The organism is Terrimonas rubra, assembly GCF_042686025.1.
Classification (GTDB): domain Bacteria; phylum Bacteroidota; class Bacteroidia; order Chitinophagales; family Chitinophagaceae; genus Terrimonas; species Terrimonas rubra.
This window is the reverse complement of sequence record NZ_JBHUOZ010000001.1, coordinates 1,429,799-1,545,141: the sequence shown is the minus strand read 5'-3', so window position 1 is coordinate 1,545,141 and position 115,343 is coordinate 1,429,799. Positions and strand designations below refer to the sequence as shown.

General features: G+C 43.2%; 92 protein-coding genes, 1 tRNA gene and 1 pseudogene (1 of these 94 cut by a window edge). 19 read left to right on the top strand and 75 right to left on the bottom strand.

What is annotated here, in order from left to right:
- Window positions 1-181: 181 nt before the first annotated feature.
- The 4 genes from ispG (at window position 182) to ACFS6H_RS06505 (ending at window position 5,737) form a co-directional block, all read left to right on the top strand.
- A complete protein-coding gene (gene ispG, locus ACFS6H_RS06520) occupies window positions 182-2,212 on the top strand; it encodes a (E)-4-hydroxy-3-methylbut-2-enyl-diphosphate synthase (RefSeq protein ID WP_386096470.1) in 2,031 nt (676 codons plus the stop codon).
- Window positions 2,213-2,313: 101 nt separating this feature from the next.
- Entirely contained in the window at window positions 2,314-3,006 is a 693-nt protein-coding gene (locus tag ACFS6H_RS06515) for a lysoplasmalogenase (RefSeq protein WP_386096468.1), read from the top strand.
- Window positions 3,007-3,212: 206 nt separating this feature from the next.
- Window positions 3,213-4,829: an L-aspartate oxidase gene (gene nadB / locus ACFS6H_RS06510; protein ID WP_386096466.1), complete on the top strand. Its 1,617-nt coding sequence runs from the start codon at window positions 3,213-3,215 to the stop codon at window positions 4,827-4,829.
- Window positions 4,830-4,855: 26 nt separating this feature from the next.
- The gene (locus ACFS6H_RS06505) at window positions 4,856-5,737 is read left to right on the top strand and encodes a lysophospholipid acyltransferase family protein (RefSeq protein ID WP_386096464.1); all 882 of its coding nucleotides are present in this window, start codon (window positions 4,856-4,858) and stop codon (window positions 5,735-5,737) included.
- Between the two features lie 63 nt (window positions 5,738-5,800).
- Here the strand turns inward: ACFS6H_RS06505 and ACFS6H_RS06500 are convergent, their stop codons facing one another.
- The 4 genes from ACFS6H_RS06500 to ACFS6H_RS06485 all read right to left on the bottom strand — a co-directional run bounded on the left by ACFS6H_RS06500 (window position 5,801) and on the right by ACFS6H_RS06485 (window position 9,207).
- Window positions 5,801-7,207, bottom strand: a complete 1,407-nt coding sequence (locus ACFS6H_RS06500) for an MBL fold metallo-hydrolase (RefSeq protein WP_386096462.1) — start codon at window positions 7,205-7,207, stop codon at window positions 5,801-5,803.
- Between the two features lie 292 nt (window positions 7,208-7,499).
- On the bottom strand, window positions 7,500-7,838 hold the full coding sequence (locus tag ACFS6H_RS06495; protein WP_386096460.1) for an ArsR/SmtB family transcription factor: 339 nt from the start codon (window positions 7,836-7,838) through the stop codon (window positions 7,500-7,502).
- A gap of 77 nt (window positions 7,839-7,915) precedes the next feature.
- Window positions 7,916-8,581, bottom strand: coding sequence for a tRNA (adenosine(37)-N6)-threonylcarbamoyltransferase complex dimerization subunit type 1 TsaB (tsaB, locus tag ACFS6H_RS06490; protein WP_386096458.1), 666 nt, complete (start codon window positions 8,579-8,581; stop codon window positions 7,916-7,918).
- Window positions 8,578-9,207, bottom strand: coding sequence for a 3-hydroxyacyl-CoA dehydrogenase family protein (locus ACFS6H_RS06485; protein ID WP_386096456.1), 630 nt, complete (start codon window positions 9,205-9,207; stop codon window positions 8,578-8,580). The genes tsaB and ACFS6H_RS06485 overlap by 4 nt, the downstream gene beginning before the upstream one ends.
- Before the next feature lie 61 nt (window positions 9,208-9,268).
- Here ACFS6H_RS06485 and ACFS6H_RS06480 point away from each other — a divergent pair, with 61 nt between their 5' ends.
- Both ACFS6H_RS06480 and ACFS6H_RS06475 read left to right on the top strand, forming a co-directional pair.
- A complete protein-coding gene (locus tag ACFS6H_RS06480) occupies window positions 9,269-9,649 on the top strand; it encodes a RidA family protein (protein WP_386096454.1) in 381 nt (126 codons plus the stop codon).
- Between the two features lie 227 nt (window positions 9,650-9,876).
- Window positions 9,877-11,004 carry a metallophosphoesterase gene (locus tag ACFS6H_RS06475; protein WP_386096452.1) on the top strand — a complete coding sequence of 376 codons (1,128 nt, stop codon included), beginning with the start codon at window positions 9,877-9,879 and terminating at the stop codon, window positions 11,002-11,004.
- Between the two features lie 49 nt (window positions 11,005-11,053).
- Here ACFS6H_RS06475 and ACFS6H_RS06470 read toward each other — a convergent pair whose 3' ends face one another.
- The 3 genes from ACFS6H_RS06470 to ACFS6H_RS06460 form a co-directional block, all read right to left on the bottom strand.
- Window positions 11,054-11,578 carry a YceI family protein gene (locus ACFS6H_RS06470; RefSeq protein ID WP_386096450.1) on the bottom strand — a complete coding sequence of 175 codons (525 nt, stop codon included), beginning with the start codon at window positions 11,576-11,578 and terminating at the stop codon, window positions 11,054-11,056.
- A 137-nt stretch (window positions 11,579-11,715) separates the two neighbouring features.
- Window positions 11,716-12,441 (bottom strand): nucleotidyltransferase family protein, encoded by a 726-nt coding sequence (locus ACFS6H_RS06465; RefSeq protein WP_386096448.1) that lies wholly within the window; start codon window positions 12,439-12,441, stop codon window positions 11,716-11,718.
- Window positions 12,442-12,518: 77 nt separating this feature from the next.
- Complete coding sequence (locus ACFS6H_RS06460) at window positions 12,519-13,967, bottom strand: RapZ C-terminal domain-containing protein (RefSeq protein ID WP_386096446.1); 1,449 nt, start codon at window positions 13,965-13,967, stop codon at window positions 12,519-12,521.
- Window positions 13,968-14,333: 366 nt separating this feature from the next.
- Between ACFS6H_RS06460 and ACFS6H_RS06455 the strand changes: the two are divergent.
- A pseudogene (locus ACFS6H_RS06455) lies at window positions 14,334-17,790 on the top strand (methylmalonyl-CoA mutase family protein).
- A 187-nt stretch (window positions 17,791-17,977) separates the two neighbouring features.
- A complete protein-coding gene (locus ACFS6H_RS06450) occupies window positions 17,978-18,673 on the top strand; it encodes a hypothetical protein (protein ID WP_386096444.1) in 696 nt (231 codons plus the stop codon).
- Window positions 18,674-18,677: 4 nt separating this feature from the next.
- Here the strand turns inward: ACFS6H_RS06450 and ACFS6H_RS06445 are convergent, their stop codons facing one another.
- From ACFS6H_RS06445 to ACFS6H_RS06390, 12 genes are all read right to left on the bottom strand, one after another.
- Window positions 18,678-19,292 carry a hypothetical protein gene (locus tag ACFS6H_RS06445; protein WP_386096442.1) on the bottom strand — a complete coding sequence of 205 codons (615 nt, stop codon included), beginning with the start codon at window positions 19,290-19,292 and terminating at the stop codon, window positions 18,678-18,680.
- 145 nt (window positions 19,293-19,437) lie between these two features.
- Window positions 19,438-20,151, bottom strand: coding sequence for a 6-phosphogluconolactonase (gene pgl, locus ACFS6H_RS06440; protein ID WP_386096440.1), 714 nt, complete (start codon window positions 20,149-20,151; stop codon window positions 19,438-19,440).
- A gap of 3 nt (window positions 20,152-20,154) precedes the next feature.
- The gene (gene zwf, locus ACFS6H_RS06435; protein WP_386096438.1) at window positions 20,155-21,690 is read right to left on the bottom strand and encodes a glucose-6-phosphate dehydrogenase; all 1,536 of its coding nucleotides are present in this window, start codon (window positions 21,688-21,690) and stop codon (window positions 20,155-20,157) included.
- A 48-nt stretch (window positions 21,691-21,738) separates the two neighbouring features.
- Window positions 21,739-23,142, bottom strand: coding sequence for an NADP-dependent phosphogluconate dehydrogenase (gndA, locus tag ACFS6H_RS06430; protein ID WP_386096436.1), 1,404 nt, complete (start codon window positions 23,140-23,142; stop codon window positions 21,739-21,741).
- Window positions 23,143-23,281: 139 nt separating this feature from the next.
- Window positions 23,282-24,109, bottom strand: a complete 828-nt coding sequence (locus ACFS6H_RS06425; protein ID WP_386096434.1) for an energy transducer TonB — start codon at window positions 24,107-24,109, stop codon at window positions 23,282-23,284.
- 31 nt (window positions 24,110-24,140) lie between these two features.
- Window positions 24,141-24,719 carry an ExbD/TolR family protein gene (locus ACFS6H_RS06420; RefSeq protein WP_386096432.1) on the bottom strand — a complete coding sequence of 193 codons (579 nt, stop codon included), beginning with the start codon at window positions 24,717-24,719 and terminating at the stop codon, window positions 24,141-24,143.
- Window positions 24,720-25,030: 311 nt separating this feature from the next.
- Window positions 25,031-25,855 (bottom strand): energy transducer TonB, encoded by an 825-nt coding sequence (locus ACFS6H_RS06415; protein ID WP_386096430.1) that lies wholly within the window; start codon window positions 25,853-25,855, stop codon window positions 25,031-25,033.
- A 254-nt stretch (window positions 25,856-26,109) separates the two neighbouring features.
- Entirely contained in the window at window positions 26,110-26,934 is an 825-nt protein-coding gene (locus tag ACFS6H_RS06410) for an energy transducer TonB (protein ID WP_386096428.1), read from the bottom strand.
- Window positions 26,935-26,992: 58 nt separating this feature from the next.
- Window positions 26,993-27,622 carry an ExbD/TolR family protein gene (locus ACFS6H_RS06405; protein ID WP_386096426.1) on the bottom strand — a complete coding sequence of 210 codons (630 nt, stop codon included), beginning with the start codon at window positions 27,620-27,622 and terminating at the stop codon, window positions 26,993-26,995.
- Between the two features lie 39 nt (window positions 27,623-27,661).
- A complete protein-coding gene (locus ACFS6H_RS06400; RefSeq protein ID WP_386096424.1) occupies window positions 27,662-28,327 on the bottom strand; it encodes an ExbD/TolR family protein in 666 nt (221 codons plus the stop codon).
- A gap of 61 nt (window positions 28,328-28,388) precedes the next feature.
- Window positions 28,389-29,243 carry a MotA/TolQ/ExbB proton channel family protein gene (locus ACFS6H_RS06395; protein ID WP_386096422.1) on the bottom strand — a complete coding sequence of 285 codons (855 nt, stop codon included), beginning with the start codon at window positions 29,241-29,243 and terminating at the stop codon, window positions 28,389-28,391.
- Between the two features lie 216 nt (window positions 29,244-29,459).
- The gene (locus ACFS6H_RS06390) at window positions 29,460-30,737 is read right to left on the bottom strand and encodes an ABC transporter permease (RefSeq protein ID WP_386096420.1); all 1,278 of its coding nucleotides are present in this window, start codon (window positions 30,735-30,737) and stop codon (window positions 29,460-29,462) included.
- Between the two features lie 353 nt (window positions 30,738-31,090).
- Between ACFS6H_RS06390 and ACFS6H_RS06385 the strand changes: the two genes are divergently transcribed.
- Window positions 31,091-32,245 (top strand): glycoside hydrolase family 18 protein, encoded by a 1,155-nt coding sequence (locus tag ACFS6H_RS06385; RefSeq protein WP_386096418.1) that lies wholly within the window; start codon window positions 31,091-31,093, stop codon window positions 32,243-32,245.
- Window positions 32,246-32,499: 254 nt separating this feature from the next.
- On the opposite strand, the gene ACFS6H_RS06380 is transcribed toward ACFS6H_RS06385, so the two are convergent.
- The 18 genes from ACFS6H_RS06380 to ACFS6H_RS06295 form a co-directional block, all read right to left on the bottom strand.
- Complete coding sequence (locus ACFS6H_RS06380; RefSeq protein ID WP_386096416.1) at window positions 32,500-33,873, bottom strand: NADH-quinone oxidoreductase subunit N; 1,374 nt, start codon at window positions 33,871-33,873, stop codon at window positions 32,500-32,502.
- Between the two features lie 10 nt (window positions 33,874-33,883).
- Window positions 33,884-35,365, bottom strand: a complete 1,482-nt coding sequence (locus tag ACFS6H_RS06375; RefSeq protein ID WP_386096414.1) for a complex I subunit 4 family protein — start codon at window positions 35,363-35,365, stop codon at window positions 33,884-33,886.
- A gap of 101 nt (window positions 35,366-35,466) precedes the next feature.
- Window positions 35,467-37,356 carry an NADH-quinone oxidoreductase subunit L gene (nuoL, locus tag ACFS6H_RS06370; protein ID WP_386096412.1) on the bottom strand — a complete coding sequence of 630 codons (1,890 nt, stop codon included), beginning with the start codon at window positions 37,354-37,356 and terminating at the stop codon, window positions 35,467-35,469.
- Between the two features lie 99 nt (window positions 37,357-37,455).
- Complete coding sequence (gene nuoK, locus ACFS6H_RS06365) at window positions 37,456-37,785, bottom strand: NADH-quinone oxidoreductase subunit NuoK (RefSeq protein ID WP_449343074.1); 330 nt, start codon at window positions 37,783-37,785, stop codon at window positions 37,456-37,458.
- 18 nt (window positions 37,786-37,803) lie between these two features.
- Complete coding sequence (locus tag ACFS6H_RS06360) at window positions 37,804-38,304, bottom strand: NADH-quinone oxidoreductase subunit J family protein (RefSeq protein ID WP_386096410.1); 501 nt, start codon at window positions 38,302-38,304, stop codon at window positions 37,804-37,806.
- Between the two features lie 57 nt (window positions 38,305-38,361).
- Complete coding sequence (gene nuoI, locus ACFS6H_RS06355; protein ID WP_386096408.1) at window positions 38,362-38,913, bottom strand: NADH-quinone oxidoreductase subunit NuoI; 552 nt, start codon at window positions 38,911-38,913, stop codon at window positions 38,362-38,364.
- Between the two features lie 263 nt (window positions 38,914-39,176).
- Window positions 39,177-40,226 (bottom strand): NADH-quinone oxidoreductase subunit NuoH, encoded by a 1,050-nt coding sequence (gene nuoH, locus ACFS6H_RS06350; protein ID WP_386096406.1) that lies wholly within the window; start codon window positions 40,224-40,226, stop codon window positions 39,177-39,179.
- 11 nt (window positions 40,227-40,237) lie between these two features.
- On the bottom strand, window positions 40,238-41,350 hold the full coding sequence (locus ACFS6H_RS06345; RefSeq protein ID WP_386096404.1) for a 2Fe-2S iron-sulfur cluster-binding protein: 1,113 nt from the start codon (window positions 41,348-41,350) through the stop codon (window positions 40,238-40,240).
- Between the two features lie 66 nt (window positions 41,351-41,416).
- Window positions 41,417-42,274 carry a hypothetical protein gene (locus ACFS6H_RS06340; protein WP_386096402.1) on the bottom strand — a complete coding sequence of 286 codons (858 nt, stop codon included), beginning with the start codon at window positions 42,272-42,274 and terminating at the stop codon, window positions 41,417-41,419.
- 54 nt (window positions 42,275-42,328) lie between these two features.
- Window positions 42,329-43,681, bottom strand: a complete 1,353-nt coding sequence (gene nuoF / locus ACFS6H_RS06335) for an NADH-quinone oxidoreductase subunit NuoF (RefSeq protein WP_386096400.1) — start codon at window positions 43,679-43,681, stop codon at window positions 42,329-42,331.
- Between the two features lie 32 nt (window positions 43,682-43,713).
- Window positions 43,714-44,217 (bottom strand): NADH-quinone oxidoreductase subunit NuoE family protein, encoded by a 504-nt coding sequence (locus ACFS6H_RS06330; protein WP_386096398.1) that lies wholly within the window; start codon window positions 44,215-44,217, stop codon window positions 43,714-43,716.
- Between the two features lie 272 nt (window positions 44,218-44,489).
- On the bottom strand, window positions 44,490-45,713 hold the full coding sequence (locus ACFS6H_RS06325; protein WP_386096396.1) for an NADH-quinone oxidoreductase subunit D: 1,224 nt from the start codon (window positions 45,711-45,713) through the stop codon (window positions 44,490-44,492).
- A gap of 35 nt (window positions 45,714-45,748) precedes the next feature.
- Window positions 45,749-46,306 (bottom strand): NADH-quinone oxidoreductase subunit C, encoded by a 558-nt coding sequence (locus tag ACFS6H_RS06320; protein ID WP_386096394.1) that lies wholly within the window; start codon window positions 46,304-46,306, stop codon window positions 45,749-45,751.
- 40 nt (window positions 46,307-46,346) lie between these two features.
- Complete coding sequence (locus ACFS6H_RS06315) at window positions 46,347-46,931, bottom strand: NADH-quinone oxidoreductase subunit B (RefSeq protein ID WP_386096392.1); 585 nt, start codon at window positions 46,929-46,931, stop codon at window positions 46,347-46,349.
- 77 nt (window positions 46,932-47,008) lie between these two features.
- Window positions 47,009-47,404 (bottom strand): NADH-quinone oxidoreductase subunit A, encoded by a 396-nt coding sequence (locus ACFS6H_RS06310; RefSeq protein WP_386096390.1) that lies wholly within the window; start codon window positions 47,402-47,404, stop codon window positions 47,009-47,011.
- A gap of 122 nt (window positions 47,405-47,526) precedes the next feature.
- Entirely contained in the window at window positions 47,527-49,212 is a 1,686-nt protein-coding gene (locus tag ACFS6H_RS06305; protein ID WP_386096388.1) for a tetratricopeptide repeat protein, read from the bottom strand.
- 72 nt (window positions 49,213-49,284) lie between these two features.
- Entirely contained in the window at window positions 49,285-50,223 is a 939-nt protein-coding gene (locus tag ACFS6H_RS06300; protein ID WP_386096384.1) for a PstS family phosphate ABC transporter substrate-binding protein, read from the bottom strand.
- Window positions 50,223-50,468, bottom strand: a complete 246-nt coding sequence (locus ACFS6H_RS06295; RefSeq protein WP_386096382.1) for a hypothetical protein — start codon at window positions 50,466-50,468, stop codon at window positions 50,223-50,225. The genes ACFS6H_RS06300 and ACFS6H_RS06295 overlap by 1 nt, the downstream gene beginning before the upstream one ends.
- Before the next feature lie 471 nt (window positions 50,469-50,939).
- Between ACFS6H_RS06295 and ACFS6H_RS06290 the strand changes: the two genes are divergently transcribed.
- Entirely contained in the window at window positions 50,940-51,401 is a 462-nt protein-coding gene (locus tag ACFS6H_RS06290; RefSeq protein WP_386096380.1) for a low molecular weight protein-tyrosine-phosphatase, read from the top strand.
- A gap of 168 nt (window positions 51,402-51,569) precedes the next feature.
- Window positions 51,570-52,943, top strand: a complete 1,374-nt coding sequence (gene hisS, locus ACFS6H_RS06285; RefSeq protein WP_386096378.1) for a histidine--tRNA ligase — start codon at window positions 51,570-51,572, stop codon at window positions 52,941-52,943.
- Window positions 52,944-52,945: 2 nt separating this feature from the next.
- Here hisS and ACFS6H_RS06280 read toward each other — a convergent pair whose 3' ends face one another.
- The 6 genes from ACFS6H_RS06280 to ACFS6H_RS06255 form a co-directional block, all read right to left on the bottom strand.
- Window positions 52,946-53,407: a DUF4296 domain-containing protein gene (locus ACFS6H_RS06280; RefSeq protein ID WP_386096376.1), complete on the bottom strand. Its 462-nt coding sequence runs from the start codon at window positions 53,405-53,407 to the stop codon at window positions 52,946-52,948.
- Complete coding sequence (gene porD, locus ACFS6H_RS06275; protein WP_386096374.1) at window positions 53,404-54,321, bottom strand: type IX secretion system protein PorD; 918 nt, start codon at window positions 54,319-54,321, stop codon at window positions 53,404-53,406. The genes ACFS6H_RS06280 and porD overlap by 4 nt, the downstream gene beginning before the upstream one ends.
- The gene (gene coaBC / locus ACFS6H_RS06270; RefSeq protein WP_386096372.1) at window positions 54,314-55,513 is read right to left on the bottom strand and encodes a bifunctional phosphopantothenoylcysteine decarboxylase/phosphopantothenate--cysteine ligase CoaBC; all 1,200 of its coding nucleotides are present in this window, start codon (window positions 55,511-55,513) and stop codon (window positions 54,314-54,316) included. Before coaBC ends, porD begins: the two co-directional genes overlap by 8 nt.
- A gap of 201 nt (window positions 55,514-55,714) precedes the next feature.
- Entirely contained in the window at window positions 55,715-56,056 is a 342-nt protein-coding gene (locus ACFS6H_RS06265; RefSeq protein WP_386096370.1) for a DNA-directed RNA polymerase subunit omega, read from the bottom strand.
- A complete protein-coding gene (locus ACFS6H_RS06260; RefSeq protein ID WP_386096368.1) occupies window positions 56,031-56,855 on the bottom strand; it encodes an outer membrane protein assembly factor BamD in 825 nt (274 codons plus the stop codon). The genes ACFS6H_RS06265 and ACFS6H_RS06260 overlap by 26 nt, the downstream gene beginning before the upstream one ends.
- A 200-nt stretch (window positions 56,856-57,055) precedes the next feature.
- The gene (locus ACFS6H_RS06255; protein WP_386096366.1) at window positions 57,056-58,702 is read right to left on the bottom strand and encodes an OmpA family protein; all 1,647 of its coding nucleotides are present in this window, start codon (window positions 58,700-58,702) and stop codon (window positions 57,056-57,058) included.
- Between the two features lie 194 nt (window positions 58,703-58,896).
- On the opposite strand from ACFS6H_RS06255, the gene ACFS6H_RS06250 reads away from it, so the two are divergent.
- The 3 genes from ACFS6H_RS06250 (at window position 58,897) to ACFS6H_RS06240 (ending at window position 62,850) form a co-directional block, all read left to right on the top strand.
- Entirely contained in the window at window positions 58,897-59,859 is a 963-nt protein-coding gene (locus ACFS6H_RS06250) for a polyprenyl synthetase family protein (RefSeq protein ID WP_386096364.1), read from the top strand.
- 173 nt (window positions 59,860-60,032) lie between these two features.
- Window positions 60,033-61,742 (top strand): single-stranded-DNA-specific exonuclease RecJ, encoded by a 1,710-nt coding sequence (recJ, locus tag ACFS6H_RS06245; protein ID WP_386096362.1) that lies wholly within the window; start codon window positions 60,033-60,035, stop codon window positions 61,740-61,742.
- A 97-nt stretch (window positions 61,743-61,839) separates the two neighbouring features.
- A complete protein-coding gene (locus ACFS6H_RS06240) occupies window positions 61,840-62,850 on the top strand; it encodes a S41 family peptidase (protein ID WP_386096360.1) in 1,011 nt (336 codons plus the stop codon).
- Window position 62,851: 1 nt separating this feature from the next.
- Here the strand turns inward: ACFS6H_RS06240 and ACFS6H_RS06235 are convergent, their stop codons facing one another.
- The 4 genes from ACFS6H_RS06235 to ACFS6H_RS06220 form a co-directional block, all read right to left on the bottom strand.
- Window positions 62,852-63,943, bottom strand: a complete 1,092-nt coding sequence (locus ACFS6H_RS06235) for a formylglycine-generating enzyme family protein (RefSeq protein ID WP_386096358.1) — start codon at window positions 63,941-63,943, stop codon at window positions 62,852-62,854.
- A gap of 97 nt (window positions 63,944-64,040) precedes the next feature.
- Window positions 64,041-65,531 carry an arylsulfatase gene (locus tag ACFS6H_RS06230; protein ID WP_386096356.1) on the bottom strand — a complete coding sequence of 497 codons (1,491 nt, stop codon included), beginning with the start codon at window positions 65,529-65,531 and terminating at the stop codon, window positions 64,041-64,043.
- A 31-nt stretch (window positions 65,532-65,562) separates the two neighbouring features.
- Window positions 65,563-66,768 (bottom strand): glycoside hydrolase family 27 protein, encoded by a 1,206-nt coding sequence (locus tag ACFS6H_RS06225; RefSeq protein ID WP_386096354.1) that lies wholly within the window; start codon window positions 66,766-66,768, stop codon window positions 65,563-65,565.
- 64 nt (window positions 66,769-66,832) lie between these two features.
- Entirely contained in the window at window positions 66,833-68,320 is a 1,488-nt protein-coding gene (locus ACFS6H_RS06220) for an alpha-L-fucosidase (RefSeq protein ID WP_386096352.1), read from the bottom strand.
- Between the two features lie 202 nt (window positions 68,321-68,522).
- Here ACFS6H_RS06220 and ACFS6H_RS06215 point away from each other — a divergent pair, with 202 nt between their 5' ends.
- Window positions 68,523-70,076 (top strand): sulfatase family protein, encoded by a 1,554-nt coding sequence (locus ACFS6H_RS06215; RefSeq protein ID WP_386096350.1) that lies wholly within the window; start codon window positions 68,523-68,525, stop codon window positions 70,074-70,076.
- A 47-nt stretch (window positions 70,077-70,123) separates the two neighbouring features.
- Here ACFS6H_RS06215 and ACFS6H_RS06210 read toward each other — a convergent pair whose 3' ends face one another.
- The 8 genes from ACFS6H_RS06210 to ACFS6H_RS06175 form a co-directional block, all read right to left on the bottom strand.
- The gene (locus ACFS6H_RS06210) at window positions 70,124-71,125 is read right to left on the bottom strand and encodes an FAD:protein FMN transferase (protein ID WP_386096348.1); all 1,002 of its coding nucleotides are present in this window, start codon (window positions 71,123-71,125) and stop codon (window positions 70,124-70,126) included.
- Entirely contained in the window at window positions 71,122-72,516 is a 1,395-nt protein-coding gene (locus tag ACFS6H_RS06205; RefSeq protein ID WP_386096346.1) for a serine hydrolase, read from the bottom strand. Before ACFS6H_RS06205 ends, ACFS6H_RS06210 begins: the two co-directional genes overlap by 4 nt.
- Before the next feature lie 102 nt (window positions 72,517-72,618).
- Window positions 72,619-74,070 carry a TlpA family protein disulfide reductase gene (locus ACFS6H_RS06200; RefSeq protein WP_386096344.1) on the bottom strand — a complete coding sequence of 484 codons (1,452 nt, stop codon included), beginning with the start codon at window positions 74,068-74,070 and terminating at the stop codon, window positions 72,619-72,621.
- 13 nt (window positions 74,071-74,083) lie between these two features.
- Complete coding sequence (locus ACFS6H_RS06195; RefSeq protein ID WP_386096342.1) at window positions 74,084-74,845, bottom strand: LytR/AlgR family response regulator transcription factor; 762 nt, start codon at window positions 74,843-74,845, stop codon at window positions 74,084-74,086.
- Window positions 74,842-76,575: a sensor histidine kinase gene (locus tag ACFS6H_RS06190; RefSeq protein ID WP_386096340.1), complete on the bottom strand. Its 1,734-nt coding sequence runs from the start codon at window positions 76,573-76,575 to the stop codon at window positions 74,842-74,844. Before ACFS6H_RS06190 ends, ACFS6H_RS06195 begins: the two co-directional genes overlap by 4 nt.
- 143 nt (window positions 76,576-76,718) lie before the next feature.
- Entirely contained in the window at window positions 76,719-79,784 is a 3,066-nt protein-coding gene (locus ACFS6H_RS06185) for a beta-L-arabinofuranosidase domain-containing protein (protein ID WP_386096338.1), read from the bottom strand.
- A gap of 354 nt (window positions 79,785-80,138) precedes the next feature.
- Window positions 80,139-81,815: a GMC oxidoreductase gene (locus ACFS6H_RS06180; protein WP_386096336.1), complete on the bottom strand. Its 1,677-nt coding sequence runs from the start codon at window positions 81,813-81,815 to the stop codon at window positions 80,139-80,141.
- A 187-nt stretch (window positions 81,816-82,002) separates the two neighbouring features.
- The gene (locus ACFS6H_RS06175) at window positions 82,003-83,724 is read right to left on the bottom strand and encodes a tetratricopeptide repeat protein (protein WP_386096334.1); all 1,722 of its coding nucleotides are present in this window, start codon (window positions 83,722-83,724) and stop codon (window positions 82,003-82,005) included.
- Between the two features lie 244 nt (window positions 83,725-83,968).
- Here ACFS6H_RS06175 and ACFS6H_RS06170 point away from each other — a divergent pair, with 244 nt between their 5' ends.
- Window positions 83,969-84,487: a HEAT repeat domain-containing protein gene (locus tag ACFS6H_RS06170; protein WP_386096332.1), complete on the top strand. Its 519-nt coding sequence runs from the start codon at window positions 83,969-83,971 to the stop codon at window positions 84,485-84,487.
- 121 nt (window positions 84,488-84,608) lie between these two features.
- Here the strand turns inward: ACFS6H_RS06170 and ACFS6H_RS06165 are convergent, their stop codons facing one another.
- From ACFS6H_RS06165 to ACFS6H_RS06130, 8 genes are all read right to left on the bottom strand, one after another.
- Window positions 84,609-85,232 (bottom strand): peroxiredoxin-like family protein, encoded by a 624-nt coding sequence (locus ACFS6H_RS06165; protein WP_386096330.1) that lies wholly within the window; start codon window positions 85,230-85,232, stop codon window positions 84,609-84,611.
- A gap of 18 nt (window positions 85,233-85,250) precedes the next feature.
- Window positions 85,251-86,093: a helix-turn-helix domain-containing protein gene (locus tag ACFS6H_RS06160; protein WP_386096328.1), complete on the bottom strand. Its 843-nt coding sequence runs from the start codon at window positions 86,091-86,093 to the stop codon at window positions 85,251-85,253.
- 148 nt (window positions 86,094-86,241) lie between these two features.
- The gene (locus ACFS6H_RS06155) at window positions 86,242-87,540 is read right to left on the bottom strand and encodes a spondin domain-containing protein (RefSeq protein ID WP_386096326.1); all 1,299 of its coding nucleotides are present in this window, start codon (window positions 87,538-87,540) and stop codon (window positions 86,242-86,244) included.
- 267 nt (window positions 87,541-87,807) lie between these two features.
- On the bottom strand, window positions 87,808-88,206 hold the full coding sequence (locus ACFS6H_RS06150) for a VOC family protein (RefSeq protein ID WP_386096324.1): 399 nt from the start codon (window positions 88,204-88,206) through the stop codon (window positions 87,808-87,810).
- Between the two features lie 79 nt (window positions 88,207-88,285).
- Complete coding sequence (locus ACFS6H_RS06145; protein ID WP_386096322.1) at window positions 88,286-88,603, bottom strand: hypothetical protein; 318 nt, start codon at window positions 88,601-88,603, stop codon at window positions 88,286-88,288.
- Window positions 88,604-88,796: 193 nt separating this feature from the next.
- Entirely contained in the window at window positions 88,797-90,050 is a 1,254-nt protein-coding gene (locus ACFS6H_RS06140) for a LamG-like jellyroll fold domain-containing protein (RefSeq protein WP_386096320.1), read from the bottom strand.
- A gap of 221 nt (window positions 90,051-90,271) precedes the next feature.
- Window positions 90,272-91,492, bottom strand: a complete 1,221-nt coding sequence (locus ACFS6H_RS06135) for a T9SS type A sorting domain-containing protein (RefSeq protein WP_386096318.1) — start codon at window positions 91,490-91,492, stop codon at window positions 90,272-90,274.
- A 514-nt stretch (window positions 91,493-92,006) separates the two neighbouring features.
- Window positions 92,007-93,782, bottom strand: coding sequence for a tetratricopeptide repeat protein (locus ACFS6H_RS06130; RefSeq protein WP_386096316.1), 1,776 nt, complete (start codon window positions 93,780-93,782; stop codon window positions 92,007-92,009).
- Between the two features lie 97 nt (window positions 93,783-93,879).
- Here ACFS6H_RS06130 and ACFS6H_RS06125 point away from each other — a divergent pair, with 97 nt between their 5' ends.
- Window positions 93,880-94,689 carry an ankyrin repeat domain-containing protein gene (locus ACFS6H_RS06125; RefSeq protein WP_386096314.1) on the top strand — a complete coding sequence of 270 codons (810 nt, stop codon included), beginning with the start codon at window positions 93,880-93,882 and terminating at the stop codon, window positions 94,687-94,689.
- 142 nt (window positions 94,690-94,831) lie between these two features.
- Here ACFS6H_RS06125 and ACFS6H_RS06120 read toward each other — a convergent pair whose 3' ends face one another.
- The gene (locus ACFS6H_RS06120; protein ID WP_386096312.1) at window positions 94,832-96,730 is read right to left on the bottom strand and encodes a LamG domain-containing protein; all 1,899 of its coding nucleotides are present in this window, start codon (window positions 96,728-96,730) and stop codon (window positions 94,832-94,834) included.
- A gap of 452 nt (window positions 96,731-97,182) precedes the next feature.
- On the opposite strand from ACFS6H_RS06120, the gene ACFS6H_RS06115 reads away from it, so the two are divergent.
- The gene (locus ACFS6H_RS06115) at window positions 97,183-97,806 is read left to right on the top strand and encodes a hypothetical protein (RefSeq protein WP_386096310.1); all 624 of its coding nucleotides are present in this window, start codon (window positions 97,183-97,185) and stop codon (window positions 97,804-97,806) included.
- Between the two features lie 79 nt (window positions 97,807-97,885).
- On the opposite strand, the gene ACFS6H_RS06110 is transcribed toward ACFS6H_RS06115, so the two are convergent.
- The 3 genes from ACFS6H_RS06110 to ACFS6H_RS06100 all read right to left on the bottom strand — a co-directional run bounded on the left by ACFS6H_RS06110 (window position 97,886) and on the right by ACFS6H_RS06100 (window position 101,003).
- A complete protein-coding gene (locus ACFS6H_RS06110) occupies window positions 97,886-99,313 on the bottom strand; it encodes a S41 family peptidase (protein WP_386096308.1) in 1,428 nt (475 codons plus the stop codon).
- 95 nt (window positions 99,314-99,408) lie between these two features.
- Entirely contained in the window at window positions 99,409-100,245 is an 837-nt protein-coding gene (locus ACFS6H_RS06105; protein WP_386096306.1) for a helix-turn-helix domain-containing protein, read from the bottom strand.
- A gap of 353 nt (window positions 100,246-100,598) precedes the next feature.
- The gene (locus tag ACFS6H_RS06100) at window positions 100,599-101,003 is read right to left on the bottom strand and encodes a GNAT family N-acetyltransferase (RefSeq protein WP_386096304.1); all 405 of its coding nucleotides are present in this window, start codon (window positions 101,001-101,003) and stop codon (window positions 100,599-100,601) included.
- Window positions 101,004-101,263: 260 nt separating this feature from the next.
- Between ACFS6H_RS06100 and ACFS6H_RS06095 the strand changes: the two genes are divergently transcribed.
- Window positions 101,264-102,688 carry an AAA family ATPase gene (locus ACFS6H_RS06095; RefSeq protein ID WP_386096302.1) on the top strand — a complete coding sequence of 475 codons (1,425 nt, stop codon included), beginning with the start codon at window positions 101,264-101,266 and terminating at the stop codon, window positions 102,686-102,688.
- Between the two features lie 160 nt (window positions 102,689-102,848).
- On the opposite strand, the gene ACFS6H_RS06090 is transcribed toward ACFS6H_RS06095, so the two are convergent.
- From ACFS6H_RS06090 to ACFS6H_RS06055, 8 genes are all read right to left on the bottom strand, one after another.
- Window positions 102,849-102,922 (bottom strand) — tRNA-Pro (locus tag ACFS6H_RS06090).
- Window positions 102,923-102,978: 56 nt separating this feature from the next.
- Complete coding sequence (locus tag ACFS6H_RS06085; RefSeq protein WP_449343073.1) at window positions 102,979-104,421, bottom strand: glycoside hydrolase family 125 protein; 1,443 nt, start codon at window positions 104,419-104,421, stop codon at window positions 102,979-102,981.
- Between the two features lie 227 nt (window positions 104,422-104,648).
- Window positions 104,649-106,934 carry a GH92 family glycosyl hydrolase gene (locus ACFS6H_RS06080; RefSeq protein ID WP_386096300.1) on the bottom strand — a complete coding sequence of 762 codons (2,286 nt, stop codon included), beginning with the start codon at window positions 106,932-106,934 and terminating at the stop codon, window positions 104,649-104,651.
- Window positions 106,935-106,970: 36 nt separating this feature from the next.
- Complete coding sequence (locus ACFS6H_RS06075) at window positions 106,971-108,986, bottom strand: beta-mannosidase (protein WP_386096298.1); 2,016 nt, start codon at window positions 108,984-108,986, stop codon at window positions 106,971-106,973.
- A 372-nt stretch (window positions 108,987-109,358) separates the two neighbouring features.
- On the bottom strand, window positions 109,359-112,538 hold the full coding sequence (locus tag ACFS6H_RS06070) for an efflux RND transporter permease subunit (protein ID WP_386096296.1): 3,180 nt from the start codon (window positions 112,536-112,538) through the stop codon (window positions 109,359-109,361).
- Window positions 112,539-112,714: 176 nt separating this feature from the next.
- On the bottom strand, window positions 112,715-113,785 hold the full coding sequence (locus tag ACFS6H_RS06065; RefSeq protein WP_386096294.1) for an efflux RND transporter periplasmic adaptor subunit: 1,071 nt from the start codon (window positions 113,783-113,785) through the stop codon (window positions 112,715-112,717).
- Between the two features lie 41 nt (window positions 113,786-113,826).
- Entirely contained in the window at window positions 113,827-115,197 is a 1,371-nt protein-coding gene (locus tag ACFS6H_RS06060) for a TolC family protein (protein WP_386096292.1), read from the bottom strand.
- A gap of 21 nt (window positions 115,198-115,218) precedes the next feature.
- Window positions 115,219-115,343 carry the 3' end of a TetR/AcrR family transcriptional regulator gene (locus ACFS6H_RS06055; RefSeq protein WP_386096290.1) on the bottom strand. Its footprint extends 493 nt past the window's final position, so 125 of the gene's 618 nt are visible here — the last part of the coding sequence; its start codon lies beyond the right edge, outside the window; it ends in the stop codon at window positions 115,219-115,221.

Here is a 115,343-nt window from a genome sequence, read left to right as displayed (position 1 = left end):
AAGATAAGACAATGTGTGTTTTCTTCGTATTGTTCTTTGTCAGTTGCTCATTGTCAATTGTCCGTTGTCAATTTTCAATTGCCTACTCCCTTTTCCTGCATTCGTTCCCGTTTATTACCTTTGTTATTGCTTAAAAAACGGCAAACGGCCTTAATTTGTTAATCGGGCTATCCACAATATCATGCAATTATATACTACATCACTTACACAATATAAACGCCTGGCAACCAGAGAAGTAAAAGTTGGTGACCTGTTACTGGGCAATTTTCACCCTATCCGGTTACAAACCATGACCACCAAGGATACCATGGACACTATGGGTACGGTGGAGGAAAGCATCCGTTCTATTGAGGCAGGTGCCGAACTGATACGCATTACTGCCCCTTCTAAAAAGGAGGCGGAAAACCTGCTGGTGATCAAAAATGAATTGCGTAAACGCGGTTATAACACCCCCATTGTTGCCGATATACATTTTACCCCGAATGCGGCTGAGATTGCGGCCCGTATTATTGAAAAAGTGAGGGTGAACCCCGGTAATTATGTTGACAAAAAGAAGTTTGAATTAATTGATTATACCGATGCCGATTACGCAGAGGAAATTGAAAGGATACAGGAACGTTTTACCCCGCTGGTAAAAATATGCAAAGAGTATGGCACGGCCATGCGTATTGGTACCAATCATGGTTCGCTGAGCGACCGTATCATGAGCCGCTATGGCGATACCCCGATGGGAATGGTGGAGAGCGCCATGGAATTCCTGCGTATTGCCCGTTACGAGAACTACCACAATATTGTACTGAGCATGAAAGCCAGTAACCCGCAGGTAATGGTACAGGCTTACCGTTTGCTGGTAAAGACCATGCAGGAGGAGTTTAACGAATGTTACCCGCTGCATTTAGGTGTTACCGAAGCCGGTGATGGCGAAGACGGCCGTTTAAAATCGGCGGTTGGCATTGGTACCTTATTAGAGGATGGCATTGGTGATACCGTTCGTGTTTCGCTGACCGAAGACCCGGAGTTTGAAATACCCGTTTGCCGCGACCTGGTAAAACGCTATGAGGGTCAGCCGGATCATACTGTTTATACCACCGGTACAGTTCCCGGTTTCCCCACCAGCAAACCTACTTATAACCCGCTGGCTTATAAACGCCGTGAGACCTTTGCCGTGGATAATATGGGAGCGAAACATGTGCCTGTAGTGATAGCTGATTTCAGCAAACAAAACAGTATTACCCCGGAACATTTACGCACCATTGGTTATACCTATAATGAAGCACTGGATAAATGGAGCATCAGCGATGCAGCAGCGGATTATATTTTTACCGGCAACCAGCTCATTGATTTTGCTTTACCCGGCACTTTAAAAGTGATCACTTATCCTGATACCTGGTTACAGGCAACAGATAAAACCAAGTATTTTCCCATTTTCCAGGATAGCGGTTATGTTACTGCTGCGCAAAAAAGCAACCTGGTCAATTTTGTCATGATCGATTGTTTCAACGATGAAACCGACCTGAATGATTTTACCCATCTTGACAGTTTAGCCAATGACCCCACCGTTGTATTATGCCTGAGCAGTACCAATAAAAATGCCATGCAATCGGTACGCCGCATGCTGGTAGAACTGCAAAGCCGGGATATAAAGAACCCCGTAATATTAATTACTGACAGCAATTGGAATACGCCGGATGAACACCTGATACATTATGGTACAGAAACCGGAGCCTTGCTGTTAGATGGCTTTGGTGACGGAATATGCCTGGGCATGTCGGCCACAGCATATACCAATGCCTCTGTTAATTCATCGGGGCGTAACTACAGCAGTAATCAATCGGTAGAGCAGTTTATCAACAATACGGCTTTCAGTATTTTACAGGCCACACGTACCCGCATTTCAAAAACGGAATATATCAGCTGCCCCAGTTGCGGCCGTACCTTGTTTGACCTGCAGGAAACTACGGCAAAGATCCGTTCGGTGACCAATCACCTAAAAGGTGTTAAAATCGCCATCATGGGTTGTATTGTAAATGGCCCCGGTGAAATGGCCGATGCTGATTTTGGTTATGTGGGCAGCGGGCCGGGAAAAATAACCCTTTACAAGGGCAAAGAGGTAGTGAAACGGAACGTGAACAGTGAAGTGGCCGTAGAAGAGTTAATAAACCTGTTAAAAGAAAATGACGCCTGGGTAGATGTGGCCGCTGAAACAGTTTAAGCCAGTATATTTACATAGTAATTGAATTTTTCTGCTTGCCTTGTCATGCCATAACCTTTATGGTTACTAACATGTAGGCTTGTTACCCACAAGCAACTGTTATGAAAAGATTTTACTTTGTGTGCCTGTTCTTTATGGTATTGGCCATACACCTTGTTGGTATTGTTATACACAACGAGTTGGTTACCGTTATTACCAAGCCATTATTGATACCCTGTGTAACGGCGTTTTTTATCAGTGCTTCTTTATTCACGCCATCCCCTTTAAAACGTTATATTATTACGGCTTTATTCTTTTCCTGGATAGGTGATGTATTGCTGCTGTTCCAGGCCGGCCAGCCGACCTTTTTTATCGGCGGGCTGATCGCTTTTTTAATAGCGCATATTTTTTACATTATTTTCTTCTACCGTATCTGGATAACGCAACAACTGAAAATAAAGCCGGTACTCTTATTACTGGTCGTTATTTTTTATGCCGGCCTGATCAGTTTCCTGTTACCACATTTAAACGCAATGCTGATACCCGTGCTGGTATATGGTTTTGTTATCAGCACCATGCTTTGGTTTGCTCTGCATATGTATCTCCTGCGATACAAAGTGGCTGCCGCTCATTTTATATCGGGGGCCATGCTATTTGTTATTTCCGATTCGGTACTGGCCATTAACAAATTTTACCAACCCTTTTCCGCCGCTTCCTTTATTATCATGTTAACTTATGCCCTGGCACAATGGCAATTGATCCGTGGAGCGGTGGTGTATATTGGCGAAACGGCTGTTACTCCTAAAAAACAATAAACACTTGCCGGCATTGCAGCTTTATTCTGTCCCTGGAAACCTGTAATACTCCCTGCGGATTTCCTGATCACCGTAATGAATCTGTTATTGCTACAAAACTAACCGCCCGGCCTGTTACTTATCCCCGGTATTTCCGGATATTTGCAGTTAAACATTGCCGCAATGAACTATCAGCGGAATAATTGTGTTTTTTATAAATAACGTACATGGAAAGAAAAACTGATTTCCTGGTGATCGGCTCCGGTATTGCCGGATTGACCTATGCCCTGAAGGTGGCACAATATTACCCTGCTAAACAGGTACTGGTCATTACCAAGGCGAACGCCGACGAAACCAATACCAAGTATGCACAAGGGGGCGTAGCAGTTGTAAACGACCTGGAGAATGATAGTTTTGAAAAACATATAGATGATACCTTAATAGCCGGCGATGGCCTTTGTAATAAAAAAGTAGTAGAAATTGTTGTAAAAGAAGGACCGGACCGTGTACAGGAATTGATAGACTGGGGCGCCAGGTTTGATAAAGAGAAAGACGGCGATTATAAACTGGGCAAAGAAGGCGGGCATTCCGAATTCAGGATCATACACCATAAGGATATTACCGGCTGGGAAATGGAAAGGGCATTACTCGAAGCGGTACAGGCCCAGCCCAATATTGAAATTGTTAAACATTGTTTTGTTATTGATATTATCACCCAGCACCACCTGGGTTACCTGGTGACAAAATCAACGCCGGATATTACAGCTTACGGGGTATATGTATTAAACCTGGTGACCAATCGCATTGAAAAAATATTATCACACCATACCTTACTGGCTACCGGGGGTAACGGCCAGGCTTATCGCACCACTACCAACCCGGCTATTGCCACCGGCGATGGTGTAGCCATGGTATACCGGGCCAAGGGAAAGATAGAGAACATGGAGTTTATCCAGTTTCACCCTACTGCCCTGTATGAAGCAGGTTTACGCGGCCAGGCCTTTTTAATTACTGAAGCGGTACGGGGCGACGGCGGTATTTTACGTAATAAGGATGGTGAGGCTTTTATGGAACGGTATGATGAACGTAAGGACCTTGCCCCAAGGGATATTGTTGCCCGAGCCATTGACAGTGAAATGAAACGTACGGGTACCGAACATGTATGGCTTGATTGCCGTCATTTTGATGTGGCCAAGTTTATAGATCACTTTCCCAATATCTACGAAAAATGTAAAAGCGTAGGTATTGATATTGCACACCAGATGATACCGGTAGCACCGGCTGCTCACTATAGCTGTGGTGGTATAAAAGTAGATGAATGGGGACATAGCTCTATACAAAACCTGTCGGCCTGCGGCGAATGCAGCAGTACCGGTTTACATGGCGCTAACCGTTTAGCCAGTAACTCGTTGCTGGAAGCCATGGTATTTGCACACCGTTGTTACCTGGATATTATCGGTCGCCCGGCGGTTGAAGAATCGGCTGTATGGCCCGGCGATGCTATACCGGCCTGGGATGCCAAAGGCACTACTGACCCCAAAGAAATGATCTTAATTACCCAGAGCCTGAAGGAATTGCAACAGGTAATGAGCGATTATGTAGGTATTGTGCGTAACGATATCCGTTTAAAACGTGCCATGAAAAGGCTGGACCTGTTATGGGAAGAAACGGAACAGTTATACCAAAGCAGTTCCGTATCGCCCCAGTTGTTAGAACTGCGTAATTTAATTACCGTCGGTTACCTGATCGTAAAAGGCGCTGCTTTCCGCAAAGAAAGCAGGGGCTTACATTTTAACACAGACTACCCGGAGAAAAACGAACTGGTGCAGAACATTGTTTTATAAGTTTATTCTTTAAATTTTCAGGTTACATGTATTACATCTATTATGGTTTATTCTGGTTAATATCCATCTTGCCTTTACGGGTACTTTATATTATAGCTGACGGTTTATTTTTATTGGGTTATTATGTAATTGGCTACCGGAAGGATGTTATTTTTAAAAACCTGAACATTGCCTTTCCTGAAAAAACAGATGCCGAAAAAAAACGTATCGCCAAACAGTTTTATAAAAACCTGATCGATTATTTTATTGAAACGATCAAACTACTCTCGGCCTCCGATAAATTTATATTGCGCCATATGCAGGGCAACTGGGAAATGGTTAACGCGTATAAACAAACCGGTAAAAGTGTACAGGTACACCTGGGTCATAACTTTAACTGGGAATGGGCCAATGTAGCAGCCGGTAAAAATCTTGATTATACTTTTTTAGGTGTGTATATGCCTATTAAAAATAAAGCGCTGGATAAATTGTTCCGTAAGATCCGCTCCCGCGCAGGCACCATATTATTAAGTGCCCATGATATGAAAAGAGATTTTCTCCCTTACCGTAACCAGCAATACCTGCTGGGGCTGGTGGCGGACCAAAACCCATGGCCGGTTTCTAAGGGCCTTTGGTTTAACTTTTTCAACCGCAAAACCCCCTTTACCCTTAGCCCGGCAAAAAATGCGATAGCCAATGATACCATTGTATTTTTCGCTTTTATTCATAAAATAAAACGCGGCTATTATAAAGTGGTTTTTGAACTGGCAGAGGAACACCCGGCCGGAAGCACGGAAGTGGAGCTCACCAGGAAATTTGCGCACTATATTGAAAAGGTAGTACGCGAATACCCGGATATGTGGTTATGGAGCCACCGGCGCTGGAAGCATGAGTTTAAAGATGAGTATGCAGATAAATATTTCGGCTGATACAAAACGTAAGAAGGAGTGACAATGTCACCCCTTCTTATATTCCATGTTAATTATTTCATCTTAATTAAGCACACTGGCTTCTTTCACGATCTGTGCCTTAGGCTGATCTTTGATCACGCCCCAGCCGCCTACCACATTGCGCAGGTTATGCAGGCCCTGGCGTTTCAACAGGGAGGAGGCGATCACACTTCTGTACCCGCCTGCACAATGAACATAGAGGTTATCCGTTTCATTGATATTGGCGATTAAAGCCGTATCCTTTAAATCGGCCAGCGGAAGATTTACAGCATCTTTTAAATGCCCTTCTACAAATTCGTTAGGTTTTCTTACATCCACCACTACCAGGTTACTGTCAAAAGGTATATCCATCATCAGTTCGTCCGGCTCAATATCAATGATCATTTCAATGTTTTCACCGGCTGCAGCCCATGCCTCAAAACCACCTTGCAGGTAACCTTTTACCTTATCAAAACCTACACGTGCCAGGCGCACGATCGTTTCTTTCTCCTGGCCTGCGGCGGTTACCAGTATCATATCTTGGTCAAACGGTAACAGGCTACCTGCCCACTCGGCAAAACGGCCTTCCAGCCCGATGAAAATACTACCCGGTACAAAACCCTGGGTAAATACATTTGCACGGCGGGTATCTAAAATAATGGCGCCTTTCTGTGACAGGTTTTTAAAATCAGCAACAGGTAGTGCTGTCATTCCCTGTTCAATTACCGCATCAATATTAGCATACCCTTCTTTATTGATCTTTGCATTTACCGGGAAATAATCAGGAGGCGGTGGTATGCCATCGGTCACCACTTTTACAAACTCCTCTTTATCCTTTGCCTTTAAAGCATAGTTGCTTTGTTTTTCGGTACCGATAGTGCTGTAGGTATTCGGACCCAGGTTTTTACCACAGGCGCTGCCGGGTCCGTGCGCAGGATAAACTATAATATCGTCCGCCAGGGGAACGATCTTATTTTGTAAACTGTCATACATCATACCCGCCAGGTCGGCAGTGGTTACAGTACCTTGTTGTGCAAGGTCGGGACGGCCCACATCACCAACGAAAAGTGTATCGCCGGTAAAGATGCAATGATCCTTACCTGTTTCATCTTTTAATAAATAACAGGATGATTCCATCGTATGCCCCGGTGTATGCAATACCCTGATCTGCAGTTTACCCAGGTTAAATACTTCATTGTCCTTGGCTGCATGAAAAGTAAAACCTGCCTCCGTATTAGGACCATAGATAATATCAGCCCCTGTGGCTTTGGCCAGGTCAATATGTCCGCTGACAAAGTCAGCATGAAAATGGGTTTCAAAAATATATTTGATGGTGGCTTTACGCTCATTTGCCAGCTGCAAATACTCATCAATATCACGCAAGGGATCTATAATAGCCGCTTCGCCCTCACTTTCAATATAGTAAGCTGCTTCGCTAAGGCAATTGGTATATAGTTGTTTGATAAACATAATGCTCAAAATTTATATTATGTGTTTGTAACCGGCTACAAATATACAACAGGATTGCCCGTAAACCGCGGCAAACCTGCCCTGAGCCCTGATTGCCCGCCAGGGTTCAGGCCGGTATGGAACAAACATTTATACTTTTGGTAACTTTTACGCTAACAACCTGTTATTCAGGCATTAGTTCAGGTGAAGCGTATTTGTTTGTTCCTGTACAATAAATGGAATGCCGGATAACAGTTTTGCTGCTACCGGTCATCCGTCTATCAAACCTTACTATAGGATTGTAACCGTTAAACTACTTTAACAAAATTTCGATACATTGGTTTAATTCATGCATACGTTCTTTATTAACCGCATAATGAATATACTTGCCATCACGATTGGTAACGACAAAGCCGGCCTTACGTAAAACGGCCAGGTGCTGAGAGGCAACAGATTGTTCCAGTCTTAATTTAACGTAGATATCGGTAACAGTAATGTTAGCCGTTTCGTCAATAAGTTTCAGGATCTGTTGACGTAGTTTGTGGTTGATAGCACGATAAATGAGGGCAGCTTTTTTAACGCTGAGCAAATCAACTTCAATAGGTGTTTTTTGGTCCCCGTTAGGGCTGAATGTTAGCAAATAGTTGCTCATGGTACTTTTCATTAAGTTTGATGGTCAAATAATTAGATTTTGTTTAGATTAATAGGATAGATGGAAAAAAGATGGCCCTACGTTCCGGACGTACTGTAGTATTCTTTAACATAGTATGGCTCAGCGTATGCCAGACCGGTGAATGATCCATTTTGATACATCCGGTTGGCAAAGGCACAAATATCGGTAACTGTATAGTTATTTTCCAAAAAAACTGCATGGGGGTGTTTTATCACAGAACTCACCTTGGCATTGGAGTTGCCGGCAAATACTATATACTGCTGATCCAGTATATCGGCAAAACTATCTGCAGTAATGATCTTCGCTTCCGGCTCAATAATAGCTTCCCCCGCCTTATTATAAAGAGCCATAAATACTTCCATTCTCCGGGCATCAATCATGGCGCAAACCAGGTCGGTTGCCTGTGGCTGCGCTGCCTGCGCAATCAGTTCCAGGGTATTTATGGTGATCAGCGGAATCTGCAAAGCGTAACATAAACCCTTGGCAGTAGCCAGGCCAATACGTAAGCCGGTATAGGAACCCGGCCCTGCCACTACTGCTATGGCACTCAGGGATGCAGTGGTGTAACCATTTTCCTGCAACAGGTTCTGAATAGCAGTATGTATCCATGTTGCCTGGTCACGCATATCCTGGTTTTCTTTCACCGCGATCAATGTTTCCCCGGCTGCCAGGCTTACAGTTGCCTTACCCAGGGCTGTATCTATATGTAATAGTAAACTCATTCGTTTATTTCTTGAACTAATAAAGGTGCTACCGTATAACGGGATTTTTCGCGTGCCAGCAGTTTTAATAAACCGGCCAGTTCTTCTTTCCCGATTTTACCCGCCCATTCAAAAGGACCATAAGGATAGTTTGTTCCCATTTTCATGGCCGTATCAATGGCTTCTTTTGTACTTAATTCTTCTGCAAGACTTAAGTAAGCTTCATTAATAATAGTTGCCACTACACGGGCGCTGATAAAACCAACCACATCAGCAGTAAATGATACTTTTTTATTAAACCGCTGAAATACCTGCTCTACCTGTATCCGGAGCGGAGCCGTTGTTGCCGCTTCTACTAAATTACGTTGTAAAAAACCGGGCCAGGAGTTGATACGGGCAAAATTACCCGGCAGCTGCGGCAAAGTTACCAATGGTGCGTGAACGATCACCAGTCCCGCCTGCAATGCATGCAATCGTTTGATTTCTTCTTCACTGCCCGTAAACAACAAATCGATCACTACCGCTGCATGGGGCTGTACCTCGCTTACAGATGCTGCAAACTGTACACCGGTTAATGCCTGTTCCCCGGTAACCTGTTGTAACAGCTCCTGCTTTAATGCAGGATTGGTAATGACCGTAATTTGCATGCGTTATTTTTTGCAAAGAAAATGCATAAAGGTATATTCGCCTGAAAGAAATTAACGAAATATGGCAAAACAGGTCATTAATACTCCCGATGCACCGGCTCCGATTGGTCCTTATAACCAGGCAATACTGGTAAATGATACCTTGTATATTTCCGGTCAAATTTGCATTGACCCTATTGGCGGCAGCCTCAATAATGCTGATTTACAGGCCGAAACACACCAGTGCATGAAAAACCTGAAAGCCATATTAACAGCGGCCGGTATGGATTTTTCCAACGTGATCAAAAGCACCATCTTTATCACGGATATGCATCGCTTTGCTGAGATTAACGAGGTGTACGGCAGTTATTTCACCGGTGATTACCCTGCCCGTGAAACCGTACAGGTGGCAGCTTTACCCAAGTTTGTGAATGTAGAGATCAGTATGCTGGCCGTAAAATAAAAACGGTTGAACAAAGACCGGCAGTTTTATCATAGGATGTGATTACCGGCCGGGTTTGTACAGGTATTATGACCACCAATAATGGTTTTATGAGGCCTGCCGGTTATTGGTCATAATGAGATATTTTATACATGAACGGTAAATTAGCGGAGTTATAGCTGCAGCATACCTGACCACCAAGAGGTATTGCGGTTATAGCTTTAGTTTTCACTTTTATAATCCCGGTTTTGTCCTTTATACAACGCATATTACGTCGTATTTTATTTAAACCCGTAACCTGGGCCAGTAACCGTTTTTCATCAAAGCCGGATAAGGAAAGAATTTTTAAAGCCTTAAATACGCTGCATGAAGCTATCATCAGCGGCAATGATAAAAAGGGTCTTGTGATACCCTTCCGGGCGGATACCGACCGGTTCATTATTTTTTCCGATCAGCATAAGGGTGCCCGTAACGGCGCCGATGACTTTGCCCCGGCAGAAAGGAATTACCTGGACGCCCTGGCCTATTATAAAACAGCGCAATATTTTTTTATTAACCTGGGTGATAGCGAGGAGCTTTGGGAAAACTCGCTGGGACAAGTAAAAAAACACAATGCGGCCACTTTTGCAGCCGAGAGAGAATTCATTACTGTTGAGCGGCATGTAAAAATATTCGGCAACCACGACCTATTATGGGCAAACGACCCTTTGGCCGGTTATTACTTAAAGAATATGTTTGGCTACAAAGTGCCAATACACGAAGGCGTTATACTCACCACTATTGTTAATGATACGCCCTTACAGATACTCTGTACCCATGGCCACCAGGGCGATCTGCAAAGTGATGGCAACTGGTTCAGTAAGTTTTTTGTAGCCCGTATCTGGGCGCCTTTACAAAGTTACCTGGACATTAACCCTAACTCCCCTGCCTTTTACGATGAAGTAAAAAGCCTGCATAACAGCATCATGTACCAATGGAGTGCCGAACATAAAGATACCATGCTTATCACCGGTCATACCCATCAACCCGTATTTGCATCCCTTACCCACCTGGAAAGGCTGTATAAACAGCTACAATATGCACAAAAAAACAACCTGCAGGAGAAGGTAACGGAGCTTGAGGCTGAAATAAAAAGACGGGAAAGGGAATATAAAACCCTGTCTGTTGATTACCTCACCATGAGGCCCGGTTACTTTAATACGGGCTGTTGCTGTTACAGTGACGGGGATATTACCGGTATTGAGATCAGTGATGGCTGGTTAAGGCTGATAAAATGGAAGAAGGAAGATAATAGTACCCGGCGAATTGTTTTAGAGGAAATGTCGCTGACACAACTGGCCGAAGAGAATAAACAACCTTTGACCGAAACAAAATAAAAAGGGAAGCTTTACCAGCTTCCCTTTTTTATATAATTGCCGTATAAAATTATGCTTGTTTTACAAATTGTAACTCAGCGTGGATTTTTACATCTTCACTTACCAGTACACCACCAGTTTCCAGTGCGGCATTCCAGCTTAAGCCAAAGTCGTTACGGTTGATCTTACCATTTAAAGAGAAACCTGCTTTTTCATTACCCCAGGGATCTTTGGCAGTACCGTCAAAGCTTACATTCAGGGTAACTGTTTTAGTGATATCACGAATGGTCAATTCACCGGTGATCTTTTCGTCAGCTGCGTTAAATGATTTGCTGGTAAAAGAAATAGCCGGGTATTTTTCTACATCAAAGAAGTCACCACTTTTCAGGTGGGTATCTCTCTGGTCGTTGTTGGTAGAGATAGCACTCAGGTCGGCCGAAAAAGTTACGGATGCCGCTGTAAAGTTATCACCATCACTTTCTACCTCGCCGCTGATAGCTGGTAAAGTACCGGTTACATTGGTGATCATCAGGTGTTTAACCTTAAACTGTAATTCACTGTGCGTGGGATCTAAAACCCATTTTGTTGTTGCCATAATATTATTTTTTGCTGTTTGTTTTTTGATATTTTGATATTGCAAAAATAGTATGGCAAACAGGAGGCCAACAATGACCTATCGCAAGAAAAACAGTTGATGTAGGTCAAGGAAAAAAACGGGTATAAACTGTTGTATTATGGGAATAATCCTTCGGCTACAGCAACGGTTTCGGGTTTACCCACATCCACCCATTTACCACCGCTATGATCAAACCCTGCAATTAAATGCCCTTTGGCTAAACCCAGGTAAGCATCTACCAGGGAGAACTTGCCCTGTAAACGCAGGAAATTAAAGAAATCATAATTAAAAATACTGATGCCACTAAAGGCCTTATTATTCCCTCCTATGGTGGGTATGGACATACGCTCTTCGCCTGTTTGCAGGTTACGCCAGCCTGTTAAACGGTTGTAATCATCAAATACAAAACAACGGCTGGTTTTCCGGTCGCTAACCGCCAGGCTGATCAATGATTGATTTTTCCGGTGGAAGTTATAAAAAGCGGCAATATCCAGGTCAGTAAGTATATCTACATTGAGGGTTAAAAAACTTTCGCCCGGCGTAAATAAATGTTTTGCCTTTAATAAACCACCGCCTGTTTCCAGTACCAGATCCTGCTCATCGCTGATAATAAATTCACTGCCCCAGCCCTTATTTTCTGTTAATGCATCAATGATCTGTTGTGCAAAGTGATGCACATTCACCACTACCCTGTTTATACCAAACTGCTGCAGGTATTCAATATTACGTTGTAACAAGGATTTACCATTCACAATGGCCAGCGCTTTAGGATGCCTGTCTGTCCAGGGTTTGAACCTGGTGCCCAGTCCCGCGCAAAATATCATGGCTGTTTGTAGAGACATGCTTTGATGAAGAATTAGGAATTATAAATGATGAATTATGAATTACCTGCTATGAACTATTAACTATGAACCATGAACTAATTAACCCATTGCTTTTCGTCCTGTACACAATGTTTCAGGTCGATCTTTACCTTGAATTTATTTCGCAGGTGACGGGCCATGGCATCGGCAGCATATACACTGCGGTGTTGACCGCCGGTGCAGCCAAACGATACCATCAGGCTTGCAAAGCCACGTTGAATATATTGTTCCACGGTCATGTCCACAATATCAAATACACTGTTTAAAAAATCGGGCATTTTTGTCTGCTGCTCCAGGTAATCTATCACTTCCTTATCACGGCCGGTCTTTGATTTCATACTTTCAATTCGACCAGGGTTTAAAATGCCCCGGCAATCGAACATAAAGCCACCGCCGTTATCGGTATCATCTTTGGGTAGTTCTTTTTTATAGGAGAAGCTGCAGATCTTCACTACCAGTGGTGTTGATTCATTGGCCTGTGTAGGGGTGAACTGGGCGATCACTTCATCGGCCACACAGATGTCCAGTACTTTTTTAAATTCAGGTACCGAGATACCCAGGTGCTGGTTTTCGAAAAATTCGCGCAGGTTTCTTAATGCCTGCGGAATACTGGTTAAGAACTGGGCCTTACGCTCGAACAGGCCCCTGAAGCCATAAGCGCCCAATACCTGTAATAAACGAATGAGTACATAACCATTGTACTGGTTTTTAAACAGGTTACGGTCCAAAGGCTCCTGCAATAATGCCTCAAAGCTATTCATATAATCTTCCAGCAGCTGGTCTTTCCATGCTGCAGGCAGGTTGGCCCGGGCCTGCCATAACATGGAAGCCACATCGTATTGCGGCGCTCCTTTCATGCCGCCCTGGTAATCGATAAAGTGCACATTATCATCCTCACTCACCATAATATTCCGGCTTTGAAAATCGCGGAACATAAAGTATTTGTATTCGGTGCGGGTCAGGTAAGTGCTCAGTGCTTCAAAATCATCTATCAGTTTTTGCTTGTCGTAAGGCTTACGCAACGCATCTAAAAAATAATATTTAAAGTAGAGCAGGTCGGCCATAATGGCCTGTTTGCCGAATTCGGTATTGGTCAGGCAACGTTTATAATCCAGTCCCTTATCTCCCTGCACCTGCAGGTTGGCCAGTGCCGTTAAACTTTTTTTGAACAGGTTGTACACTGCATCACAGAAGCCTTCCTTCTCCAGGCGGTTGAGTAAGGATATATCACCAAAATCTTCCTGTATATAGATTTCACCGTTTTGGCTGAACGCATATATTTCCGGTACGGTCAGTCCCTTGCTTTTAAAATGGTCGGTAAAGTATTTGAACGTATCATTTTCTTTGATGTTGGCACCATAGGTACCGATATAACTTTTTCCAGGGCCGTATAACCTGAAATACCGGCGTTCGCTGCCCGATTGCGGCAATACATCCAGCGACAGGGGCATCTCGCCTTTCCACGAAAAATACAGCTGTTTAACGGCTTCAATCATTTCTTGCATGTTGCAAATATAAGTAGCCTCCCGCAACCTTTTCCCGCTACGGGTTAAACTGTTTTATGTTTAAAAAGTAGCCTTGTATTTTGTTTACAAACATCACCAATATCACCGGTCCGGTATTTTGCTTTGGTTTGTGATACCAGAACCATGACCAGCCTCCCCCAATATTTTTCCCAGCTCTGGATTAAACTATTTGTTCTTTAAAAAGTATTTTAACAGCCGATGCATGCACTGCAGCACAAGTGTGCGACGCAAGGAACGATGCCCGTTGTTACTGCAGCCGGGGCCATAAAAAACATTACCGGCAAACAACACTAACACTCATTAGTTTTTTGACTAAATTTGTAGCTTAACCAGATTGTTTAGTACATGTATAAAGTAAGGATTGTTACTGCCGCTTCCCTGTTTGACGGGCATGATGCCGCTATTAATATTATGCGCCGCATTATGCAGAGCAAGGGGGCCGAGATCATTCACCTGGGCCATAACCGCAGCGTGCACGAAATTGTGGAATGCGCTATTGAGGAGGACGCACACGGCATTGCCATTACCAGCTACCAGGGCGGGCATGTGGAGTTTTTTAAGTACATGAGGGACCTGCTGACCCAGAACGGCTGCGGGCATATAAAAATATTTGGGGGCGGCGGCGGAACCATCCTGCCACAGGAAATTGACGAACTGCACCATTATGGCATTACCAAGATCTATAGTCCCGATGACGGCCGTAAAATGGGCCTGGAAGGCATGATACAGGATGTGATTGATGCCTGTACGCCACCGGCGTTTACCACGCCGGATAAAGCTGCAAAACACACTTACTGGAGCGCCCCTGCGCAATGGGGTAATGAACTGCCGCTGGGCGAGGCCAAAGATGTAAGAAAACTGGCCCGGGCCATTAGCCTGAGCGAATTAGGACTGGGTGATAAAAATAATATTACGGTTACCGGTACAGCACCCGTACTGGGTATTACCGGCACGGGCGGCGCCGGTAAATCATCAGTAACCGATGAGTTTGTAAGGCGTTACCTGCACAGCTTTACGGATAAGACCATTGCTGTTATTTCCGTAGATCCATCCAAGAAAAAAACCGGGGGTGCCCTGCTGGGCGACCGGATACGCATGAATGCCATCTCACATAGCCGTGCCTATATGCGCAGTATGGCCACCCGTGACGATAACACGGCTTTAAGCGGTTATGTACAGGAAGCCATTAATATTTGTAAGAACGCAGGTTATGACCTGGTGATATTGGAAAGTGCAGGTGTGGGGCAAAGCGATGCGTCGATACTGGATCATTGCGACGTGAGCATGTATGTAATGACACCGGAGTATGGTGCCGCATCGCAGCTGGAAAAAATTAATATGCTGGACTATGCCGATGTAGTATGCATTAATAAGTTTGATAAAGCCGGTGCACTGGATGCGTATAACGATGTATGCAAACAGTATAAACGCAATCACCAGTTATTTACCGCAAAGAATGAGGATATACCGGTAATTGGCACTATTGCCGCACAGTTTAATGATGCGGGGGTGAATAGCCTGTTTGCCCGGTTGATACAGGTGATTAAAGAAAAAACAGGTACTGAGTTTGGTGCGGCCATAGCCGAGCATAACGATAAGGAAACCACCAAAAGCCTGGTAATACCGGCAAAGCGGGTGCGCTATTTATCGGAAATTACCGATGCCGTGCGTGGTTATAACAAATGGGCAACAGAACAAAGTGACATTGCTACAAAATTGTACCAGCTGCAGGGCACCATCGATATGATAAGCTGATGCTACACGCACCGGCACATTGAATCATCAACATACAGTTCAAAAATATTAAACCTTTTTTTACAGGGGTTTTGCGGAGATCAAACTTATGTCATTAGAAACTTTAAAAAATAAACAACAGGAATTGGAGGGTAAGCTGGAGCCGGCTGTAAAAAAGCTATTGGAACAGTGGAAGGACTTGCAGGAGAAATATAATAAGGATGTTTTTGAATACCAGGTAAGGGATAAAGTAATTAAACAGGAATTAACCACTACCTCCCTGAGTGGTACCAAAATAAAAAAAGTGGTATTACCCCGTTATAAAGACTGGGGCGATATTTTACAATGGATGCTGCAGGAAAATGTACCCGGAGAATTTCCTTATACCTCCGGCGTGTTTGAATTAAAAAGGCAAGGGGAAGACCCCACCCGGATGTTTGCCGGCGAAGGCGGACCTGAACGCACCAATAAACGTTTTCATTATGTGAGTAATGAACAGCCGGCCAAACGTTTATCCACCGCCTTTGACAGCGTAACCTTATATGGCGAAGATCCGGATCATCGCCCGGATATTTATGGCAAGATCGGCAACAGCGGTGTAAGCATTGCCACGGTTGATGATGCCAAAAAGTTATACAGCGGCTTTGACCTCTGCGACCCAAAAACATCGGTATCCATGACCATTAACGGCCCGGCACCCATGCTGCTGGCTTTTTTCATGAATGCGGCCATTGACCAGCAATGCGAAAAATGGATCACGGCAAATGGTAAAGAAGACCTGGTAAAAGCCGCTTTTGAAAAAAAATATGCCCACTTACCCAAACCCGCTTACTATAACCCCTCCTCGCCGGAGAGGTTACCGGAAGGAAATAACGGATTAGGATTGACGTTATTGGGCCTGAGTGGTGATGAAGTATTACCGGCCGATGTATATAACGAAATAAAAGCATCGGCGCTGGCCCAGGTAAGAGGTACGGTACAGGCCGATATTTTAAAGGAGGACCAGGCACAGAATACCTGTATCTTCTCCACCGAGTTTGCCCTGAAATTAATGGGCGATGTACAGGAGTATTTTATTGAACAGAAAGTACGTAACTTTTATAGTGTCAGTATCAGCGGTTATCATATTGCCGAAGCGGGCGCCAATCCTATTACCCAGCTGGCGCTTACCCTGGCCAACGGCTTTACCTATGTTGAGTATTATTTACACAGGGGTATGCATATAGATGATTTTGCTCCCAACCTTTCTTTCTTCTTCAGCAATGGCATGGACCCTGAGTACAGTGTGATCGGCCGTGTGGCCCGCCGCATCTGGGCCAAAGCCATGAAGTATAAGTACAATGGCAATGACAGGTCGCAAAAATTAAAATACCATATTCAAACCAGTGGCCGCAGCCTGCACGCCCAGGAAATTGATTTTAACGATATACGCACCACCCTGCAGGCATTGTATGCGATATACGATAACTGTAATTCTTTACACACCAATGCTTACGACGAGGCTATTACCACACCAACCGAAGAGAGCGTACGCCGGGCAATGGCCATACAACTGATCATTAACCGCGAATTTGGTGCGGCCAAAACGGAGAACTTTATGCAGGGCAGTTTTGCCATGGAAGAACTGACCGACCTGGTAGAGGAAGCCGTGTTAACCGAGTTTGACCGTATTAACGAACGCGGCGGTGTATTGGGCGCCATGGAAAGAATGTACCAGCGTAATAAGATACAGGAAGAAAGCCTGCATTATGAAATGCTGAAACATACCGGCGAATACCCCATTGTAGGGGTGAATACCTTCCTGAATAAAAAAGGCAGTCCTACTATCATTCCCACTGAAGTGATCCGCAGCACCAAAGAAGAAAAAGAACAACAGATAGATAACCTGCATGCTTTTTATAAACGTAACGAAACAAAAAGCAAACAGGCCCTGGAAGATTTAAAAAAGGTAGCCGTACAAAACGGTAACCTGTTTACGCAGTTAATGGAAACCGTAAAATATTGTTCATTGGGTCAGATAACCCATGCATTGTATGAAGTAGGCGGACAATACAGGCGAAATATGTAAGCAGGGGCTGTCAGCTGTAGTACTACTATTCATCAGTATACCCGGCTGTACGCTATAACCCTTCACCTTGTTACGGGTTGCCGCTTCCATCCGGCAGCCCGTTATCTTTATACCCCTGTTCAACAACGAGGTTCCGTAACAAATAATTTTCCTTTATTTTTATGGTTTCACCAACCACCTGTTTAATATGACCAGAAACTGTTTTATTGCCCTATTCGCCGCCGCTGTTTTTAGTTTTACATTTACCAGTTGTTCCACTTCCAAACGGGTAGATAAAGGCATTAAAAAATATTATGCTAATACCATTCCCGAAAAAGTAAAGAACAATGATTATATCAGTTTTACCGTAGAGAACACTTTGCCCGCCAATGAAATCTCCCAAACCCGCAAAACAAAGAATAAATTAATACCGGCCATTTTTTACTGGAAATGGCGTACTGAAAATACTTCGGTTATTAATAATATGATGCCCATACAGTATTTTACCAGCAGTTTTATTACTGCGGCCAACAGCCGCAAATTAAAAGAGAAATTAAATGGCGGCACGGTTAACTTAACCATAAAAGAAAACCCGGCCAATTTTGTATATGTTATTGATGGCTGGATGGTTTTCCTGCTACTGGCCTATGTTGGCGGGGAGAAAGTAGCCATTGAACCCTCCGGTAATAATTTTTCTGTGAACTATACGATCAGTTATCCTTCGGGACAAACCAAACAGGGTACTTTAACCACTGCCAATATCAACCGGGAGAAAGCGCCACGCTATTTTCAGAATGTAAAGGGTTTTACCCGTGAGTATTTAGCCAGCTGCGATAATAACATCAAAGCAATGGCCAAGGACCTGGTAACAGATCTGCTGGCTCAGGTCAGTGAGACGGAATAGTGGGTTATTCCTTTAACCAGTTTTCAATAAATATCGTATCACCGGTCAGAGATATCATCCATTTTGTAACAGATTGTTTTAAGGCATTTGATGTAGCTACCGGTTCTTTTATAACACCAATATTTTTATGATAGTAGGAATGTAGAAAATAAGCCGCCGTACCATCATGAATAATAAAGCCCGTATGTATGTCCAGGCCAATAATATAAATGCCTTTCTTTAATTGATTAACGCTTTTAACAAACATATCAAAGCCAAGATGGTCATACTTTTTTATAGGTTGTCCTGGTGTTAATGCCTTCATCATTTGTGAAGAAGCATATTGCGCCAGCTTTACCCGGTTCAGCTTAACATGCATATCTGCCAGTAAGGTAGTTACCAGGTAGCCACATGCGATACTGCCCTGCTTGGGAATTTGTGTAGTACCATTATAGTTCCAGCCGGTGCCCTCCCAGTACGAAAACAAACCGGTACCTATTTTATTTACCCAGAAATCAGTAATACTATCCTGTAATACCCTTTTGTTAAAGCCGGCGGCAGACAGCTTTTTATAGGCCAGTCTTTTTACGTTAATTGCTTTCTTAAAATCTTCATAGGAAATTACCGGGGTGCCGGGCACAGTATTGCCGGTTATATGGGGCTCAGCTGAATGATTTTTACAGCTCAACCCCATTATACTACCTATACATAAACATACCGCAATTAAAAAGCCTTTATTCATTTACGTGAGATGAATAAAGGCTTTCATTCCATATACGGTTATACTAAAAATTAACAGCTGCCTCATCTACCAGCCATAAGGGACTGGTTTTAGGGTTAACCCCCTGCACCGGGTAAACAGCTTTTGCCTTTTTGGCAAATACCGTTTTTAAAACCGGCGCTTTATTACTGCCTGCCACTAATAGTACCACTTGTTTTGCCTTATTAATTAACGGGTAAGTAAAGCTGATGCGCCAGGTTTGCTTGCTCTCCACCCATACTTCCTTTACCAGGCGTTTGTTTTCCTGTAATATATCGGTTCCGGGAAATAAAGAAGCGGTATGTCCGTCATCTCCCATCCCCAGCATCAGCCAGTCAAAAGCCGGTGTTTTACCACCGAAAAAAGCTTTCAGGGAGGTTTCGTATTGTTTAGCACAATCCTTAGCCGCTCCTTTTACCGGTGTGGCAAAAATATTCTTCTTAGGTACCGGTACTTTGCTTAACAGGCTATCCCAGGCCATTTTATAATTACTTTCCTTATCGGTTAAAGGAACAAAACGTTCATCGCTCCAGAAGAAGAAAACTTTTTTCCAGTCCACATTTTTGCTGAATGCCGGTGTGGCCAGTATTTCCAAAAAGGTTTTTGGGGTACTGCCACCGGACAATGCCACTACAAAGCGACCGTTCTTTTCAATAGCTTTCTGCGCATGCAGTACAAAGAAATGAGCTGCGGCTTCGCTTAATTTACCGGCATCCGGCCATATCATTTTTGTGATCATGATCTATTTTTTTGTTTTCTTTTTAATAGCAGGCTGTTTTGCTTCGGGTAATAATATCCAGTCAAAGCCATCCGCTTTTATCAGCTCATCAGCGGCTTTGGGTCCCCAGCTACCTGCATTATAGTTAGGGAATTTTTCTGTTGTAGCGGCCCAGTTATCAATTACCGGCATCACTACTTTCCAGGCCTGTTCTACCTGGTCAGCCCGCATAAATAAAGCCGCATCACCTTCCAGTACATCCAGCAATAAGGTTTCATACGCTTCCGGAACGGCTGTATCATAGTTATCATGATAAGTAAAGTCCATCTCCACCGGCTTGATCTTCATTTCCACACCCGGCTCTTTGGCCTGGAACACCAGGGTGGTTTCCATTTCGGGCTGTATGCTAATGATCAGTTGATTGGGCCTGCGATCGGGTATGGCATTCGGTTTAAACACACATAAAGGCACTTGTTTAAACTGTATGGCAATTACCGAAGAAGCTTTTTGTAAACTTTTACCGGTACGTAAATAAAAGGGTACTCCCTGCCAGCGCCAGTTATCAATGTATAATTTTAAAGCGGCGTAGGTTTCTACGTCCGACTTAGGATTTACATTCTTCTCTTTACGATAGGCCTGCTGGGTTTTACCGTTTACCTTACCTTCCCCGTATTGTCCCCTGATAGCATTACTTTGTATATTGTCTTTGTTAAAAGGGCGTACCGCTTTCAGCACATCTACTTTTTTGTTACGGATCTCTTCGGCATCTGTGGTTACCGGCGGTTCCATGGCAGTTACACATAGCAACTGGAACAGGTGGTTCTGTATCATATCACGCAGGGCTCCTGCCGTTTCATAATAGTTACCCCGGCTACCCACACCAATATTTTCGGCCACGGTTATCTGTACATGTTCAATGTAATTATGATTCCATAATGATTCAAAGAAGATGTTGGCAAAACGGAAAGCCATCAGGTTTTGTACCGTCTCCTTACCCAGGTAATGGTCAATACGATAGATCTGTTTTTCCTTAAACTTAGCCAGCAACAATTTGTTCAGGTCTTTGGCGCTTTGCAGATCACTGCCAAAAGGCTTTTCTACCACAATCCTGTCCAGGCTTACATTAGCAGCCAGGTCGTATTTGGACAACCCGATAGAAATATCGTCAATGAACTTAGGAGATACAGAATAATAAAACAAACGTACAGCTCTGTTACGCCATTTTTTATCGTTGGCATCCAGGGTTTCACCTAAACGGCGGAATGTATCATCAGCGGTGAAATCACCTTCAAAATAATACAGGTTTTGAGCAAAGGCCTTCCACTCTTTTGGCTTGGCCTTACCGCTGCGGGAAAAGGTATTAATACCTTCCAGCATATAACTTTCGTACCATTTTTCGTCCTGTTTTTCATAGTGTACGCCATAGATGGCAAAGTTCTTTGGTAAAAAACCGCCTATATACAGGTTATAAAAAGCAGGGATCAGTTTACGCCATGCCAGGTCGCCCTTACCACCAAAGATGACAATGTTAGCGGGTGGTGGATTTTTTATTCTGCTCATATATTGTTTAAATTAAAAAGTAAAAATTTTAAAAGTGTTTCTCCTTTATCAACCTTCCCATTCGGTATGGAACACACCTGGTTTATCAATACGTTCGTAAGTATGGGCGCCAAAGAAATCGCGTTGTGCCTGTATTAAGTTAGCGGACAGTTTTTCGCTGGTAATAGCATCAAAATAATGCAGGGCAGAGGAAAGTGCTGCTACAGGAATATCATTCTCCAATGCAATGGCCAGTACCTGTTTTACATCATTACGCAGGCTAGCGAACAAGGGTTGGAACACGGGTGAGGAAATAATATTCGCCAGGTTATTATCATCTACATAAGCTTTACGCAGATCGCCCAGCATGGCCGAACGGATGATACAACCTCCTTTCCAGATCTTTACCACTTCCGGTAAAGGAATGGCATAGTTATATGCTTCGGAAGCAACTTTTAATAAATGCAGCCCCTGCGCATAAGCTATTAAAAAGCCAAAATGCAAGGCACTTTTCGACAGGGTGATCAGCAGTTCTTTTTCAATAGGGGTAACACTCTCCGGTAAGTTATATAAACGGCTATTACTTACACGCTGGTCTTTTAAAGCCGATATATAACGCATGGTCACCGCAATATCAATAGTAGGCAGCGGTACGTTAAGGTCCATCGCGTTTTGACTGGTCCACATGCCCGTGCCTTTCTGCTTGGCTTTGTCCAGTATCATATCTACGAGGTCATTCCCTGTTTCCGGATCTTTTTGCTTAAACACCGCCGCGGTAATTTCTACCAGGAAGGATTGCAGCTCGGCCTTATTCCAGGCATCAAATGCCAGGTGTAATTCGTTATTGGATAATTCACCTGCTTTTTTCAGTACCGCATATATTTCACTGATCAGCTGCATCATGGCATATTCAATACCATTGTGTACCATCTTGGTATAATGGCCTGCGGCCTTGTTACCCATATAAGCCACGCAGGGCCCTTCATCACTTTTGGCCGCAATGGCTTCTAATATTTCCTTTACCAGCTCGTAACTCTCAATATTACCGCCCGGCATCATACTGGGGCCTCTGCGGGCGCCTTCTTCACCGCCGCTCACGCCCATGCCTATGAAATGAACGCCTGAGCTTTGCAGCATATCATAACGCCTGTCGGTATCGGTAAAATGGGTATTGCCCCCGTCAATAATGATATCGCCCTTTTCTACCAGCGGCATCAGTTCATTAAGCACACTGTCTACAATTTTACCGGCCGGTACCAATAACATAATGATCCGGGGAGTAGCCAGGTGGCTTAAAAACTCGGGCAGGCTTTCTGCGGCCGTTACTTTTAACTCACCTGCTTCGGCCAGTAATCGCTTCTGCTGGTCCACATTGGGATCGTATCCGCATACCTCATATCCATGGTCGGCTACGTTTAATAATAAATTACGGCCCATGGTGCCTAAGCCTATCATACCAAAATGTGCTGCCATATCTGAAATTTAGCTGCGAAGTTAGGCATATATCCGATTGCTGTTTTATACAGGATAAGTTGTGAAAAAACTATTACGAAAAAAAGCCCCGCTCCTGACCGGAAACGGGGCTGTATACCAACAATAATGAAAACTGCCTTTATGGCTCTACTACAAAAGTGATAGGCTGCTTACGGTAGGCTTTTACTGCCCGGCCGTTCTGGTTAGCAGGGTTCCATTTGGTGGCCTTGCGCAATACCCGCATGGCTTCCTCCTCCATACCAAAGCCATGCGCCGTAAGGGCTTTAATATCGCTTACCCTGCCCTCTTTATCAACAATAAACTGCAGGTAAACGGTGTAACGGCCGGGAGCGGCATTGTTATCAATGGGTATATCGGCCTGCAGGTTACGCCTTAAAAAACGTTCCCACTCTTTTGCTCCACCAGGAAATTCGGCTTCTATTTCCACCGGCCCGATCCAGGGTTCATCGGTCAATTTCTTCTTTTCCTCTATTATGCCCACTTTATTTATAATTTCCGGCGGAGTACTGATATCATCGCCTCCTTTCACTCCGATACGATCTAAATCGCTGATTTTAACACCGTCAAAATCGTCCTGTGCAGGTGGTGTGTTAAAAACCTGGTCATCAGGACTAACAACAGGCTCCACGAATGCAATGGTTTGCATTTGGGGTGGTTCTATAGATTTCGGAGGTGGTGGTGGTGGCTCTACCCGAGGAACCTCAACTTCGTCGTATGGACGAATAACAAGTCCCCCGTTATCATCCGGCATGATAGTATCTTCATTCGTTGGCCTGGCTATTAATGTGGAGCCGATGGCAAGGCCTATAGCAATACCCGTAATGCATAAGGCCTTTATAATGCGCTTATCATAACTGCGTCTTAATTCATACGCTCCATATTGTTTATTCTTTTCATCGAATAAAATATCCAGGAAATCTGATTGTAAAATTTTGTTTGATTCCATGATCGTAGTTTTTGGTTAATAAAAAAGAGTGTTAGTAATAGCTTTGTAATTTTTCCGTTTCCTCAGTTGTCATATTTGCCAGCGAATAGCGTAGTACCCGGTTAATGGTCATTTCGTCCAATATATTCACCACCGTTTTATAGGCAGCCGTTTTACCGGGTTTGATCAATACAAAAAAATCTTCCTGCCGGCAATCCTTTATATCCTGGTTATTCAAAGCCTTTGCTTGTTCACAATCCGGGTTGGACCTATACCTCGCTTCTACTTCCCTTTTCTTATCTATGATAACCTTCCTGATATCACCAGTACTTACAGGATATATGTGTGCTGTGTCGCTCCATTCGCCCTGGTAATAATACACTGCATCGTTCTTACCCAGCAGGATGGTCAATGCACCGGTCTGCTTCACCTTTGTTACACGCCCGTCCTTAGGCATTACCAGGTCCATAGTAACCGGCTCGTTCAGGGTAGCAGTAAAAATGAAAAAGGTAATCAGTAAAAAAGCAAGGTCCACCATCGGGGTCATGTCAACTTTAGTGGGTAATATTTTACGGCCTTTAACGCCTTTTGTTTTCCGGGTAATGCCGGTATCCATAGTAAGCTGTGCCATCGTTTTAGTTTTGTACAGGCATAACTTAGCGGGTTGCATAGCATATTACCAGCATCACTTTGTTTGCCTATTTGTTTTAAATGAGAGAAAAACCAGGAATAAATTATAACGGATAGGTATTGACCGTTTACAGAAGCTTCTGCTTATAAGATGAGGGGACAGTTAAATTTCCATAAGGAATATAAAATAATAAGGTATATTTTAATACCTCTAAACACGCTGCCTCCATACTGCAGCTATCTTACAACCGGGGTTACATAAAAAAGCCCCTGTTATAAACAAGGGCTTTTATTAAACATGTTCAGTTACTATTACTCCTGCTCTACTACAAACGTAATAGGCTGCTTACGATATGCTTTTACGGCACGGCCATTCTGGTTAGCAGGCGTCCATTTTGTTGCTTTCCTCAACACCCGGATGGCTTCCTGTTCCATACCAAAACCATGTGAAGTAATAGGCTTCAGATCGCTTACATTACCTTCCTTATCCACAACAAACTGGATGTAAACAGTGTATCTCCCACCCGGGGCATTATTATCAATAGGTACATTCGCATCAAGGTTTCTTTTTAAGAAATTTTCCCAGGCCTTGGCGCCGCCGGGGAACTGCGCTTCCATTTCCACTTTTTCATATATCTCGGGCTCTACCACTTTCTTTTCTTCAATGATCTCTTTACCCTGGTCTATCACCGGTGGTACTGCGATATTTAAATTTTTAATACCCTCCTGGTCGGTTACATCAATTTTTACATCCTTCAGTTCATCATTTGTAGGAGGCGGTGTTTTTACCTGGTCATCGGGTGCAATTACCGGAGGGGTAAACTGCCGCATTTCCAATTTGGGAGGGTCTACTTTAGGTAACGGTGGTAATGGTTCAATGATTTTTTTTTCTTCCTCTTCTTTAATATCCTGGATAGTAAGTTCCTGCTTCACTTCCAGTTTAGGTTCTTCCGGCTTTACGGCATTCGCCAGTACAGAGCCGGCAAAGCCAATTGCGGCAACGGAGCCTGTAATAAGCAGGGCCATCAGTATACGTTTATTATAAGTTTTGCGTAACTGGTAAGCACCATACTCTTTATTCCTGTTTTCAAAAATCAGGTCCAGCAGGTCGGACGATAAAATTTTATTATTCTCCATCTTACATTAGTTTGTAAACTATGATGTAACGATGATTTTGTTTCCATAAAATTTGTCACTTTACTTATCACCTACTGATATATAACGCATATCAATTGACTAAACAAAAATGAAACGATCTTATTTACAGGTATTTACAAATAAATATAAAGGGCAGTAGCATTCCCTAATAAAAGAGTGTATGTAAATACCTGCCTGAACGGGCATAAAAAAGCCCCTGTTGTACAGGGGCTTTTAAATAAATTATATGAACCTTATTCCTGTTCTACTACAAAGGTAATAGGTTGTTTACGGTAAGCTTTTACTGCACGACCGTTCTGGTTAGCAGGCGTCCATTTTGTTGCTTTTTTCAACACACGGATAGCTTCCTGTTCCATACCAAAGCCATGAGAAGTAATAGGTTTCAGATCACTAACGTTACCTTCCTTGTCCACAACGAACTGGATGTAAACCGTGTATCTTCCACCGGGAGCACCATTGTCAACCGGTACATTCGCATCAAGGTTTCTTCTTAAGAAGTTTTCCCATGCTTTAGGTCCTCCGGGGAACTGTGCTTCCACTTCCACTTTTTCGTAGATCTCAGGTTCAACCACTTTTTTCTCTTCAATGATCTCTTTACCCTGGTCAATTACCGGTGGTACCGCGATGTTTAAATCTTTAATACCTTCCTGGTTAACTACGTCAATTTTTACTTCCTTCAAATCTTCCTGAGCAGGAGGAGGAGTTTTTACCTCTTCATCAGGCACTACCACAGGAGGGGTAAAGGCTTTCATTTCAATTTTTGGAGGGTCCACTTTAGGTGGTGGCGGGGGAGGCGGCTCAATCGGCTTTTCCTCTTCCTGCTTAATATCCTGGATAGTAAGCTCTTCTTTTACCTCCAACTTCGACTCATCAGATTTCACTGAGTTAGCCAGAATTGAACCAATAAAGGCCAATGCAGCTATTGAGCCGGTAATAATCAGTGCTAACAGGATACGTTTATTATACGTTCTGCGTAGCTGGTAGGCACCGTACTCTTTATTCCTGTCTTCAAAAACAATATCCAACAGGTCAGATGATAAAATTTTATTGGCGTCCATTGCTAAATTTGTTTATTAATATGATGCGGAGGCGTTTAATTTCCATACCCGCCTGCTATTATTTAATACCGTTAGCAGTTTCGGTAGCCTTAACCATTTCGTTCTCAGTATCGGCTATTTTCACAATTGCGTAACGGTCAACCCTGTTAATGGTCATCTCGTCCAAAATATCAACTACGTTCTTATAATTAGCCTCGTCATTTGGCTTGATAATTACGAAGAAGTCTTTTTGCCGACAATCAGTAACCGGTTTGCCTTTTGAAGCTTTCTCCTGTTCGCACTCAGGATCACGAACATAAGTAGCTTCTACCGCACGTTTTTTCCTGATAATCTCATCACGGATACCTTTAAAGGTAGTTTGCTTGAACTGCTGAGAGGCAGTTTCCTGCTCCAACTTCCCTTCATAATAATAAACCTGGTCGCCTTTACCTAATAAAATAGTCAGTGAGCCGGACTCTTTTGTCTTAGTCTCCTGGTCTTTTTTATCAGTATCCTTGGGCATATTCAGGTCCATTGTTGTAGGACTGTTCATTGTTGCCGTAAAGATGAAGAAGGTGATCAACAAAAAGGCCAAGTCCACCATTGGGGTCATATCTACCCTCGTAGATTGTTTTTTGGCTTTTTTAACGCCCGGGCCTTTTTTGTGGCCGCCGCCGCCGCCGCCGTCGCCTGTATCTAAACTTGCCATTTTATGCTATTTAAACTTTAAAATAATTTGTCTGAAAGACTATTTCTTTAATTTTTCAAGTTCCCTGCGGTAAACTGCCACTTCACTGGTACCCGGAGCCTCTTCCGGCATTGTAACCAGGTTGTATTTAAACACCTCGTTACGTTTTAAAGCGTCAATAACGGCTTTAAAAGTAGGGTAATGTGATTTGGAGTCACCTTTAATAAGGAACCTTAATTCCTGGCCGGCAAAAACACGCTGTGAAGCCGCTATCCAGTAAACCAGTTCATTGGTGGCCGAGTCCAATACGGGAATTCCGTCTTGTACTATATCCTTTTGTTTGTCAACAGGTACATCTAAAAATGACTTTAACTTATTAAAAGGCATACCCACCATGGCACTGTTACGGAAGTTTTGTTTTTCCTTGTCAGTCAGGTTCAGCTCTCTTACAGTACTTACATCTTCAGCAATAGCGTCTACCCTTGTAGGATCTTTCTTGGCAAGAGCCGAAAAGTAAACTTTATTGTCTTTATCAATGCTTATAAGCACCGCGTTGTCTTCAGGCAGTTTATCAGCGTTTACCGAGTTAGGCGTCTCAATAGGCACCGGCTCGGCAGGCTTGAATTTAGTTGCCATGATGAAGAAAGAGAGGATCAGGAACCCAATATCCACGAACGGCGTCATATCCGTATCTGTACTCTTTTTCGGTAATGATACTCTAGGCATTTTATAATATGTTTTCTAATTAAGATGAAAAACTTGCTTTATTCCATACATCCAGCCTGAACTATTTGTATAAAGAAGCAAAACTTTGTGTTAAAGTAAAGCCAGACTCGTCAATACCGTAGGTAATGTTATCGATCCTGGTAGTTAACATATTATAAATAATTAACGCTAAAGCTGATGTACCGATACCTAAAGCGGTGTTATACAGGGCCTCAGAGATACCAATCGCCAGTTCCGCAGCATTACCACCACCATCACTACCTAAGGCAGAGAAAGAGTTGATCATACCAATTACCGTACCTAACAGGGCCACAAGGGTACCAGCCGATACGATGGTAGATAAGAATACCAGGTTTTTTTGCAGCATAGGTAATTCCAAAGCAGTTGCTTCTTCTACCTCTTTCTGGATAGCGATTACTTTTTGGTCAGTATCCAGGTTAGGCTCAGTGATCATTTCTTTATAACGGCGTAAACCTGCTTTCATTACGTTAGCAACAGAACCTCTTTGTTTGTCGCACTCTGCAATAGCAGCATCTACATTTTTGTTAGCTAAGTGATACTGTACTTTACGTACAAAATCAGAAATAGAACCTTTACCTAAAGCTTTGCTGATAGTCAGGAAACGCTCAATAGTAAATACAACAACAGTTAACAACATCGCAATCAGCAGGGGTACAATGATACCACCCTCGTAAATCCTGTTCAATGCTGTTTTAGGTCCTCTGTGATGAGGCCAGAAGCCACCACTAGGATCTGGTTGTTCAAATCCGCTTGGGTTACCAATAATAAAACGCCAGATGCAATAACCAGCAACAATACATGCAATTGGTGCAATCCACGAAATAATATTGCTGCTCTTTTTAGCCTGAACAGATGTTGTTGCCTTCGCTGTTGCAGTCGGTTTAGTCTCCGCCATGATCGTAGTTTTTTAGTGTTTTAATTTTAGTGAAATAAAAAAAAATTTAAATGAGCCTTATTCCGTTACAATGCTAATAAAAAAGTCAATATCTTAAACTTCTTGCCAGCACTTTTTCTTTATAAGGGGTTCAAGTTAAGGATTTTTTGAAAAGCAACAACTTTGTTGTCAATAATTTGATAAGAATTTCATCTTAGTCAATACAGGACAATCATGCTACTCATATCGCAAAGCTTCTATGGGATTGAGTTTCCCGGCTTTTACCGCTGGGTATAAGCCGGCCAATATGCCCACTATTGTGCATATTAAAATTCCATAAATAACCCATAACCAAGGCACTACAAAGCCTGTATTTAATACAATTGAAAAAACATTCCCTACCAGAACACCCAGTATAATACCAAAAACCGCACCCATACAGCTGATAATTACCGATTCCAGCAAAAACTGGCGGCGGATCATTTTACTTTTTCCCCCAATGGCTTTTACCAGGCCCACCTCCTTGGTGCGTTCCGATACCGATACCAGCATGATATTCATCAAACTGATAGCCGCCCCTATTAAGGTAATTAAGCCGATCACTGTAGCCGATATGGTCAGGAAACCCAGGCTGTTCATGGCTTTCTCCACAATACTATCGCTCCTGTCTAGTACAAAATTGCTTTCCTCCGTGGTATTCAGTTTCCTGATGGCCCTGAAAGCTCCCTCCGCCTCCCCCATGGCCGTTTTTAATTCGGGTATGCTGTTCACCATTACCGCTACGGCATACGAGTTGCCCGATGGAAAGTTGCGCTCCACATTCTGGTAACTGGTAATGATCATATTATCACGGCTAAAACCAAAGGACGATCCCCTGCTTTCCAATACCCCCAATACCCGGTAAGGAATATTATTGATCCTTACCTGCTGGTTCACTGCCGCCTGTACATTTTCGCCCAGCAGGCGTTTGGCCACATCATAGCCCAGTATACAAATATTCTGTCCGCTGTTAGCATCTGTACGGTTCATATTCCGGCCGGCCAGCAGTTTAAAGCCGTTTAATAAAAGGTAGTTCTCATCGGCCCCATAAGCCATTACGTTGGGACCTGTTTTTTTACTGGCAAAGGATACGATATTATTACGCCCCCCGAATATGGACAGGCTTACATAGGCCGGGTACTCGTATTTTCTTACAAAAGCTTCCGCCTCATCCTTGGTAATACGTTTCCCCAGGTTTGATTTCTTCTCCTTCTTGGCGCCTTTTTTCGAAACGGTCACATCATCGCCTCCGCCGCCGCCCATACGTATATTACGCTCCTTAAAACGTATACTGAAGGCGTTGGCACCCATAGTGGAAAAACTTTCCGAGAACTTCTGGTTCATGGCTTTAATAGCAGTGATAATGCCTATCAGGGCCATAATACCAAAGGCTATAATGGCCACCGTAATGCCCGTACGCAGTTTATTACCTGCTACTGTTTTAAATGCCAGCGAAAATATACTGTTAAACTGCATAATCAATCCTGCTAAGCGTACCTGTTTATATGGGGCTTTCGGCCATAGTAATGCTATCAGCTACCGTCCACCGCCCGGTTCCAATCCCCGGCTTTAAGGCCGGGTATTTCCACCTAAGCGGTGCAGCCCTTCAGCTGCAGCCCCCTGTTTCAACAACCCACCGAAGTTAGAAAAAAAACCATACGATTGCCAGCTTATGTGTTGGATGGAAAAAGTTTTACAAAAAAAACTGTTCCCTGCTTTAATAAGTTACCCCTCCGCAACATTTTTATTTTTTAAAAGTAGGCCGTACAAAAGCAAAAACTGCAGGGCGGCGAGCCGTAAATTTCTGGCAACTTTAGTAACTTACCCTTATGTTATACCTCTATATCATAAAGCGGTTATCGTTCATCGTTTTTACAGCCATGCTTACCGGCTTTGTATACACCGGTACTGTTGCGGCACAGGCTACAGCCAATAATTTTAAAGTCATTGCCTATTACTCCTCCAATGCCGGGAGTATTGATAGCTTTCCCATTGAAAAACTCACCCATATTATCTATAGTTTTTGTCACCTGAAGGGAGATCGCCTGAATGTAGATGATAAGGGAGATTCGCTCACCATACAAAAGCTGGTATCCTTAAAATCACGCAACCCACGGTTGAAAGTATTATTATCACTGGGCGGCTGGGGTGGATGCGCCACCTGCTCCGATGTTTTTTCAACAGCTGCTGCAAGAGAAACCTTTGCCCTTTCGGTAAAAGAGCTGGCCGCTTATTTTAAAACAGATGGTATTGACCTGGACTGGGAATACCCTACTATTGAAGGCCCGCCCGGTCATGCATATAAACCGCAGGATAAAGATAATTTTACGGCCCTCATACAGCAGCTTCGCAACACCCTGGGACAACAGCAGGAGATCAGTTTTGCTGCCGGTGGTTTTAAAAAATATCTTACCGATGCGGTTGACTGGAAAGCCATCATGCCTTTGTTAGATTATGTGAACCTGATGAATTATGATATGGTACATGGCAACTCCACCCGCACCGGTCACCATACCCCACTTTACCCTACTGCCGAACAAAACGAATCGGTGGATGCCTGTGTAAAGTATTTATTATCTATTGGCGTGCCCGCCCGTAAAATGGTCATTGGCGCTGCTTTTTATGGCCGCAGCTGGATCAATGTACCCGGTAAAAACAATGGTTTATACCAGCCCGGGCAGTTTAAAAGTTTTCTCCCTTATAATGTATTTGATCAACTAATCAATACCAAACACGGCTTCCGGTTTTATTATGATGCCCAAGCACAGGCCAGTTACGCCTATAACCCGGCAACAAAAACCTTTGCCACTTTCGATGATAAACAATCTATTGCCAAAAAAACCAAATATGCCCTTGAGCATGGCCTGGGCGGTATTATGTTCTGGGAATTAAGTAACGATAAAAGAAAGGGGTACTTAGATGTGATTGATGATGCAGTAAAAAAATATCATACGCAAACTATATCGCCAAAGGCGACAGAATAATATTACGAAGCTACAAGCTTCGAATAGCCGAAGTTAAGCAACGATAAAAAAATGGTTGCCTGGATGTGATTGACGCTACGGTAAAAAAGTATCGTAAGCAAACTACATCGCCAAAGGCGACAGAATAATATTACGAAGCTACAAGCTTCGTACAGCTAATAAAAAAAACAGACCTGTGAGGTTTTACAATCTTACAGGTCTGTCATATATCTTACAGGCTTCCACCTTATACCTCATACCTTACACCTTCCACCCTAAAAGTACAGCCAGTTGGTTATTAAGTTAGGGAATATACCCAGCAGGATAACAATAACCGCAACGGCCAGCAAAGTATATTTAAACGCATTACTTGCCTGTATATTGGCATTGCCCTGTTTAAAGTACATGGCCTGTATAACCCTGAAATAGTAGTACACACTCACCGCCGCCATTACCAGGGAGAAGATGGCTAACCATAAATGTCCCTTGGTTGCAATTACCGCCTGTATCATGTAAAACTTTGCCAGGAAGCCTGCAGTAAGCGGTATACCAGCCAGTGATAAAATGAATATGGTAATGGCTGCCGCTACCAATGGCTGTTGTTTGGCCAGTCCGTTAAAGCCGTCAAATGTATAATCATCTATTTTGGTCAGCACGGAAAAAATACCGATCGTCGCAAGACTATAAGCAGCTGCATACAATAACAACCCTTCCTGTGCAATACCGTTCATGGCAAATACCGCCAGTAACATAAAGCCTGCCTGCGCAATACTGGAGTAGGCCAGCATACGTTTAACACTGTGCTGGAACACGGCAGTAATATTGCCTATAAATAAAGTAACCGCAGCTAATATGGCCATCCAGAACTGCCATTGCGATGCCAGTACACCGAACGAATCGTTAAACAAACGGAAGAAAGAAAAGAATACCGCAGCCTTAACAATAGTAGCCATGAAAGAAGTAAACACGGTTGGTGCACCATCGTATACGTCAGGCGTCCAGAAATGTAAAGGAGCCACCGATGCTTTAAAAGCCATGGAGAATAATAATAACAACATGCCCGCAATGGCCAAAGGCGAATCAATATTCTTGGTAAAATTAAATAGATCCACGCTAAAGGTTCCCTGGGCGCCGTAAATAAGGGTAATACCCATTAACATTAAGCCGGTGGAGAAACAGCCCATTAAAAAATACTTCAATGCGGCCTCGTTACTTTTTAAGTTGCGCTTATCACTGCCGGTAAGTACGTATAAAGGAATAGATACTATTTCAATACCCAGGAACAGTATCAATAAAGAGTCAAAGGACGATACCAGCACAATGCCACATAACACAAAGAACAGCAGGGCAAAGTATTCCGCATAGTTTACCTTACTTAGTTTTTCCATGTCTTTGGCCGTAAGCAGGAAGTAGACCAGCAGGGCAAAAACAGCGATGCTGATGAACAGCAAAGTATACCTGTCAAACGATAAAAAGCCGGCCGTGTTAATATTAAATAACCTGGTACCGTACATTTCCAGTACGTTCAACACCAGCAAAGCAATGGTTCCGGTAATGCCCATGGTGCGTACGGTAGCGGTATTCTTTACCAGAAAACTGCTAAACATCATTACTACACCTAAAATGGCCGATATCAATAATACGTTCATAACTTCTTTATTACTTCTTCAACAAATGAAGTATGTCAGCTTGTTTTAATAATTCATCTGTAATTGCCTGTGTAAAGTTCAGTGCCGGTTGCGGATACACACCCATTACTATAATTACCACAGCGATCAGGCTTAAAATAATTTTTTCGTTCCATTTAATGTCCACGGCATTTGCTGTTAAAGCATTTACCGGTCCATAAAATACTTTGCGGGTCATACGTAAGGTGTACACAGCACCCAGTATAATACCAAGGCCTGCCAGTACTGTAAACACCACATTATAATTGGTTACTTTAGAATTTAAGATACCATTGAACATTAAGAACTCGCCTACAAAAGCATTGGTAAGCGGTAAAGCAATATTGGCAAAGGCAAACAGTACAAAGAAGATGGCCAGTACCGGTGCTTTTTGTGCCAGGCCACCCAACTCAGACATTTTGCGGGTGCCGAACTGGCGTTCAATAATTTCTACCACCATCCACAACGCAATGATGTTGATACCGTGGTTGAACATCTGTATCATTACCCCCTGGAAACTACTCTGTGTTTCGGAGAAAATAGCAATGGCCATTAAGCCGATGTGCGCAATGGAAGAATAAGCGATCAAACGTTTCATATCATCCTGGCGCATGGCGATCAGGGATGCGTAAATAATGCCGATCACCGCCATAGAGGAAGTAAGATCGCCCCAGCTGTATGCCGCCTGCGGTACAATGGGTAATACCCAGCGTAACAAACCTAATACCCCCATTTTTACCATAATGCCGCTTAGTACCATGGTAGCCGCCGTAGGCGATTGCTCATAGGTATCGGGCTGCCAGGTATGAAAAGGGAAGATGGGCATTTTAACCGCAAAGGCAATGAACAGTAACCAGAATAACCACATCTGGTCGTTATAGGATAATGCCTGTCCGGCTTTATAAAAATCGGCAATGGCAAATGAATGGTTAGGCGTTTGAAAGTAGATATAGATCAGCGCCACCAGCATTAATATAGAACCAAAGAAGGTATAAATGAAGAATTTAAAAGTAACCGGGATACGTTTTTCACCACCCCACTGCGAGCAGATAAAGTACATGGGTATCAAAGCCAGCTCCCAGAAGAAGTAAAACAGTAAGGCATCCATGGCCATAAACACGCCTAACATGCCGGCCAGGCCCAGTAACATCCAGCCAAAAAAGTTTTTAGCATTGGGATATTGACGATGCCAGGTAGCCACAAAAATTAAAGGCAGTGCCAATGCACCTAACAGGCTCAGCGTATAACCCAGGCCATCCAGTTTTAAGGCAAAGGATGCGCCCAGCGGTTGTATCCAATCGGCCTGGAAACTTAAACATTCGGGCTTATTATAAACCGCCAGACCTAAAAATGCCACCAGCAATGTAGCTATTGCCGTAAGCAGCGACCAGTTACGGGCCGTATTGTCACTCTTTAAAAAGAAAGTAACGATACCGCCTAATAATGGAACCAATAATAATAAAAGTGCGATCATATTACAACCTATCCTTTGCAGGATTTTTTTTGTTTATGTTATCAGCTTCGTCCTGTGCCGTTTATCAGCACATTATCCAATCAGCACATTAGCTAATTATATTATTTTCTCAAAAAGAACTGGATCACGAAGATCAGTAAGATACTCACCACCATCAGCAACACATAACTGCCCACCTGGCCGCTTTGTACCCACCTGAACTGGCGGCCGCCATAGTTTACCAGGCGCCCTACCCCGTTAACAATACCATCCACTACTTTTTTGTCAAAAATATTATTCAGGAAATCAGCCAATGCTTTTAAAGGTTTTACAATAATGTTATCATACAGTTCGTCCACATACCATTTGTTCTCCAATACTTTGGCAAAGCCGGTATTTTCTTTTTCTTTATAGTTTTTGTAAATGCTCCAGGCTGCAAACACCATTACCAGTACCAACCCGGTTGACAGGCCCATTAATATATACTCAGTAGTATGAGAAATATGATGCCCTTCAGCAACCGCAATAACCGGTGCCAGGAAATGCGGCAGTTCGTCGCTGCCACCCAGCACTGCCGGTATGCCTACAAACCCACCGATTACCGACAGTATGGCCAGTACAATCAAAGGCAGGGTCATGGCCTTGGGGCTCTCGTGTAAATGATGCTCCTGCTCGTGCGTACCACGGAATTTCCCGGTGAACGTAATAAAGAGTAAACGGAACATATAAAACGCGGTAAGTAAAGCTGCAAATAAAGCAATGCCATACATTACCGGGCTATGCGCATAGGCACTTAATAAAATAGCATCTTTAGAAAAGAAACCGGATAGAGGCGGAATACCGGCAATGGCGATACAGCCGATCACAAATGTCCAGAAAGTAACCGGCATTTTTTTAGACAGGCCTCCCATTTTACGTATGTCCTGTTCACCACCCATCGCATGAATCACACTACCACTGCCTAAGAACATGAGGGCTTTAAAGAAAGCATGCGTCATTACATGGAATACAGCCGCAGCATAAGCGCCTGTACCCAGGGCCAGGAACATAAAGCCCAACTGGCTAACGGTAGAGTAAGCCAATACCTTTTTAATATCGTTTTGTTTCAGGGCAATACTGGCCGCCAGTAAGGCAGTAGCCAGGCCAACCCAGGCAATAATGTTTAACACATCCGGGGCCAGCGAGTATAACACGTTACTGCGGGCAATCATATAAATGCCTGCCGTAACCATGGTAGCGGCATGTATCAGGGCCGATACCGGTGTAGGGCCAGCCATAGCATCGGGTAACCAGGTATATAAAGGGATCTGGGCACTTTTACCAGTGGCACCTACAAATAGTAGTAAGGTAATAACCGTAATATCAGTAGTGGTTAAATGTTTTAGTCCTTCAGCACTGAATACTTCACTGTAAGAGACACTACCCACTTTACCAACTAACCAGAAAATAGCAATTAAAAAAGCCAGGTCACCAATACGGTTCATGATAAAGGCTTTGGAGGCCGCTTTATTGTACTCCGGTTTTTTAAACCAGAAGCCGATCAGTAGATAGGAACATAAACCTACACCTTCCCAGCCAATGAACATGATAAAAAAGTTAGCTCCCATTACCAGCAACAGCATGGAGAACACGAACAGGTTCAGGTAAGCAAAGTACCGGGCAAAATGTTCCGGCTTTTCATCATGCATGTAAGAAGTAGAGTATACATGTATTAAAAAGCCCACCCCTGTAATAATTAAGAGGAAGATGGATGACAACTGGTCAACCTGGAAAGCAAAAGGAATGGTAAGGTTACCAACCGATATAAAGTTAAAGTAGCTCACCACTTCGGTGTTACCACCTTTAACCTGGAAAAAGAAGATCAGGCTTACAATGAACGAAGCCAGGATAGCGCCGCTGCCAATTGTACCTATTGCACCCTTAGAAAGTTTATTACGCCCCAAACCATTGATGAGAAAACCCAGCAACGGAAAAAGCGGAATAAGATAAGCCAGTTGTAAAACGTTCTTCATAACTATGTTTCAATTAGTACAGTCCGAACTAATCTTGTTTCGGTTTTGCTAATTTGTTATCTGAAATATAATGTAGTTAACCCATAAGCTTTTGAGGGCTTAGTGTTTTAACCTGTTTAAAAAGTTTACATCCACCGAATGTATATTTCTATACATCATTACAATAATGGCCAGCCCCACACTTACTTCCGCTGCTGCCACCACCATAATAAAAAATACAAATAACTGCCCGTCAGTACCGGCCGTGGTAAAAGGTGATCCGGCACTTAAGTAATGCATTTTGGAAAATGCCACCAGCAGCAGGTTCACCGCATTTAACATGAGCTCCACACACATAAAAATGATAATGGCGTTACGGCGTGTTAACACACCTACCATACCAATAGCAAATAATGCTAACGAAAGAAATATGTAATAATTTATGGGCATTATTATACCGTTTAAATTTTAGTCTTTTTTACCTAATACTACCGCACCTACCATGGCGCTTAAAAATAATATGCTGCTCAGCTCAAAAGGTATTACATAAGTAGTGAACAGCTCTTTACCCAGGCTTTTAATTAAACCGATATCGCCGGTATTTACCTGTGCAAACTGGCCTTTCAATTCACTGTCCCGCAAAGCCGCTACCAGCACCAGCATTAAACAGCCACCCGCAATACCACCTGCCAGTTTTATCCAGCGGTTGCGTTTGGGTACGGTTGTTTTGTTGAGGTTCATTAACATGATCACAAACAGGAACAGTACCATAATAGCGCCGGCATATACAATAATATTCACCACCGCCAGGAACTGGGCATTTAATACAATATAATGACCCGAAATGGCAAAGAAGGTCATGATTAACCACAATACACTATGTACAGGGTTGCGGCTTACCACTACCATTAAGGCACCAAATAGTGCCAGTATAGATAAAAACCAGAATAATATTTGTGTTACACTCATTGTTCGTGACTAATACCGTTAATGAATATTTCAATTTTTAAATAAAACTGAAATAGTTTATTGCTTTGCTTTATCGCCCAATGCTTTTTTATAACCTTCCGGATCTTCTACCGGGTTGGGTATCAACAGATCCTGTTTTTTATATATAAAACCTGTACGGCCATAGTTAGCCGGTGCAAATGTTTCTGATAAATAGATAGCATCTTTAGGGCAGGCTTCCTCACAATACCCGCAAAAAATACAGCGCAGCATGTTTATCTCATACTTGGCAGCGTATTTTTCTTCACGGTATAAATGCTCTTCCCCATTCTCCCTTTCGGCAGCCTCCATGGTAATGGCTTCCGCCGGGCATGCCACCGCACACAGGCCGCAGGCTGTACAGCGTTCACGCCCTTCCTCGTCACGATTTAAAATGTGCAAACCGCGGAATACTTTAGAAAAAGGTCTTTGCTGTTCAGGATACTGAATAGTTGGCTTTTTCCTAAAAAAGTGTTTAAGGGTGATCATCATGCCCTTGGCAATATTCCAGAGATACAGGCTCTCCAGGAATGTCATCGGCTTCCGATCTACCTGTTTTGACTTATTCGTTAATTGCATTTTAACCCCCATCCCTTACGGGAAAGTTTTTAAACATTATTACCAAGCTATACGTTTAGTAATAGTGTTATCGTTATTTATTATTTCAATGTCGCAAATGTAGTAGTTAGTATTAAGTATTGAGTATTCAGAACTCAGAATTGAGACTAATCTCTCAATATTTTACTTATACCCTATCATTTAAAATTGCCTGTTTTCCTGTTCCTCCGTGTTACTGCTGTTGAACGGAGCGTCGCAACCGCAGCTCCATCAAGGCGCAACAGCTGATAACAAAATTATTTTTTCAGCCACAGGATAACTGCCGCCGAAATGATCATATTTACCAGTGCCAGCGGAATTAATTTTTTCCAGCCCAGGTTCATCAACTGGTCAAAGCGGAAACGCGGAACAGTCCAGCGGATCCACATGAACACAAATACAAAGAACAGTGCCTTTGCCATGATCACGGCAAAGCCGATCAATGACAGCAGGTTCTGGTTTAATCCCCAGGATGCTTCATCCACAAACGGTATATCATAACCGCCAAAGAACAGGCAGGTCATAATTACACAGCTGATGAACATATTGATATATTCTGCAAACAGGTAAAAACCAAGTTTCATAGATGAGTATTCCTGGTGGTAACCAAAGTTCAGCTCACTTTCCGCTTCGGGTAAATCAAAAGGTGTACGGTTACACTCCGCCAGGGCACATACAAAAAACACGATAAAACCGAGCGGCTGATAGATCACGTGCCAGCCATTATCGATCTGGCTTTGTACAATGCTGCTCATTTTCAGGTCGCCCACAAATAGCAACACACCCAGTAAAGCCAGGCCCATGGGTAATTCGTAGGATACCATCTGCGAGGCACCGCGGATACCCGCTAATAAAGAGAATTTATTGTTACTCGCCCATCCACCGATCATAATACCATATACACCTACACTAACTGCAGCAAATACAAAGAGAATACCTACGTTAATATCGGCAATCTGTAATGGCACATCGCGGCCGCCAATGCTTAAAGGCGTGCTCCAGGGAATTACCGCGCTGGTTAACAAAGCCGTGATCATGGCAAGGGCCGGGCCCAGGATGAACAGGAATTTTGAGGATGCCAGGGGAATGATCTCTTCCTTAAAGAAAAGTTTACCTGCATCGGCAAATGGTTGTAACAAACCAAAGGGGCCCGCACGGTTAGGACCTAACCTGTCCTGGAAAAAGCCCGCCACCTTACGTTCGCCGTAGGTGGAGTACATGGCAACTACCATTGATAATGTAACAATACAAACAATCAATAATAATTTCTCAATGATAAAAAACCAGTCAATCGCTAATAAATACATATTGGTTTGTATTACTGTTGGTTGTTTTTATTAAATGTTTTGCCTGTAGCCGGTCCGGGTAACTCACTTAAATGTACACCGGGCTGATTTACATCGCTAATGGAATGTATATCCATTAACATTTTAGGCTGGCGTCCGCCCATTACTTCTACCAGTGTATCCTGGGGTTTATCCAGTGTTTCGTAATGGTTGGCCGATATAACCGATTGACGGCTCACTTTCGTTGGACCTTCAATTACCCAGTCGTTAATATTCTTTCTTTCAAAACGGCATTCATTACAGATCCAGCCGGTTTTACCATCTTCCGTTTTTTTAATCTCACCCCACTCATCTTTACGTGCGGTAACACGTAATACCTCGTTACCACGTTGCCATAAAGTAACTTTGCCGCTGCATTTGGTACAGTTGCAATGTGCATCAACCGGTTTGGTAAACCATACCCTGTTTTTAAACCGGAATGTTTTATCGGTTAAAGCACCAACCGGACATACATCAATAACATTACCAATGAAATCGTTGTCCAGTGATTTTTCAATATAGGTAGCAATTTCCGCATGATCGCCCCTGTCCAGTACGCCATGTACCCTTTTACCGGTTACCTGGTCGGCTGTAAACACACAACGGTAGCAGAGTATGCAACGTGTCATGTGCAGCTGTATATAGTTACCTAAACTGTGTTTGGTAAATGTTCTGCGTTTAAATTCATACCGGGTGCCCTCGCTGCCGTGCTGGTAGCCAAGGTCCTGTAAATGACATTCGCCGGCCTGGTCACAAACCGGGCAATCCAGCGGATGGTTTAACAATAAAAATTCCACCACACCGGCACGGGCATCTTTCACACGCGGACTGGTAATATTTTTTACCTCCATACCGTCCATTACCGTTGTACGGCAACTGGCTACCAGTTTGGGCATCGGTCGCGGATCTTTTTCAGAACCTTTGCTTACCTCTACCAAACAAGTACGGCATTTACCGCCACTGCCTTCCAATGGTGTGTAGTAACACATTGCAGGCGGCGCCACATCGCCACCCACCTGGCGGGCAGCTTGCAGAATAGTAGTGCCGGCTGGCACTTCTATCGTGATGTTGTCAATTGTTACTTTAAATAATTGTTGTTCCGACATTTTTATTTCGCTTTATCCCTGTTAGGATATTATTATTATTAGCATATCAGCACATTCACCAATCGGCTAATTGAAGTTATATACCGCGCCGATCATTGCATTTGCCTGGGCATATACAAAATCCTGTTTTCCCCTTCCTTTAATGCCTTTTTTATGCAACACAATATCCGGCATATTAATGTATCCTGCTTTGGTTTCAAACCTGAACGATAGTTTACGCAGCAGGGTTACCTGTATGCCTCCCTTTACACTGGTTCCGAAACCCGATAAATGAAAGCGGTCATTACGGTCATAATCCAGGAAAGTAGTATTCGTTCTTGGCACCATAATGCCTGCTCCGCCACCATACAAATACCCCACATGTACTTTCTCATCCGGTGATTTGTATATATTCCCCAGTTTTTCCAACTCCACATTTACATAGTTCAAACCATCGGTATGTTCAAACTTTAAAAAGTCATCTGCAATCACCATATTACCGTTGTACACACTTTTGTATTTCCCTTCATGCTCAACTACACCTGTTACCCTTGCTACCTGGTTCTGTACCATTACATATTTCATATGGTCAATACCAATCGTAATCGCCAGGTCATCTTTCAGGTAGTACCCTACCCGCAGGTTTGTTTGCGGAATAGTGATCCTGTCGGCCCGCAGGTAGTTATAAAGACTTACATTACTCGGCCTGTCCTTTGCTTTTAATTTATGCAAGGTCAGATCATAATCCTCACCTTTAATTTTCAAAGTGCTGTTGGTATAAGCTCCCCGGTTCCAACCCCAGTAGGCGAAAACCGAGCCTTTCCTGTTTGCACTTGTTTTACGTACCGTACGTGTAGTACCGGTTACTACATTATTTACCTGGGTAAATGCCCTGGTTGTTCCCATTAATACTAAAAAAAGAACTGTAATTTTCCTGAGATTCATAATACTTATCTTAAATAGATCCTATCGCCTGCAATCGTCCTTGTTCATCCTATATTAAGCCACTACTTCCAGTGCATCGGCATAATGCGCTAAGCCGAAGTTGCGTGTTTGCGCTTCTGCGGCATTTGTTACATGCCATTCAAACTCGTCCCTGAAATGCCTGATAGCTGCTGCAACCGGCCAGGCCGCTGCATCACCCAAAGGGCAGATCGTATTACCTTCAATTTTACGTTGTATATCCCACAGTAAATCAATATCGCTTGATTTACCCTCGCCTTTTTCCAGGCGTAGTAAAAGTTTTTCCATCCAGCCAGTTCCTTCACGGCAGGGTGAACATTGTCCGCAACTTTCGTGGCGGTAAAAACGGGCTAAAGTATAGGTATGTTTTACTACGCACTGGTCTTCATCCAGTACAATAAAACCACCCGACCCCATCATGGTACCGGTTGCAAAACCACCATCCGAAAGGCTTTCGTAGTTCATCATCCGTTGTTCACCCTTGGCTGTTTTTAACAACAGGTTGGCAGGTAAAATGGGTACAGATGAACCGCCCGGGATACAGGCTTTTAAACGTTTACCGTTTTTAATACCTCCGCAATATTCATCACTGAAAATAAATTCTTCTACCGATATGGTCATGTCAATTTCAAACACGCCCGGTTTGTTAATATTACCACAAGCCGAAATAAGTTTGGTGCCGGTTGATTTACCTACACCGATCTTCGCATACTCATCACCACCTTCGTTAATAATGGGTACTACCGCCGAAATGGTCTCCACATTGTTTACCACCGTAGGACAGCCCCATAAACCTTTTACGGCCGGGAAGGGTGGTTTAATACGGGGGTTGCCGCGTTTACCTTCCAGTGATTCCAGTAAAGCAGTTTCTTCACCACAGATATAAGCGCCGGCACCACGCTGTACATGTATATCCAGGTTATATCCTGTGCCTAAAATATTATTGCCTAACCAGCCGTTTTGTTTGGCTTCGTTAATAGCCTGTTCCAGTATATCCACTATCCACCAGTACTCACCACGGATATAGATGTAGGAATTATTGCTTCCCAACGCATAGGAGCTTACGATCATTCCTTCTATCAGCAAATGCGGGATAAACTCCATCAGGTAACGGTCCTTAAAAGTACCCGGCTCCGATTCGTCGGCATTTACCACCAGGTAACGGGGAATACCTTCCGGTTTGGCCAGGAAACTCCATTTCATACCGGCAGGGAAACCTGCACCACCACGTCCGCGCAATCCACTCTTTTTTACCTCCTCGGTCACTTCATCGGGAGTAAGGGTTTTGAGGGCTTTTTCCACGCTGCGGTAACCACCTTCGCGGCGGTATACATCGTAGTAGCGAATGCCTTCTACCTTATCGTTTGCTAATAAAAGTTTTCGTCCCATTGTATGCTTTATGCGTTCCGCTTTATGCTTTATTAATTTTTTGCTGCAGCCTCTGCCCTGCATTCGTTAATGATCTGGTCCACCTTTTCCCTGGTCAAATGCTCCCGGTAATGTTTTCCCAGCTGCATCATGGGGGCATAACCACAGGCTCCCAAACACTCTACAGTTTTTAAAGTAAACATACCATCTTCGGTGGTTTGCCCTGGTTTAATGTTCAGCTTTTCACCAATGTATTGTATAATATCATCGCTGCCGCTGATCATGCAGGGGCCGGTCTGGCATACTTCAAACAGGTATTTACCCACCGGCTTCAGGTTATACATACTGTAAAAGGTAGCTACCTCGTATACTTCGATAGGTTCTATCTGTAATAAAGTGGCTACATAATCCATTACAGGTACATCTAACCAGTTACCAAACTGTTGTTGCGCCAAATGCAATACCGGCAGCAACGCACTTTTTTGTTTGCCGGCCGGGTAGCGGGCAATCAGGCGTTGTGCTTCCTGCATTGCTGTTTCAGTGAACTGTACACTCATCTGTTTTATATTTCGTGGTTACCCGTTTTAGCGGTAACCTGCATTTTTATTTTTCTTTTCTTCTGTCCAATAGTGTTATTATATTCCCGAAACAAGTTCGGGATGCTGCAAAATGCCCAATAGCGTTAATGCAGCAGAACGGAGCGTCGCAAGTAAAGTTCAATCAGAGAACTATTGCTGACATTTAAAAGAACCTACCATTTACCTTCCCGCACCATTTAATAATGAGACTTTCATTATCAAATTTTCAAATTGACTAATTATCTAATTGCCTACGCATCCATTTCACCCGCTATCAGGTTCAGCGACGACATTACTATAACGGCATCACTTAACATAGCGCCTTTGGTGAGCTCCTCGTAAGCCTGGTAATAAATAAAACAAGGCCTGCGGAAGTGTAAACGGGCCGGCGTACGGCCACCGTCACTGATGAGGTAATAGCCCAGCTCACCATTAGCCGCTTCAATGGAATGGAATACCTCGCCTTTAGGCATATCAATTTCACCCATGATGATCTTGAAATGCCAGATCAGTGCTTCCATTTTGGTATACACATCTTTTTTCTCCGGCAGGTAGTATTCCGGCACATCGGCATGGTATACCTCGGCCTCGGCGCCTTTAAACTGTTTCAGTTTATCCATTGCCTGCCTGATAATATTCATACTCTGCCACATTTCCTCGTTACGTACCAGGAAACGGTCGTAACAATCGCCGGTAGTACCTACGGGAATGGTAAAATCAAAATCCTCGTAACTGCAGTAAGGATTATGTACCCGCAGGTCATAATCAACACCCGCAGCACGCAGGTTTGGACCGGTGAAACCATAGTTCAATGCTCTTTCGGCGCTGATAGGTCCGGCTCCTATTAAACGGTCCATGAAAATACGGTTGCGGTTAAAGAGGTTTTCAAACTCCTTTAACACAGCAGGGTATTCGTCTAAGAATTTTTCAATTTTACGGAAGGCGATATCATTAAAGTTTCTTTCAAAACCGCCGATACGGCCAATATTGGTGGTAAGCCTTGAGCCGCAAACTTCTTCGTATATTTCATAGATCAGCTCGCGGTATTGCATTACATATAAAAAGCCGGTGAAAGCGCCGCTGTCCACACCCACGATAGAGTTACAAATAAGGTGATCGGCAATACGGGCCAGTTCCATTACAATAATGCGCAGGTAATCGACACGTTTGGGCGTTTGCACGCCTAACAGCTTTTCGCAGGTCATATGCCAGCCCATATTGTTTAAGGGCGAAGAGCAATAGTTTAACCTGTCGGTAAGCGGGGTTATCTGGTAGAGGGGCCTGCGTTCGGCAATTTTTTCAAAAGCGCGGTGTATATACCCGATGGTTTGCTCGGTAGATACAATACGCTCACCATCTAATTCCAGGATGTTCTGCATTACACCATGCGTGGCCGGGTGCGTTGGCCCCAGGTTCAGCGTGGTGGTTGTTTTTTCTATGCTACCCTCGGGTAGTTTTATATGCTGTTCAGACATGCCAGCTAATAGTTTTTCTTCGTAGTTTATTTGCCTTAATGTTTCTCTTCCAGCGATGTTGTCTGGTCGGCGTTATTATAGGTAATATTGCCACCGCGTCCAAACATCTCATCGTCTTTATCTATACGTCCCTGGTCTTCCAGCGGGAACTCTTTACGCATCGGGAAATAGTCCATTTCATCCACGTTTAAAATACGTTTCAGGTTTGGGTGGCCTACAAAGTTGATACCGTAAAAGTCATAGGTTTCCCTTTCCATCCAGTTGGCCGTAGCAAACAAACCTGTTGCCGTATACACATCGGGTGCAGCCACAGGTGTAAACACTTTAAAACGTAAACGCACGTTATCTTCCAGGTTATGCAAATGATATACAACCGCCAGTTCATTGCCGGTATTGTCGGGGTAGTGCACACCGCACAGATCGGTCATGAAACGGAATTTCAGTTCCGCATCGTCATATAAAAAGCTCAGTATTTTCAGGTTTTGTTCTTTCACTGCTACAAAACTCAGCATACCATAACTTTCTTCGAAACCGGTAACTGCTTCGCCAAATTTATCCTGTAACCTTTGTTGTATATATTCGTTGGTTAACATTGTTGTGAACCATTATTTCGTTTCTAAAAATAGTACCTTCTTACTGAATGCCATAGCTTTCCAGTAAAGCCTTGTATTGTTGCCCGTTACGGCGGCGCAGTTCTTCCTTACCTACCAGATCCTGTATGCGTAATACACCATCAATGATAGCTTCGGGACGGGGCGGGCAGCCGGGCACATATACGTCCACGGGTATTACCTGGTCAATTCCCTGTAAAACACTGTAGGTATCAAAAATACCGCCGCTGCTGGCGCAGGCGCCTACGGCAATTACCCAGCGGGGTTCGGCCATTTGCAGGTATACCTGTTTTACCACGGGTCCCATTTTTTTAGCAATGGTGCCCATTACCATTAACATATCGCACTGGCGGGGGGAGAAACCTACCCTTTCGCTGCCAAAACGGGCCAGATCGTAGGTAGAGGCCATAGTGGCCATAAATTCAATACCACAGCAGGAGGTGGCAAATGGTAAAGGCCACAGCGAGTTTTTACGGGCAAGGCCTATTACCGAGTCCAGGGAAGTAGCAAAAAAGCCCTGGCCCTGATGCCCTTCCGGCATGTCGACCATGCTGATATCGTCTACCAGTGGTTTTTGTTTGATGTTGTATGATACCGGACGTGACATAGTTCTAATTTGATAATTTGGTAATTAGAAAATTTGAAAGTGCAGGCATTTATCAAAGTTCCCTTTAAGTGTCTGCACTAATCTTCCCATTTTAAAGCACCTCTTTTGAGGATGTAGGTAAACCCGCAAAGGAAAAAACCTACAAACATCAGCACGGCTGCAAAACCCGGCCATCCCAGGTCTCTGAAATTAACAGCGTAGGGATAGAAAAAGATCACCTCTACATCAAATAAAACGAATAAAATGGCTGTTAAAAAGTATTTAATAGCCATGGGCTGTCTTGCCTCACCGTGGGAGTCGATACCACTGGTAAAATTCTGCAGTTTATCGGTGGTTTTACGTTTGGGTCCCAGCAGGTGGGTCAATATCATTAACACAACTACAAGGCCTACAGCAAAAACAATTTGTAAGGCAATAGGCAAATACGTATCTGCGCTGTCGACAGCGATATGGGTTTGAAGTAAGTGGATCATAATTTTTTACCCTAGTGGCAAAAATAAGGCAGCAACGCCAATAAACCTTGTATTTATACAAAGAAATAGCCCCGGATGGTCGTCCGGGGCTACAATTATGCTAATAGTAGTTATTATGCCTGTTATTTGCTGCCTGCACTACCGGTACCTCCGGCTGGTTTGGGCTGCGCTCTCAGCTTTTTCAGGTAATCGTTTAACTGGTCAATATTTGACTGTAAACTTTCTTTACGAGCTGGATCGGCAGTCACATCTTTTAAGAGTACCAGGTAGGCTACGGTATTTTCGTAATCCTTCATCTTGTTATAGGTTTGTACCAGGTAACCATAAACAGCGGGAAATTTAGCCGCATATTTTGCACTGTCCTTACGGATAAAGGTTAACCACTCATTGGCCGCAGGAATAGCCAGGCTATCCATTTTGGCAGTATCCAGCATTATAGCGGTGTTATACTTCCACTCCCAGCCATATTCCTGGTCAGGATACTCGGTTGTCATTCTTTTTGCCAGGTCATAAGCCGGGCCAAACTGTGCTGCTTTATAGTTTGCGTAAGTAGCATAAAACAGGTCGTTAATGGTAGGCTTAGGCTTAATTTCCAGCAGTTTGGCATATAATGCACTTTCGTTTTTAGACTGCTGTTTTTTGCGGAAAAGTTCAATACCTTCTTTCAGGATATCCAGTTTACCGCTTTCAGTAGTATCAGACTTAATACCATCCAGGAAGCTTTGCAGGGCTACGCCTTCCTGGCCCGGAATAGCAGAATAGATATTTGCTTTCAGGGTATAATCCAAAGGTTTGATCTCTTCTGATTTTTCTTTGGCAAAATATTCATCCACATATTGTTTGGCAGATACGGTATCCCCTTTGGCAACATAAGAGTCCGCCAGTAATTTGTATACTTTAGGTTTAGGCTTGCCCCCTGTTTTTGCAATAATGTCTTTGGCACCGGCAATGGCTTTATCATAGTTTTTCAATGCCCAGTCCATAGAGTACTCCAGGTATGCATTTTGCGGATCGGCATCAGCACTTTCTTTAAATTTCTGTGCATATTGTTTTGCTTTTTCTACATCCACACGCATGTAGTAGTAGGTCAGCTCGTAATAAGCCGGCGCAAAACGGGGATCTTTTGTAATAGCCGTATTCATATATTCTACAAACATCTCCCAGTTCCTTTGCGACTGGAACAGCATACCGTTACGGTAAGCAGGTACGGGGTAAGTAGGGTCGATACGGGTAGCTTCTACCAGGTTTTTAAACACTTCACCACCGTTCTCACCTGGTTTTTGTTTACGCAGGGCGTTGGCAAGGTTTAACAGGATATCAGCTTTTAACCGTACATCTTTTACATTGGCCTGTGAGGCCGCCTGTAATTTTTCTACGGCAAAATTTATATCACCTTTTTTATCAATATGGTCATATACTTCGGTAATGGCTTTACCAACAGCATTTAAAATTTCAGGATCATCTCCTTTACGGCCTTTACTGATAGTTAATGCCGATTCAAAACGCTGGCGGGCATCCTGCATTTTGTTCTCCTCCAGGTCTACCTGGCCTTTACCAACCAGCAACAAAGGAGCATTAGCACTTGTGGTAAGGGCTTTATCATAAACGCCTTTAGCGCCTGCAATATCATCTTTTTTCAAAAATGCCTGACCTAACCAATAAGTAGCTTCGATGTTATTAGGATTTGAAGCAACCAATTTTTCAAATACTGCTTTTGCACTTTCAACCCTGTCAGAATAAAGGTCTTGAATCCCTTCCTGCAGCGACTGTGCCTTTACACCTGTTACCATCAACAGTGTCGCAGTCATTAGACTCAATGTAAACTTTGTTTTGTTCATCTGTTCTCTTTTATTGTGGTATAAAAAAATACTTTATTTATGTTATTCAACCGGCCCTTCTTTTAACGCCATTTTCCTGATACTAAAATCACGGAGCATCGGCGCCAGGTAAGCTCTTTTAAAAATCAACTGCCCGATCTCGTCTTTTAAAAAAACGGCAAAGCCGGTTGCCAACCCCTGGTATGGTTCTTTCAGTATATATACCAAATCGCGTACCATAGGGTATTTTCCCCTGTAAACATTTGCCGGCATAGGTAAAACATATTTACCCGCCGAGTCGGTGCTTTCAATATAAGCTACCTTAATTTTTTTCAAAAAACTTTGCTGTAAGCTATCATCCTGGTTACCCACCCAGCTTACGCCTATAAAGCCCACTGCCGAAGGATTTGAAGCGATAAAGTTGATCACCGAATCACTGGTCCTGGCCGCCATCGCATCGGGCGAAAGTTTGGCACCTTTCAATACACTATCGACGAGATAACGAACCGTTCCCGTTGCTTTAACCCCGTCAAAAACCGGTGTTAATTTTTTGCTATAGTTACCGGTCAGTATCTGTTTTACCTCCTCCATGGTAAAAGCAAAGTCGGGTGCATCCGGGTGTACAATCACGGCAATGGCATCGCGTGCTACTACCTCCTGCCTCACCGCTACTTTCAAAGAGTCTGCTATAAATTTTCTTTCACTTTCCGATATTCTCCTGGTGGAAATGATCAGCGGAATTGAATCTATCCATAAATCGTTCCAACTATCAACTTCCGGTTTATACTGAACATTTATTTTGGTACCTGGCCTGTTCGATTCGTATACCTGAACCTGAGCATCAATAACCGGTTTAAAAGTTTCATCAACACTAATAGTTGTTACACCTTCAAACGGGGTGCTGTTGCCCTGCTTTGTTTTTTTGCCATCGTTGCCGCAAGCCGCTAACAAAGTAGCCGCAAGGCTAAAAGCTACTATATTTTTTAACAGTCCCTGCTTCATTAATTGTCTCTAAAATAATTTTTCTTATATCCCCTGTACAACCGCCATATACCATATGCTGCAAACAATCCACCTGCCAGTATATCTGTCCAGTCTGGCTGCCTTCCGGCAATAATTACATTGAATTTTTTTCTAAGTAAAAAAGCCAGTCCCAGCAAAATCCAAAACACGCCCATGCCATAATCGGTTATTGACCGTCTTAAAGCATATTGTTTTCTTAGCTTATCATCGTACGCATCTTTCATACTTTTCTGAAGTGGGATGGCAATTTATTGTTTTTTTTTAAAACATCGTGACAAAAAGTGCCCGGATCAGACGGTAAATGAGAATTTTTAATGACAATCTGTAAAAAAATGACCAGACTCATTAAATCCATAATTTTTTTGTTGTCAACGTCCCCGCCCTGATGTATCCCGGTTGCGACGCTCCGTTCAGCTGCTTCACCCCTATTCAGCAATACTATCTACGGTTTTCCAGTGGCAGCCGGCTTCACGGCTCATTCCTTTATACTAACACTTGTTTCAAAGATGCTTTATCAATTACACGATTAACCGTTAGTGTTAAATAAATGTTATCCCTTTTAATTTTATCTTCAATTATATGATCATTTTACTGCCGGAATTCCATAAACCGCTTTGTTAATCCTACCCCGTAAAATGATGCTGTTACCCCTGCTTACCTAAATAATGTTGTAGTACCTTTGCGCCATGAAAATAATGATGGTTTGTTTAGGTAATATTTGCCGCAGCCCTTTGGCCGAAGGGGTACTACAGCACAAGGCGGATGCAGCAGGCCTAGACTGGCAGGTAGACAGTTCAGGAACAAACGGGTATCATACCGGCGAAGCCCCGCATAAATTATCGCAAAAAGTAGCATTATTACATGGCATCGATATCAGTGAACAGAGGGCCTGGCGTTTTAAGGCATCTTTTTTTGACGAATACGATAAGATATATGTGATGGCCCATGATGTACTGGCCGATGTACGGCGCATTGCCGGCAATAAGTTTGATGCCGCTAAGATTGATTTTTTACTGAACGAGTTAACTCCCGGTACCAACCAGGACCTCACCGATCCGTGGTATGGCGAGGAGCCGGGTTACCACGATGTATATGCCCTGATAGATAAAGCCTGTGATGCGATATTGGCCAAACACACGATTAATCTGGCAATTTGATAATTAGGAGATGTACCAAGTGGTGATTGCCGGTAAAGCAGGAAACCTAAACATTGGCCAATAGCATTACCGGACGCACAAGTGTGCGACGCAACAGACGATGATAGTAGTACTGTTGCTGATAACATAATTAAAAATAAAAACCGGGTAGCCGGCAACTGACATAGTATGAGCAAACCTTCATTGCCCCAGGGCACAAGAGATTTTGGACCGGCCGTGGTGCGTAAGCGTAATTATATTTTACAGACCATCCGTAGGGTTTTTGAGCTGTATGGCTATGAACCCCTTGAAACGCCTGCCATGGAAAATATGGAAACCCTGCTGGGTAAATATGGCGACGAAGGTGATAAGCTTATTTTTAAAATATTGAATAACGGCCTAAGCGATGCCAAGAACATAGAGAAAGGCAAAGCTGCTTTTGAAAATGTACTGGCCGGAAAGAACGATAAGAATCTTACCGAAAGGGCCTTGCGCTACGACCTTACCATTCCCTTTGCGCGTTATGTGGCCATGAACCACGGGCAGCTGGCATTACCCTTTAAACGTTACCAGATACAACCGGTATGGCGTGCCGACCGCCCCCAGAAAGGGCGCTACCGCGAGTTTTACCAATGCGATGCCGATGTGGTGGGCAGTAAGTCGCTGATCAATGAAGTGGAATTATGTATTATTTACGCCACCGTATTTGAACAACTGGGTATTGATGTTACCATCAAGATCAATAACCGGAAAATTTTAGGCGCCCTTGCAGAAGTAGCCGGAGCCACGGATAAGTTCACCGCCATTACCGTTGCCATTGACAAGCTGGATAAAATTGGTATGGAGAAGGTAAAGGAAGAATTAGCGGCGAATGGTTTGCAGCCTGAACAAATAGCCATTGTTGAAAGTTACATTTCTATTAGTGGTACTGTAAGCGAAAAACTACAGGCATTACAACAACTGATCGGGGAAAGTGAGTCAGGAAAAACCGGCTTGCAGGAATTGCAGTATGTAACCGGGAGTTTTGTACAATTTACCGGCAAACAAAACCTGGAACTGGATACTACCCTGGCACGGGGTTTAAATTATTACACCGGCTGTATATTTGAAATCAAAGCCAATAATGTACAAATGGGCAGTATTGGTGGCGGTGGCCGTTACGATGACCTGACCGGCTTGTTTGGCGTACCCAATGTTCCGGGTGTAGGTATTTCCTTTGGTGTGGACCGTATATACGATGTATTGGAAGAGTTGCAGGCTTTCCCTGCTTTTACCAGCAGCAGTACCAGAGTATTGTTCTTTAATTTAGGTGAGCAGGAGTCGGCAGCCGCATTTACCCAGATGCAGTTGTTACGCAAAGCAGGCATCAGCAGCGAACTGTACCACGAAAATGCAAAGTTTGACAAACAGTTTAAATACGCGGAGAAAAAGCAGATCGCTTATATTGTCATCATTGGTACCCAGGAGTTAACCAACGGGGTTGCCAATGTAAAAAACCTGACTACCGGCGAACAGGTTACCGTATCGTTTAACGAGCTGGCCAATTATTTTACCCGCCTGTAATTTTATTGGGCAACAGGTTGTACGGGCACCGGCTCAACTACCCCTTGCTGATCTCTTAATGAAGGTTTCTTAAGGGTGGTGTCCGGCATAACAACACCGGGATCAATGGCCGGAACTCCCGGTAAAGGCCGCAGGTCTGTTTTTTCCTTGTTGTGGGCTGCTATGGAGTCCAGCACCTCCTTCATTATCTGGGGGTTCTCACGGTACCAGGCAAGGCTTTTATCAAAGGTTTCCCTGTCAATTTTATGCAACGCCAGCACTTTGTTATACACCTGGTCGCTTTTAACCAGTTTATGTATGCCGGTATCATGCAGTAATACATAACCCTGCAAAAATTCGCCGGCCATTAACATATCCCATAAAACAGCCTGCATAGGTTCTGGTTCCAGGATGCCTTTGGGCGTACGTTTAGTTTTACAGGCAACCAATAACACCAGGCTCAATATAACTAATATTACTCTCATTTTAATTCTTTGTAGGCTGTTATATTGGTTATGTCCAGCTTGGATAATATATCTGCGGCACGTGTACGGATATCCGGTTTTGCTTTTTTAAATATGCCTACCAGTTCATTGCTTTTTCCCTGGAAGAAGAATTGCATGAACATGGAATTGGGGTTTTCGGTATTTAAAGTGTTTAAGTAGTTCAGGCTGCTTAGTATACCGTTACGGCCATCTTCTTCATTCTCGTAAAACACATCCATACCATTACGGTAGTACGCATATAAAGCATCATGCACCAGTGCAAAGCGGTTATTGTTAAAATTCTCCGCTAACCAGTACCGGTTACGCTGGTTCTCAAAGGAACGCCAGCCACTGATCTCTCTTCCCTCGGGTGCATTGTTAACAATATTCCATGCTTTCTGGAAATAGGTATTGCCACCGCGTAAGGAGAAAGAATTATAGTCAAGGCCTAAAATAATATTGACATAGTATGCCAGGATAGCCGTTAGGTTGGCCACCTGCGGATCATTGCCCTGCACCCTGTTTTCATTAAATTCTATAGGCTGAAATTCAACATATTTGAATGTTACATTTTCATCCAGATAGTTAATAAGAGGCGAATCGTAAGTAGTATTGTATATAGGCCGGGCAGCCTGTACGGTAAGTTTGCCTTTAAATACATTATCACCCAGGTCCTGTTCCAGGTTCAGTAAAAAATTACATTGAATTTTTTCCTGCTGCTGGTAGGAATCGTTTGTCCATTTACGGGTATTTAAAAAGTTCATCAAACCTGTCTGCAGGGTTTGAAATATCTTTTTATCGATCTGTGAACTTATTTTACTGCTTACTACCGTTAAACGCGCCTGCAGTTCCTGGGCATTTACGCCGGCAACCATGGCCATGAATACGGTAGAGAATAATAAGTTTTTAAGCATAGTGCAAAGATGTAATAGTATCAATAATATCGTTGGCCACTTCTTTTTTGGGTTTGGCATCAAAAGCTATGCGTTGCCCCCCTTTGGTAAAAATAGTCACCTTATTGGTATCCACTTTAAAGCCGGCATCTTTATCTGCCAGGGAGTTTAAAACGATCATGTCAGCATTTTTGGATTGCAGTTTCTGCAATGCATGTTCCTGTTCGTTATTGGTTTCCAGTGCAAAGCCCACCACAACCTGGTTGTTTCTTTTTACCTGGCCGATACTTTTTAAAATATCCTTTGTTTTGGCAAGGGTTAACTGCAGCCCTTCGTCTTTCTTTTTAATTTTTTCCGTGGCGGTGGTTTCCGGGCTAAAATCGGCTACCGCAGCGGCCATGATCGCCAGGTCAGTCTCCGCAAAACGGCTCATACAGGCTTCGTACATCTGCTGCGCGGTCACTACATTGATCACCTCTATCTGTTTATTACCGGTGCCGGATGCTACGGGCCCCAAAACCAGGGTAACCAGGGCGCCACGCTCCTGTAATGCTTCGGCCAGGGCAATACCCATTTTACCTGAGGAATGGTTGCCTATAAAACGTACCGGGTCGATAGGTTCGTATGTAGGGCCGGCTGTAACCAATACTTTTTTTCCCTGCAAAGGACCGGGCTTATACTGAAGCCTTTGCTGCAGGTAATCAACTATTGCTTCGGGCTCTGCCATGCGTCCATCGCCAAAGAGGCCGCTGGCCAGCTCGCCTTTATTAACAGGAATAATGGCATTTCCAAAACCGGCTATCGTTGCCAGGTTTCTTTTGGTAGCGGGATGATGCCACATATCCTCATCCATGGCCGGGGCCACCACCACCGGGCAGGTAGCAGACAGGTAAACAGCCAGCAACAGGTTATCGCATAAGCCGGCAGCCATTTTAGCCAGTGTATTGCAGCTTAAAGGGGCTATGAGCATTATATCGGCCCATCGGCCCAGTGCCACATGGTTGGCCCAGCTATCGGCCTCGTACAGGTCGCCCAGTACTTTGTGCTTACTGAGTGTTGCCAGCGTAAGCGGGGATACAAAATCTTTAGCTGCCGGTGTAATGATCACTTTTACCTCGGCCCCGCTTTTAACCAATAAACGCACCAGCGTAATAGTTTTATAAGCGGCAATGCTTCCGGAAATACCAATTAAGATTTTTTTACCCTGCATCATATTACTGAAGTACTAATGTATTAATACTGTTATCCTCTTCTCCCGTTCAGTTATTTCAAATGTAATAACTGAAGCCTGTATCCCCCTCAAAAATAATCATACTGCCTGCATAAAAAAAGCTATAAAAACACGGGACAGCCCGTCGCTTTTATAGCTTGTCTTTTTTATTTGGTTATGACAGGTTAAGCAGCCGTATAACGACTAGCTGAATAACTCGTCATCTCCTTTACGGAAATAAACTTTATCTTCTAAAAACTCCTGGGTAGCTAAAAGAGAAGGGTTTGGCATACGCTCGTAAGCCCTTGATATCTCAATTTGCTCTTTATTTTCATGAATTTCTTCCAGGCTATCAGTATGGCTGGCAAATTCATCCAGTTTATTGTGCAATTCTTCTTTCAAAGAAATGTTTATCTGGTTGGCACGTTTACCAATAATAGAAATGGATTCGTACAGGTTACCTGTTTTAGCCTTAATATCATTAAGGTTTTTGGTTTCCACGTTACTGGCAATACCTGCACTAAGCTGGCGTCTTAACTTGCTCATTACTTAACTTTTTAATATTTGATTCAGACAATATTACAAACTCTTCCGCATCCTTACGTAATTTACTCTCAGGGAAGCGGTCAACAAAATCTTTATATTCAGCAATTACTTTTTCGTAACGCTCAATTTTTTTCTCCTCTACGCTCATTTCGGCAAAACGGTACCAGGCTTTAATGGCCATTAATTTATAGGCATCCGATTGCTGCGATTCAGGAAAAGCTTCCAGCATTTCGGTAAATGCTACGGCAGCCGCCCTGAAATGGCCCATGTCATAATATAACTGGGCACTTTTCCTGTCCTTTGTTTCCAGCTTACCCCGGCATTGTTCAATAATACTCTGGGCCTCGGCTACACGTGGTGAGTTAGGATAGGTATTGATGAATGTTTGCATTACTCCCATGGCTTTTACCGTATTGGTTTGGTCCAGTTCCGGTTTTGGCGATTGTTTGTAATAGGAGTAAGCCCGCATATAATCAATCTCTTCAGCACGGGTACTTGTAGGAAACACTTCCATGAATGTTTTGAAAAGGTTCTCGGCATTCATGTAATCTTTCTGGTAGTACGCACAATAGGCATATTTATAGTAAATATCCTGGAACTCGGGCCTGGTTTTGTAAAAAGGCATGATGTCCTCGTATAAGATCTGCGCCTTGTTGTACTTTTTCTTTACATAGTACTTTTCAGCCATACGCAGTTTATACTCCGGGTCAGGGCTTTTTAATATTTTATTGATGCTCTTACCGCAACCGGTAATAACCAGGACGAAAGCGAGCAGTAGTGTTACTATACCTATACGCATAAAGAAGTGCAAAGTTAATAGTTATACGCAAATCTTACAGAAAAAAGATACAAAGCCAAAAAGCGGTCGTTAAGGTTTTGGTAAAGAGGGGTTTAGGGGGCATTTTTATCGACGAGCCGGTTTTTTGGCTGTTTACCTGCATTAAAAAAGCCCCTCTAGAAATAGAGGGGCTTATATATCAGCAAAAAGTAATTAACTGATTATTTTTTACGCAGGTTCGGGTGAGGAGGCTCAACTCTTGCAGGACCGCTCTCGTCGCCGGTAGCAGCACGCAGGTCAACTGTGTTACAGTCACCACCTTCCTGGCCGTAGTTAAAGATAAAGCGGTCTTCACTGATACCTTGTTTTTCAACTAAGTAAGTGATCACTTTATTTACATGATCCCAGCTTAATTGTTGTTCTTTTTTGCTTGAAGAGCAATAACCAACAACAACAACTTTACACTCAGGAGCATTGCGTAATTTACCTGCTACAGTAGCTAATACAGCTTCAGCGTCAGCAGATAAAGTATTTGAATTTGCTTTGAAAGAAATGCTTGGTAACAGACCTAATTTGTCAGCACACTCGTTGGTTTTAACAAATAAACCAGGACAAGTAGCAGGATCAGGACAAGGTACTGGGCATTTACCTACACCATCAGCGTCAACTGGCTGGCAATAAGTAGGAGTAATTAACTCTTTATCTTTACAATCAGGTACACCGTCACCGTCAGTGTCTAAGCTAACACCATGAGAATCAACCGGGCAACCTGCAGGAGTTTGCTCCTGGTCAAATTGGTCAGTTACACCGTCACCGTCAGCATCAGGTAATACCGGATCTGGTATTTTCATCAGCTTAGGATTGCGGATTTCCTGGTAAGCGTAGTCTAATGGGTTTAACCAGTACAGAGGCTCAACCGCTTTAGCACCGATATTGTAGTTTAAACCTAAAGAAGCGAAGTTGTAAGAATCAAAATCACCAGTCAGTGATCCTGTTTCCTGCCAGCGCTGACCGTCTAATAAGTCGTCTTTAATGAAAGTATGACGATCTTCCAGTGCTAAGTTGAAACGTGGTCCAAGTTTGAAAGCAACACCCGCACCTACGGTAGCAGATGGTCTTACAGTTTGGCCAAATAATTTAGCTCTGTAATCACCGTGGTTTTCAGCTTTTGTTTCGTAGCTGTTGTCCATCGCGTCTTTTAAAGCTTTTCTGATATCCTTACGGTCTTTGTAAACCGCAGGGTTAGCAGCAGCTATCTGGTCAAACTCAAAATAAGGTCTGCCAGCATCATTTAAAGCATTGATCTTGGTTTCGTAGATAGTAGCACCTATACCACCAAAGCCGTAGAATACAAAGCCTGTTTTAGCTTTATGAAAACGGATGTTATTTAAAGTAATCACACCTTGTAAAGAAAGGTCCTGAGTTACTGTTTTGTAGTTGTAATAAACATTATTAGGACCATTGGCAGTACCATATCCTAAATCATTCCAGGGATTTCCTTGTTTACCAGCGTAACCGGTACCTGGAGCATAATGCATCCCTTTACCGATTCCGTACATATACTCAGCACGTAAAGAGAACATGTATCCTAATGCTTTTCTCACGTGTACACCAAAACCTGGTGTCAGGAAAAGAGAAGGTACATCACCCATTACGGTGAACTTACCGGCCTTGATACCAACTTCCCATTGGTTACGAGGTTTTGCCGGATAATTGTATGTTCCATTCAAAAACTCTGTGTGTTGGGGGAGTCGTTTACTAGGAATTACGGAGGAGTCCTCGTACGATCTTACTCCAACTTGGGAGAAAGCCGTGAGGCTCATAAGGCAGGTCATGCCTAATAAAAGTTTGAACTTTTTGCTTGCCATAACTAAGGATTATGATTTGAAATCTGTCTTAATAAAACGCAAAAATAGAACTTGATGCTTAAAAACCAAATTTTTATCATTTTTTTTATTCACCTTGGTATTATATTTCAATTAGTTAGTTGCGCAAACGTTGGCTTTAATGGATCGTTAATTAACAATATTTAGGCGTAAATTGCCCCACTTTACCACTAATAATGAGTTTACCTACCAATTTAATAACCGAGGAATTAAAAGTTTTTGAAATGCGGTTTAAAGAGGCCGTAAAAAGCCAGGCTCCCCTTTTAGACCGGATCATGCGGTATATCGTAAAGCGGAAAGGCAAGCAAATGCGGCCTATGTTCGTTTTATTGTCGGCCCGGCTCTTTGGCCCGGTTACCGATATTACCTACCGTGCCGCTTCCCTGGTGGAGATCCTGCACACTGCCACCCTGGTACATGACGATGTGGTGGACGACTCCATGGAACGCCGGGGTTTTTTCTCGGTTTATGCGCTGTGGAAGAATAAGGTATCGGTATTGGTGGGTGACTATTTGTTATCCAAAGGATTATTATTATCCCTGGATAATAAGGATTACCGTGTACTGCATATATTATCGGACGCTGTACGCAAGATGAGCGAAGGCGAATTATTACAGATGGAAAAAGCCCGTTCGCTGAACCTGAACGAGGATATTTATTTCGAGATCATTAAGAATAAAACCGCCTCCCTGCTGGCATCGGCCTGCAGCGCCGGGGCCTGGTCCGTAACCGAGGACGAAGAAATTGCGGAAAAAATGCGCCAGTTTGGTGAAAACACCGGCATGGCCTTCCAGATCAAAGATGACCTGTTTGATTACGCCAACGAGAATGTAGGCAAACCCACAGGGAACGATATTAAGGAGAAGAAAGCTACCCTCCCCCTTATTTATGCTATTAACCACGCAGATAAAGCTACCCGCCGCCAGATCATACATATTGTAAAAAACGATAACCAGAACAAAGAGAAGGTAAACTGGGTGATTCAACAGGTACAGCAATTAGGTGGTATTGATTATGCCATTGCAAAAATGAACGCTTATACGCAGGCTGCCATGGACATATTATATACCTTACCTGATAACGAATTCAGAAAAGGCCTGGAAGACCTGGTAAAGTATGTTACTGACAGGAAGTATTAGGGAAGTCAGGAAGATTAAAAGTCCGAAAGACAGAAAGTTTGGCAGGCATTGTCAATTGTCCTTTATCAATTGTCCATTGCCATTCGTCAATTGTCCACTACTATAACCTGCGAACTGCCCGGTAAATGTGATAGTTCCAAACTATATGCGTATTATTGTAACCAACACTTTAAATGATTGCATTGGAAAAACGCTGGAATATACTGAAGCCTGACGCAGAAAAAACCCTAGCCTTACAAAAAGCACTTAATATTAACCAGGCCCTTTGCGGCATACTGGTACAGCGCGGTATTACCAGTTTTGAGGAGGCCAAACATTTTTTCCGGCCCCAGTTAACGGATCTGCACAGCCCCTGGCTGATGAAGGATATGGAAAAGGCCGTGAACCGGATCATTACAGCATTTAATAATAAGGAGAAGATATTGGTATATGGCGATTATGATGTGGACGGCACCACTTCAGTAGCCTGTATGTACCAGTTTATACAGTCGCAACATGAAGCTGTGGACTTTTATATACCCCACCGTTACCGGGAAGGTTATGGGGTGAGTAAAGCGGGTATTGATTTTGCCCATGAGCATAACTTCACTTTAATCGTTTCCCTGGACTGTGGTATAAAATCCACCGACCTCATCGCTTATGCCGCCACACTGGGCATTGATTTTGTGGTTTGTGACCACCATTTACCCGATGATACCCTGCCCCCGGCTGTGGCCATATTGAATGCCAAACAAAAAGATTGTCCCTACCCTTTTAAGGAGTTATGTGGCTGTGGTGTGGGTTATAAATTAATTACCGCATTATCCGAAAGGCTTGGCCTGCCGGAAACCACGCCCCATGCCTACCTGGACCTGGTAGCCACTGCCATTGCCGCTGATATTGTAGATATGGTGGGTGAAAACCGTATACTGGCTTTTTACGGTTTAAAAAAAGCCAATGAAAACCCCAATAACGGCATAAGGGCTTTATGTGAGTTAAGTGCCTTAAAAACAGCTCTACGCATCAGCAACCTGGTATTTATGATCGCCCCGCGTGTAAATGCCGCCGGCCGCATGGATGATGCCCGTAAAGCCGTACAACTTTTTGTTGCCAAAACCTATGCCGAAGCAGTGGATTATGCCCGGCAGTTACACAGCGATAACAGCGACAGGAAGATTGCCGACAGCAGCACTACGGAGGAGGCGCTGGCCCTGATCAGGAATAACCCCGAATGGGTGAACAGCCGTTCTACCGTATTATACCAGTCGCACTGGCATAAGGGCGTAGTGGGTATTGTAGCCTCGAGGATCATTGAACATTTTTACCGCCCCACTATTATATTAACACAAAGCGGTGAGTATGCAGCCGGCAGTGCCCGCAGTGTACCGGGCTTTAATTTATACGAAGCCGTACATGCCTGTAAGGAACACCTCTTAGGCTATGGAGGACATTTTGCCGCAGCGGGCATGACACTGGAGATTGACCAGGTAGAAGCATTCCGCCAAAAGTTTGAAACCGTTGTGGCCGCTACCATGCCCGAAGAACTGATGACACCGGAGATAACCATAGATGCCGAGATAACCCTGAGCAGTATTACCCCCGTGTTTTATAAAATACTACACCAGATGGAACCTTTCGGACCATTAAATGACCGGCCCGTTTTTATCAGCCGTAACGTAGTGGATACCGGTTTTTCAAAAGTGGTCAAAGAGCAGCATATCCGTTTTGTAATTAAACAAAATGATACCACTATTACCGGCATCGGTTTTGGCCTGCATGAAAAGTTCGGCTTTGTCAGCAACAAACAGCCTTTTGATATTGTGTATAAAATTGAGGAGAACGAATGGCAGGGTAACAAAACCTTACAAATGATGGTGATAGATATAAAGCCGGCTTCTGCCTGATTCAATTACTGGAGATATTTGGGCAATACTACCTATTGGCAGACCTACCGCCCGAAAGTAGTTTTATGTTTTTATTGTTATACAATAATGACATATAATGATACTAAGAACACTTATCCTACTATTACTCTTTACAAGGCTTGCTGCTGCAGCACAGGCACAGTTACCGGATTCCATCAAAAAACATATTGACAGCTGCCTGGCCATACTGGAAACAAACTCTTTATACTCCCCTTCCGTAAACTGGCAAAAGACCCGGCAACGGGTATTTGCAAAAGCAAAAAATGCCAAAACCAAAGCCGGTACTTTTGAAGCCCTGAAAATAGCTTTTGATGCACTGGGCGATAAACATGCTATGTATTATCATTATGACGACCAGTATAAGTTGAGTAATGATGTACTCATGGCCCGTTATACCGACTCCATTAAAGCGGCCTGGCTGGAAGGTCCGCGTATTGTACAACGGATGATGAACGGGATAGCCTATCTGCGTGTACCATTTATAGGTGTAAACAAACAAAAGGATATTGATGAAAGGGCTAATGCGCTTTACCGTGCTGTTAAGGATTTACAGGAACAAGCTCCCACCGGCTGGATCATTGACCTGCGCCTGAATGGCGGCGGCAATATCAGGCCCATGCTGGCCGGGCTGGCACCTTTTTTCCCGGATGGGACTGTAAGTTATTATCTTGATCACCATGGACAGGCTTCAGACAAATCAGCTTTTAAAGATGGACAGTTTTTAATGGATGGAGTAGTACAGGCTAAGATCGACAGTCTTATACCCGGATTTCCACAGGCGAAAATAGCAGTATTAACAGGGGCGGGAACCGGAAGCTCAGGAGAATTAACCGCTGCTATTTTTAAACAACGGGAACATACAAAGTTATTCGGAGAAGCCACGGCCGGCTTAGCCAATGCTACCGCGGGTTTTGTAATAGGTAAGGAGGTTTATTTTCTTATTTCCACCGCCAGGATAGCCGATAAACATCAACAGGCACTACCCGAAGTCGTATTACCCGACATTACGATAAAAGGTAATGATGCTTTTCACGCCATTGACAAAGACCTGACGGTACTTGCCGCCTTACAATGGCTGCAACAATAGTTTAGTTTGTAACATCCCTTACACACCTGAAGCCCGTATGTTCCATACCCGTATCGGGTGATGTTTTCATACGCCGGGCTACACGGTAGCCGCTGCAGTAAACATCGTTACATAAAAAGCTGCCGCCACGTAAGGAACGTTTGGGTGTATAGGGGTCCTGCGGATCGAAGGATTGTACAGGCCCTTGCGGATTCTGGGTGATCTTATCTTTTGCGGTTTGATAGTAATTGAAGTCGTACCAGTCGCTGCACCATTCCCATACATTGCCGGCCATATCATATAACCCATATGGATTGGGGGCATACTTTTTTACCGGTGCGGCAGTAATATAGCCATCCGTTTTTTTATTCAGGTAGGGGAAATTTCCTTCCCAGCTATTGGCTTTGGGCGACCCGGCATTGATATGCTCATTACCCCAGGGGTAGATATTATTTTGTTTTCCGCCACGGGCTGCATATTCCCACTCGGCCTCGGTAGGTAAACGCTTACCCGACCATTTACAATAGGCCATCGCATCATCCCAGCTGATATGTACTACGGGATAATTATCCTTACCGGTAATATTGCTCCCCGGACCCTGCGGGTGTTTCCAGCTGGCGCCAGGCACCCATTCCCACCATTGGCTATAGTCCTGCAGGTTAACGGGTCCGGCCGTTGTTTTAAAAACAAGAGAGGCCGCGACCAATACACTATCCGGAGGTTGTGGCGTACCAGGGGGTAATGTTTTTTTTAGTTCCTCCCAATCGGGTTTTCTTTCTGCTGTGGTAATATAGTTTGTTGCATCAACAAAGGCTTTGAATTGTGCATTGGTTACCTCATGTACATCTATGTAAAAAGCATTAAGCTGAACAGTATGCTTGGGGTATTCATCTTTATCGGCCTGATTATTATCGCCACCCATTTCAAAACGACCGGCTGGTATCAATACCATATCAGCGGTAGAAGTATCACCGTTAAAATGTATACTGTCCGTTCCGCTGCCTGTAGCAAACCTTGCCGGCGTTTGCATACAGCTATGCGCAGAATCTGGTGCGGTTGTTTCCTGCTGAGAACCCGATTCTGAATTACAACCAGCCAATAATGACAACATCATTATCGCCGGTACGCTTTTTTTTATTTGTATATAGGCCATTAGCCCCATGCTGCTATTAATTAATACTTAAAGATAAGTGGTCTGCCAGGCACAGAGATTATTCATCTAAAAATTCCCATTCTTTTAATACCGCCGTATGGTGTTCCTTTTTTTGAATGGCTTTAAAACGTTCAATAATGGCGGGGTGTTGCTGAGCAATATCTTTGGTCTCATTTACATCGGTAGACAGATCGTATAACTGCCATGGAGCGTTTTTATTTTTGCGCACATTGGTACGTACGCCTTTCCAATTACCCATACGAATGGCTACCTGTCCTCCTTTTTCAGGATATTCAAAATAAATATATTCCCGGTCTTTTTGCTGTTTGGTTTTTCCCAGCAAGGTAGGCAGGTAGGAAACACCATCGTTAGGCGGCGCCTGCTGACCCGTAAGATCAGCCAGGGTGGCCATAAGATCATACTGTACCGATACCAGGTCGCTTACCGACCCTGCTTTTATTTTACCGGGCCAGCGGGCTATAAAGGGCATACGGATACCGCCTTCGTATACATCCATTTTTAAACCCCGCAAGCCTGCTACACTATTAAAGAATTTCACATCTACCCCGCCATTAAAACTCGGGCCATTGTCACTGCTGAACATGATGAGCGTATTATCGTCGAGGCCCAGTTCTTTAATATGTTGCATAATGATACCCACCTGCGCATCCAGGTAAGTGATCATAGCGGCATAGGTAGATAAGGGATATTTGGTGGAGGAATACCCCTGCTGCCCGTAATAGGGCCTTTCATTAAACAGGCCGATATATTGTTTCACATATTCCACAGGTGCCTGCAAGGACACATGCGGTATAGTGTATGGCATGTATAAAAAGAACGGGGTTGTTTTATTTTGATCGATGAATGCCAGGGCTTTCTCGGTCATTTTTTCAGGAGCATAGGTCTTACCGGTGAAGTAATCAAAATCCTTATCGGTTGCCGTGGTTGAATCTAACCGTTTATGTACGGTAATGAAAGGCTGGTGTAAAGAATCCCATTTACCATTTTCCCATAAATGGGTGGGATAATAGTTATGTGCCTGCTTCTGATCCAGGTAACCGTAGTAATAATCAAAGCCCTGTTTATTGGGTGAGCCTTCGGTATTATGCATACCCAGTCCCCACTTACCGGTTAAGGCAGTGGCATATCCTTTTTGTTTTAACAGTTCCGCCACTGTAAACTCCTCCGCTTTTAAAGGCATTTGGCCACGCTCTGTACTATCCGGAAAACCGCCCAGTTCATGGTTGCCCCGGATATAGGACTTACCCCCGTTTTTACCGGTCATTAACATGGCCCTTGCCGGCGCACAAACCGGTATACTGGTATAGTGCTGGGTAAAACGCATGCCTTCCGCCGCCATTTTATCGAGGTGAGGTGTTTTAATTTTTTGCTGCCCATAACTGCCCAGCTCGGCATAACCCAGGTCATCGGCGTAGATATAAATAATATTGGGAAGCTTATTGTGCTGCTTCTTGGATTTTTTACCCTGGGCATAGGTTGTTATACCCGTTATCAAAAAAGCCAGTAGTACGGGTAATATCTTGTTCATGGCAGTATATGTATGAATACGCATCGTATGTTTATTGTTGAGCGCTTAAACGAAATAGTTTTGTTTCATGCGAAGCAAGTTTTCCTTTCCAGCTTTTACCCTTAGTTACCTGCTTATGCTGCCACAGATCTTTTACCATGTATTTCCCCGTTAAACCCAGTTCACTAAAATTGACCGTGGTTGTTTGCTCTGTATCGGCTTTGTTTAAAACAGCAACAGCATAGTCGCCATTGGCCAAAGGTTTTACCAATATATCCCAGCCTTCGTTGTTTATTTTGCGTTCGGCCTGTTTACCCAGTTCGTCCTGGTTAATGGCAATTATTTCTTCATTCAGGAGAATGTTTTTGGTTGCCTCATCCATGGTACGGATATCACAACTGGCATATAAGGGCGAGCTCATCATGGCCCATAAACTAAACTGGCTCTGGTATTCGGCCTGTGTACAACCATTCCCTCCTTTATAGGAAGAGGGGCCCTTTTTACCATATAAACCGGCCACCAGCATATCCGCATCGTTCCATTTACCCGGACCGGCATAATCCTGTAAGGCCACGTTTACTTCGTATATATCCCAGATACCTTCACTGCCCTCCTCGCCTGTTTTACGTTTCCATTTATCACGGATATCATAAGTGGTGCGCCATAAATTGCCGCCTGCTTCTGCAGCCCATAACCAGGGTTTACGCGGGCCCCATTCGCATACGCTGAATACAATATCGCGGCCCGATTTTTTTAAAGCATTGCCCATGGTGGTATAACGGGCTTTGGCCGTGGCCACATCTTCGGGTGCGCCGCAGTAATCGTATTTTAAAAAATCAACTTCCCAGGAAGCAAAGGTTTTCGCATCCTGCTGCTCAAAGTGTAAACTGGCTGTATAACCGGCACAGGTTAAAGGTGCGGCATCACTGTAAATACCCAGTTTAATGCCACGCTGGTGTACATAATCAGCCAGGGCTTTGATACCGGAGGGGAATTTTGCCGGGTCGGGGATGATATTGTTTTTTTTATCACGGCCGCCCTGCCAGCCATCATCAATAAATATATAGTTGTAACCGGCTTTTACCATGCCTGTACTCACCATGGCATCGGCCATGGAACGGATATCCTGTTCGGTCACATTATCGGCCAGCAGGTTCCAGCTCATCCAACCCATGGGAGGTTTTGCAGCCAGTTTTTTTTGTTGTGCAAAAACAGGTGTTAAAATCAACAAGCTTACAGCCATTAATATCAAACGCATTCGTATTATAGTTTAAACATTTACCGAAATTTATTTTGTACTGCAGCTGATAACATACAACCTGCTACCTATTCCTGTTAATAACAGCTATTTCATAAATAGAAGGTGGTGCCGTTGCCCGGGTAATATTGAGCCTTAGTTTATTTGTTTTGTATTTTTTGGGTAGCCGGATCACCTTGCAGTCACCTATTGTTTCTTCGGCCAGGTAAATAGTCTGCCATTGATCATTAATGCGGATATCAATGTTGTATGCCTTGATCCGGGGTTCTCTTATTTGTGAAAAACCGTCTGTTGAATTTCTCACGTCCTGGTATTCGAAGATGCTTATCTTATCAAAGGACTGATTCGGGTCTAAAGTCATTTCCAGTTGGGCCGTAGTATCTTTTGCTGCCCAGCGGGTGTCCATTTTACCATCGTTTATTTTTATGGCCGCGTATTCATTGTTATTATCCGGCCAGGTATTGTTTGCCGTAACCGGCTGAAGCAGGGAAATGAATTTACCGTTTTTAGGTAATGGTTTACCTGCAGCCAGGCCTAATCTTTTTGCCAGCTCTATCGCCGTATTGGCTTCGTATTCCCTGATGCGGCCGGTAGCATCCGGAGGAATATTCATCACCAGGCTATTGTCGTTGGCGGTGGTCCAGTAAAACAGTTCCTCGAGTTCGTCAACGCTCCGGGTGGGGAGTTGTACAGATTTCTGGAACCAGTTCCAGTTTTTACTAATGCATATCGTATGTTCAAAAGGAAGGTAGTAGGATCTGCCCTGGTGGAGATATTGTTTTTTATCGAACAGGTTGATGATCTTGGGGTCCCATAAACGGAAATCAGAAGGAAAGTAATGGAAGTAGTACTTGTTATCCTCCGTCATATCAGAAGGTAAAGTGAATTTTCTTTTCCCTTCCTCGTTCACAATGGTATGGTTCACACTCACGGCACAAAGCGGGTTGTATTTTTTAGCCAGCGCATATATTTTATCAATGCCCCATTGGTCGGGTTTTCTATCCCAGCCACCATCTAACCACAATTCGCAGATGGGTCCGTAATTGGTGAACAACTCTGTCAGTTGCTGCAGCATATAATTAACATACACCTGCGGATCTTTATCTTTATAAGTAGGTTCGTGCCGGTCCCAGAGCGAATAGTAGATGGCAAACTGTAAGCCGTATTTTTTACAGGCCGCGGCCACCGCTTTTACCACATCCGTTTTAACGGGTGAAGCCGCCACATCATAATTGGTATACTTACTGTCCCACAAACAAAAACCATCATGATGTTTAACCGTTAACAATACATAGCGGAAGCCCGCTTCTTTGGCCACTCTTACCCATTGGTCGGGGTCGAGTTGGGTAGGGTTGTATTTTTCAACAGGAATGGTACCATCTGACCATTCAATATCGGCAAACGTATTAATGCCAAAATGGATAAACATGCCATAACCGCGTTTGATTAAAGCCTGCTGTGCTTTATTGGGTGTGGTAGCGGGTATTTGTAACTGGGCAAACAGGGTATTGCCTGCTAACAGTATAATAAAAAGTAAGACGGTTTTATACATGGCATTTGTTTAATAACCGGTTCACTGTAACCAGTACAACAGCCGGGCTCCTGCAATAAGCTTTAAAAATATCGGAAGTTTTCGATATAACCACATGCAAACGGGTGCATTAAATTTTACTTTGAAACAGGGGCTAAACATAAAGTATTGCTTACATTTAAGGTATCCAATTTTATATCTCTTAAATTAACTGTTGCCTGTTATGTTGTATGCAAAAAAATATATCCCGTTGGTCATTTTATTGACCATTTTACTGACAGGCACATCCGGTAAACAACCGGAGCCGCAAAAAGCACGTAAACAGCCAAATATCATTTTTATTTTTTCAGATGATCATGCCTACCAGGCCATTGGCGCATACGGTAATAAAATAGCACAGACACCCAATATTGACCGCATTGCGCGGGAAGGCGCTTTATTTAAAAATGCTTTTATCACCAATAGTATCTGCGGACCCAGCAGGGCCATTTTACTGACCGGCAAGTATAGTCATGTAAACGGCTTTACCCGCAACGAAGCTCGTTTTGATACTACGCAGTTTGTTTTTCCAGAGTTGTTACAACAAAACGGCTACCAGACTGCCTGGATCGGCAAACTGCATTTAAAAAATGTGCCCCGCGGATTGGATTACTGGAACTTGTTACCAGGTCAGGGGCATTATTATAATCCTTCATTCATCAATACTAATGATGATACGACTATCGTAAAAGGATATGTAACAGATATTATCACCAGGACCTCCATTAACTGGCTGCAGGAACGTGATGCCGATAAACCATTTTTCCTGGTAGTAGGCCAGAAAGCCACCCACCGCGAGTGGTTACCTGCTATTGAAGATCTTGGTGCTTATGACCATATTAATTTCCCGCTGCCGGATAATTTTTATGATGACTATAAAGGCCGTGAAGCCGCAGCAAAACAGGACATGACCATTGATAAAACCATGTTGCTGAACTCGGACCTGAAGATACATGCGGACTATACCAAAATGAGGGATTATAACCGGCTGGAAGGTGAACAGAAGAAATTGTTTTATGATTATTATGAAAACAAGATCAGTAAAGAGTTTGACGAGAAGAAACTGACCGGTAAAGCTTTGACAGAATGGAAATACCAGCGTTATATGAAAGATTACCTGGCCACAGCCAATTCCCTGGACCGGAATATAGGCCGGTTATTACAATACCTTGATGAAACGGGGCTGGCAGAAAATACCATTGTGATCTATGCTTCTGACCAGGGGTTTTATATGGGTGAACATGGCTGGTTTGATAAACGGTTCATGTATGAACAGTCATTGCGCACGGCCTTTATGATGCGTTACCCCGGTGTCATTAAACCCGGTACCGTTATTAATGACTTTACCCTGGGGCAGGATTGGTCAGCCACTTTACTGGATGCGGCCGGGATAAAAGTACCGGCCGAAGTACAGGGAGTTTCGGTGATGCCGTTAGTAAAAGGCAAAAAATCGCCTGGCTGGCGTAAACAGGTTTATTACCACTATTATGAGTTTCCGGAGCCTCACCATGTGTATCCGCATTTTGGTTTGCGTACCGAACAATATAAACTGATCAGGTTTTACGGTGGTATTGATAGCTGGGAATTGTATGATCTGAAGAATGATCCGGATGAAATGAAGAATATTTATGCCCTGAAAAAAAATACCATGCTGGTCAGTCAGTTAAAATCATCTTTAAAAAATTTAATGGTACAGTATAAGGATACTGCCGCCTTAAGGATTGCAGGCTTCCGGTAAACAACCCGCGGGGATAATTCCAGGGTTAACAACTGGTAAAATGAAGTTTATTGCGCTACCAGGTATTTTGAAATATCAAGACCAGGAGAGCTTGTATACCGGCCATGATCATCTACCAGGATAGCGCTCATTCCGGGAAAACGTTTTAAAAGCCTTAAGCCAGCCTGTTTGCCTAATACCATGATGGAAGTACTCAGCCCGTTAGCCAGTTCGGCACCCGGGCCAAACACAGTAACACTGCTTAGCCCGGTGGCAGGATAACCTGTTTTGGGGTTAATGATATGCGCATATCTTTTCCCATTGAAGGTGACAAACTTTTCATAACTACCGGAAGTAACAACCGCGCCGCTGTCCAAAGGAATGATGGCAAAAAAACGATCGGTGTCTTTAGGGTCTGTGATACCGATATTCCAGTTGCTGCCATCCGGGCGTTTGCCCCAGGTATTCATATCACCCGAACCATTTATAATGCCTGCCGGTACTCCTTTGGCCATCATCATGGCTTTACATTTATCGGCCGCATACCCTTCGCCCAGGGCGCCGAACCCTATCTTCATGCCTTTTAACTTCAGGAAGATGGTACTTTCCTTTTTATTGAGTATGATATTTTTGTAACCCACTTTAGCCACTGATTTTTTGATGGCTTCCGGTGAGGGCATACTGGTCATAGAACCATCAAATTTCCAGATCCTGTCCATGGCCGCAAAACTTATATCAAAAGCACCACCGGTGAGCTCGGATAAACGGATAGCCCGTTCTGTTAGCTCAAATACTTCCTTATCCACTTTCACAGGTGTTATCCCGGCATTTTGATTCACTTTTGATACCTGGGTATAGGATCGCCAGTCAGATATCAGGTCTTCAATCCTTGATACTTCCGCAATCACCGCATCAATATTTGCTTCGGCAGATATTGAATCCTTATCCACGATGGTAATATCGAACCGGCTACCCATTAAGGTAACTGTTCGTTTCCTTAAAACCTGGGCAAACACCCCCAGGTTACATAATAACAAAACGCCGAGTATAGCAATTTTTGATCTCATCATTTACCCAATGTTTCAATAAGGGCTTTTGCATTTGTATTGCCCGGATCAAGTTCAAGTGAACGTTTATAATTTAGCAGCGCTTTTTTGGTATTTCCTTTTTTATAATAGGCTTCCCCCAGGCTGTCAAAAACATTTCCCGATGCAGGAAATAGTTTTGTATTGTATTCAAAAATCAGGATAGCATCATCCACCCGGTTCTTACCCAGGTAAGCATAACCTATTTCATTTAATGAAGATTCGCTATCAAAATCATATTCCTGCGATGGCTGTTTTTTCAGTTTTTCATATTCCCTTATCAATGCCTTTGCACCTAACTTGTCCATTTGTTTTTGCAATAGACCTGTAACCGGTTTTTTAGGCTGTTTATATGGCTTACCATCAAGAATAGCCTGTATGGCCGCATTCAGCTCATATAAATTACCCTGTTTGTTATTGGTCATTAATATAACGGTGCGTTGTTTGGGCGGGTCACTTACCAGTAAAGCATTATAATTAAAAGCGCTTCCGTCGTGTATATGCCGCATTACCTGTTCGCCTTCCATATACCCGCCACCGAGTCCTGATTGTGTATTAGGACGTACCGGCACCAATATGGATTTTGTAGTTTCTGGAGAAAGCAGGCGGAAAGAAGAAATACTTTGCGACCATTTATAAAAATCGTCCAGGGTTACGGCGGTCCAGCCGGAAATGGGTATGATCAATGAATTAGCTTTCCCTTCGTTATTAAATGCTGTTGTCAGCAAAGTATCACTTGCCGGTGGGTCAACCCTTGCGTTCGTCATATTACAGGGTTTTAATAACTGCTCTTCCACAAAGGCATTAAAAGTTTTACCGGTTATTTTTTCAATGATCCTGCGCTGTAAAAAAACATTATTGTTATTATAGGCATAGTTGGTACCCGGTTCAAAATCCAGTTTCTGCAGGGTCATTAAATCCTGCATATTATCTGCATCTGATTTAACGGTCTTCCATTTTACATCAGGCAGGCCACTGGTATATTGCAGCAGGTTTATAATACCGATCTTTCCTGCCCAGGCTGGCAGCTCCGGCAGGTATTGTGCCACTTTATCATCAAGGTTCAGCTTTCCCTGCTCCTTCAACAGCATAATAGCTACCGCATTAAACTCTTTGGCAATGGAACCTATGTGAAAACGGTGCTGTTGGGTGAGCCGCGTTTTATGGGTTGGATCGGTCCAGCCAATAGCTTTCTGGTACAGTATTTTACCCTTGTCGGCTATTAATACATTACCGTTAAAAATGCCCAGCCGGTTTGCCCGGTGTATCATAGAATCTATAATGGTTGCCCTGTTTTCTTGGCATTGTACAGAAATGCCTGAAGTAATAAGTATACAAAGCAAAAAAAGCTTTACCCGTACCGATTCCTTTTGCATAAGGATTTGTTTTAGCTAAGTTAGGAAACTAAGTACAGCCGGATAAAATATTCATATAAAACAAGGCAACAAGCTACCACCTATAGCCATCAGGTATTATCCTTACCTGATCAACCTGTTAAGCCGGTTGATCAGCAGTGTTCCGTCAGAAGGCCGGGGAGCTTTCAGGGTTTCGACCTGGCCTTTTTGGTTCAGCAGGAAGTAGCTCGGAAAGCCTTCAATGGCATACATACCCATAAAAATTTTTGTAGCATCTTCATCCAGGAAATAATGCTCCCCGGGATGTTTTTTATTGTTTACCAGGTTTGACCAGGTTTTCATTTCCGATTGCAGGCAGAGATTGATAAATACAATTTTTGAAGTATCCACCCCGGCTTTTATTTCCGGCATTTTTTCCATCTCTTTAAAGCAAGGCACACACCAGGTGGCATATATATCAATGTACAATACTTTACCCGGGTATTTTTCAACCAGGTAAGACAGCACTTTTACCGGTGGAACGGTTTCCGTACGGCCATCATTAAAATAGGATATCCCTGCAACCGGCTTTTCATTCAGTACAGGACGTTGAATATTATCAGCCGCCTGTAAGAGATAAGCATAGGTCAGGGTATCGTGGAATAAGGACGGAAGCGCTGGTAACGAATCTGTCAGTTGCGGTGATTTGGGAAGCAGCGTATTTATAAAATTGAACAACATATAATCACGGGCAAGGCCTTTCGGCTCACAGGATAAAAGACGCAGCGCCTGTGCCGCCGCTTTCGCATACTGACCTTGTTGTTGAAGATTATTTATACTGCTATCCGTTTTAAGCAGGGTATGCGCATAATTAGCCAGGTGATAGGGGAACATCATAGATTGAAAACCGGCTTCATTATACTGATCAAATAATGGTTCCCGGTATAAAGCATGATTCAATATCAACCGCCCTGTGATACTATCCTTTGCCGTAAGATTATCGGATGCCCAGTAAGAGATCGTATTCCTGATATCTATTGCCGCCCATTTTTTTACAGCCGGTAATAAAGGGTATTGCTTACTGTAGTTTTCTAACATAGCCAGGCACCGTGCATATTCCATGGCGGCACTGTCTTTCATGGTTGTTACTGACCCTGCCAGCTGAAACGTTTTACTGGTATAGCGGCTAAAGTAATGATGCCAGAGATTTACCTGTGTACTTTCTGTTGCATGATCCCCGCCGATGGATAACCACTCAAAGTTTTTCTTTTTCAATAAAGCGCCGTCTATCAGCAGGTGTACCGAATCACCGGGTTGAACATAGAGATTGATAAAGGTATTATTGTATTGTATGGTCATATTTTGCGTGAAGATCATTTCGCCCGAGGAAGCAAGCCGGTTTTGTTCATCAAATGCCGCACTCTTTCGTAACCGTATAAAGGGGTTCAGAAAATTAAAGACCATTGCCCGCGGTGTACTGCTGTCCGCATGTATTAATTGTGCGGTGATTTTTACAGTTCCCGGCTGTAATGACTGGGCCAGGGTGGTGGCATAACAAAGCCATGCCACCAGCAATGCTGATAGTTTACGTAACATATTGTTTAATTGATCAGGGGTGAATAATGTTGTTGAGTGCTTTTTTAACCCCTTCCAGGTTTTGCCTGGATATGGGAATTTTTGTCTTATCGGATAATAATAAAGTACCGCCGTCTTCCTTTAAAAAACTTTTTACAAAATGCATATTTACCAGGTGTGATTGGTGCACCCTTTGAAAACCATGTGCCCGAAGCAGGTCATCATATTCTTTCAGTGTTTTGCTCACCAGTATATTTTCACCATTCTGCAGAAAGAATAATGTATAATTATCAGAAGCCTCGCACCGGATGATCTCCTCCAGTTTTACATAATGTGTTTCCTTCAATGTAGGAAGGGCTATACGCAACGATCCCGCCTTTGGTTTTTCCAGGTAAGCCAGCAGGTTACCGATATTTTTATTCTGCTGATTGTTTTTTATTTTTTCTGTTGCCTTATCAACGGCCTGCTTTAACTCGGCTACAGCAACCGGTTTCAGCAGGTAATCGAGGGCAGAGAATTTGATAGCCTGTATGCCATACTGATCGTATGCCGTAACAAATATTACTTCAAATGCCGGTTTGTCTACTAATCGCAGCAGGTCAAAACCTGTTTCACCCGGCATTTGTATATCCAGGAAAACAAGGTCCGGTGCATGTGTTTCAATTAATAGTAACCCCTCCTGCACAGAACGGGCAGTTCCCGCAAATTCCAATGCGGGGCAGTGTTCCTGTAAAAGCAATTGCAGGTTCTCCAGGTTATTGGCCTCGTCATCAATTAATATATAACGGATATTCATGGCAGCCAGTTATTTAAAGTGATCGTAATAGTTGTACCTGTTGCAGCGGACTGGATATGCATCACAAACGGCTCGCCGGGATAAAGGTTATTCAAGAGGTAGATCCTTTCCCGGCTTAATTTCAGGCCAAACCCTCCGTTTATATTATCCGGCTGAAAGCCGGGCCCATTATCCGTTACTGTTAACTGTAATGTTTTGCCGGCCGGTGCTGCTGTTACGGTGATATGGCCACCCGGCTTGCCTGCTACCCCATGTTTCGCTGCGTTTTCGATCAATGGTTGTAATAACAGGGGCGGTATATCAATAATACCCGGATTCAGCTTTTCATCCATCACCAGTGTATACGTAAATCCAAAACGCAGTTGCTCCATTGCAAGGTAATCGTCAGCCAGTTTCCATTCCTGCTCCAGGCTGATCATATCCTGTTCACTGCTGTTCAGGGTGGCACGGGTAAGGCTGGCAAACCTGGACAGGTAATGATTGGCCTCAGTAATCGCCTGTTTGTTCACCAGGTTCTGGATAGAAGCAAGGGCATTGAAAATAAAATGAGGGTTTAGTTGTGAACGCACCGTTCTCAGCTGCAATTGTACCGCTTCTTTCTGTTGTGATAACTGTTGCATTTTCTTTTTTGCTTTGTTGCGGTACAACCAAAACCCTAAAAAGAAAACAATAACAGTTAAACCTAATGCCAGTAATAATCCCCTGGCCAGTGTATTACCGGGCGAAGCACCGGTTACTTCAAATGGAATGCGCAGCAATAAGGATTCATTCCATTCAGGGTACCTGGATTGCCGTTGAAAAATAAGTTGATATTTACCCGGCGTATTGAAATAGAGCGGGTCTGCAAAAAAGTATCCATGCCGGTCTGCCATTCCCAGGTATAATGTATCTCTTTTTTCTCCGGCCATACGAATAAGGTGCACACCATAAACACGGGTTTCTTCCTTCTTCAGTTGAAAGGTGAGGGAACGGATACTGTCAGCCGGGAAGCGCAGGTCCTTCGGCGCATGGGTTATACTATCAAATGTTGTGGCATAGCCTTTATTTGCTCCGGTAAAAGCCAGGTTGAAATAATTACCGGGTACTTCTACAATCACCTGCTCCAGGCGGGGTTGTATGTCCGTTCGCCAGTCAAATACCACTCCTTCCCTTACCGCATAATTTTTACTGTTGCACACTTCCACTACTATCCACTTACCCGGCCGGTTAAATGTACCAATAAAAGCAAAAGGCTGTTTTGCACCATAATCCATACGTAAGTCAGTTACCGGCGACCAGGGAATTAATTCAACACTATCATTCTCCACCACCCGGTAGCGAAAGTCTTTATAGTTGGATGCATTAATGCCCATCGCCACCAGTACCACATCAGAGCTGTCGCGTATTAAAAAAGAATAATACTGTTGTGTAATAGAGCCTACGACCGCGGAATAAAAATACATCAATGCCGGATTTAGTTTTACCCCCAGCATAACAGGACTGGCCGGTTCTGTAGCAATAAAATTGCCACTGGTATTGTTCAGCTGATCGAAAATAGTATAAATAGCCGTGTCACTTACCGGGAAGTAAACCGGCTGCCTTACCCTATTGGCCTTTTCGGTAGCATTTGTATTGAAAAGGAAAACATTGCCAAATGTATTGTTCCTCTTATCCTGTGCAATGCCTAAGGATACCTTCAACAGGAACATCATACTTATAGCACTATAAAAAAGATGTTTGCGGTATATCATGCTGCAAATTATACCGAAAATCATTGCGGCCATAGCAAAATGAGTAAATGACGAACCTGCCTGAGTATCCGGCATCAATCAATTAAAAAGGGTTACAGCCTTACGGCTATAACCCTTTCTGTTATCATGATTGTTAAGTAGAACTATTGCAGATCAACATCCACATACACCGAATGACGGCCGTATGTTTCGTAAAACGGTTTAAACACCACATCACCAATGGTAAATTCTAATTTTTTCGGATCACCTTTTATTGACTTGCTGATATCATTAGTATCCAGCGTTATTTTACGCCATTCTTTCCTTGCTTCAGGCTCCTGGGCCGCTAATAATATGGGGCCATAAAACAGGCTGGCAATATTCTGCTGGTCCATCACAGGGTCCAGGTGAAATTGGAAAGGCATTTGCAATGTTATCTTATCGCCATCTTTCCAGTTACGGCTTATTTTCAGGTAACTACCCGGTTTAGCTGTTAAGTTTTGCTGTTTGCCATTGATGGTTACAATAAAGCCTTTAGTGGCCCATCCGGGTACACGCACATGAATATCAAACTGGCCGCTCCCTTTAATGGTCAGGCTGGTATGATCTTCTTTCGGAAAATCAGTGGTTTGTTCTATCCTTACATTACGCTCTGTCCAGTCTAATGTGGAAGGCACATACAAGTTCACATACAAGGCTTTATTGTCCCTGCTTTTAAAATAAATGGAGTTTTGCAGTTTGGTGCTGCTCTCTATGGCAGTACCATTACAACAGGTAAAGCCTGTCATATTGGGATTACCGAATTGTTTTACCGATCCGGGACGCAGTGGTACATGATAGGTATTGGCCGGGCTTTTCTCCGCTACCGAAGCCAGGATATGATTGTATAAAGCACGTTCATAATAATCCATCAGCTCTGCTTTTTGTTCAAACAAAAACAGGCTACCTGTAAGCTTCAGCATATTATACGTAGCACAGGTCTCATTTTGTCCGCCTGCCGAAAAACCATTCTCGTACAGGGTTCCGGGCTGGCTGATGAAACATTCTGCATTGGCCGGGTTACGGGCGCCTGCCACACCACCAATGCTGTACATATAATCATTCACAGCCTTGTACCAGAAATTATCCGCCACTTTATAATATTCAGGATCATTAGATACACCATACATTTCAATACTTCCTACTATCTGCGGTATATGCTGGTTGGCATGCAGGCCACGGAATATATCTACATTCTTCGCCAGCCCATGTGAGTGATTGGCATCTCCAAAGAACACCCGGATATTATCAAACAACTGTGCTGTCTTCAGGTAATGTGCTTTACCTGTTATTTTATACAGGCGGGCCATGGATTCATTCATACCACCATACTCGCCGGCGATATAGGTATTCCACATTTTGATCAGTGTATCTTTGGGTAACTGGTTTAAACGGGCATATACCCAATCGCCCATACCGGCTGCCACATCAAGCGCCTTTTTGTTGCCGCTTACTTCATACACATCTATTAAACCGGCAAGTATCTTATGCAAAGTATAATAAGGCGCCCACACCTGGGTTTTCTGTCCGCCGTACTTGGCCCCTTTTTCCAGCATAATAAACTGGTCAGGCGGATAAGCGCTGATAAAACCGGTTCCCCAGTTCCAGTAATCGGTACGGATGCCGGCATCACTCAGATCAGAATCATAACCTGCTTTACCGGGGCCGGGCGGTACTACTGCCGGATCAGCCACATGCGGCGTACCTGTTTCTTTTGGCTTGCCGGATAGTTGTGATAACTCATACAGTGTATTCACCATCTGGTCCATTTTGGCTGCAAAATTGGCCTGTAATGTTTTATCGTAACCGGTGCCGGCATAAGCCTGTGCAATGGCCGTGAGGTAATGCCCTGTAGCATGGCCCCTTAATTTCGTATCCTGGCTGTCCCATACGCCCAGTGGCTTTGCTCCTTCCGGTTGCTGCTGTCCAAATGCATGGCGAAACATATACAGGAAAGAATTGGGATCGGTTTTGGCCAGTGTAGTAATAAACTTATCACGGTTCTCTGTGAATTTGGTTTCGTGACCATGTGCATCTGTCTTTAATGAAACCTGTTTCAGGTCAAAGGCTTGCAGTTTTGCAACAGGAGTAGCTGATTTAACCGCATTTTTTACTGTAACAATTGCCTTTGGCTGAAAGCTGGTACCGGCAACACGACCGGTAATAGTATAGGTGCCTGGTTTTAATACCGCATTGTTATCAACCGCTGCAGGCCATAGTACCCGTACTTTAGGTCCTTTTACTTTATTCTTATAAGTACCCTGTACATAACTGGGCAGCCTTGGCAGGTTTCCGGTTGTGGTTTCAACCTTCACATCCGCTACAGCCGTTAAATACACATTATACAATTGTGCTTCAGTAGGCGAGAAATGAGGTAACTCGTCTTCTTTCTTTCCTGTTGTATTAACCGCCCCATCATTTACGCCACGCTGGGCATTAAAATAAATACCCCCGATCTGCCTCCTGCTCAATGCAACCCGGTAAATACGGAAATCATGCAGCAATGCATTCAGATTGGGTTCACCGGCTGATAAAGATTTACCGATATAGAGTTGTTTACTTTCTCCCGCCTGGCCAAATAAGGCCGCCAGGTCCAGGGGTGTATCTTTCAATTCACCGGCAGGTTTACCATCCACATAAGTGGTCATTGTTTTGGAAGGCACATCCACCACCACCACCAGGTGTACCCATTTGTTTAATTCAATAGCCGGAGCTACCGCTTCATTCCTGCTTCCTTTGTCTGAAGTGATCAGGGCCTGGTATCCTTCTTTACCCTGAATGCCTGCAGGCGCTACAGCAAAATGTTGAGCGGCATCCTTTCCAAAATCAAAGAAACGTTGTCCTGCCTGTTTGGATCGTAAGTATATCCATCCCGATATGCTCAGCGATTCCATATCCGTTAAAGTTTCGCCCGGAAGTGTAACAAAAGCATTGCTTTCACCGGAAAGTGATAATACTTTTCCAAAACGGTTATCGTTGATAAACTTTACTTCATTGCCCTGTATCTTTCCATGCAGGTTATTCCTTGACCAGTCTTTCACATCCCCGTTAAACAGGTAACGTGCGATCAGTCCGGTTTCACCTATCCCATCCAGGATCTGGTCACCGCTTTGCGCCCGGGTTATGGTTACACCCGAGGTGAAAACAGTTATCAACAGGAAGAGCCGCAGGCATACTTTGTACATTTTCATATTTTAATCTTTTTCAGCAATAGCCTTGTGCAAACAAAAGGAATAAATCACTGCGAATCAACAGATTTCTTTTTATTCTTTTGTGCCGTTTAACAACTTATAAAAAAAGGAAAAATTCTTGTGTTTTGATAAGTATATATTAGCTAATAATCGTATGATATTGACAGGCACACCACCCTGAACAGTTCCGTGATTGTTTTTGTTTCATAACACCGGCTTTTATGAATTAAAATAACGACCGGGGTATATTAATTCCTCAGCCATTGTTTTTTTAAACCAGTTGCCTGTTACATAAAAGCAAAAAGGTTTTCATAAAAAATGAAAACCTTTTTTTGTAACGGGTCTTTTATGCTTTTATAAATTACCTTTTTTCAACTCGCTTACGGCAAAATCAACTGCACGTGCCGTTAATGCCATATAGGTTAAAGAGGGATTAACACAGGAAGCCGAAGTCATACAGGCCCCGTCGGTTACAAATACATTCCTGGCATCCCAAACCTGGTTATTACCATTCAACACCGAAGTTTTAGGATCGCGGCCCATACGTGCCGTGCCCATTTCATGTATCGCCATACCAAATTCGTAACCCTCATCTGAGGTCTTTACATTTTTCACTCCCGCTGCTTCCAATATCTCTTTGGCATCATTCACCATATCGATACGCATTTTCTTTTCATTCTCCCTAACGGCTACATCCATCTCCAGTACCGGCAAGCCCCATTTATCTTTTACATTACTGCTAAGTTTGATCGTGTTATCATGATAAGGCAATATTTCACCAAAGGCTGTTAACCCCATTGTCCATGCTCCCATTTCGGTCAATGATTCCTTTAACGCCACTCCAATGGTCATCTCCGCCACTTCGGCTCCACGGCCACGCCCCGCACCTCCCTGGTAACCAAAACCACGCAGGTAATCCCGTTTATCATTGTAAATATTCCGGAATTTTGGGATATAAATACCCGTTGGACGACGGCCATAGGTACGGTAATCCTCATAGCCTTCCACCTGGCCGCTGGCACCGCAACGGGACTGGTGATCCAATACATTATGCCCTAACTCACCACTGCTGCTGCCTAAGCCCTCAGGCCAGATATCTGTGGCAGAGTTCATTAATACCCAGGTAGAGTTAAAAGTAGAAGCGCAGACAAATACAATTTTCGATTTGTATTCGTAAGTCTGGTTGGTCTCCGCATCCAGTATCTCCACACCGGTTGCCTTCCTGGTATCCTTATCGTATAAAATTTTAGTGACAATAGAAAAAGGACGCAGGGTTAAATTACCCGTCGCCATAGCCGCCGGTAAAGTAGCCGATTGGGTGCTGAAATAAGCACCGAACGGACAACCCCGCCAGCAACGATCACGGTACTGGCAATTCACCCGGTCATGATGTGGCTGCGTAAGATTGGCACTGCGGCCAATAAACATGTGACGGGTATTGTTGTAATGTTTTTTTATTCTTGCAGCCAGATCTTTCTCTACAATATTCATTTCCATCGCCGGCATAAAATCACCATCAGGCAATACTTCCAGGCCTTCCTTACTACCCTGTATGCCCGCAAATCTTTCAACATAACTATACCAGGGAGCTATATCATCATAACGGATGGGCCAGTCGATCGCAATACCTTCCCTGGCATTGGCTTCAAAATCCCATTTATTAAAACGATAAGTCTGGCGACCCCATAATAAAGAGCGGCCACCGACATGGTAACCACGGGTCCAGGAAAAAGGTTGGGTTTCTATATAAGGACAGTCCTTTTCATTGGCCCACATACCATCCACTTCCTCGCTTAATGTGTATTTACGTTTTACGACGGGATGATCTTTGATCATCTGCTGGGTACGGTTATTACGGTGTTCAAATTCCCAGTTCTCCTTGTTGGCATTTACATAGTCCTTTTTGTGTTCTATATTCCTGCCCCGTTCAAGCATAATTACCTTCAGGCCTTTTTCACAAAGCTCCTTGGCGGCCCAGCCACCACTGATACCTGAACCAATTACAATTGCATCATACTGATTATCTGCCATGTGGATCGTTTTAAACATCTCCCGCTTTTTTAGGGAGTGCTGTAAAAAGAGCCCTTAAGATAACTGTTTTACACTATTCAAATACTTTTTCAGGCAGAAAGCACCAGGGTAATGAGCATACTTTACAACAAGAGGTTTACAGCAAAACGGTAAACCTCTTGATCATTATTAAATATTTTTATGAGAACTATCCCCCGCTGCCGGGTAAAGGCAGCTTAATATCTGCGTAACGCCAGGCCTTATCAAAACGGCTTTTTACCTGGGCGGCTGTCGCCTTTCCCTGTTTTTCCAACGCTTCGTATAAACCTGAAAGCGCCCAGCCATTTTCCTTCCAGGTATACAGGTCCTGTTCATATACTTTCTCGGCTTCGCCATATCTTCCGGCCTGTAACAAGGCCGCTCCCAGGTGGTGCCGCACCGAAAAAAACCAGTCGGGTGGTTCATTATAGTTCAGGTTATCTTCAATGGCAATGGCTTTATTGTATTCATCAATGGCTTGCGTGTGATCTTTCTTTTCACGGTAAATTTCTGCTGCCAGCACATGCACCGCTATCTGTACTATATCCGACATGTTATTAATATTCCAGATGGTGATTGTCTTTAATGCTGTATCCTTTGCCAGCTCTTTCAAACGGGTAAGTTCACCTTCCGCTTTCGTTATATCTTTCTTTCCCATAAAAGCCATGCCCCTCGCATAATGCAGTATAGCACGGGGATAAATTAAATCAGCGGGCAGGTTTTGTACTGCAAGTATACTGTCCCATAACCCGAACTTGACTCCCACAAAGTAAGGTATGGAGTAATAGTGCTGTAAGGTTCCCCAGCCAGGCTGTATCATTATATCTTTTGCTGTTTTTTCCTGTACTTCTTTTGCTGCCCTCCAGGCCAGTTTTGAATTTCCTTCAAAGGTTGCCGTTGCTGCCAGGTAATGATAGTTATGCGGATAGTAAGCCAGCGGGTAGGCTCCCTGCGCATGACAGGCAGTGATATAGGTACTATCCGCTTTTATAGCTGCTATATTGGACAATGAACCCAGGTGATAATCGCCTGTCCAGATATAAATATGCGAAGGCATGTGCAAGAGGTGACCGGAACCCGGCACCAGGGTCATCAGCAGTTCAGCGGCCGCTAATCCTCTTTCGGGTTTATCAGATGCTTCTACTGCATGAATATAAAAATGCGGAGCACCCGGGTGCCGGGGATATTGTTTTATTAGTTTTTCCAGCACACCCACGATCTCCGGTGTCCAGGGCTTAGGTGCTTTTGTTTTTTTATCATACAGGTCCCAGGGATGCATATTCATTAACGATTCGGCATAAAGAGTGCTGATATCCGGGTCACCGGGATAGGTTTCATACACTTTTTGCATGGCCCTGGAATAAGCTATATCAAGATGAGCCCGGCTGGCCGGCGGCTCTGCCACATAGCGGACGGATAAAGCGGTGATCAATGCTTTTTCCTTTGCCGTAACATTACCCGATAAGGCAATGGCCTTTTGAACCGCCTGGTAAGCCCGCTGGTAATTATCATCTTCCATCCCCGCATTATAGTTTGGCCCCAGTACGTAAGCAAAGCCCCAGTAGGCCATAGCACAGGTGGAATCTAAACGGGTAGCCTCAAAAAATGAACGCGCTGCTTCAGCATGATTAAAGCCATAGGACAACATGATACCCTGGTTAAAATAAGCCTGTACTTCTTTGTTGTTGGTGGAAATTTTAAAATCAATGCCTTCAAGACCATTTAACAGCGGTGCTTTGGTTCCGGCCGAATACCAGGCTTTATCTGTCGTTTGAGGCATACAGCCGATGGCAGCAGCATTAGGCTTAGTGGGATCAGGTTGTTGCTTATCAGGCCCGTTACAGGCAGTAGCCCAGCCAAGGATGGCCAGGTAAAACAGGAATTTTTGCATATAGGAAGGTTTAGGTTTTATTTTAATTCCCGCTCAATGCTACTACCCTCCAACGCTCTTATCCATATTCCGGCCAGGTAGTATCTATACTCCTTATTTTATTGCTGTTCGGCTATCTCCACTATAAATATCATATATTTTTATAATATTATATAAAATATATGACAGGCTTTACCGGCCATGTTCCGGTTATCAAATTACACCCTTTTTCTGTTACATTTACAGGTAACAAGCCCACATCAAAATGACAATAGAACAGGTATTCCGGGATAAGACCATTAAAGCCAAAGCTAAGGTGGCCACTATTGGTGACTGGCTGGTGAATAAGGAATTACACACAGATGAGTTACTGGTATATGCTGAAAAACAAAAAGTTTCTGACAAAGCCACCTGTATGGAAGCGCTGGAATATGCCACTAAAAAGGATCCAACAATTGCGGATGAAAATGTACTTTCATTTGTAACTACAGCCCTGAAAGAAGACGAGCCCCGTGTAAAATGGGAAAGCGCCAGAGTGATCGGCAATATTGCAAAACATTTCCCTGACCAACTGTATAAAACCCTCCCCGGTCTTTTACTGAACGCCGCCAATACCGGTACCGTTGTACGATGGGCTTCGGCCTATGCGCTGGCAGAAATATTAAAGCTGAAAACGGACCTTAATAAAAAACTATTGCCCGGGATCGAAGCCCTTGCTGAAAAAGAAACAGACAATGGTGTAAAGAAAAAATACCTTGATGCATTGAAGAAAGTAAAAAAATAAGAAAGGGGATCAATTGCCTGTGTACCGTCAATTGATCCCTGTACAGAAAAACTCCCATTAACGCCTTACCTCATTGCACTGTTAAACAATGATACCTGCTGGCTGATTTTCCTGTATTACACTATAATTCTTTGTATAAAGCCAATGCTACCGCACGTAACAAATCTTTGCTGATACGTTTTTTAAAATCCGGCTCAATATATTCAAAACGTATTTCTCCTTTTTTATTCAAAATAAAAACAGATGGTACCGGTAAAAGTTTCTCCGTATTTTTTCCACCCGAACCTTCAGTTATTATTTTACTATACTGCTGCGGGGCAACATAAGCTATACCCATTTGCTTTGCCAGTGTAAGATCCGCATCGGAAAGCAGCGTATAAGCCAGCTTATCCTTCGTTATACTTTTCTGAAGATTTTCAGGCTTATCGGTACTTACCGCAATAACCTGGTAGCCGGTATTACTCAGTTCTTCCTCTATTTGCTGTAAACCTGATAATTGAATATTACAATAGGGACACCAGCCACCACGATAAAAAATAAGAATGGTGGGTTTGGCTGCAATGGCCGCTTTCAAATCAATGGTTTTGCCGGAGGCATCGCTCAGCATAACAGCAGGCACCTGTTCACCTATCAATAAAGGAGAAATATCTTCCGGTTTTTCCGGGAACCTGTCCTGAGCCGCTGCATCATGCACCGTTGAAAAAGTAAAAAATGCTGCCAATAAATAAGTTATCATTTGTTTCATTGTATACTATTAAATTTTTTATACGATACGATCATTACGTTTATAAACAGTAATATTATTACCGGTATGTTGTTTAAAAAACCTGCTGAAATGGGCAGGACTTGTAAAGCCTAAAGAATAGGCAATTTCCTTGGCTGTTTTATCTGTGTATTGCAGATACCGTTTCGCTTCCAGTATGATCCTCTCCTTGATCAGCCTGGAGGGGGCCGGCACTCCAAGCATAGCAAATAAGTTAGTGAGCGTTTTGGGTGACTTATTCAATGCCTGGGCATAAAATTGTACTTCGTGTTCATTTTTATAATGTCCCTCTACTAAAAGGTTAAACATCCGGATCATATCCAGTTTATCATCGGAAAGATCTGAATGATCGCAGGCCTTCCGGGCAATACGTGTAATACTTATGATCAGTCTTTTAAGTAAGGTACGTAACATTTCGCCCTGCATTCTGTCCTTTACCTGCATATCCGACTCACATAAATGCTCTATTATATTTACTTCCTGTATATCCTCATGCGAAAGATTGGTAAACAGCGGCTGACGTGTTCCGTAAAAAATAAACCCCACACATCCCACTTCCACATCATGATCTACTATGCAATAAAACTCCCGGTTAAACTGCCATGCAATAAGCAACTCCGGCCGTTCAAATACAAAATGCTGGTTTGCCATAAGTGTAAGTACCGTATTGCGTTCAAACTCATACGGTACCTCATCTACCCATACTTTCTGGCTGCTGTTTTTATTATACACAATGGTGTTAACAGTAGTGTTTTTTAGTATTCCTTCGCCTCTCAACCCCGGATTGTCTTTATGCACCAGCAGAAATCCTTCGGTTTTTTTATCTTCAAATAATAGCTCCATGCACATAAAAGTACTTTTTCGGCTTCACAAATCATTCCCTTATTTACTGCCTGTTTACCGGGTTAATATTTTATAATTATCAAAAATGATCAGGAAAAGGGTAACAGGTTGTAAGTGTGATGGTAAGAACCTGTTACCCTTACTATTATTATTTATTAAAAGTGACTTTTATCATCTGGTTAACCGGTGGCAGTGTTGTATACACATTCGGGTTAGCAACTTCCTGTATGGGTTTTGTTTCTGCCGGGGCCATGCCACTGGCACCCGGAAACAGGTCAAGTGCCGTACCATTGTCAAACAATCCCATTAGTGAAGACAGGTCACTGTTTTTGATATCTTCCATACCAATACCATTTCCTCTTGTGGCAAAAAACCAGTCTTTGCTAAAGCCATACATGGTAGCTACTGCAACGCGGTCTCCCTGGGCCAGGTTCAGCTGTTGAGAAACTTTTCCACCGGATTTATCCCCTATTTTAGGTAATAGTACAGTAGTTGCAGGCTCCTTCAGTACATATACCTGTTTAACGCCTGCTTTTGTACGCAATGCTGCAGCCAGTATATCGGCATTGCCCATTTGTGCCAGTTCTTTAAGCCCTTCACCCCGGTCTTTTTCACCTGTTTTATAAAACGGATTACCATTATATACAACAACCAACACAGGAGAAAGTGGGGTAAAAATACCCGTCATCCCGGTAAGGTAAGTGCTGAGCATTGTATTATCACCCATTTCGGCAATATTGGTAAGCCCGTTTACACTCAGCTGGCCTTTAGTATATATGGGCATTGCATTTTGTAAAGTACCGCCTACGTTATAAGAAATGGTCCAAACACCGGGACTAAAGGGAGTTTCATTTAATGTTCCGCCCGAATTATTCATTAACGTAACGGTAAACTTTGAATTACCATCATAGGCGAGGCTTGCTTTTAACAACTGTGATGCGGGCAGGTAATTGTTTCCCTGCGCATCGGTACCTGTAACTTCGGTAACCGGCTTAGGTGATGTTTCCGCAACACCCGGATGCGTTACATTCATACCCGGCGCCTGGTTAATGCGGGTACCGTTATCCCATAATTTTACCTGTGCCGATACGTCACCTGTAAACGGCTTACCGGCATCATCATATAGTTTTATACCGGGATTTTCGGGAGCAAAAAACAGATCGTTACTCCAGCCATACATCGTAGCAAAACTCAATGCCTGGCCGGGGCCCGCGTAAAAGCTAAAACTTATTGACTGTCCCGGGAAAATAACAGGCGGCGTACCGTTGCCCTTAAAAGTACCGGACTGTACAAGCGGTTTACTGTTCAATACATTTTCAATAGTTATAGTTCCCTGTTCGGGATTCATTGAATTATTTTTTTTACACGATGCTGCCAGTATAATAAACGAGAGTAATAGGATAAAACTCCCGGCAGGACGTTTTATCAGTGTTTTTGTGCTGCTCATAAAAATTATTTTAGGTGTTATATTATGAACAGTAAAAGTATTTTTAGTACGTGGCACTGGCAATGCCTGAAGTTCCCGATAAATTGACGATAGTTCCCGAAGCAACCGGTTTAACAGAACTTTTGGTTATACAAGATGAAATAATGAAAATACAATGAGCATGGCAAAAAAGCCCTGTATGATAAGTTGTAATACCGTAAAAAGAAAAAGTAACAAGCGCGCTTGTTACTTTTTTTCCAGAAGCAATCCTGCTGAAGAATAATTTCATCACATGCCCGCTTCCATCAATAATATATTAAATGTATGTCCATCCGGATCCGCAAACGCAAAACCATAATAACCGGCCTTATCCCTTCCGGCCTCGGTTAAAACAGTACCACCCGCTTCTTTTACCTTACGGCCCCATTCGTTCACTTCTGTTTCTGTTTCCGCAGAAATGGTAAAAATAATTTCACTGTTATTATTGCCGCCTGGTTTTAAATATTCATCTATTTGCGAACCCTCCTCAAAAAAATGGATCACAAAATCATCGTCCCCAAACAGGAAACTGGCCAGCTTAGGATAGCTGTTCATGCCGGAGGGTGTAAAGCCTAATACGGCATAAAAACGGCGGGTACGCTCAGCGTCTTTCACACTGAAATTAGCCCATATTTTTTTTGCTTTCATATTGCTGTATTTGGGAAAAAGGGACAGTAATCATGCCAAGGTGACCTACAGCTCCACCACCTGTTATTTGCCGCCTGCCCTACCTGGTGGCTTTAACCACCCTGATCTTATTGGTTTCTTTTTCCACCCCGATATCCAGTTTCTTTTTATCCTGTAAACTTTCCTGTAACAGGGAGAGGTCTTTTTTAAAGTCTTCATTTTCTTTATCCAGCCAGAAAGAGGAGGCCATAATGCCGATCTGTACCCGGTAAACAGCGCTGTCTTCTTCTACCAGTTGTTCTATTACCTGGCCCTGATACCAGGAAAGGTCGGACGGTTGTTTATTGCCTGCGCAGGAAGTTACCAGTACGATTAATGCAATAAGAATAGTCTTAATCTGTATGTTATTTCTTTTCATGTTTTATAAAGTTTATAGCATAGTTTATCCGTGAACATTCAATTGCTGATACCCGAAGCAGCATCAGCAATTAAAACAAAAATTTCAATAAAAACTAAAATATAGTGTAACCGGATTATAATCATGATGAGCCATCAACAAAAAAGGTTTTCAGCAAACTGAAAACCTTTACACAATAATTATAAAATATTCTTTAGGGTTGGTAATAAAACTTACAGTTCTCGGTCTGTTTATTACCATTGGTAACTTGTAATATATACATACCGGCAGTAAGCCCTGACGGCAATACGAGGTTAAACACACTATTTGAACCCGTTTGCTGAATGGTTTGGCTAAACTGTACTTTACCTGACAGGTCTACTATCCTTGCCGTATACTTACCTGCGGGTTTATTCAATAACTGCAGGTTTAACCGCCCTCCGTTTGCCGGGTTAGGAGCAATAGTAATAGCTGGTTTTGTATTTGTATCAACTACTTTAACAACAGATGAATATTTTGCAATGCCCGATAACTCTTCTGATTTGATCCTGTAATAAACAGCGTTTGTCCACGGTTCTGTATCCTGGAATGAATAAACCGAAGCACCTGCAGCATTTACATAACCAATGGGCGAGAAAGTATTACCGTCAGCAGATCTTTCAACCACATAACGCAGGATATCCTGTTCCATACCCACTTCCCATGATACTGATACCCCGTTAGTTTTGTTTTCCGCATGAATACCCGTAAAACTTACCGGCAAAGTAATGGCACAGGTAACCCCGACGTTCCAGGTGGGAGCATTTACAAAGGAACCGTTATAACCGTGGCCTGTTCTGTCTGTAACAGTAGTACCACTTCCTTCTTCAAAATTATAATTAGCCAGCAAATTCGGGCTGGTAGTACCAATATAACAAGTGTTCATGGATGCGGCAATTTGGGCACCGGTCCTGGCTGTTCTCCATATCCTTACTTCGTCTATTCGCCCGGTAAAGGCCTCACTCAAAAGATTGGCCCCTATACGTACGGGGTTAGCCGACGATACCAGGGTGCCACCCGTTATAGTTGCGGTGCCGTCCAGTACCCCATTAATATATACCCTTAGCTCACTTCCATCCCAAACACCAGCAAGGTGTGTCCAGGTATTTAAAGGCACCACTGTACTTCCGTTCACCGACCTTAATGCACCATTACTGATCCAAAAAGCCGGTCGGTCATTATCAACCCGCAGCAGGAACTGCATCGTGCCGCTTGTATAATTTCCCACAATAGTGGGAAGAAAAGGGCGGGCTGTCATGTACACCCAGGCTTCCGCTGTTATGGTATTGGTTCCTGCCAATACTGTATTCATGGCATTGCCTATTTGAACATATTGCTGGGCAGATGCATCAAACTGTAAGGAACTTTGAGAGAAGGAAGTATAAGAAAGGCAGAGCGAGGTGAAAAACACCAGGATTTTTTTTTGCATAATGGTTAAGTTGGCTTGATTAAGACAACAAAATAAATAAATATTTAAAATATATAATATACTAATTTTCAGTTTTGTAAATATTTTTTAGGAATATGATTACTGGTAACCTGTAAAAATATTTATACAAAAAAGCAGTTCATTGCCGAACTGCATCTGTGAAAAGAGCCCGATCAAAATACCGGGCTCTTCCATTTCAATGATATTTTTTAGCTGATTATCTATTGCAACACGATCTTTTTACTATCATCCTTTGTTCTTAATGTATAAAGTCCTGCGGGGTTCCTTTGTACAGGAATGGATATTAAACCACTGGCCTGCTGCTGCTGCCATATTAAACGCCCCTGCATATCGTAAAGAAATAAATCGGCCGGTTGGTGAAGTTGCACTTTTATGATCCCGTTTACTACCGGGTTTTCTTTTATAACAAAGGCCGGAGAACTGTTAGTAAACTTCACCAGCTGAATATCTGTAAAACTGCTTTTCTCATCCAGGTCTGTTTGTTGAATGCGGTAATAATTAACACCGTTAACCGGGTACAGGTGTGTATAGTTATAATTACGGAGTGCGTTACTGTTCCCTGCAGCAGAGATAACAGCTATATTATTCCAGTTACCTGTTCCTGTTTTGTGTTGCACCACAAACTCCTTTGTGTTTTGCTCTGTGGCTGTACTCCAGTCAAGCGCAATATGATCACCTTGCTTGCCGGCCGTAAAAGATGCCCAGGTGACCGGTAGTGAGGAGGAAGAAAACAGGCGGAAATTATCAAATGCCATAGCTCCCGGTTGCTGGTTGTTAAGAAAAATATTAAAACGCAGGTCCAGCGTGTTTCCGGTACCCGGAATATTAGCAGTTATCTCGGACAAGGTATTTCCTAAAGTATTGGCGCCTCCATCCCCTATCCTGTCACCGTTCAGATCAAAACCAACTGTGCCTCCATTCGCCGTATTGTCATTACAATGAACACCCACAATTTTGATCCAGGCACCTCCATCAATACGATAGGAAACAGCCATTGAATCCGCAGACGGAAGAAAGGGTAAGCCTTGGAATATGGCTGTGGAATTTGCTCCAAACAACCCCCTGAAAGTCATTCCTGTTTTTCCTGTAATATTAATTCCCGACCAGGTAATTGACTGAGCTGCACTAATGGTATTATTGCCTCCGCATCCCGGGCCTCTATCAATATCCATGGCTGCCCAAAATTTAGTGCCTGAAAAACCGGAAAAAACGATCGGACTTATTTCCGCCCCGGTCGTTCTTTTAAAATAAGCTAGTGTAGGAGTAGTACAACTGATAAATTCGGCAATTGAAGTTACCCGGCTGCCTGATGAAGGTGAGCCCGCATCCTCAAAATTATCTGACCAGAATTGAGTTTGGGCATCAACATTCCCGGTTACAAAGAAAACAAGCATTAATAAGGAGTAGATTTTTTTATACATGATATATTGATTTTTAAATATTAAAATACCGGTTCACCGGCTTTTGCAGAAACCGGCACGCATAAGTTATATTGACCAATTAGGAGAATCTTTACGCTGGGGCTTATATTAAAATTTCGTGTCGGAACATAATATGACCCCCAAAAAAAATAAGCCACCGTTGATGATGACCGGGAAGTGGGACCCGAAACCTTGGGATTACCTTTACTACAGCTTCGGATGAGTTTGAAGGTGTTGTTCGCCAACCGGGGTGGTACATAAAACCCGGAACAGGTAAAACTGACCATTGAAGCACAAAAAATCTTCATTTGGGCTGGTTGATTTAGAAGTAGGCTGATATTCAGTTAAAAAAGGGAGAAAATAGATGGCTTGTTCCGTTATTCTCTTACCAAGCATAATGATATCAAAACTACTATGCTGCAACCGTATAAGGCCGGGAAAAAGGCGTGACAAGGCAGGACAAATCAGGGACAAAGCCCCTTTTTAGATCGGTTTATCGTTGAAAGCTAATATTTTAGATGCGGATGATCGTATCAATGAGTTCCTGGTCGTTAGACAAACCTATTTTTTTGTAAAGCCGGTACCTGGCTTTCCTGGCACTGTCCACTGTAATATTCAGGGCCTTTGCCATATCTGTAATGCTATGGTTTAACTTAATTAATGCCGAAATACGCAGTTCGTTCTGGTTTAATGCCGGAAACTCCTCTTTCATTTTTTCAAAAAAGGAAGGATATACTTTCGAAAACAATAAAAGGAACTCATTCCAATAAGCATCTGAGTGCAACTTATTGGAGGATATCATATCACGCAATGCCGTGATATCTGTAGATTTCTGTGTGTGCAGCTCCTTTACAATCTTTTCATTCTCCACCTTTAACCCATCAATTTCCTTTAGCAGCTGCTCTTTTTCTCCTGGTTTAAAAGCAGGCAATATAACGTTGTTGTTACCGGCCGGCAGGGTGGTTTCACTGACTACTGTTTCCCCATGCTTCTCTAGCTGCTGCTTTTTACTTTTTTGCCGGGAGAAGAACGATTTAAATACGGTATAACCCAGTATACCTGCCAGTATCAATATTATTACCTGGTATATTTTTGTTTTTTGGTTTGCAGTTTCCAGATCCTTGTTTACTTTATCAGTAGCTGAAGCTTTATATTTCACCAACTCCTTTTCCAGGGTTTTATCTCTTTCTTTTATATAAATAGAATCTTTCCATTCATAATATTTCCGCAGGTATTTATTAGCTTCTGCAAAATTACCCTGCCTTTCATTGAGCAGGGCCAGGGTTTCGTAATTATCTCTTATATCCGTTGTCAACTTTAAAGCCATGCTTTTTTGTAAAGAAGAGCTGGCATATTTGAAGCAGGAATCGTATTGTGCATTATCCAGGAATATTTTACCTAAATTAAACTCCAGGTGGGCTAAACCGGCTTCATCTTTAAGACTGGTGCGTATAGCGTGACTTTTATAAGCATATTCCAGGGCAAGTTCCTTTTTTTGTGACTTGAAATAACACCATGAAAGGTTTGAAAAAATCAGTCCTAAAGCAGGTTGATTACCGGTTTGCTGATAATAAGGCAATACCTCCAGCAAATACCCGATGGCTTTACCAAAGTTGTTCAGATGCGCTTCCGCATTAGATATATTAAATTTGATCATGGGTATATCTTCTGCCAGGTTATACTTCTCCGCTTTCAGCAGTGTACGTTGCAGATGCTGCAACATATCTTCATAACGGTTTAAAAACTGGTAGAGGTTGCCCAGGTTCATGGCGGCCCGCACTTCAATATCCCTGATCTTGTTTTTTTCGCATACCTCAATAGCCCCGGTAAAAGAAGCTGCTGCCAGGTCATAATTGCCCGTCCGTTGATTGGCATTACCAATACTTAACAGGAAAGCTGCTTTTTGAAGCGGTACACCAACCTTGTTCAATAAAGGCTCTAACGCTTTTGCTTTAGCCAGCGTAGTAGTGAACTGGCCCTGTATATTTAATGCGCGGAGCTCTTTCAGTTGTAAAGCCAGTTCTTTGTCAGGGTAATTTCTTTTTTGTGCAATGACTACGCCTTGCGCTACCCAGTCTGTCACCAGTGAGGGCCGGCTTTCCATATTCAGATCAATAAGCTCGTTCAATAATTTTAACCGGGTACTGTCATGATCCGCCTGCTCAATATTCTTTAAAATTTTCCCGGAAAGTATGGCCACGCTATCTGTTGCCGGAGACTGTCCATAATGAATGATACTTATGAATGAAAGGCAAAACAATAAAAAATAAGTCCGGCAGTTCGCGTACATATCTGGTAATAAGAGGGTAATAAAGCAATATAAAAAGCACCTGGATGAACAGGGAAATGTAAATATGAGTAAAAATATTAATACTTAAGCATGCAATATGTATTTATACTACCAAACTCCTTATTACCGGAAGTCACTTAACAGTTTTTGTACCCGCCTGTTGTCGTTTTGTATGAACAGTAAATACCTATCTTTATTACAGACACAGGTTTATACTTATGGCCAGGGCCTGTTTTATTTTGTTACTACAAATACTATGCAGATGAACACCGGTATCAAGCAACTGATAGATTCAACAGATTATGAGGGACTAAAACTAATGCTTGCGCAGGATCCAAAACTGGCAAATGAAGCAATTCCTTATGATGAGATAAATACAACTGTGGCACATCCGTTACACCGGATATGCGATGGTGTTTTTTCAAATACCTACACCGATGAACAGGCGCTTGTCATGGCAAAAATATTTGTTACGTATGGTGCCAGGATCAACGGCAATGAAATGATCACAGAAAAAGACACACCTTTAATTGCCGCCTGCAGTTTATACGCCGATAAGGTTGCCTTATATTATATAGAACAGGGTGCTGAACTGAACCATCCCGGATGTTATGGCGGTACGGCATTACACTGGGCCGCCTGGTGTGGCCGGCCCGGGGTGGTAGAGAAACTGGTACAGGCAGGAGCAGCTATTAACCAGGTTTCTATTAAGTATCACTCAACCCCGCTTATATGGGCCATGAATGCGTTAAAAGAAAACACCGGAAAAAACATAGAACAATTTGTAACATGCATCGATATACTCATAAATTCAGGCGCTGACAAAACCATTCCGGATGCAGATGGAGAAATTTTTTTTGATTATTTAAATGATGAACAATCGGGATTAAAAGATTTACTAAACTGAGTAATGCAGGTATACCTCTTTTAAATGTTGACTGACCTGTACAGCAGACATTTTTGCCAATAGTCCGGCACTGTATACATGAGCCATATTAAAAAAGCTCCGTTGTTAACAAGGGAGCTTTTTTAATATTATTGGGCTTTATTTATTGCACTACCACTTTTTCTGTCTTTTCGCCAAGGCGTACAACATAAGTACCCGGTGTTAGGGAAGCCTTATTTAAAGTAACCGTACCAGGTTGTACCCGTTGCCGGTGAATGATATGGCCGCTGCTGTTAGCAAGTATCACTACCCCTTCTTCGGTAACCTGCAATTGAATGGACTGTTTTGCAGGATTGCCCAATACGCGGAAGCCGGCTGCCTGGTCATTTAACCTTACCGATTGAATAGTGCTATAGGTTTCTTTTCCATCCAAATCGCGTTGCAGAATACGGTAATAGTGTACACCACTCCCGGGTTGCCGGTGGGTATAATTATAGTGCCGCCGGGTAGTGCTATTGCCTGCCGCAGCTAAAGTATGAAGTGATACCCAGCCCGATGCAACAGATGGCTGTTGGCTATATTGCACCACAAAATCACGGGTTTGATCTTCCTGTGCCGTGCTCCAGTTAAGTTGAATATCCGATTGCTGCGCTTTAGCCGTAAAGCCGGCCCAGGTTACAGGTAGGCTAATAATAGGATTATTGCTCGTATAGTTAGACAAGGTACCACCGTTTAGGCCCATATTATTAAGTGTTCCGTTATTATTCCCCCTGCTATCAATAGCAACAAGCAGCCCGGTATTGTTACCAGCCGGAATACCTGCATTGAACTGGTAATAACTAACCAGGCCGGTTGCGGTAACCGGGTCTATTTCGCTATTCATATTTGCCTGTATCTGTGCCTCTGTACGGGCGACGTTCCATACCCTCACTTCGTCCACTCTCCCGTCTAACCCCAGACCACCTGTAGTCCATACAGCTCCGCCGATATTGAATAAATACGGAGATGATCCGTAATTACCTGTTGTTAGCGCCGCACGGGCCCTTTCAATACCATCCACATAAATTAACACATGGGTGCCATTACCCACGGCAGCTATATGGTGCCAGGTATTCACAGGAATATCAGTAGGGGTAAAGGCCCATGTAAGATTATTTACGCCAGCTGCAACCCAAATAACCAGTGCCCCGCTGTATATACCAAATTCCAACAGGTCATTCTGTCCAAAAAGGCTTTGAACACCACCAGTGTTGCGAAAGTTAACCCAGCCTTCCATTGTAAACGCCGCCATGTTATTCATACTGAGGGGAGTACTTACAAAATCGTCACCGCCATCAAATGCCAGTGCATTAGCTGCACGAATGATCGGGCTACTGGTCCAACTGGTTCCTCCTTGTATAGTACCATTGAGCCCGGTGAAATTGGTTGCATAGTTGTTGGCAGTGGATCCGGAGTTGGTCAGGAAAGGATAATCTATAACGAGGCCCGCACTGGTCGGTCCATCCGTCAAGCCGAATACCGTTTGCTTAATGCTGCTGAGCGGGCGGGCTGTATTCCAAATCCTGAAATTATCAATATGTCCCTGGAAAAAATGTGGGATGCTGGTACGGTTACCAATACGTAAGGTATGTGCATTAGCGGTCAGCGTTGCCGGCGCTGTAGCCGTAAAAGAACTGGCAGCATTGAGATATATGGTAACGGATGTACCGTTTTTAACCATGGATACATGCGACCACCGGTTTAAAGGAACAACAATTCCTGTATTGATCCAGCTCCAGTCGTTTCCGTCACCGTTTGCACTTAATGCATAGCGCAGGCTTCCATCCGGAAAACGGCTGAGTTCATAGCTATTCTCCTTATTAAAGATCATGGCTCCTTCGCCACTGAAACCATTGCCGGTTGGATAAACCCAGGCTTCAATGGTAAATGCAGCACTAAGGTCAATGGCATTATTATCGGCTACTTCAATGTAACCCGAACTACCATTTAAAGAAAGCGCATATTGTTGAGAGTAACCTGACAATGTAGCCAGAAGAGAGGCAGTTAGTAAGAGACGTTTCATTCGTGGTTTGTTAGTTAAGGTTGTAAATATAATAGAAAAGTTATTTATATAATAAAATGAAAAACAATTAAATAATAATTTTTAAAAATATAATATGAGACATTGGCCTTTCCAATGGAGATGGCAGGATAAATATTGCACCAGTTAACAGGCTAACCCAACAAAAGGCTATTTTTCAGCCTAGCCGCAGTAATGCTGATCTAAAGCAAATCAATTTTGCTGAGCTTAAAACTCCACCCCGAACAACGGTAGTTTAATTTATTCCAGAAAAGACCAGGCCTTATACAACTTTTTCCTCAACGCCAATTAGTATCAAACTCCAATCTTTAAACAGACCTAAAGCAAAAAAATCTTAAACACAGAGCCAACAATGTTTTCTTAACTTAAGTGAACGAGTTATGTTGTTTGGTAAATCCACTTTTGCAGTATCTCTTAACATTAAGTAAAAAAATATGCAAAAGAAAGTTTTCGGGATTGGACTTGTCCTAGTATTGATAAGCAGTATACAGGTGAATGCACAATATGCCAAACAAGACAGTACTTACAGAAAGTATTTTATAGGCAGTACCCTATTTATGCTGGCTAATCTGATACCTGATAATAATAAGCCTGAAATGGTTTACCTGAACTTTGGTTATCGCATTACCCGTAAGGATGTAATTTCACTTGAACTGAAAACCTGGAAATATGGCTGGCCGATTGGTATTCCTTATGGAAAATCATATGAAGCAGCGGGAACAGGATTCCCGGGTTATATTCGTGAACATGGATTTTCGCTTGCTTATTACCGGTTTTTATGGAAGGGCCTTTTCGCCCAGGTTGACGTAATGCCTGCCTGGCAAACCTTTGTTAATGATAACGGCAGAAAGATTGACAAAGGCTTTCAGATTTTTAATACCTATTCTGTGGGTTATCACATTAAGCTTTTCAGGGACAGGTTTTTTGTACAACCTTCAATAGCCATAACACATCGTCCTTATCAATCAAAAATGCCAGATTCGTTTAAACAGGTTGACGATAAATGGCCAAGATTTTTCTTCGGGCAGCCGGGATTGCATTTTGGGGTAAATTTTTAAACCGGTCATTATTAATTGCAAGCAATTGGTTGGTTGCATTGTAGCAGGACAATTGATACAGTGATAAAGTGTTATTTGCTTATTCATTCTCCAGGTAATCAACCGCATACTGTACCCAATCTTTTACAAACCTGTCCATAAAAATATCGGGCTGCAATCCAATGTTATCTATGGGGAAATCCGGTAATCGCAAAGAACGGTACGTAGGTAATTGTAAAAGATATTCCGGGCATCCAAAGTCAAACATTCGTGCAGCAGCATAATCCAGCCCTCCCGATGTTACGGTTCCCATTACCTTTACCTTTTTACTTTGCTTAGCCCGCATTACAAGATTTTCAGCAGCGCTTCCCACCCTCTTATCAATCATCACCACTATGTTCCGTGGGCTTTTCTTAGCTAAATCCACTTCCTGTATTGAAAACGGGTTATCACTCACGTTTACGAATTTTCCCATATTCTTTTCAAAACTGTTAATCCACCCCCGAACCTTTTTTATTTCGTCTTCCATTCCCTTCTTGTCTTTTATTGTCTTTATGTACCCTTCAAGCCCGTCGATCAGGGTTTGTGTAGCTAAATATTCTACACCAACGTTTCTGATTGAATGGGTCATAATATATGGCAGTAATTTTTGATACGCATTATCAGTGCCACCTGAGTTTCCTCTGATATCAATCACCAGGTTTTCACTATTTTCAATGAGGTTAAGATGCTCTTCCATCATATCATTGATAATTTCCACAAATGGATAATCAAAATACGGCAGCGTAATGATTGTAGTTTTAGCAGAAAGCTGTTTTACAGAGAATCCATAGAATGTCCCGACTTTATTCCTGATCTGCTTTTCTGAGAATCCAGAAGCGGGGCTCTCTTTTATAAAGCTGCTCCTCGCCTCTTTAAAATAGATGATATTGTCATTAGAAATCTCATAGGTGCCGGTCTTTTTGGTTTTATCAAATGTATAGAACTCAAATGTACGGTCTGCAAATAATTTGAACTTAATTTCTTTCGGTTGCCAGAAGCCAGTATTAGCAGTGATAACAAAGCCAGTATAGTCATTATTACCCGTTGGGGTAATACCTATTTCATACACTACACCTCCAGTCCATTCAAAACGGTTCTTCCATATTCCTGCAATCGGGTCTTTAGAAGTTTTTAATTGCTTCCGGAATTTATCAATATCAATATCTATAAGCGCTGTTGTAACGCTGCCCTTTTTGTTTATGGTAGTTGCAGGATTTATCCAGATATGCCCATCTCTGAAAAAAGAAGTATATTTTTTCAACACTTCAAAACACGATGATTGCTCCATCGTTTTTGCTTCTTCAGCCAGTTGTTTTTTAAAACTATTATAAAGGACTTTATCTTTTGTCTTTTGTTCAAAACCCGGATAATCACTTTCTATTTTAGCAATCAGGTTACTCAATGCAAAATCACAATGACATTTTACCTGACCAGATATATTTCCTGCTACAAGCAGGGTAAACAAAATTATAAATAGGTATTTCATGTAATTCCAGTTCTAATTTCTTATGATGTCCAAGCCTCTTTCTGGCACAAAGAAAAAGATAAAGAACTGTCAAAAATTGTAAAAATCGTTCACCCTTATTTCTTGTTATAAATCCAGGCTAAGGCATTGTGCCGGACTGAAACTTTATCACATAATTGCCTTGGAGAACAACCAGAAAACAACCTGAAATCATTGATGAAGTGAGCCTGGTCATAATATTGGTTTAAATAGGCAATACTTGTTAATGAATGTTGCCTGTTCAGCATTTCATTCAAAGCACTTCTGAAACGTATTGTTTTTAAATAGGCTTTAGGACTTTGCCCCAAATGATTGTTAAATAGCCGGAATAAGGTTGGCGTACTTATTACAAGCATCTTTGCCAACGCTTCAACAGTTAAATTGTCATCATTGTATTTTGAAATAAAAAACAATGCTTCTTTCAGTTTATTCGGTATTTCAAACTTTAAATTACATACCAGTAAATGTTCAATTATTTCAGCTCTTTTTGAGAAATCGCTTTCCTCAAATATCTTTTCGAAAACAGCAGTATCTGCTACTGAAAAAATATCGGAAACATTATCTGCAAGCATCAGATCATTATATTTTTCACCACTGAAAGCCCGTAAAGCAGAAGGATGGAAAATAATACAAATCTGATCAAGCGGGGAATTAACATCCACGCTAAAGGGCATTTTATGAAATCCATAAAATTTACTTGCAAAACTTGTGTTCCCTTGTTTTATTATACAACTGTTACCGGTTTTACTAGTGATATAGTTAACATTGTTTTCCTTATAAATGGCAAGACATAGGTTACTGTTAGGGAATGTGGTATAGTGTAAAAAATCGCTGTCAGTCTTTTTGAAAAAAAGGAAATACTGGATATATTGTTTTAGTATATCTGTCCGGGGTTTAATAATTACTGATTTCATTCTACTTTACTTATCTATTTTGCACTTATCAGTTTGATCGGTGATAATTTGACGGCGATAAAAATACGAACTAAATCCTTCGTTATGTCCAATCATCCTCTTAAAGCCTGACCAGGCTGCGTTTTTTAACAATATCTATTTGTTGCTATAACTGAGTATGCCTGCAAGGAGTTTTTCAGAAACTCAGGGGGCCGTCACCATAAAGTTGTTTTCAATAATTCATCTAAATGAAACAAATTTTGCATCAGGATAATTATCAGCACCAACAGTTCATAAATAACATGCCCGGCTATGTTAAGCTTTGTTATCCTGTGTTCTTTCTCCAAACCGTTGCTTAAAAATTTCAGGAGACATTATTTCCATTCGGCCCTGTTTATAATAAAACTGCTTTCCTGTTTTTCAAACCCAACTTTAGGATAGTACTCCATGGCAGTAGGAACTGATAATAACAAGATCATGGATTGATTGCCGACTTTTTCCTTTGTAAGATTAATAAGTTGCCGCCCAATGCCCGCTTTTTTATAGTTATCCCTAACGGCAAGGTCTGAAAGATAACAAGCCCAAACCCAGTCAGTAATTGAACGGGAAACACCCACTAACAAATCATTGTCCCAGGCGGTAACAACCAGGTTAGCATTATCGAACATTTGCTGTATTCTTTCTTTGTCGTTTGTTGGTCTTGGCAGGCCTGCATTGTCATATAGTTCAATTACCTGGTCTGCTGAAGGTTTTTTGTCAAAACAATAGGTTATGTTCATATTATGCTAGTGTTATTTAGTATTTGTTGATAACAGGTTCAGTAATTGAAGCGGTTGGTTATTTACTGCCCCCACTATAAAATTCTTTCGGTTTACTTTTAAATTTATTTATTTTTTGGGTATTAGGACCATTTTTTCCCCTGATCAAAAATTATGATCAAATTGGCTTAAACGCGTTAAAAAATATACATTTAGCCAATTTTAATATTCAATTTGGCTAAAAGTAACAAAAAAAATAACTTACAGCCAAATTGAAGGACATGCAGCTTATCGGGAGGAAAAAGGAATCAGCAATACTATCCGGCCTGAAAACCGGCGATTCATCAGCATTCGTTGCCGTTTATGGCAGAAGACGGGTTGGTAAAACCTTCCTGATCCGTACGGCTTTTGATAACCAGTTTACGTTCCACCTTACCGGGATGGCAAATGTGAATATGGCTCAGCAGCTTACTAACTTTTCAGTGGCCATAAAGAGGTATGATCGTTCCACCGAACTGCAACCACCGGCAAAAACCTGGCAGGAAGCATTTGAACAATTAATCAAATGGCTGGAGAAAAGTAAGGATAAAAAAAAAGTGGTCTTCCTGGATGAACTTCCATGGCTTGATACTGCACAGTCAGGATTTATACCGGCACTGGAACATTTCTGGAATGCCTGGGCAAGCGCAAGAACAGATATTATCCTGGTAGTATGTGGTTCAGCGGCGGCCTGGATGATCAATAAATTAATCAACAGCAAAGGAGGACTTCACAACCGGGTTACCCATCGTATCAGGCTTCAACCTTTTACGTTGTATGAATGTGAAGCATTTTTTAAGGCAAAGTCTGCAGGTTTTGACCGCTACCAAATTATCCTGTTATACATGGTGATGGGGGGAATACCGTTTTATTTAGACCAGGTGAATATCGGTCTCAGTGCGGATCAGAATATTGACCGACTGTGTTTTACTCCGGATGGTTTGCTAAGGGGTGAGTTTGACAACCTGTACCACTCCCTGTTTCAAAAAGCGGAAAGGCATATCTCCATCATAGAAGCGTTGAGTAAAAAAGGAAGGGGACTTACCCGTGATGAATTGCTGGAAGCTTCCGGAATGCCCAATGGGGGCGGCACAACCCGCATACTGAAAGAACTGGAAGAAAGCCACTTTATCCGCAAATATGTTTCCTATGGTAATAAAGAAAAACTAAGCCTTTACCAGTTATCAGATCCCTACTCCCTTTTTTACCTGCGATGGATAAGAAATTCCAGTACCCTGGATGAAAATAACTGGATAAACCAGCTTGATAGTCCACAGAAAAGAGCCTGGAGCGGGTATGCGTTTGAACAGGTTTGCCTGGAGCATATTGGACAAATAAAAAAAGCATTGGGTATAGCGGCCATCCAGACTACCACTTCTTCATGGATCAGCCGGGACAAAGATCACGGAGCACAGGTGGACCTTGTAATTGACCGCAGGGATAGAGTGATCAATCTTTGTGAAATGAAATTCTCTATTCATCCTTTTACCATAACAAAAGGATATGCAGAAGAGCTGGCCGAAAAAATACGGGTATTTCAAGAACAAACAAAAACCACCAAAGCCATTTATCTTACACTGATAACAACCTTTGGGTTAACTTCAAATGCCTATGCATCATCAATGGTTAAAAACAACTTTGATATGGATATTTTATTTGATCAGTAAAAAACCAAATGCTTTTTGTGACGAAATAGTTTATCATTTCATAAAATCCGAATTTCAAACCATTACGGTCAACAGGTTATTGCAAATGTGCTACTATAAAAATTTCAGCAAATGATCCAAATAAAAAAAGGCAGCATTCCTGCTGCCTTTTCAATTTCAGTCGGGAAGACAGGATTCGAACCTGCGACCCCCTGGTCCCAAACCAGGTGCGCTACCGGCCTGCGCTACTTCCCGATCCGTTTAATTGGGGGGCAAATGTAGTATTTAATACAATATCCACCAACAAAAAATCAGATTTTTAATAAATGGGGCTTGGTCAGGTATAAATTCATGATCAGCTCGCCGAAAATGGTATTGGCCCAGGCAAACCATTTACGGGTAAAGTTACCCGCATCGTTTTTATGGAAGGATTCGTGCATAAAACCTGTACCGCCATGCGTGGTCTGCAGCATTTTTAAACAGGCTTTTATTTCGTTCACATCCTGGCTGGTTTTTGCCCTCATTACAATACTCATAGGCCAGATCATATCCAGGCCGCAATGTGGCCCGCCGATGCCCTCACCGGCCTTTCCTTTGAAGAAGAAAGGATTTTCCAGTGATAACAGTAAACGCCTGGTATTCTGGTACAGCGGGTCTTTTACATCCATAGCGCCCAGATAAGGCAGGGATAAAAGCGATGGAATATTGGCATCGTCCATGATCAGGTGACTGCCATAACCATTTACCTCAAAAGCCAGCACTTTACCAATGGTAGGATGTACTACTTCGGCATATTTCTTCAGGGCATTACTTACCTCAATGGACAAGGAAGAACATTCATTGGCCAGGGCCGCATCCTTTGAAATTTTGGAGACCATCTCCGCTGCCTGTTTTAAAGATACTACCGCGAAATAGTTGGACGGTATCAGGAAAGAGAATACCGTGGCATCGTCACTGGGCCTGAAGATAGAGGCGATCAAACCCACGGGCTTTACCGGGTAACCATAACCGCTGATGGGTACACCATCGGTAGCCCAGGCCGTTTCACGCTGGAAGGTATAAGGCCCCAACCCGTCTTTACGCTGCTGCTCTTTAAAAGTTTGTACGGTTAATTTAATGGCCTGTTTCCAGTTGGCATCAAAGGGTGCGGTATCACCCGTTTCTTTCCAGTAATGATAGGCCAGGCGAATGGGGTAACACAGGGAATCGATCTCCCATTTACGCTCGTGTATACCCGGCTTCATATCGGTGATATCCGTTTTCTTCCATTTACTTTCCTTTTTGCCGTCCTTATAAAAAGCATTGGCATAGGGGTCCAGCAAAATACATTTTGTTTGCCGGTTAATTACCCCGGCTATTAACTGTTGTAAAGGTTTATCGTTTTTCATCAGCGATAAATAGGGCCATACCTGGGCGCTGCTGTCGCGCAGCCACATGGCATCAATATCGCCGGTAATAACATAGGTATCCGGGCGTCCGTTTACGGTACTGTGATCCACCGTTGTATCGAGTGTATTGGGAAAACAGTTTTCAAACAGCCAGCCCATTTCGGGGTTGCTGGTAGCTAAGCCGTCTTTTACTTTTTTGATCATCTCTTCCACGGCCGCACTGGTAAAATGTCTTTCGGCCAGTGGCGGACGTTTACTTTCAAAAGTATTAACAGCGCCCTGTGCAAATAAACTACCGGGCTTTACGGCCATGGCGGCCGACATGATACCCATGGTCTTTAAAAAATCTTTCCTGTTCTGATTCATATCACTAACTATTTAAGCATTCGTTTAATAATCGTTATTTCCGGGTGAGGGATAGCAGTGAAAAGCCCGGAGCCACGAGGAACGAGTGGCGAGGACTTGCAACGAATAGCCCGACCCGAGGTACGAGGGGCACCTCCAAATACCCATCTACTCCATTATCATCACTGCATATCTATGTCATCCATCCTCATTATCACATCAGCACATCATCAAATCAGCACATTTCCCTAAGGCCTGTCCTCCGGCTTCACCCCAAAACTATCCGATGGTTTATTACCCATGGTAATTTGCAGGTTACCACCGGCTGCTATATCCTTAAAGCTGATATAGGATTTGGTATAATCTTTACCGTTTAGTTTAATGCTTTGAATATACTTATTTTCTTTAGCCTGGTTTACCACATCTATGTTAAATGTTTTTTTATTGCCCACCTGCAGTACGGCTTTGTTCATTAACGGTGAACCGAAAATAAAAATGCCCTGCGCCGGGTTAACGGGGTAAAAGCCCATGGCGCTCAGTACATACCAGGCGCTCATTTGCCCCGCATCTTCGTTACCACATAAACCATCGGGTTTGGTGGTATAAAAAGTATCGGCCACCTGGCGTACAATATCGGCCGTTTTCCAGGGCTGGCCACCATAAGCATATAAGTAAGGTATATGATGATTGGGCTCGTTGCCGTGTGCGTACTGGCCGATCATGCCCGAAATATCCGGTGATGCTTCGGCACCCAGCTGCGCATGCGTGGTAAAGAAGGTATCCAGCTTTTGTAAAAAGCCCTGGTCGCCGCCAAACAGTTGTTTCAGGCCATGTACATCCTGCGGTACCAGCCAGGTGTATTGCCAGGCATTGCCTTCGCAATAGTCGTTATCGCGGTGTTTTGCTTCCAAAGGATTGAAAGGAGTGCGCCAGCTGTCATTGCCCATACGACCGCGGAAATGCCCGGTGCTTTTATCAAAATACAGTTCGTATAATTTGGCGCGTTTGGTAAAGTAATCGGCATCTTCCTGTTTGCCCAGGTCTTTTGCCATGGCTGCAATTGCCCAGTCGCTCAACGCATATTCCTGCGCTTTGGCCACCGACTCCCTCACGCTATCGGCCGGTATGTATTGCAGTTTCTGGATAAACTGTATACCATCCGTTTGCTGCATGGCCGATTGTTTAATGGCTTCGTAAGCCAGGTTCACATCATAATCCCTGAAACCTTTTAAGTAAGCATCTACAATTACCGGAATAGCGGGGTAACCTACCATAGTATTGGTTTCGTTACCGTTTAAATGCCATACCGGCAATTTGCCCTGTTGCTCATATATTTTCAGGAAAGAGCGTATGATATCATTTACCCGCTGCGGCTGTACCAGTGTCATTAACGGATGCAGGCCACGGTAGGTATCCCATAAAGAGAAAAGTGTATAGTTATCAAAGCCGGGATCGGGGTATATTTTTTTATCGGTACCCATGTAACCCCTGTCATGATCATTGAACAGGGAGGGAACGAACATGGTATGGTATAAGGAGGTATAAAAGATGGTCTTTGTTTCCTTATCTGCATCAAACTGTATGGTACCTAACTGGTCGTTCCATTTTTTACCGGCATCCTGTTTTATCTGGTCAAAGTTCCAGTGACTGATCTCGGCATCCAGGTTAGCCAATGCTTTTTCGCTGCTGGTTGGAGAGATACCCACTTTCATTTTGATGGTGGGTTGTTTAACCGCATCTACAAATAATAATGCTTTTAACTGGCGACCGGTTACATTTTTACCGGTTAAGGCAGCTGTACTGTCGAATAGTTGAATATTGGTAGCAGGTTGTGCTAATTTAATAGCGAAGAACACCCGCTGGTCAGGCGCCCAGCCCTTTGAAAAACGGTACCCTAAAATGGTAGAGTCGTTCACCACGTTAAAGGCGGTCTCTACAGGTTTATCCCAGCCCATGGCATAAGCCAGGTCAACCAGTATATGAGCGCTGTCGGTTTTATCAAATTTGTATTCATGAAAACCTGCTCTTTCGGTAGCCGTCAGCTGAGCCTGTACTTTATATTTATCCAGGTATACGCTATAGTAACCCGGTGCTACTTTTTCATTTTCTTTCTTAAAAGTGGAGCCATAACCCGAAGCTTCATTTTCAAACTTCATAGGTGTTAAAGCAGGTGTGCCGTTTGCCGGTAATACCAGTATATCATTCAGGTCGCTGATGCCGGTACCGCTTAAGTGCGTATGAGCAAAACCCAGTATTTCTTTACTGATATAGTTATAACCGCTGCACCAGTCCCAGCCGTTGAATTTATCCCAGGTCTGCATAATATTCACCGGGCCCAGCTGTACCACACCATACGGCACATTGGCGCCTACAAATACGTGGCCATGGCCTTCGGAGCCGATATAGGGGTTCACATATTGGGTGTAGTTAGTGTCTGTAGCAGCTGTTTTTGCCGTGCCGCCGCAGGCATTTAACAGTACCGTTACCGTGGCTGCCGATGCAACCCATAAAGTTTTTGACCATTTATTCTTCATTCCGTTGTTTTTAGTTTGTTATGCCGCAATGCTTGCTTATTGATGTCCATATTTATGATGAACATCCCAGAGCGATTTTATTTTTATCTGAACCGGCTTGCCTTTTAATGCCTTAAGGTCGAAAATAATTTTCTTTTCTTCCCCTGGTTGCAGGTCAAAGTAGTTATCGCTTAACCTTTCCAGGTTACCGGCTATATCCACAAATACATATTTGGCAAAAGCCGTTGCTTTTAACGTAATGGTATTGCCGCTTACTTTATAAGTAATGTTAGGGTTCTGCAATTGCAGGTCTTTCGGACGCACTTTATCCCTTGGCGGTAAGTTATCGCTGTAGGTATGTTTTACCGCATACCAGGCCGCTTTAGGCGCCCGGTTATAATAATCGGTGATACTCCAGCTGGCAACCGGCCAGCAATCATTCAACTGCCATAATAAAGTGCCCATGTTATATGGCTGGTGACTACGGTGTATAAGTATCATGTTTTTAAAACCATAATACTGCACACATTGGGTCAAATAGGTATAATCCTCCACTGACATTTTATCGATCACTGCACTATCGATCATATACCCTTTTAAATAGTTGTTCAGCTTCCAGAAGCCCCTGCCCGCTTTCTGGTGATGCTCCAGTACATCGGAGTAGAGGTAACGTTCCTGTGGCTGGGTATACCATAATACACTGCTGTAATTAGGCATGGCCTGCATACCATATTCGCTGATAAAACGGCCGGTTTTTGTTTCAAACACTTCAAAATCCTCACCACCCCACCAGGTACCCCAGTAATGGCTATCGCCTTCGGTGATACTGGCCGGTACCGACCAATGGTAACGGGGTGAAGTAGATACATAAGGTCTCTGCGGGTCCAGTTCTTTTACCCAGGCCGCAATACTGTCTTTGAACAATCTTTCATAATCACGTATCAGCCTTACCGAATCCTGTTTGGAGATACGGAAACTCTGGTGCCAGCCCCATTTGTAAAAAGCTTCTTCCATTTCGTTGTTACCGCACCAGATGACAATGCTTTTGTATTTGCGTAAGCGTTTAACCTGGTATTTTACCTCTTCCTTTACATTATCAAAAAAAGCTTTATCACCGGGTACCATGGTGCCGGCAAACATAAAGTCCTGCCATACATATATACCTAAAGAGTCGCACAACTCATAGAAGTAGTCATTCTCATAAATACCACCGCCCCAGATGCGTAACATATTCATGTTAGATTCCTTGGCCATGATGAGCATTTTGCGGTAATCATCTTTGGTGGTACGGGTAACAAAAGCATCCATGGGTATATAGTTGGCGCCTTTCATATAGGTAGGTTTGCCATCTATCTGTAAATAAAAACTGGTGCCTTTATCATCCGGCTTTTCTATTAAAGCCACATCTACCGGTACTTTATAAGGTTTTTCGGCAGGATAAGTATCATACGCCTCAATGCGGATGGGCTGCCAGATACCGGCTGTTGTTAGTTTCGGGCCCCAGTCCCAGCCAAAATGATATTGTGCCTTGCGCACATAAGCGCGGGGGTTATCAGGTATTACATATGGCAGGTCGGCCTTGGCCATAGAATCTACCCGGTTTTGAGCCGAGTAAAAAACAATATGCAGTTTGTTATTGGCCTTTTGCAAAAAAGGTTTGATATTAACCCGCCACTGCCGGAACATATTATCAGCCGATAATACGAGTTGGTTATTCAGGTAAACAGCGGCATAGGTATCCAGGCCGTCAAAAACCAGGTCAATGTTTTTTGCAGCCATGATAGCCGGGTTCGTCACATTAAAACTGGTGCTGTACTCCCAGTTCACCCTTTCAACCCATTGTACCTTTTTTTCATTATCCCGGTAATAAGGGTCAGGGATCACTTTATGCTGCATCAGGTCCAGGTGCACTTCACCGGGCACTTTGGCGCTTAACCAGGAGGCATCGTCTTTTTGACGGAAGAACCATTTTTGACCGGACCCGGTAAGCTGCTGTACCTGCACCTGGCCATATACCCACTGGAAACTGATAGCGAAGAGTAAGAAAAAACAAGCAATACTTTTTTGTAACATATTATTTGCGTGATTTAGCGATTTTGCCGGGGGCAAACAGGTTAAAACAACGGTTCAAGATATTAAAAAATACCGAACCGGTGGCTTTATTTGAACAGTTGGACAGCCCCGGTTTTTTGTTTAAAAAGTAGCCCTTTCCTTACCGCTCTGTTAAACCAGCCTTGAGCCCGGTAATGTAGAAAACGTTTAAAAGTAGAAAACGGGGGGATGGGGGAGAGAAATTTGGAAATTTGGTAATGAGATAATTTGAAAATGAGATCGGTTCGCCAGGTCATGATGTAGGTTAAAGTATAATAAAAAGCCCTGCTTCCTCACGAAAGCAGGGCTAACAAACAAACCGCAAAAAATCCGCTCTTAGTTATAAAGCCATCCTTATACATGTTTGGGGGTAAAGCCGTCTTCACTCAACTGGCGGTGCTCATAATCGGCTACCATCAGTTCATCAATGGACTGTGGCTTTTTACCCTTATTGAATTTTGTGATCAGTTTATCAAAAATGGCGTACATCACCGGTACTACGATCAGGGTGAGGAATAAGGAACTTAACAGGCCACCGATGATTACCCAGGCCAGGCCGTTTTTCCATTCGGCGCCGGCCCCACTCGCCAGGGCAATGGGTAACATACCGATCACCATCGCGATCGTGGTCATTAAAATAGGACGTAACCTGGCATGGTTGGCCTGTATCAATGCATTATAAGTTGTTTCTCCCTCGGCCTTACGCTGGTTGGTAAAGTCAACCAGGATAATGGCATTCTTCGCTACCAGTCCAATTAACATGATCAGGCCAAGTATGGTAAAGATGTTCAGTGAATTATTGGTTAACGCCAGGGCTAATAAGGCGCCGATGATAGACAATGGTATAGAGAACAGCACCACAAAAGGATACACAAAGTTATTATACAATGCCACCATGATCAGGTATACCAGTACAATGGCCGCTAATAAAGCAATACCCAGTGAGCCAAAACCTTCGCTCTGGTTTTCCATATCACCACCCCATACATAATTCACACCGGTAGGACGTGGCAGCTTATCCACCTGCTCACCCCATTCTGCTGCAATGGTACCGGTTGGGCGGCCCACGGCCTGCGCCTGCACCGTTACCGAAGTACTTTTATCCCTGCGCTCCAGCATGCTGGGGCCTGAGCTTTCAGTTACAGTAGCAAACTGTGATAATTTTATCTGGGTTCCTTTATTATTTACAAATAACAGGTTGTTTACATCATCCACACTTTGACGGTTGAACTGGTTAAACCTGATATTGATATCGTACTCATATTCACCCGCACGATATTTACCATTGGTATTGCCACTGAAGGCTGTTTGCATGGTAGCGCCTACGGTTTGTAAGGACAAACCTAAGGAAGCCATTTTATCCCTGTCCACCTTTACGCTGATCTCGGGGTTACCGGCTTCCACCGACAGTTTCATCTCCGATGCACCTTTGATCTGCGATAAAGCGTTCATGGATGTTTTGGCAAAACTCATTACACTATCCAGGTTAGGACCGGTTACCACCAGGGCAAGCGGCGCCTGCTCAGCAGAACCTAATATACTCACAGGTACGGTTTTCACTTTAGCACCTACCAGTACATTTTCAATCTCGCGTTTGATCTTGGCCGCATAGATATAAGAGTCATCCTTACGGTCTTTCTTCTCTACCAGTTGTACACTGATCTCTGCTTTGTAAGCAGTTGCCTGCGAAGCACCCATACCACCATCGCTGGACTGGCCCACCGTAGAAATAATTCTCACCACTTCGGGTTTGGTACGCAGGAAGGATTCTGCCTTTTGTGTCATCAGGTTGGTTTGCTCCAGCGACACATCCTTCGGCATTTCTATCTGTACCAGGAATTCACCACGGTCACTTTTTGCAAAGAATTCCGCACCGATAAAGCCTGCCCCGATCAGCATGAACGAACCGATCAGTAAGGCAAATACAGCGGCCAGGGTGGTTTTCTTATACTTCAGGGCCCATTTTAAAATGCCGGTAATAAAATCGGTGAACTTGTTCAGGCCTTTTTCAAAACCCAGGATAATTTTCCCAAAAAGTCCCTTGCCGGTAATATGCTCCAGTTTACCAAAACGGGAGGATAACCAGGGAACAATGGTAAAGGATGACAAGAGTGATAATAAGGTAGCGATAGATACGGTTACACAAAACTCTTTCAATATATCAGCCGCTAATCCCGTGCTTAAGGCAATAGGAATAAACACCACCACAATTACCAGGGTAATAGATACAACGGTAAAGCCGATCTCCTTCGTGGCATCAAAAGCAGCCCTCACACGGTTCTTACCCATCTCCATATGGCGGTATATATTTTCCAGAACCACGATGGCATCATCCACCAATATACCTACCACCAGCGATAAACCTAATAAGGACATCAGGTTTAAAGAGTAACCCAGCAGGCTCATACCAATGAAGGTGGCGATCAATGAGGCCGGGATGGCCACCATAACGATCAGGGCATTACGGATACTGTGCAGGAAGAATAACATCACTATTGCTACGAGGATGATCGCTAATACCAGGTCAAAAATTACCGCATTAGCCGATTCCAATGTATATACCGAACTATCATTCGCGATACTGAGTTTTAAATCAGCCGATGCATATTCTTTATGTAAGCGTTCAATAATTTTTTGTACTCCCTCACTCACACTTACGGCATTGGCATCCGATTGTTTCATGATCTGCACCGCAATAGCGCTCTCCTGGTTAACCCTTGCGATCTTCTCCACATCTTTCTGTGCATCCTGTACATCAGCCACATCACTTAACCGTACCTGGCCACCGGCCGGACTGGTAGCTACTACCAGGTTCCTTAACTCATCAATGGTTTTAAATTTACCGGCCAGGCGGATCAGTACATCCTGGTTACGGGTTTGCACACTACCGGTAGGAAAATCGAGGTTGGCTGCTAAAATAGCCTGCTGCACCTGTAGTACCGAAAGGCCGTTAGCTTCCAGTTTGGCCGCATCCATGCTTACCTGTATCTCACGCTCCTGGCCACCTATCAGGTTTACCTGGGCCACACCTGGTACCCTTGAAATAACCGGACCCACACGTTTGTCCATCAGGTCAAAAAATGCCGCTTCATCCAGTTTAGCCGAGGCAGAGATGGTCATTACCGGTAAGTCGTCCAGCGAGAATTTATTCAGCGACGGAGGATCCACATCATCCGGCAGATCTTTTAAAATAGCATTTACTTTCCGTTGTGCATCATTCAATGCATTGTCAACATCGGTACCGCTGTTCAGCGTAATAATTACCGATGATAAACTTTCATATGATTTTGATTCCAGTTTTTTGATGTTCTCCATAGAAGAAACGGCATCTTCAATTTTCCTGGAGACCGTGTTCTCCACCTCGCTGGGTGAGGCTCCGGGGTATACCGTAGTTACCGATACCACCGAAGGCGAGAACTTGGGTAACAGTTCATAGTTGAGCGAGGTATAACTGAGTATACCGCCCAATATCAGCACCGTAAACAGTACAATTACCAGTGCCGGCTTTTTTATTGATATTTCAGCAATTTTCATTCTTGTATCTTTTATTAACCCGCTAAACGGGTGATTAATTTAGTTGCCCCATAGTTATCCCCTACACCTCATACCTTACACCCTATACCTCAGGCCTTTCACCTTATACCTTAAGCCTTATGCCTCACCCCTAAACCTTACGCCGCCGGGTAACTATACTTTCGCTTAACAACTCCTTATTTAATAATCGTAATTATACTTCCATCTGCCAGGTTGATCTGTCCACTGGTCACTACCAGTTCACCTTCCTGTAAACCACTTACCACTTCTACCTGCTCACCGGCTATACGGCCCGATACTACGGTACGTAACTGCACTTTATTATTGGCATCGGCCACAAATACCTGGTTATTACTTACACTACCCACAAAAGCGCTGCGGGGTACCAGTATCACCGGCTGTTGCTGCGGGAAACTGAACTCGGCAATACCATACATACCGGCTTTTAAAGATGTAGCATTGTTATTGGTGATCTCTATTTTAACCGGGAAATTCAGACTGGCATCTGCTTTGGGAGCAATAAATTTTACCTTACCCTTAAATTCCTGGTCGGGTAATACACTGGCTTTTACAGCTACCACATCCCCTACTTTTAAATTGGCCACCTGCGCTTCGGTAACGGCAACATCAAGGGTTAAGGTAGATACGTCAACAATTTCAAACAATTGTGTACCGGGCGCTAATACTGATCCGGGTTCTATCATTCTTTTATTTACAATACCGTTGATAGAGGCCCTGATATTGGCATCTGCTACACGGATATTTGCCTGTTTTACTTTTGCTTCCGCATTGGTCAAAGCCAGTTCGGCCTGGTCAACCTGCTGCTGGGTAACACCGCCTGTTTTAAAAGCGTTCTCATAACGTTGTTTATCTCTTAAAGCATTCTGGTAGGCTTCTTTAGCGGTTTGTACATCCACCGACAAGTTCTCGGTTTTTATCACCGCCAGGGTCTGGCCTTTTCTTACCATACTTCCTTCATCCACCAGTACACTGATCACACGGCCCGCCGTTTCTGCCGAGAAATTAAGTTCCTGGCCCGGGGCAAATTTTCCGTTGGCTAAAAAGTCAAGACTTAAAGGTGTTTTTTCCACTTTACTTACCCGTACCGCAATAGCAGCATTGGTCTGTGCCACCACAGCCGTTTTCTCATCATTTTTCTTTTTATTATTTATCATTACAAAGCCTGCGGTTGCCACCAGTCCGGCGATAATAACAATGGTTAATAAAATTTTTACAATCTTTTTCATGTAGTATCTGTTTTCGGTTTATTTGTTTGTTGCTTAAAAAATTAATTCAATAAGGTTCTTAACTGGCCTTTTGATTTGATCAGTTTCACTTCGGCTAAACGATAATCCAGTAAACTAACCGTATAGGTATTCTGGGCATCATACAAAGCCGTTTGTGCATCCAGCAGATCGGTTAAAGTAGCCAGTCCCTGTTGGTAATTATTCTGGGTATTGTCCATGACCTTTTGTGCCAGCTCAATATTTTTTTGCTGGTTGTTAAGGATAATGATGGAGTTTTTGATCTGTGTTTTGGCATTATCATAATCCAGGTTCAGGTTTTGCGTGGTAGCATACATATCTTCTTTCAGTTTGCCTATTTCAATATCCACCTGCTTGGTCCTGGCTTTTGTACCGTTACCGTTAAAGATGGGCACTTTTAAGTTCAACCCTACCGTACTTACATCAAACCAGTTGGCCCCCTGCGAAGCGCCTTTAAAAATGGGAAAGTCGTTAGACAGGCCCTGGTAACTGTAATTACCGGTTAAAGACAGGCTGGGATAATACTCCGCCAATATGGATTGCCTTTTTTGTTTTAATAACTCGTGTTGTTTTTCCAGTACCAGTACATTGGTGCGGGTATCGGTAGCAATGGTATCGGGCAGGTCAATGGCAAACACATCAACGGTTTTGTTCTCCATATCCGGAATAGTAATAGCCGTACCAATAGGCATACCTATAAAAAACTTTAACTGGTTTTCGTATTGTGCTACAGCGTTTAACTGTTGCTGGCGCTGGCTTTGCAGGTTAGATAATTTTACATCCAGCCTGTCCACATCAATCTTTTTTCCCAGGCCGTTTTCAAACTGGCCCTGTATCACATTGCGTACTTTTTGTGTGGTCTGTATATTACTGTCGGTAGTGGCTATCTGCTGGCGCTGTACCAATACCTGGTAATAAGCGGTAGCTACTTTTTCCAATACCTGTTCTTCAGTTAACTGGGCATTCAGCTGGTAAAACTCTTTGGTGGTTTTTGCCGCTTTCAGCCCCACAAATACCGATTGATCAAATAAGTTTTGGGTAAGCGATACGCCAACGTTCGCATTCCATTTCTGGCCAAAAGCCACCAGTAAGGTCTGGCCGGGGTTAACCGGGTTCAGCTCACCCGGTAAGGCGCTCATTTGTAACAGGGGGTTATAGTTCAACCCGCCCGATCCGCTGATCTGCGGCAAGGCCCTTGCTCTTACTTCATCAACCTGGTATTGCGAATTGGTAACATCCAGTTTTGCTTTGCGGGCATCGGTATAATGCGCCAGTGCATAATTCAAGGCGTTTTTCAGCGTCAGCGTTTCGGTATCCTGGGCCTGGCTTGCCGGTATAAACACCGCTATGGCCAGTAAGCTGAACACCGTTTTGCGAAATAGATCTTTTATCATGTTGTTTCAGGTTATTTACTGTTAATTGTTATAGGTGAGGTTGTTTGTTGTTGTATTGTCCACCAGTTTTTTTCCATCAGGTGTGGTTAAACTGTAGAGTATAAATTTTACCAGCTGTTGTTTGATATGCCGTTTTGAATTATCCT

Coding starts and splice junctions, on each gene's coding strand:
- ispG (WP_386096470.1), top strand. CDS start 182: ATGCAATTATATACTACATCACTTACACAATATAAACGCCTGGCAACC.
- ACFS6H_RS06515 (WP_386096468.1), top strand. CDS start 2,314: ATGAAAAGATTTTACTTTGTGTGCCTGTTCTTTATGGTATTGGCCATA.
- nadB (WP_386096466.1), top strand. CDS start 3,213: ATGGAAAGAAAAACTGATTTCCTGGTGATCGGCTCCGGTATTGCCGGA.
- ACFS6H_RS06505 (WP_386096464.1), top strand. CDS start 4,856: ATGTATTACATCTATTATGGTTTATTCTGGTTAATATCCATCTTGCCT.
- ACFS6H_RS06500 (WP_386096462.1), bottom strand. CDS start 7,207: ATGTTTATCAAACAACTATATACCAATTGCCTTAGCGAAGCAGCTTAC.
- ACFS6H_RS06495 (WP_386096460.1), bottom strand. CDS start 7,838: ATGAGCAACTATTTGCTAACATTCAGCCCTAACGGGGACCAAAAAACA.
- tsaB (WP_386096458.1), bottom strand. CDS start 8,581: ATGAGTTTACTATTACATATAGATACAGCCCTGGGTAAGGCAACTGTA.
- ACFS6H_RS06485 (WP_386096456.1), bottom strand. CDS start 9,207: ATGCAAATTACGGTCATTACCAATCCTGCATTAAAGCAGGAGCTGTTA.
- ACFS6H_RS06480 (WP_386096454.1), top strand. CDS start 9,269: ATGGCAAAACAGGTCATTAATACTCCCGATGCACCGGCTCCGATTGGT.
- ACFS6H_RS06470 (WP_386096450.1), bottom strand. CDS start 11,578: ATGGCAACAACAAAATGGGTTTTAGATCCCACGCACAGTGAATTACAG.
- ACFS6H_RS06465 (WP_386096448.1), bottom strand. CDS start 12,441: ATGTCTCTACAAACAGCCATGATATTTTGCGCGGGACTGGGCACCAGG.
- ACFS6H_RS06460 (WP_386096446.1), bottom strand. CDS start 13,967: ATGCAAGAAATGATTGAAGCCGTTAAACAGCTGTATTTTTCGTGGAAA.
- ACFS6H_RS06450 (WP_386096444.1), top strand. CDS start 17,978: ATGACCAGAAACTGTTTTATTGCCCTATTCGCCGCCGCTGTTTTTAGT.
- pgl (WP_386096440.1), bottom strand. CDS start 20,151: ATGATCACAAAAATGATATGGCCGGATGCCGGTAAATTAAGCGAAGCC.
- zwf (WP_386096438.1), bottom strand. CDS start 21,690: ATGAGCAGAATAAAAAATCCACCACCCGCTAACATTGTCATCTTTGGT.
- gndA (WP_386096436.1), bottom strand. CDS start 23,142: ATGGCAGCACATTTTGGTATGATAGGCTTAGGCACCATGGGCCGTAAT.
- ACFS6H_RS06425 (WP_386096434.1), bottom strand. CDS start 24,109: ATGGAATCAAACAAAATTTTACAATCAGATTTCCTGGATATTTTATTC.
- ACFS6H_RS06420 (WP_386096432.1), bottom strand. CDS start 24,719: ATGGCACAGCTTACTATGGATACCGGCATTACCCGGAAAACAAAAGGC.
- ACFS6H_RS06415 (WP_386096430.1), bottom strand. CDS start 25,855: ATGGAGAATAATAAAATTTTATCGTCCGACCTGCTGGACCTGATTTTT.
- ACFS6H_RS06410 (WP_386096428.1), bottom strand. CDS start 26,934: ATGGACGCCAATAAAATTTTATCATCTGACCTGTTGGATATTGTTTTT.
- ACFS6H_RS06405 (WP_386096426.1), bottom strand. CDS start 27,622: ATGGCAAGTTTAGATACAGGCGACGGCGGCGGCGGCGGCGGCCACAAA.
- ACFS6H_RS06400 (WP_386096424.1), bottom strand. CDS start 28,327: ATGCCTAGAGTATCATTACCGAAAAAGAGTACAGATACGGATATGACG.
- ACFS6H_RS06395 (WP_386096422.1), bottom strand. CDS start 29,243: ATGGCGGAGACTAAACCGACTGCAACAGCGAAGGCAACAACATCTGTT.
- ACFS6H_RS06390 (WP_386096420.1), bottom strand. CDS start 30,737: ATGCAGTTTAACAGTATATTTTCGCTGGCATTTAAAACAGTAGCAGGT.
- ACFS6H_RS06385 (WP_386096418.1), top strand. CDS start 31,091: ATGTTATACCTCTATATCATAAAGCGGTTATCGTTCATCGTTTTTACA.
- ACFS6H_RS06380 (WP_386096416.1), bottom strand. CDS start 33,873: ATGAACGTATTATTGATATCGGCCATTTTAGGTGTAGTAATGATGTTT.
- ACFS6H_RS06375 (WP_386096414.1), bottom strand. CDS start 35,365: ATGATCGCACTTTTATTATTATTGGTTCCATTATTAGGCGGTATCGTT.
- nuoL (WP_386096412.1), bottom strand. CDS start 37,356: ATGAAGAACGTTTTACAACTGGCTTATCTTATTCCGCTTTTTCCGTTG.
- nuoK (WP_449343074.1), bottom strand. CDS start 37,785: ATGCCCATAAATTATTACATATTTCTTTCGTTAGCATTATTTGCTATT.
- ACFS6H_RS06360 (WP_386096410.1), bottom strand. CDS start 38,304: ATGAGTGTAACACAAATATTATTCTGGTTTTTATCTATACTGGCACTA.
- nuoI (WP_386096408.1), bottom strand. CDS start 38,913: ATGGGGGTTAAAATGCAATTAACGAATAAGTCAAAACAGGTAGATCGG.
- nuoH (WP_386096406.1), bottom strand. CDS start 40,226: ATGTATTTATTAGCGATTGACTGGTTTTTTATCATTGAGAAATTATTA.
- ACFS6H_RS06345 (WP_386096404.1), bottom strand. CDS start 41,350: ATGTCGGAACAACAATTATTTAAAGTAACAATTGACAACATCACGATA.
- ACFS6H_RS06340 (WP_386096402.1), bottom strand. CDS start 42,274: ATGAATCTCAGGAAAATTACAGTTCTTTTTTTAGTATTAATGGGAACA.
- nuoF (WP_386096400.1), bottom strand. CDS start 43,681: ATGGGACGAAAACTTTTATTAGCAAACGATAAGGTAGAAGGCATTCGC.
- ACFS6H_RS06330 (WP_386096398.1), bottom strand. CDS start 44,217: ATGAGTGTACAGTTCACTGAAACAGCAATGCAGGAAGCACAACGCCTG.
- ACFS6H_RS06325 (WP_386096396.1), bottom strand. CDS start 45,713: ATGTCTGAACAGCATATAAAACTACCCGAGGGTAGCATAGAAAAAACA.
- ACFS6H_RS06320 (WP_386096394.1), bottom strand. CDS start 46,306: ATGTTAACCAACGAATATATACAACAAAGGTTACAGGATAAATTTGGC.
- ACFS6H_RS06315 (WP_386096392.1), bottom strand. CDS start 46,931: ATGTCACGTCCGGTATCATACAACATCAAACAAAAACCACTGGTAGAC.
- ACFS6H_RS06310 (WP_386096390.1), bottom strand. CDS start 47,404: ATGATCCACTTACTTCAAACCCATATCGCTGTCGACAGCGCAGATACG.
- ACFS6H_RS06305 (WP_386096388.1), bottom strand. CDS start 49,212: ATGACTGCGACACTGTTGATGGTAACAGGTGTAAAGGCACAGTCGCTG.
- ACFS6H_RS06300 (WP_386096384.1), bottom strand. CDS start 50,223: ATGAAGCAGGGACTGTTAAAAAATATAGTAGCTTTTAGCCTTGCGGCT.
- ACFS6H_RS06295 (WP_386096382.1), bottom strand. CDS start 50,468: ATGAAAGATGCGTACGATGATAAGCTAAGAAAACAATATGCTTTAAGA.
- ACFS6H_RS06290 (WP_386096380.1), top strand. CDS start 50,940: ATGATGGTTTGTTTAGGTAATATTTGCCGCAGCCCTTTGGCCGAAGGG.
- hisS (WP_386096378.1), top strand. CDS start 51,570: ATGAGCAAACCTTCATTGCCCCAGGGCACAAGAGATTTTGGACCGGCC.
- ACFS6H_RS06280 (WP_386096376.1), bottom strand. CDS start 53,407: ATGAGAGTAATATTAGTTATATTGAGCCTGGTGTTATTGGTTGCCTGT.
- porD (WP_386096374.1), bottom strand. CDS start 54,321: ATGCTTAAAAACTTATTATTCTCTACCGTATTCATGGCCATGGTTGCC.
- coaBC (WP_386096372.1), bottom strand. CDS start 55,513: ATGATGCAGGGTAAAAAAATCTTAATTGGTATTTCCGGAAGCATTGCC.
- ACFS6H_RS06265 (WP_386096370.1), bottom strand. CDS start 56,056: ATGAGCAAGTTAAGACGCCAGCTTAGTGCAGGTATTGCCAGTAACGTG.
- ACFS6H_RS06260 (WP_386096368.1), bottom strand. CDS start 56,855: ATGCGTATAGGTATAGTAACACTACTGCTCGCTTTCGTCCTGGTTATT.
- ACFS6H_RS06255 (WP_386096366.1), bottom strand. CDS start 58,702: ATGGCAAGCAAAAAGTTCAAACTTTTATTAGGCATGACCTGCCTTATG.
- ACFS6H_RS06250 (WP_386096364.1), top strand. CDS start 58,897: ATGAGTTTACCTACCAATTTAATAACCGAGGAATTAAAAGTTTTTGAA.
- recJ (WP_386096362.1), top strand. CDS start 60,033: ATGATTGCATTGGAAAAACGCTGGAATATACTGAAGCCTGACGCAGAA.
- ACFS6H_RS06240 (WP_386096360.1), top strand. CDS start 61,840: ATGATACTAAGAACACTTATCCTACTATTACTCTTTACAAGGCTTGCT.
- ACFS6H_RS06235 (WP_386096358.1), bottom strand. CDS start 63,943: ATGATGTTGTCATTATTGGCTGGTTGTAATTCAGAATCGGGTTCTCAG.
- ACFS6H_RS06230 (WP_386096356.1), bottom strand. CDS start 65,531: ATGAACAAGATATTACCCGTACTACTGGCTTTTTTGATAACGGGTATA.
- ACFS6H_RS06225 (WP_386096354.1), bottom strand. CDS start 66,768: ATGCGTTTGATATTAATGGCTGTAAGCTTGTTGATTTTAACACCTGTT.
- ACFS6H_RS06220 (WP_386096352.1), bottom strand. CDS start 68,320: ATGTATAAAACCGTCTTACTTTTTATTATACTGTTAGCAGGCAATACC.
- ACFS6H_RS06215 (WP_386096350.1), top strand. CDS start 68,523: ATGTTGTATGCAAAAAAATATATCCCGTTGGTCATTTTATTGACCATT.
- ACFS6H_RS06210 (WP_386096348.1), bottom strand. CDS start 71,125: ATGATGAGATCAAAAATTGCTATACTCGGCGTTTTGTTATTATGTAAC.
- ACFS6H_RS06205 (WP_386096346.1), bottom strand. CDS start 72,516: ATGCAAAAGGAATCGGTACGGGTAAAGCTTTTTTTGCTTTGTATACTT.
- ACFS6H_RS06200 (WP_386096344.1), bottom strand. CDS start 74,070: ATGTTACGTAAACTATCAGCATTGCTGGTGGCATGGCTTTGTTATGCC.
- ACFS6H_RS06195 (WP_386096342.1), bottom strand. CDS start 74,845: ATGAATATCCGTTATATATTAATTGATGACGAGGCCAATAACCTGGAG.
- ACFS6H_RS06190 (WP_386096340.1), bottom strand. CDS start 76,575: ATGATATACCGCAAACATCTTTTTTATAGTGCTATAAGTATGATGTTC.
- ACFS6H_RS06185 (WP_386096338.1), bottom strand. CDS start 79,784: ATGAAAATGTACAAAGTATGCCTGCGGCTCTTCCTGTTGATAACTGTT.
- ACFS6H_RS06180 (WP_386096336.1), bottom strand. CDS start 81,815: ATGGCAGATAATCAGTATGATGCAATTGTAATTGGTTCAGGTATCAGT.
- ACFS6H_RS06175 (WP_386096334.1), bottom strand. CDS start 83,724: ATGCAAAAATTCCTGTTTTACCTGGCCATCCTTGGCTGGGCTACTGCC.
- ACFS6H_RS06170 (WP_386096332.1), top strand. CDS start 83,969: ATGACAATAGAACAGGTATTCCGGGATAAGACCATTAAAGCCAAAGCT.
- ACFS6H_RS06165 (WP_386096330.1), bottom strand. CDS start 85,232: ATGAAACAAATGATAACTTATTTATTGGCAGCATTTTTTACTTTTTCA.
- ACFS6H_RS06160 (WP_386096328.1), bottom strand. CDS start 86,093: ATGGAGCTATTATTTGAAGATAAAAAAACCGAAGGATTTCTGCTGGTG.
- ACFS6H_RS06155 (WP_386096326.1), bottom strand. CDS start 87,540: ATGAGCAGCACAAAAACACTGATAAAACGTCCTGCCGGGAGTTTTATC.
- ACFS6H_RS06150 (WP_386096324.1), bottom strand. CDS start 88,206: ATGAAAGCAAAAAAAATATGGGCTAATTTCAGTGTGAAAGACGCTGAG.
- ACFS6H_RS06145 (WP_386096322.1), bottom strand. CDS start 88,603: ATGAAAAGAAATAACATACAGATTAAGACTATTCTTATTGCATTAATC.
- ACFS6H_RS06140 (WP_386096320.1), bottom strand. CDS start 90,050: ATGCAAAAAAAAATCCTGGTGTTTTTCACCTCGCTCTGCCTTTCTTAT.
- ACFS6H_RS06135 (WP_386096318.1), bottom strand. CDS start 91,492: ATGTATAAAAAAATCTACTCCTTATTAATGCTTGTTTTCTTTGTAACC.
- ACFS6H_RS06130 (WP_386096316.1), bottom strand. CDS start 93,782: ATGTACGCGAACTGCCGGACTTATTTTTTATTGTTTTGCCTTTCATTC.
- ACFS6H_RS06125 (WP_386096314.1), top strand. CDS start 93,880: ATGTATTTATACTACCAAACTCCTTATTACCGGAAGTCACTTAACAGT.
- ACFS6H_RS06120 (WP_386096312.1), bottom strand. CDS start 96,730: ATGAAACGTCTCTTACTAACTGCCTCTCTTCTGGCTACATTGTCAGGT.
- ACFS6H_RS06115 (WP_386096310.1), top strand. CDS start 97,183: ATGCAAAAGAAAGTTTTCGGGATTGGACTTGTCCTAGTATTGATAAGC.
- ACFS6H_RS06110 (WP_386096308.1), bottom strand. CDS start 99,313: ATGAAATACCTATTTATAATTTTGTTTACCCTGCTTGTAGCAGGAAAT.
- ACFS6H_RS06105 (WP_386096306.1), bottom strand. CDS start 100,245: ATGAAATCAGTAATTATTAAACCCCGGACAGATATACTAAAACAATAT.
- ACFS6H_RS06100 (WP_386096304.1), bottom strand. CDS start 101,003: ATGAACATAACCTATTGTTTTGACAAAAAACCTTCAGCAGACCAGGTA.
- ACFS6H_RS06095 (WP_386096302.1), top strand. CDS start 101,264: ATGCAGCTTATCGGGAGGAAAAAGGAATCAGCAATACTATCCGGCCTG.
- ACFS6H_RS06085 (WP_449343073.1), bottom strand. CDS start 104,421: ATGAATCAGAACAGGAAAGATTTTTTAAAGACCATGGGTATCATGTCG.
- ACFS6H_RS06080 (WP_386096300.1), bottom strand. CDS start 106,934: ATGAAGAATAAATGGTCAAAAACTTTATGGGTTGCATCGGCAGCCACG.
- ACFS6H_RS06075 (WP_386096298.1), bottom strand. CDS start 108,986: ATGTTACAAAAAAGTATTGCTTGTTTTTTCTTACTCTTCGCTATCAGT.
- ACFS6H_RS06070 (WP_386096296.1), bottom strand. CDS start 112,538: ATGAAAATTGCTGAAATATCAATAAAAAAGCCGGCACTGGTAATTGTA.
- ACFS6H_RS06065 (WP_386096294.1), bottom strand. CDS start 113,785: ATGAAAAAGATTGTAAAAATTTTATTAACCATTGTTATTATCGCCGGA.
- ACFS6H_RS06060 (WP_386096292.1), bottom strand. CDS start 115,197: ATGATAAAAGATCTATTTCGCAAAACGGTGTTCAGCTTACTGGCCATA.